Origin of the sequence: Paraburkholderia sp. NMBU_R16 (assembly GCF_013282575.1) — a bacterium.
Classification (GTDB): Bacteria; Pseudomonadota; Gammaproteobacteria; order Burkholderiales; family Burkholderiaceae; genus Trinickia.
Map to the genome: position 1 here is coordinate 1 of NZ_JAAAYE010000004.1, position 115,067 is coordinate 115,067.

At 63.4% G+C, this 115,067-nt stretch carries 98 protein-coding genes, 1 tRNA gene and 3 pseudogenes (1 of these 102 running past the window's edge); 72 read left to right on the top strand and 30 right to left on the bottom strand.

Annotated elements, in window-relative coordinates:
• Positions 1 to 55: 55 nt before the first annotated feature.
• The 3 genes and pseudogenes from GWC77_RS02735 to GWC77_RS30235 all read left to right on the top strand — a co-directional run.
• On the top strand, positions 56 to 367 hold the full coding sequence (locus tag GWC77_RS02735) for a hypothetical protein (protein ID WP_173255335.1): 312 nt from the start codon (positions 56 to 58) through the stop codon (positions 365 to 367).
• A 158-nt stretch (positions 368 to 525) separates the two neighbouring features.
• Positions 526 to 1,290 (top strand): annotated as a pseudogene (locus GWC77_RS02740) (DUF3734 domain-containing protein); the annotation flags it as partial.
• A gap of 29 nt (positions 1,291 to 1,319) precedes the next feature.
• A pseudogene (locus GWC77_RS30235) lies at positions 1,320 to 1,418 on the top strand (copper resistance protein CopD); the annotation flags it as partial.
• 30 nt (positions 1,419 to 1,448) lie between these two features.
• Here the strand turns inward: GWC77_RS30235 and GWC77_RS02745 are convergent.
• On the bottom strand, positions 1,449 to 1,820 hold the full coding sequence (locus GWC77_RS02745; protein WP_173255336.1) for a cytochrome P450: 372 nt from the start codon (positions 1,818 to 1,820) through the stop codon (positions 1,449 to 1,451).
• Here GWC77_RS02745 and GWC77_RS02750 point away from each other — a divergent pair.
• Positions 1,804 to 2,319 (top strand): flavodoxin, encoded by a 516-nt coding sequence (locus GWC77_RS02750; protein WP_173255337.1) that lies wholly within the window; start codon positions 1,804 to 1,806, stop codon positions 2,317 to 2,319. The genes GWC77_RS02745 and GWC77_RS02750 overlap by 17 nt on opposite strands.
• Before the next feature lie 110 nt (positions 2,320 to 2,429).
• A complete protein-coding gene (locus GWC77_RS02755; RefSeq protein ID WP_173255338.1) occupies positions 2,430 to 5,273 on the top strand; it encodes an AMP-binding protein in 2,844 nt (947 codons plus the stop codon).
• 75 nt (positions 5,274 to 5,348) lie between these two features.
• On the opposite strand, the gene GWC77_RS02760 is transcribed toward GWC77_RS02755, so the two are convergent.
• From GWC77_RS02760 to GWC77_RS02780, 5 genes are all read right to left on the bottom strand, one after another.
• Positions 5,349 to 6,257 (bottom strand): MBL fold metallo-hydrolase, encoded by a 909-nt coding sequence (locus GWC77_RS02760; RefSeq protein WP_173255339.1) that lies wholly within the window; start codon positions 6,255 to 6,257, stop codon positions 5,349 to 5,351.
• Between the two features lie 34 nt (positions 6,258 to 6,291).
• A complete protein-coding gene (locus tag GWC77_RS02765; RefSeq protein WP_173255340.1) occupies positions 6,292 to 7,662 on the bottom strand; it encodes an MFS transporter in 1,371 nt (456 codons plus the stop codon).
• 63 nt (positions 7,663 to 7,725) lie between these two features.
• On the bottom strand, positions 7,726 to 8,742 hold the full coding sequence (locus tag GWC77_RS02770; protein ID WP_173255341.1) for a succinylglutamate desuccinylase/aspartoacylase family protein: 1,017 nt from the start codon (positions 8,740 to 8,742) through the stop codon (positions 7,726 to 7,728).
• A 142-nt stretch (positions 8,743 to 8,884) separates the two neighbouring features.
• Entirely contained in the window at positions 8,885 to 9,772 is an 888-nt protein-coding gene (locus GWC77_RS02775) for a LysR family transcriptional regulator (protein WP_173255342.1), read from the bottom strand.
• 592 nt (positions 9,773 to 10,364) lie between these two features.
• The gene (locus GWC77_RS02780; RefSeq protein ID WP_173255343.1) at positions 10,365 to 11,279 is read right to left on the bottom strand and encodes a LysR family transcriptional regulator; all 915 of its coding nucleotides are present in this window, start codon (positions 11,277 to 11,279) and stop codon (positions 10,365 to 10,367) included.
• Between the two features lie 128 nt (positions 11,280 to 11,407).
• Here GWC77_RS02780 and GWC77_RS02785 point away from each other — a divergent pair, with 128 nt between their 5' ends.
• The 3 genes and pseudogenes from GWC77_RS02785 (at position 11,408) to pobA (ending at position 14,118) form a co-directional block, all read left to right on the top strand.
• Positions 11,408 to 12,595: an acyl-CoA dehydrogenase gene (locus GWC77_RS02785; protein WP_173255344.1), complete on the top strand. Its 1,188-nt coding sequence runs from the start codon at positions 11,408 to 11,410 to the stop codon at positions 12,593 to 12,595.
• 66 nt (positions 12,596 to 12,661) lie between these two features.
• Positions 12,662 to 12,781, top strand: a pseudogene (locus GWC77_RS02790) (LysR family transcriptional regulator); the annotation flags it as partial.
• Between the two features lie 152 nt (positions 12,782 to 12,933).
• The gene (gene pobA / locus GWC77_RS02795; RefSeq protein ID WP_173255345.1) at positions 12,934 to 14,118 is read left to right on the top strand and encodes a 4-hydroxybenzoate 3-monooxygenase; all 1,185 of its coding nucleotides are present in this window, start codon (positions 12,934 to 12,936) and stop codon (positions 14,116 to 14,118) included.
• Positions 14,119 to 14,147: 29 nt separating this feature from the next.
• Here the strand turns inward: pobA and GWC77_RS02800 are convergent, their stop codons facing one another.
• On the bottom strand, positions 14,148 to 14,699 hold the full coding sequence (locus tag GWC77_RS02800) for an antibiotic biosynthesis monooxygenase (protein WP_173255346.1): 552 nt from the start codon (positions 14,697 to 14,699) through the stop codon (positions 14,148 to 14,150).
• 109 nt (positions 14,700 to 14,808) lie between these two features.
• On the opposite strand from GWC77_RS02800, the gene GWC77_RS02805 reads away from it, so the two are divergent.
• Positions 14,809 to 14,955 (top strand): hypothetical protein, encoded by a 147-nt coding sequence (locus tag GWC77_RS02805; RefSeq protein ID WP_173255347.1) that lies wholly within the window; start codon positions 14,809 to 14,811, stop codon positions 14,953 to 14,955.
• Between the two features lie 68 nt (positions 14,956 to 15,023).
• Here the strand turns inward: GWC77_RS02805 and GWC77_RS02810 are convergent, their stop codons facing one another.
• Positions 15,024 to 16,004: a hypothetical protein gene (locus GWC77_RS02810; RefSeq protein ID WP_367948987.1), complete on the bottom strand. Its 981-nt coding sequence runs from the start codon at positions 16,002 to 16,004 to the stop codon at positions 15,024 to 15,026.
• A 280-nt stretch (positions 16,005 to 16,284) separates the two neighbouring features.
• Between GWC77_RS02810 and GWC77_RS02815 the strand changes: the two genes are divergently transcribed.
• Positions 16,285 to 16,875, top strand: a complete 591-nt coding sequence (locus tag GWC77_RS02815) for a hypothetical protein (RefSeq protein ID WP_173255349.1) — start codon at positions 16,285 to 16,287, stop codon at positions 16,873 to 16,875.
• A gap of 27 nt (positions 16,876 to 16,902) precedes the next feature.
• Here the strand turns inward: GWC77_RS02815 and GWC77_RS02820 are convergent, their stop codons facing one another.
• Together GWC77_RS02820 and GWC77_RS02825 are read right to left on the bottom strand one after the other, a co-directional pair.
• Positions 16,903 to 17,589, bottom strand: coding sequence for an HAD family phosphatase (locus GWC77_RS02820; RefSeq protein WP_173255350.1), 687 nt, complete (start codon positions 17,587 to 17,589; stop codon positions 16,903 to 16,905).
• Positions 17,590 to 17,726: 137 nt separating this feature from the next.
• Positions 17,727 to 19,370 (bottom strand): alkaline phosphatase family protein, encoded by a 1,644-nt coding sequence (locus tag GWC77_RS02825; RefSeq protein WP_173255351.1) that lies wholly within the window; start codon positions 19,368 to 19,370, stop codon positions 17,727 to 17,729.
• 242 nt (positions 19,371 to 19,612) lie between these two features.
• Between GWC77_RS02825 and GWC77_RS02830 the strand changes: the two genes are divergently transcribed.
• The 5 genes from GWC77_RS02830 (at position 19,613) to GWC77_RS02850 (ending at position 27,229) form a co-directional block, all read left to right on the top strand.
• Entirely contained in the window at positions 19,613 to 20,464 is an 852-nt protein-coding gene (locus GWC77_RS02830; RefSeq protein WP_173255352.1) for a ProQ/FinO family protein, read from the top strand.
• Between the two features lie 178 nt (positions 20,465 to 20,642).
• Positions 20,643 to 21,014, top strand: coding sequence for a YciI family protein (locus GWC77_RS02835; RefSeq protein ID WP_173255353.1), 372 nt, complete (start codon positions 20,643 to 20,645; stop codon positions 21,012 to 21,014).
• Positions 21,004 to 22,284, top strand: a complete 1,281-nt coding sequence (locus GWC77_RS02840; protein WP_173255354.1) for an RNA polymerase sigma factor — start codon at positions 21,004 to 21,006, stop codon at positions 22,282 to 22,284. Before GWC77_RS02835 ends, GWC77_RS02840 begins: the two co-directional genes overlap by 11 nt.
• A 541-nt stretch (positions 22,285 to 22,825) precedes the next feature.
• Positions 22,826 to 25,006, top strand: coding sequence for a M1 family metallopeptidase (locus tag GWC77_RS02845; RefSeq protein WP_173255355.1), 2,181 nt, complete (start codon positions 22,826 to 22,828; stop codon positions 25,004 to 25,006).
• 195 nt (positions 25,007 to 25,201) lie between these two features.
• Positions 25,202 to 27,229 (top strand): hypothetical protein, encoded by a 2,028-nt coding sequence (locus tag GWC77_RS02850; protein ID WP_173255356.1) that lies wholly within the window; start codon positions 25,202 to 25,204, stop codon positions 27,227 to 27,229.
• On the opposite strand, the gene GWC77_RS02855 is transcribed toward GWC77_RS02850, so the two are convergent.
• Complete coding sequence (locus GWC77_RS02855) at positions 27,205 to 27,570, bottom strand: hypothetical protein (RefSeq protein WP_173255357.1); 366 nt, start codon at positions 27,568 to 27,570, stop codon at positions 27,205 to 27,207. The two genes, GWC77_RS02850 and GWC77_RS02855, sit on opposite strands and share 25 nt — an antisense overlap.
• Before the next feature lie 333 nt (positions 27,571 to 27,903).
• Between GWC77_RS02855 and GWC77_RS02860 the strand changes: the two genes are divergently transcribed.
• The 3 genes from GWC77_RS02860 to GWC77_RS02870 are packed head-to-tail and all read left to right on the top strand — an operon-like array spanning position 27,904 to position 30,874.
• Positions 27,904 to 28,863 (top strand): MBL fold metallo-hydrolase, encoded by a 960-nt coding sequence (locus GWC77_RS02860; protein WP_173255358.1) that lies wholly within the window; start codon positions 27,904 to 27,906, stop codon positions 28,861 to 28,863.
• A gap of 16 nt (positions 28,864 to 28,879) precedes the next feature.
• Positions 28,880 to 30,610: an FAD-dependent oxidoreductase gene (locus GWC77_RS02865; RefSeq protein WP_173255359.1), complete on the top strand. Its 1,731-nt coding sequence runs from the start codon at positions 28,880 to 28,882 to the stop codon at positions 30,608 to 30,610.
• A gap of 36 nt (positions 30,611 to 30,646) precedes the next feature.
• Positions 30,647 to 30,874, top strand: coding sequence for a DUF2783 domain-containing protein (locus GWC77_RS02870; protein ID WP_173255360.1), 228 nt, complete (start codon positions 30,647 to 30,649; stop codon positions 30,872 to 30,874).
• On the opposite strand, the gene GWC77_RS02875 is transcribed toward GWC77_RS02870, so the two are convergent.
• The 4 genes from GWC77_RS02875 to GWC77_RS02890 all read right to left on the bottom strand — a co-directional run bounded on the left by GWC77_RS02875 (position 30,864) and on the right by GWC77_RS02890 (position 35,820).
• The gene (locus GWC77_RS02875) at positions 30,864 to 32,039 is read right to left on the bottom strand and encodes a fumarylacetoacetate hydrolase family protein (RefSeq protein ID WP_173255361.1); all 1,176 of its coding nucleotides are present in this window, start codon (positions 32,037 to 32,039) and stop codon (positions 30,864 to 30,866) included. The genes GWC77_RS02870 and GWC77_RS02875 overlap by 11 nt on opposite strands.
• Before the next feature lie 139 nt (positions 32,040 to 32,178).
• Positions 32,179 to 33,135, bottom strand: coding sequence for an ABC transporter substrate-binding protein (locus tag GWC77_RS02880; protein ID WP_173255362.1), 957 nt, complete (start codon positions 33,133 to 33,135; stop codon positions 32,179 to 32,181).
• A gap of 71 nt (positions 33,136 to 33,206) precedes the next feature.
• Entirely contained in the window at positions 33,207 to 34,208 is a 1,002-nt protein-coding gene (locus GWC77_RS02885; protein ID WP_254366779.1) for an ABC transporter permease, read from the bottom strand.
• Positions 34,209 to 34,272: 64 nt separating this feature from the next.
• On the bottom strand, positions 34,273 to 35,820 hold the full coding sequence (locus GWC77_RS02890) for a sugar ABC transporter ATP-binding protein (RefSeq protein WP_173255364.1): 1,548 nt from the start codon (positions 35,818 to 35,820) through the stop codon (positions 34,273 to 34,275).
• Positions 35,821 to 36,101: 281 nt separating this feature from the next.
• Here GWC77_RS02890 and GWC77_RS02895 point away from each other — a divergent pair, with 281 nt between their 5' ends.
• The 3 genes from GWC77_RS02895 to GWC77_RS02905 all read left to right on the top strand — a co-directional run bounded on the left by GWC77_RS02895 (position 36,102) and on the right by GWC77_RS02905 (position 39,180).
• On the top strand, positions 36,102 to 37,187 hold the full coding sequence (locus GWC77_RS02895; RefSeq protein WP_173255365.1) for a LacI family DNA-binding transcriptional regulator: 1,086 nt from the start codon (positions 36,102 to 36,104) through the stop codon (positions 37,185 to 37,187).
• 93 nt (positions 37,188 to 37,280) lie between these two features.
• On the top strand, positions 37,281 to 38,231 hold the full coding sequence (locus GWC77_RS02900) for an aldo/keto reductase (RefSeq protein ID WP_173255490.1): 951 nt from the start codon (positions 37,281 to 37,283) through the stop codon (positions 38,229 to 38,231).
• An 85-nt stretch (positions 38,232 to 38,316) separates the two neighbouring features.
• Positions 38,317 to 39,180, top strand: a complete 864-nt coding sequence (locus GWC77_RS02905; RefSeq protein WP_173255366.1) for an amidohydrolase — start codon at positions 38,317 to 38,319, stop codon at positions 39,178 to 39,180.
• A 15-nt stretch (positions 39,181 to 39,195) separates the two neighbouring features.
• Here the strand turns inward: GWC77_RS02905 and GWC77_RS02910 are convergent, their stop codons facing one another.
• Positions 39,196 to 40,530 carry an APC family permease gene (locus GWC77_RS02910; protein WP_173255367.1) on the bottom strand — a complete coding sequence of 445 codons (1,335 nt, stop codon included), beginning with the start codon at positions 40,528 to 40,530 and terminating at the stop codon, positions 39,196 to 39,198.
• A gap of 282 nt (positions 40,531 to 40,812) precedes the next feature.
• Here GWC77_RS02910 and GWC77_RS02915 point away from each other — a divergent pair, with 282 nt between their 5' ends.
• From GWC77_RS02915 to GWC77_RS02950, 8 genes are all read left to right on the top strand, one after another.
• Entirely contained in the window at positions 40,813 to 41,826 is a 1,014-nt protein-coding gene (locus tag GWC77_RS02915) for an ABC transporter substrate-binding protein (RefSeq protein WP_173255368.1), read from the top strand.
• 88 nt (positions 41,827 to 41,914) lie between these two features.
• Positions 41,915 to 42,712 (top strand): ABC transporter ATP-binding protein, encoded by a 798-nt coding sequence (locus GWC77_RS02920; protein WP_173255369.1) that lies wholly within the window; start codon positions 41,915 to 41,917, stop codon positions 42,710 to 42,712.
• A gap of 59 nt (positions 42,713 to 42,771) precedes the next feature.
• Positions 42,772 to 43,629: an ABC transporter permease gene (locus GWC77_RS02925; protein WP_173255370.1), complete on the top strand. Its 858-nt coding sequence runs from the start codon at positions 42,772 to 42,774 to the stop codon at positions 43,627 to 43,629.
• 116 nt (positions 43,630 to 43,745) lie between these two features.
• Entirely contained in the window at positions 43,746 to 45,131 is a 1,386-nt protein-coding gene (locus GWC77_RS02930) for a sensor histidine kinase (RefSeq protein ID WP_173255371.1), read from the top strand.
• Positions 45,128 to 45,802: a response regulator gene (locus GWC77_RS02935; RefSeq protein ID WP_173255372.1), complete on the top strand. Its 675-nt coding sequence runs from the start codon at positions 45,128 to 45,130 to the stop codon at positions 45,800 to 45,802. Before GWC77_RS02930 ends, GWC77_RS02935 begins: the two co-directional genes overlap by 4 nt.
• A gap of 183 nt (positions 45,803 to 45,985) precedes the next feature.
• A complete protein-coding gene (locus GWC77_RS02940) occupies positions 45,986 to 47,122 on the top strand; it encodes a porin (RefSeq protein WP_173255373.1) in 1,137 nt (378 codons plus the stop codon).
• Positions 47,123 to 47,219: 97 nt separating this feature from the next.
• On the top strand, positions 47,220 to 48,845 hold the full coding sequence (locus GWC77_RS30075) for a methyl-accepting chemotaxis protein (RefSeq protein WP_302181299.1): 1,626 nt from the start codon (positions 47,220 to 47,222) through the stop codon (positions 48,843 to 48,845).
• Positions 48,842 to 49,165 carry a DUF3579 domain-containing protein gene (locus GWC77_RS02950; protein ID WP_173255374.1) on the top strand — a complete coding sequence of 108 codons (324 nt, stop codon included), beginning with the start codon at positions 48,842 to 48,844 and terminating at the stop codon, positions 49,163 to 49,165. The genes GWC77_RS30075 and GWC77_RS02950 overlap by 4 nt, the downstream gene beginning before the upstream one ends.
• 4 nt (positions 49,166 to 49,169) lie before the next feature.
• Here GWC77_RS02950 and GWC77_RS02955 read toward each other — a convergent pair whose 3' ends face one another.
• Positions 49,170 to 49,484, bottom strand: coding sequence for a hypothetical protein (locus GWC77_RS02955; RefSeq protein ID WP_173255375.1), 315 nt, complete (start codon positions 49,482 to 49,484; stop codon positions 49,170 to 49,172).
• Between the two features lie 210 nt (positions 49,485 to 49,694).
• Between GWC77_RS02955 and GWC77_RS02960 the strand changes: the two genes are divergently transcribed.
• Positions 49,695 to 50,327, top strand: a complete 633-nt coding sequence (locus tag GWC77_RS02960; RefSeq protein ID WP_173255376.1) for a glutathione S-transferase — start codon at positions 49,695 to 49,697, stop codon at positions 50,325 to 50,327.
• 161 nt (positions 50,328 to 50,488) lie between these two features.
• A complete protein-coding gene (locus GWC77_RS02965; protein ID WP_173255377.1) occupies positions 50,489 to 50,689 on the top strand; it encodes a hypothetical protein in 201 nt (66 codons plus the stop codon).
• 21 nt (positions 50,690 to 50,710) lie between these two features.
• Here GWC77_RS02965 and GWC77_RS02970 read toward each other — a convergent pair whose 3' ends face one another.
• Both GWC77_RS02970 and argA read right to left on the bottom strand, forming a co-directional pair.
• Positions 50,711 to 50,986 carry an oxidative damage protection protein gene (locus GWC77_RS02970; RefSeq protein ID WP_173255378.1) on the bottom strand — a complete coding sequence of 92 codons (276 nt, stop codon included), beginning with the start codon at positions 50,984 to 50,986 and terminating at the stop codon, positions 50,711 to 50,713.
• 58 nt (positions 50,987 to 51,044) lie between these two features.
• Positions 51,045 to 52,424 (bottom strand): amino-acid N-acetyltransferase, encoded by a 1,380-nt coding sequence (gene argA / locus GWC77_RS02975; RefSeq protein ID WP_173255379.1) that lies wholly within the window; start codon positions 52,422 to 52,424, stop codon positions 51,045 to 51,047.
• Between the two features lie 22 nt (positions 52,425 to 52,446).
• Between argA and hrpA the strand changes: the two genes are divergently transcribed.
• From hrpA to GWC77_RS03000, 5 genes are all read left to right on the top strand, one after another.
• A complete protein-coding gene (gene hrpA / locus GWC77_RS02980) occupies positions 52,447 to 56,565 on the top strand; it encodes an ATP-dependent RNA helicase HrpA (protein WP_173255380.1) in 4,119 nt (1,372 codons plus the stop codon).
• 134 nt (positions 56,566 to 56,699) lie between these two features.
• Positions 56,700 to 57,725 (top strand): beta-propeller fold lactonase family protein, encoded by a 1,026-nt coding sequence (locus tag GWC77_RS02985; RefSeq protein ID WP_173255381.1) that lies wholly within the window; start codon positions 56,700 to 56,702, stop codon positions 57,723 to 57,725.
• Positions 57,726 to 57,747: 22 nt separating this feature from the next.
• Positions 57,748 to 58,746, top strand: a complete 999-nt coding sequence (locus GWC77_RS02990; RefSeq protein ID WP_173255382.1) for a sterol desaturase family protein — start codon at positions 57,748 to 57,750, stop codon at positions 58,744 to 58,746.
• A 12-nt stretch (positions 58,747 to 58,758) separates the two neighbouring features.
• Positions 58,759 to 59,619 carry an EI24 domain-containing protein gene (locus GWC77_RS02995; protein ID WP_173255383.1) on the top strand — a complete coding sequence of 287 codons (861 nt, stop codon included), beginning with the start codon at positions 58,759 to 58,761 and terminating at the stop codon, positions 59,617 to 59,619.
• Positions 59,620 to 59,656: 37 nt separating this feature from the next.
• Complete coding sequence (locus GWC77_RS03000) at positions 59,657 to 60,475, top strand: molybdopterin-binding protein (RefSeq protein ID WP_173255384.1); 819 nt, start codon at positions 59,657 to 59,659, stop codon at positions 60,473 to 60,475.
• A 55-nt stretch (positions 60,476 to 60,530) separates the two neighbouring features.
• Here GWC77_RS03000 and GWC77_RS03005 read toward each other — a convergent pair whose 3' ends face one another.
• Positions 60,531 to 60,995, bottom strand: a complete 465-nt coding sequence (locus GWC77_RS03005) for a rhodanese-like domain-containing protein (protein ID WP_173255385.1) — start codon at positions 60,993 to 60,995, stop codon at positions 60,531 to 60,533.
• Positions 60,996 to 61,414: 419 nt separating this feature from the next.
• Here GWC77_RS03005 and glnA point away from each other — a divergent pair, with 419 nt between their 5' ends.
• From glnA to ntrC, 3 genes are all read left to right on the top strand, one after another.
• A complete protein-coding gene (gene glnA, locus GWC77_RS03010; RefSeq protein ID WP_173255386.1) occupies positions 61,415 to 62,830 on the top strand; it encodes a type I glutamate--ammonia ligase in 1,416 nt (471 codons plus the stop codon).
• A gap of 130 nt (positions 62,831 to 62,960) precedes the next feature.
• Complete coding sequence (gene glnL, locus GWC77_RS03015) at positions 62,961 to 64,103, top strand: nitrogen regulation protein NR(II) (protein WP_173255387.1); 1,143 nt, start codon at positions 62,961 to 62,963, stop codon at positions 64,101 to 64,103.
• Positions 64,104 to 64,116: 13 nt separating this feature from the next.
• Positions 64,117 to 65,649 carry a nitrogen regulation protein NR(I) gene (gene ntrC, locus GWC77_RS03020; RefSeq protein ID WP_173255388.1) on the top strand — a complete coding sequence of 511 codons (1,533 nt, stop codon included), beginning with the start codon at positions 64,117 to 64,119 and terminating at the stop codon, positions 65,647 to 65,649.
• Between the two features lie 90 nt (positions 65,650 to 65,739).
• Here ntrC and GWC77_RS03025 read toward each other — a convergent pair whose 3' ends face one another.
• Positions 65,740 to 66,318 (bottom strand): hypothetical protein, encoded by a 579-nt coding sequence (locus GWC77_RS03025; RefSeq protein ID WP_173255389.1) that lies wholly within the window; start codon positions 66,316 to 66,318, stop codon positions 65,740 to 65,742.
• Positions 66,319 to 66,372: 54 nt separating this feature from the next.
• Positions 66,373 to 67,149 (bottom strand): exodeoxyribonuclease III, encoded by a 777-nt coding sequence (xth, locus tag GWC77_RS03030; RefSeq protein ID WP_173255390.1) that lies wholly within the window; start codon positions 67,147 to 67,149, stop codon positions 66,373 to 66,375.
• 209 nt (positions 67,150 to 67,358) lie between these two features.
• On the opposite strand from xth, the gene xopAU reads away from it, so the two are divergent.
• From xopAU to GWC77_RS03080, 10 genes are all read left to right on the top strand, one after another.
• Positions 67,359 to 69,179 (top strand): XopAU family type III secretion system effector serine/threonine kinase, encoded by a 1,821-nt coding sequence (gene xopAU / locus GWC77_RS03035; RefSeq protein WP_302181314.1) that lies wholly within the window; start codon positions 67,359 to 67,361, stop codon positions 69,177 to 69,179.
• Between the two features lie 203 nt (positions 69,180 to 69,382).
• The gene (locus tag GWC77_RS03040) at positions 69,383 to 69,871 is read left to right on the top strand and encodes an SUF system Fe-S cluster assembly regulator (protein WP_173255392.1); all 489 of its coding nucleotides are present in this window, start codon (positions 69,383 to 69,385) and stop codon (positions 69,869 to 69,871) included.
• Complete coding sequence (gene sufB, locus GWC77_RS03045; protein WP_173255393.1) at positions 69,868 to 71,316, top strand: Fe-S cluster assembly protein SufB; 1,449 nt, start codon at positions 69,868 to 69,870, stop codon at positions 71,314 to 71,316. Before GWC77_RS03040 ends, sufB begins: the two co-directional genes overlap by 4 nt.
• Before the next feature lie 24 nt (positions 71,317 to 71,340).
• The gene (gene sufC / locus GWC77_RS03050) at positions 71,341 to 72,114 is read left to right on the top strand and encodes a Fe-S cluster assembly ATPase SufC (RefSeq protein WP_173255394.1); all 774 of its coding nucleotides are present in this window, start codon (positions 71,341 to 71,343) and stop codon (positions 72,112 to 72,114) included.
• Positions 72,111 to 73,436, top strand: a complete 1,326-nt coding sequence (gene sufD / locus GWC77_RS03055) for a Fe-S cluster assembly protein SufD (protein WP_173255395.1) — start codon at positions 72,111 to 72,113, stop codon at positions 73,434 to 73,436. The genes sufC and sufD overlap by 4 nt, the downstream gene beginning before the upstream one ends.
• Positions 73,433 to 74,686, top strand: coding sequence for a cysteine desulfurase (locus GWC77_RS03060; protein ID WP_173255396.1), 1,254 nt, complete (start codon positions 73,433 to 73,435; stop codon positions 74,684 to 74,686). Before sufD ends, GWC77_RS03060 begins: the two co-directional genes overlap by 4 nt.
• Positions 74,683 to 75,138 (top strand): Fe-S cluster assembly sulfur transfer protein SufU, encoded by a 456-nt coding sequence (gene sufU / locus GWC77_RS03065; RefSeq protein ID WP_173255397.1) that lies wholly within the window; start codon positions 74,683 to 74,685, stop codon positions 75,136 to 75,138. The genes GWC77_RS03060 and sufU overlap by 4 nt, the downstream gene beginning before the upstream one ends.
• A gap of 10 nt (positions 75,139 to 75,148) precedes the next feature.
• Positions 75,149 to 75,508, top strand: a complete 360-nt coding sequence (locus tag GWC77_RS03070) for an SUF system Fe-S cluster assembly protein (RefSeq protein ID WP_173255398.1) — start codon at positions 75,149 to 75,151, stop codon at positions 75,506 to 75,508.
• Entirely contained in the window at positions 75,508 to 75,828 is a 321-nt protein-coding gene (locus GWC77_RS03075; RefSeq protein WP_173255399.1) for a non-heme iron oxygenase ferredoxin subunit, read from the top strand. The genes GWC77_RS03070 and GWC77_RS03075 overlap by 1 nt, the downstream gene beginning before the upstream one ends.
• Positions 75,829 to 75,932: 104 nt before the next feature.
• Positions 75,933 to 76,652 (top strand): ferredoxin--NADP reductase, encoded by a 720-nt coding sequence (locus GWC77_RS03080; protein ID WP_173255400.1) that lies wholly within the window; start codon positions 75,933 to 75,935, stop codon positions 76,650 to 76,652.
• A 28-nt stretch (positions 76,653 to 76,680) separates the two neighbouring features.
• On the opposite strand, the gene GWC77_RS03085 is transcribed toward GWC77_RS03080, so the two are convergent.
• Together GWC77_RS03085 and GWC77_RS03090 are read right to left on the bottom strand one after the other, a co-directional pair.
• On the bottom strand, positions 76,681 to 77,751 hold the full coding sequence (locus GWC77_RS03085) for an aldose epimerase family protein (RefSeq protein WP_173255401.1): 1,071 nt from the start codon (positions 77,749 to 77,751) through the stop codon (positions 76,681 to 76,683).
• Positions 77,752 to 77,812: 61 nt separating this feature from the next.
• Positions 77,813 to 79,027 carry a DNA-binding transcriptional regulator gene (locus tag GWC77_RS03090; RefSeq protein WP_173255402.1) on the bottom strand — a complete coding sequence of 405 codons (1,215 nt, stop codon included), beginning with the start codon at positions 79,025 to 79,027 and terminating at the stop codon, positions 77,813 to 77,815.
• A 315-nt stretch (positions 79,028 to 79,342) separates the two neighbouring features.
• On the opposite strand from GWC77_RS03090, the gene xylF reads away from it, so the two are divergent.
• The 10 genes from xylF (at position 79,343) to GWC77_RS03140 (ending at position 92,250) form a co-directional block, all read left to right on the top strand.
• Positions 79,343 to 80,371, top strand: coding sequence for a D-xylose ABC transporter substrate-binding protein (xylF, locus tag GWC77_RS03095; protein WP_173255403.1), 1,029 nt, complete (start codon positions 79,343 to 79,345; stop codon positions 80,369 to 80,371).
• 79 nt (positions 80,372 to 80,450) lie between these two features.
• The gene (gene xylG, locus GWC77_RS03100) at positions 80,451 to 82,010 is read left to right on the top strand and encodes a D-xylose ABC transporter ATP-binding protein (protein WP_173255404.1); all 1,560 of its coding nucleotides are present in this window, start codon (positions 80,451 to 80,453) and stop codon (positions 82,008 to 82,010) included.
• On the top strand, positions 82,007 to 83,206 hold the full coding sequence (locus GWC77_RS03105; protein ID WP_173255405.1) for a sugar ABC transporter permease: 1,200 nt from the start codon (positions 82,007 to 82,009) through the stop codon (positions 83,204 to 83,206). The genes xylG and GWC77_RS03105 overlap by 4 nt, the downstream gene beginning before the upstream one ends.
• A 54-nt stretch (positions 83,207 to 83,260) precedes the next feature.
• On the top strand, positions 83,261 to 84,028 hold the full coding sequence (locus GWC77_RS03110) for an SDR family NAD(P)-dependent oxidoreductase (protein WP_173255406.1): 768 nt from the start codon (positions 83,261 to 83,263) through the stop codon (positions 84,026 to 84,028).
• A 40-nt stretch (positions 84,029 to 84,068) separates the two neighbouring features.
• A complete protein-coding gene (locus GWC77_RS03115) occupies positions 84,069 to 85,853 on the top strand; it encodes an IlvD/Edd family dehydratase (protein ID WP_173255407.1) in 1,785 nt (594 codons plus the stop codon).
• Positions 85,854 to 85,953: 100 nt separating this feature from the next.
• A complete protein-coding gene (locus tag GWC77_RS03120) occupies positions 85,954 to 87,528 on the top strand; it encodes a PQQ-binding-like beta-propeller repeat protein (protein ID WP_173255408.1) in 1,575 nt (524 codons plus the stop codon).
• 64 nt (positions 87,529 to 87,592) lie between these two features.
• A tRNA-Met gene (locus GWC77_RS03125) sits at positions 87,593 to 87,669 on the top strand.
• Between the two features lie 412 nt (positions 87,670 to 88,081).
• Entirely contained in the window at positions 88,082 to 89,641 is a 1,560-nt protein-coding gene (locus GWC77_RS03130; RefSeq protein ID WP_173255409.1) for a methyl-accepting chemotaxis protein, read from the top strand.
• 105 nt (positions 89,642 to 89,746) lie between these two features.
• Positions 89,747 to 90,907 (top strand): DNA polymerase IV, encoded by a 1,161-nt coding sequence (gene dinB, locus GWC77_RS03135; RefSeq protein ID WP_254366752.1) that lies wholly within the window; start codon positions 89,747 to 89,749, stop codon positions 90,905 to 90,907.
• 56 nt (positions 90,908 to 90,963) lie between these two features.
• Positions 90,964 to 92,250, top strand: coding sequence for an amidohydrolase family protein (locus GWC77_RS03140; protein ID WP_173255410.1), 1,287 nt, complete (start codon positions 90,964 to 90,966; stop codon positions 92,248 to 92,250).
• 79 nt (positions 92,251 to 92,329) lie between these two features.
• On the opposite strand, the gene GWC77_RS03145 is transcribed toward GWC77_RS03140, so the two are convergent.
• The 4 genes from GWC77_RS03145 to fixL all read right to left on the bottom strand — a co-directional run bounded on the left by GWC77_RS03145 (position 92,330) and on the right by fixL (position 98,862).
• A complete protein-coding gene (locus GWC77_RS03145) occupies positions 92,330 to 94,462 on the bottom strand; it encodes a M3 family metallopeptidase (RefSeq protein WP_173255411.1) in 2,133 nt (710 codons plus the stop codon).
• A 77-nt stretch (positions 94,463 to 94,539) separates the two neighbouring features.
• Entirely contained in the window at positions 94,540 to 95,409 is an 870-nt protein-coding gene (folD, locus tag GWC77_RS03150) for a bifunctional methylenetetrahydrofolate dehydrogenase/methenyltetrahydrofolate cyclohydrolase FolD (RefSeq protein WP_173255412.1), read from the bottom strand.
• Positions 95,410 to 95,713: 304 nt separating this feature from the next.
• Entirely contained in the window at positions 95,714 to 96,352 is a 639-nt protein-coding gene (gene fixJ / locus GWC77_RS03155) for an oxygen response regulator transcription factor FixJ (protein WP_173255413.1), read from the bottom strand.
• The gene (gene fixL / locus GWC77_RS03160) at positions 96,349 to 98,862 is read right to left on the bottom strand and encodes an oxygen sensor histidine kinase FixL (RefSeq protein ID WP_217283151.1); all 2,514 of its coding nucleotides are present in this window, start codon (positions 98,860 to 98,862) and stop codon (positions 96,349 to 96,351) included. Before fixL ends, fixJ begins: the two co-directional genes overlap by 4 nt.
• Positions 98,863 to 99,128: 266 nt before the next feature.
• Here fixL and aceE point away from each other — a divergent pair, with 266 nt between their 5' ends.
• The 3 genes from aceE to lpdA all read left to right on the top strand — a co-directional run bounded on the left by aceE (position 99,129) and on the right by lpdA (position 105,377).
• Positions 99,129 to 101,825 carry a pyruvate dehydrogenase (acetyl-transferring), homodimeric type gene (aceE, locus tag GWC77_RS03165; RefSeq protein ID WP_173255414.1) on the top strand — a complete coding sequence of 899 codons (2,697 nt, stop codon included), beginning with the start codon at positions 99,129 to 99,131 and terminating at the stop codon, positions 101,823 to 101,825.
• Positions 101,826 to 101,907: 82 nt separating this feature from the next.
• Entirely contained in the window at positions 101,908 to 103,569 is a 1,662-nt protein-coding gene (gene aceF / locus GWC77_RS03170; protein ID WP_173255415.1) for a dihydrolipoyllysine-residue acetyltransferase, read from the top strand.
• 29 nt (positions 103,570 to 103,598) lie between these two features.
• Entirely contained in the window at positions 103,599 to 105,377 is a 1,779-nt protein-coding gene (gene lpdA / locus GWC77_RS03175; RefSeq protein ID WP_173255416.1) for a dihydrolipoyl dehydrogenase, read from the top strand.
• Between the two features lie 145 nt (positions 105,378 to 105,522).
• Here lpdA and GWC77_RS03180 read toward each other — a convergent pair whose 3' ends face one another.
• Positions 105,523 to 106,104, bottom strand: a complete 582-nt coding sequence (locus GWC77_RS03180; protein ID WP_173255417.1) for a phasin family protein — start codon at positions 106,102 to 106,104, stop codon at positions 105,523 to 105,525.
• Between the two features lie 686 nt (positions 106,105 to 106,790).
• Here GWC77_RS03180 and pbpG point away from each other — a divergent pair.
• On the top strand, positions 106,791 to 107,945 hold the full coding sequence (pbpG, locus tag GWC77_RS03185) for a D-alanyl-D-alanine endopeptidase (RefSeq protein ID WP_173255418.1): 1,155 nt from the start codon (positions 106,791 to 106,793) through the stop codon (positions 107,943 to 107,945).
• An 82-nt stretch (positions 107,946 to 108,027) separates the two neighbouring features.
• On the opposite strand, the gene GWC77_RS03190 is transcribed toward pbpG, so the two are convergent.
• A complete protein-coding gene (locus tag GWC77_RS03190; protein WP_173255419.1) occupies positions 108,028 to 108,834 on the bottom strand; it encodes an IclR family transcriptional regulator in 807 nt (268 codons plus the stop codon).
• Positions 108,835 to 108,992: 158 nt separating this feature from the next.
• Between GWC77_RS03190 and GWC77_RS03195 the strand changes: the two genes are divergently transcribed.
• From GWC77_RS03195 to hscB, 9 genes are all read left to right on the top strand, one after another.
• A complete protein-coding gene (locus GWC77_RS03195; RefSeq protein ID WP_173255420.1) occupies positions 108,993 to 109,715 on the top strand; it encodes a (Fe-S)-binding protein in 723 nt (240 codons plus the stop codon).
• A 31-nt stretch (positions 109,716 to 109,746) separates the two neighbouring features.
• Positions 109,747 to 111,159 carry a LutB/LldF family L-lactate oxidation iron-sulfur protein gene (locus GWC77_RS03200; RefSeq protein ID WP_173255421.1) on the top strand — a complete coding sequence of 471 codons (1,413 nt, stop codon included), beginning with the start codon at positions 109,747 to 109,749 and terminating at the stop codon, positions 111,157 to 111,159.
• A 173-nt stretch (positions 111,160 to 111,332) separates the two neighbouring features.
• Positions 111,333 to 111,572 carry a hypothetical protein gene (locus GWC77_RS03205; protein WP_173255422.1) on the top strand — a complete coding sequence of 80 codons (240 nt, stop codon included), beginning with the start codon at positions 111,333 to 111,335 and terminating at the stop codon, positions 111,570 to 111,572.
• 87 nt (positions 111,573 to 111,659) lie between these two features.
• Entirely contained in the window at positions 111,660 to 112,151 is a 492-nt protein-coding gene (locus GWC77_RS03210; protein WP_173255423.1) for a low molecular weight protein-tyrosine-phosphatase, read from the top strand.
• 105 nt (positions 112,152 to 112,256) lie between these two features.
• The gene (gene iscR, locus GWC77_RS03215; RefSeq protein WP_173255424.1) at positions 112,257 to 112,787 is read left to right on the top strand and encodes a Fe-S cluster assembly transcriptional regulator IscR; all 531 of its coding nucleotides are present in this window, start codon (positions 112,257 to 112,259) and stop codon (positions 112,785 to 112,787) included.
• An 89-nt stretch (positions 112,788 to 112,876) separates the two neighbouring features.
• The gene (locus GWC77_RS03220; RefSeq protein WP_173255425.1) at positions 112,877 to 114,100 is read left to right on the top strand and encodes an IscS subfamily cysteine desulfurase; all 1,224 of its coding nucleotides are present in this window, start codon (positions 112,877 to 112,879) and stop codon (positions 114,098 to 114,100) included.
• Positions 114,101 to 114,183: 83 nt separating this feature from the next.
• Entirely contained in the window at positions 114,184 to 114,609 is a 426-nt protein-coding gene (gene iscU / locus GWC77_RS03225) for a Fe-S cluster assembly scaffold IscU (RefSeq protein WP_173255426.1), read from the top strand.
• Between the two features lie 6 nt (positions 114,610 to 114,615).
• Positions 114,616 to 114,939, top strand: a complete 324-nt coding sequence (gene iscA, locus GWC77_RS03230) for an iron-sulfur cluster assembly protein IscA (protein ID WP_173255427.1) — start codon at positions 114,616 to 114,618, stop codon at positions 114,937 to 114,939.
• Positions 114,940 to 115,065: 126 nt separating this feature from the next.
• A protein-coding gene (gene hscB, locus GWC77_RS03235; protein WP_173255428.1) for a Fe-S protein assembly co-chaperone HscB crosses the window boundary here: on the top strand, positions 115,066 to 115,067 show a 2-nt sliver of it. 526 nt of this gene lie beyond the right edge of the window; only 2 of the gene's 528 nt are visible here; the start codon is cut by the window's right edge — 2 of its three bases fall inside, at positions 115,066 to 115,067; the stop codon falls past the right edge of the window.

The window sequence follows — 115,067 nt, forward strand, 5'->3', positions numbered from 1 at the left end:
CCAGTAGAGCGACACCAAAGAACGTCGGCGTGCCGCCGAAACAGGAGGATCCGCAATGACGAGCAATTCGCAGCCCACGGGCGTAACGCGTGACGACGCATCCGACAGTTCGATGGCGACGCCTAGCGCGCTCACTGGAGCGCAACGGCAACGTGCGTACCGTTTGCGGCGCAAACGGGCCGTGATTGACGCCATTGGTGAGGAAGCCTTGGCGTCACGCGTTACGTTACTGGCCCTTCTCAGTGACGGACTGGCTGCACTGGAAGCCAGCCACACTTCGACGACGCTCATCGAGATCAAGGGCGAGAGCGTAAAGCGCGTGCTCAAAGCCATCGTCGCGCGTTATGGCATCGACCTCACCGACTGACGCGTTGTTCTCATCGTGATTGACGCGCGGCATGCAACATGCGCCGCGCGTCAATCAACAAACGCTTGTCAGCGTCAATCAACATCGGCATCATCAACCTCGCCGCGACATTCTCATCTTGTTTGTCGCGCGTCTCTCATCCAGATTGTCGCGCCACACTCGGGCCGCTTGCCAGGCTCGGTGTCGATCGAGCATCGTATTACCTGATCGAGCCGTTGCGCGAAACGCTTTCTTCGCTGGTCGACTTCGATCTGCTGAACGCCGGACATCCGCGATTGACCGTGGGTGCAGTTCACGCCTGCACGGGTGCGATGCGCTACTTCGATTCGCGCGATCAACGGCTGAACGCCGCGCACATCATGAGCTCGGGCGCGCTGCCGCCCGCGTTCCCAGCAGTGCGGATCGACGGAGAACCGTATTGGGACGGCGGCGTCTATTCCAACACCCCGGTCGAGGTGGTGCTGGATGACAAGCCCCGCAAGAGTTCGGTCATCTTCTCGGTGCAGGTATGGAACCCGATCGGTCCTGAGCCGGAAAGCATATGGCAGATATCGGAACGGCAAAAGGACATCCAGTACGCGAGTCGCACCGATAGTCACATCGCGCGTCAGCAGCAGATACACCGTCTGCGCCATGTGATCCGCGAACTGGTCAAGCGTCTGCCGGAAGCCGAGCGCGGCTCGTCCGAAGTCCAGGAGCTTGCCGCCTGGGGGTGCCATACCACCATGCGAATGATCAAACTTGCTGCGCCTCGCCTGGATGGGGACGACCAGTTAAAGGACATCGATTTCACCCCAGCCGGCATCGCTTCCCGACAGCGCGCGGGCTATGAAGCAGCAATGCGGGCCATTGCCGCGCGCCCATGGGATGCACCGATGGATCCAGTCGAAGGATTGACGGTCTACAGCGCCGATGAAAACTGACGAGCCCGACTACACGGCATTGCTTCGCGCGCTTCGGCGCGATCCTTCACGTCGAATCCGTGGTGCTCGCGGGCGTGTCGAAGGTGGCTGCGGTGTTGGTTTCTAGTCCTTTGCCCGGTACGACGTGAGTTGACGAACGTATGCCGGCGGCGTGTCGTTCAGCTTTTGCGAACGAGCAATTTCGTCAAACCGCGGTAAACGGGATTGCCGTTCCAGTTGGGCCGCTCGTCAACCAGTGCGATCCGCGGCCATCGTGCCAGTATGGCGCGAAATGCAATTTCCGCTTCCATCATTGTCAACGCCGCGCCGATGCAGACATGCGGCCCGTGCCCAAAAGACAGATTGGCGCCCTCGCGACGCTCCACATCCAGCCGATCGGGTTCCAGATAGCGGGCTGAGTCGCGGTTGGCCGCGCCGATCAGCGCGATGACGAGTTGGCCCCGCTCGAGCTTGCAGCCATGGATCGCGTGGTTTTCAGCGACGCGACGCCCTAGCGTAGCCGGGGAGCGCAAAGTGAAAATTCTGATCATTTACTTTACGCGAAGCGGCAATACCGAACAGCTGGCCGGAGTTCTTGCGGCGGCACTTGGCGCAGACTGCGAACGGCTCTGCGAACGGGACGACGGGGCGCGACGCGCCGGTCCGCTCGGATATTTGCGGTCCTTGCGGGACGCGCTGAAGCGTCGGCCGGCAACCTTGTTGCCGACAAAGCACGACGTGGCATCGTATGACTTGGTCGCTATCGGCACGCCCGTGTGGGCCGGCCGCCCGTCGACGCCGATCGGTACATGGTTGCGACAGAGCGGAGACACTCTGAAACATGTTGCATTCTTCTGCAGCATGGGCGGGCGGGGCAGCGAGACCACTTTTGACGAGATGCGAAAGCTATGCGTCAAGACCCCGGTCGCGACCTGCGCAATTACTTCGCGCGACATCTCCCGCGATGATGATCGCGAGCTCATGAAGGCGTTCGCGCGGCGGATCCAAGGCGCGATCGATACCGTTGATATGGCGAAGCCCGTCGCTTAGCGACGAAACCGACAGGTATCGATGGCAGGTCGCCGCTCTGCCTTTTGGCTGCGCTGCCTGCTATGCGATGCGCTCAAGGTAAATGACGTTGCGTAAGACCATGACGTGATATGAACGACGACGCGGAGCCCCGCTCATCGACCGACATTCAGCGGCTGCTCGAGGCGGTCGATGCCTTTGCGGCAGAGATGAGCCCCCGCGGGCACAAGCTGCCTGCCGCCACGCTTGACAGCCACTTCGAACGTGATCTTGGCCTGGACAGCGTTGCGCGCGCGGAATTGCTGACCCGCATCGAGAAGACGCTCGCCGTACGCTTTCCGCTCGAATCGTTCGGACAGGCGGAGACGCCACGCGACTTGCTGCTTACCCTCGAAGGAGAAACATCCGGGCAATCCCGGTCCCCCGTCGGTGCCCTCGAACTCGGCGTGCGGGGCGGTGCGCTGGACCCGCCGACCCGGGTAGGCACGTTGGTCGAGGCGTTGCAGTGGCACGTGGCCCGACGGCCCGACTGCTGTCACATCGTATTTCTCGACGAGGCAGGTCCATCAGGTACGATGACGTACGCGGTGCTGCACGAGTCGGCGCTGCGGGTATCGCGGGGGTTACGCCGGCTCGGCATCAATCCTGGCGATACGGTCGCGCTGATGCTGCCGACCGGCCGCGACTATTTCGCCTGCTTTGTCGGCATACTGCTAGTCGGTGCCATCGTCGTGCCGGTGTATCCGCCGGCGCAATCGGCACGGGTCGACGATCACCTGGCGAGGCACGCGGCAATTCTTTCTGACGCGCGCGCACGCGTCATGATTGTGCCGTCACAGACGCTTCTAGGCGGCCTTCTGGCGAAGGCGCGGATACCGACGCTACGCGAGATCGTCGCCGCGCCTCAACTCATGGGCGAGACGGATACCGAGCGGTATGTCCCGCGCGCGGACGACATCGCCCTGCTCCAGTACACGTCCGGCAGCACGGGCACGCCAAAAGGCGTCGTGCTCACGCACGCGAATCTGCTCGCCAATATTCGAGCGATGGGACAGACCGCGCTGATCGAGGAACATGACACAGTCGCCAGTTGGCTACCTCTGTACCACGATATGGGTTTGATCGGTGCATGGTTCGGCCCGCTCTATTTCGGGGTTCCACTCGTTCTCATGTCCCCGCTGATGTTCCTCGCACGTCCAGTGCGCTGGCTGCGGATGATCAGCGACTACCATGCCACCGTCACGGCAGCGCCCAACTTTGCCTATGAGCGTTGCGCGCGCAGGATCGAGGATGCCGATCTCGAAGGCGTGGATCTGTCCACATTGCGCCTTGCCTTCTGTGGCTCGGAGCCTGTCAGTGCGTCTACCATGCGTGCGTTCGCTGCACGCTTTGCCAGCCGGGGCCTCAGGCCGTCCGCCCTGACACCGGTCTACGGACTCGCGGAAAACACGCTTGGACTGGCGTTTTCGGAGCCGGGTCGAGGGATGCGGACGGACTGTATCAGCCGGACCGGACTGGCTCAGACGCAACATGCGGTGCAGGCGGAGACTCGTGACGACGCGCTCGAACTCGTTTCCTGTGGGCGCGCGCTGCCCGGTAACCAGATCCGTATCGTCGATCCTGCCGGCGATGAGGTCACCGAAAGGGTGGTCGGCAGGATTGAATTCCGCAGTCCGTCCGCGACGCGTGGGTACTTCCGCAACCCTGAGCTGACTGCCAGGCTGATTCGAGACGGTTGGCTCGACACGGGCGATCTGGGGTACATGGCCGGCGAAGAACTGTTTATCACCGGTCGGGTGAAGGACCTGCTGATTCGTGCCGGGCGTCACTATTTCCCATACGAACTCGAGGAGGCCGTCGGCCACCTGCCTGGCATTCGAGCCGGTTGCGTCGCGGTATGCGGAGCGCCCGACATTGAGACAGGTACCGACAGGCTGGTCGTCATCGCAGAGACGCGCGAGAGCGCACCGGCCACACTCGCCGCGATACGCACGGGCATCAACGAAGCCGCTGTGGCGCTACTGGGTGCCCCGCCGGGAGAGGTGGCGCTCGTTGCACCGCACAGCATTCTGAAGACGTCCAGCGGAAAGATCCGCCACGCGGCCACACTGGAGCTGTATCTGCGCAGCCGCGGAAATCTTTTGCCGCGCCCGGCGTGGCGTCAGCGGCTCGACATCGCACTGAACGCCGTATTGCCGATTGGCCGAAGGCTTGCAACGGCCGGCAGGCGCTTCGGTTACGGTGCCTGGTGCTGGTCCGTCGTCAGCTTGATAGCCGTACCTGCGTGGTTGATGATCGCATGGCATCCAGACATGAAACGAAATTGGAAGATTGCGTCGCGCTCGGCACGGCTGGCTTTGCGCCTTGCGGGCATTCGCGTGACCCTGCGCGGTGTCGATCTCGCCAACCTGGGCGGGCCAGCCATCTTCGTTGCCAATCACGCGAGCTATCTGGACGGGCTCGTGTTGCTCGCCGCCCTTCCCATTCCGGTTGGCGTGGTCGCAAAGCGAGAGCTCGCCAATGCACCGTTGATCGGCCGCTTTCTTCGCGCCATTGGCGTGCGTTTCGTCGAACGCGTCGACTATCGGCGCATGACCGAAGACGAGCGCCATCTGATGGAAAGCGCAATGGCAGGGACATCGCTACTCTTTTTTCCTGAAGCAACGTTTGTGAAAGCGGCGGGGCTGCGGCAATTTCGGCTAGGCGCGTTTGTCACTGCCTGCGCTTCGCACCACGCGATCATACCTGTCGCAATCGAGGGAACGCGCTTCGTGCTGCCCGACGGACGATGGTTGCCAACCCGAGCAAATGTGATAGTCACCGTGCTTGCGGCGTTGACGCCACGCGGCGAGGACATGACGGCCGCGGCAGGCTTGCGCGACGCCGCCCGCGACGCGATAGCCGCATATTGCGGGGAACGGGTCCTGAACGACATTTCGCCACTGGAGATTCCCACGAGGCGCGGTGTCGTTTGACTGCCTGGACGACGACGATCGCATCGTCGACCAGGATGCCGATCAAAAAAATCAATGGTCTAGCGCCGATGAAAACTAACCGGTGAAAGACGCGTTTGGCATCGGCCTGGACAAATACCGCCATTCGAAGCCATGCCGCCCCTCGTGCACCGTACCCGCCGATGTCTCCGGAAAATGCGCAGGAAAAACGATCGCCTCTGTTTTCATCGCATGATCGAGCAGCCATTGCCGTGAGGCTCTCGCCAACGGCTGATCCAGGCAGAATGTCGAATTCCACTGAGGACGATAGACTTGGAGCGGGCTATGCATGACGTCACCGGAGAAGAGCGCGGTGCGCCCTTGCGAGCGAATCTCGATCGCCATGTGCCCGATGCTGTGACCCGGTGTCGGAAGAAAGCGAATACCTTCTACGAGATCCTCTTCGACGTCCTCTACCATGCGGGCCTGCCGCGCTTCGATGATGGGCAACACACTGTCCTCGAACACCATGCGGCGCGGTTCGCCGGCTGGTGTCTGGAAGTATTCGTACTCGCGCCGGCTGAACACATAGCTCGCGTGCGGAAACACTGGCGCCCACCGGTTGTTTTGCCAGTGCGTGTTCCATCCGACGTGATCGACATGCAAGTGCGTAAGGAGCACATAGTCCACTTGCTCGCGTCGGAAGCCTGCCGCTTCGAAACGCTCGAGCACCGGGTGGTCGAGTCTGTCGAAAAGCGCGCTGAATGGCCGAGCCTTCCCGTTACCGATCCCCGTATCGACGACGACAGTCGTACCATGCAGTTCGACGACCCACAAATGCGTTTTCAACGATATCCGTCGATTCGCAAGGTCGGCGCTCGCTGCCGAGAAGTGCGTCCCGACTACGCGTTCGCCTTCGGCGTCCCAGTCAGGGAACAGGACTTCGGGAGCCAGCGCGAAGACTGTTTCGTCGACGCGGGTGATGGTTGCCTCACCCACGCGAAAGGCAATGGAAGTATCGTTCATGGCAACTCTCGCTTATCCTCGATTGCGAAGCCGTTCATTCTTCAACGAGTGTAGGGCAAGCCTCGACAGCGCGCACACGCCGCATGGCCACGGCATAAAGTGCTGCGCCGATCAGCGCCGACAAGCCGCCCGTCAAGGCCAGCGCTACGCCGAGGCTGTCGCCAGCGTGCCCAAGATGCTCGTTCAGCGCACCGACCGCCAGCGGCCCCACGCCGCCGCTGATCGCATTCGTCATGAATACCAGTAATGCCAGCGAGCGGCCGCGCATGCGGTTGGGCACGGCGATCTGCAACGGTACCGGCGCCAATCCCATCGCAATGCTCGCAGTAAACGCGCAGACACCATAGAGCACGACCGCTACCGTGCTGTTACTCACGAGCGGCATGGCGATCGCCGCCGGCACGAGCGCGGCAACAGCGGCGGCGGAAAAGCCCAACACCTTGCGCAACGCGCTTTCGTCCGTGACGCGTGACGCCAGCGCGCCGGCGCACGCAACGCCGAGCGTGCCGCCGATCATGTATGCGGGCGCGGCCAGTTGACCAACCGTCTTCGGTGCAAGATGGAAATGCCGCATCAGCAAGGTGGGAAACCACGCGGCGTGCGAATAGAACAATGTAATGAGCGCCACGTATGCCGCGAAATAAGGCAGGCAGAAGCGATTGCGCGCGAATAGTTCGATCAAGACATCGCGCAGGGAGGGCATGGCGTCTCTGGCCTCTTTCGCATACACGAGCCTCTCGAGCCGGGCCGGTTCGCGAACCGTGAATGCCACCAGCGCAGCCAATGCGAGCCCGGGCAATCCGACGACAACGAACACGGCTTGCCACGGTTGCACGCCATGCGCCGCGAGCCATGAGCCGCCTGAACCGTGTGCCGCCGATAGCAGCATGCCGCCGCCGAAGAGTGCGATGCCGCCTCCCACATACGGCCCGAGCATGAATACGCTGCTAGCGCGCGCCACGCGGCGCGGCGCAAAGATGTCGCTGAAGATCGATAGCGCCGCTGGACTCAATCCCGCCTCTGCAATCGCAGTGCCGGCCCGGCCAGCCAGCAGTTCCGGGAAGTTCGAGGCGAAGCCGCACGCCATTGTCGAGATCGCCCAGATTGCAATGCAAGCGGCAATCAGCTTGACGCGATTCGCTCGATCGACCAGCCGTGCAACGAAAACGCCAGCCGTCGCATAGCACATCGTGAACGAAAGGCCTTGCAGCAGGCCAATTTCCGTATCGCTGAGCGCGAGCGACTGTTTGATCGGCTGCACGAGAATGCTGACGACTTGGCGATCCAGATATGAGAACGCGAAGCAGACGAAAAACAGCGCCACGACGTAGGCGGGACGCACGTCGCTGAACGCAGGCCGGGCAGTGTCCGCTGCCGGCTGAGCCAAAGGAGGATGAGCGCTCATACATTGTCTCCGCATGATGAGTCGGGGAATAGGGGCACCGCCATTGTTATGCTTGTTCGGCGCTCAATCGATGGCGGCATCCGCCGCCAGTAAAGCGATGCAATCGCCGGGTTCCACGCGCGCAAATGTGCGCATGCAAACCACCGTCGCGTCGGCACGAAACCGAATCTCCTGCGGCGCTTGCCACGGCCGGTGCGGATCGAACAGCCGGCCCGCGATCTGTCCTTCCCGAACGCGTTCGCCGAGCGCGAAGGCAGGTTCGAACACGCCGGGAAGCGGCGAATACACATAGTGCTGCGCACCATCCACGCGCAGAAAGCGCGTTTGTCCAGCAGGCGACGGATGATCTTCCGGCACGACGCCAAGTCGGTACAGTGCGCGGTGCAGCCCGCTTTCGACGATAGCCAGGTTGGCCGCGTCGCAGCCCGCGTGGCCGCCAAATTCACCGCAAAGAAACAGCTTTCCATGGCGTTCGGCCGCCGCCGCGAACGTCCGATCTTCGCCGAGCAAATCCATGATCATCGTATTCGGCACACCGAACGCGCGGATCAGCTCGAAGTAAAGCTCGCGACGTTCGCCCCCGCCCGGTGGCGACGCAAGAAGCGTAGGAATGTGGTCGAACGACGCCCCTCCGGCGTGGAAGTCCATCACGATATCGGCGCGCGGAAGCAGCTCGGTTTCGACGTAGTGCGCGATCATCTCGGTCGGCTGCCCGTTGCGTGCACCCGGAAAAAGCCGGTTCAGATTGCCGCGGTCGATCGGTGACGTGCGCGTGCCGTTGATGAAAGCCGGAAAATTCAAGGCCGGAATGACGATGAGACGGCCGCGTATGGTCATCGAGGGAAGTCGCTGCAACAGCTTCATCAGCGCGACGGGGCCCTCGTATTCATCGCCGTGGTTGCCGCCCGTCAGCAGGACGGTGGGACCGGTGCCCGCTCCGGCGTTCAGCACGGCAACCGGGATGGGAACGTGGCCGTAGCCCGAACGATCGTGCGACCAGGGAAGCCTGAGCGTGCCGGTCTGAAAACCCGTGCGCTCGAAATCGACGTCAGTGGCGATAAGCGATGCAAGATTGGACATGGTGCGATCCGTAGGCATCGGGGCGGCGCCCCGGATGCCTTTACTATCGCCGACGCAAAGCCGCATGCCCAATGCCGTTTTCTGCAGCGGGCGATGCCTCCAGAGCATCGCCGTCAATGCCTTGCCCAATCGACGCGGCGCGTCAGGACGCCGCTTTCCGCAATTGATCGACGAAACGCTCCAGTGCCGGGTTCGCTCCGTTTGCGACGAAGCAGAATTCGAGGGGCAACGGTACCGAAAGGTCCTGCAGATCGACGAAACGCACACGCGCCGGTGGCCGATCGCGATTCGCGGCGTTCACGATCGCCGCTCCCACGCCCGCCGTCACGAGCGACAGGATCGCCGTTTCAGTACTGGCTTCCTGACGGATGTCGAGCGTGAGACCGCGCTCGGCACAGGCGCCGAGCAATCGGTCGTAGTACGCCGGATACACGCGACGCGGAAACGCGATGAATGGTTTATCGCTAAGCGCCGCCGTTGCCACCGGCCCGTCTTTGCCGAGCGGCCACGCTTCGGGGACGGCCAGCACGACATTCTGTTCGAGCAACGGCACGCTCGCGATTCCCTCGGGCAGCACGCCCACGCGATAGCAGAAGCCACCGTTGAGCCGCCCGGCGGCAATCGATTCGAGTTGCTCCGGTGTGTTCATCGGTAGCAGTTCGAGCCTGACATGCGGCACAGCCTGTTCGAATTCGCGCAACGCACGCGAGACGATGCCGCCCCATGCTGCGTTTTCGACGAAGCCGACGCGCAAGTGCCCCTGCAAGCCGGACGCGATCTCGCGGGCGAGGCGGTTGGCGGCGTCCACACGGGCCAGAATCTCGCGCGCTTCGCCCAAGTAGGCCTCGCCCGCGGCGGTGAGCACGAGCCCGCGTGGCGTGCGTTCGAACAACACCGCCCCGATGGCTTCTTCGAGGTCCTGGATTTGCCGCGATATCGCAGGCTGCGTCACGTGCAATTGCTCAGACGCAGCACGGACGCTGAGCAACTCGGCGACGGCGATGAAATAGCGGAGATGCCGGAGTTTCATGGTGGGAGCGCCATGAACGCGGGAGCCTAATGGTAAATCATCGCGGACGTCGGGCGATCGCTGTGAACAGCCGGCGAAGCCACGTGCCGTTATTTACCTGCGCCGTTTTCTTTCTCGCAGCTAAGGACCAAGACATCGCCGGATCGGGCTCCGGCGCTGAGGCGCGCCGTGTGGAATTCGGTGTCGCCGCACCGCCATTCCGCGTGGAAGTCGCGGTGGCAAGCAGGCTTGGCGGTGCGGGTAGCGGGGGGAAGGACGTAGCTGCAGGTTCGGCGGCCGTCGCATTGGCGCGAAAGCTCGCGTGTGGCGTTGCCGTGTGGCGTGCCGCAGTTTTGCCCGTATGTGCCGGATACGATGGTTATCGGTCGAGCGTCGGTTGATTGAGCGGAAGTGCGAAGCGAGCTCGCGGGAGCGGGAGGCGTCGCGCCGCACGCCGACAGCGTCACGCCGATGCAAGCCAACGCCCCAAGGAAAGAGAGGGTGGTCGAGTTCATGGCGATTGTCCTTTGCGGCCCACGAAGCGCACGCATATTCTCCCTTAATTCCTACGGAATCGCAGATGCGGGCTCGGGGCGAGTCCGCTGCACTCGTCCTAGGCGGGTGCGGCGGCCGAGCCGGCGGCTTCGCGGGCCTGCGCCGCGATCCAATCGCGGAACTGGCTGAGCGCCACGTTTTCCGCTTTTTCCTCGGGAAATATCAGATAGTACGAGCGGCTGCTCGCATGTTCGTGCGATGAGACCTGAACGAGCGCGCCGCGTTTCAACTCGTCCTCCACGAGCAGCCGAGGCATGAGCGCGATGCCCATACCTTGTTTCGCCGCCTCGGCAAGCATCGAAAAGAGCTCGAGCCTCGGCCCCGCCATATCGCCTTCGACTTCCATGCCGCGAGAAGCGAACCACTCTCGCCAGGCGTATGGCCGCGTACTCGATTGGAGTAGCGGGTAGCGCGCCCAGTCCCCACGGCTGACCGACTTGCGAGGCGCAAGGAGCGCCGGGCTGCACACGGCAATGAGGCTTTCCCCCATGAGCCGCAGGCCATCGGTTCCGGGCCAAATGCCGGGCCCCGCGTGGATGGCGGCATCGAACTCGGTCCCTTCGAATAGAAAAGGCCGCGTCTGCGAAGTGAGATTCACCGTAATATCGGGATGCACTTCGTAAAACTTCGGCAAGCGCGGCAGGAGCCATTTCGTGGCGAACGTCGGGACTACCGCCAGCTCGAGTGTCGCGCCTTGCCCGCCTTTCGCCATGAGTTCGAGCGTGTCGCGTTCGAAATCGTCGAGACGCGCGACGACTTTTCGGCTGTACGCCCGTCCCGCTTCCGTCAGCGCCACGCCGCGACGGCTTCTGCGAAACAGCTTGATGCCGAGGAATGCTTCCAAGGTACCGATCTGGCGGCATATCGCGCTTTGCGTTACGGCCAGCTCGTCCGCAGCTTTGGTGAAGCTCTGATGGCGAGCGGCCGACTCGAAGGCGCAGAGCGCCCCCGTGGAGGGAATTTTCCTACGCATGAAGGCTGAACTCCGTTGTGGCCATCAACGAGTGAGATTTTTGCACAGATCGGTGCGAACAAATCGTTTGTAGCGGCGTACGTTCCTGAATAAAGTTGCATGCACCTCTCAAATGTCGCGAGTTTGAAATGCAAGCACAGCACAAGTCAGTCAGCTTCAAATGGGACGATCCATTGCTGCTCGATCGTCAGTTGGCGGACGAAGAGCGGTTGGTGCAAGAGTCGGCACGCGCTTACTGCCAGGAACGGCTGGCGCCGCGCGTGCTCGAGGCCTTTCGCCGTGAGCAGACCGACATCGAGATCTTCCGCGAAATGGGCGAGCTCGGCCTGCTCGGCGTGACCATTCCCGAGGAATACGGTGGCGCCGGTCTGAACTACGTTTGCTACGGGCTCGTGGCGCGCGAGGTAGAACGTGTGGATTCGGGCTATCGGTCGATGATGAGCGTGCAGTCCTCGCTCGTCATGGTCCCCATCCATGAGTTCGGCGGCGATGCGGTCAAGCAGAAGTATCTGCCGAAGCTCGCGCGAGGAGAATGGATCGGATGTTTCGGATTGACCGAGCCCAATCACGGCTCCGATCCGGGCGGTATGACCACGCGGGCGAAGCGCGTCGATGGCGGCTATCGCCTGAGCGGCAGCAAGATGTGGATCACGAACAGCCCAATCGCCGATGTCTTCGTTGTCTGGGCGAAGGACGACGAGGGCGCGATTCGCGGCTTCGTACTCGAGAAAGGCTGGAAAGGGCTATCCGCACCCGCGATCCATGGGAAGGTCGGGTTGCGAGCGTCGATCACGGGCGAGATCGTCATGGACGAGGTTTTTTGCCCGGAAGAGAATGCGTTTGCGGACGTGCGCGGGTTGAAAGGGCCGTTCACTTGCCTGAACAGCGCGCGCTACGGCATTGCGTGGGGTGCGCTCGGCGCTGCCGAGGACTGCTGGCACCGGGCGCGACAGTATGTGCTCGATCGCAATCAGTTCGGCAAGCCCCTTGCGGCGAATCAATTGATTCAGAAGAAGCTTGCGGATATGCAAACGGAGATCGCGCTCGGCCTCCAAGGTTGCCTGCGTCTCGGCCGGATGAAAGACGAGGGCACTGCCGCCGTCGAAATCACGTCGATCATGAAACGCAATTCCTGCGGCAAGGCGCTCGAAATCGCGCGCCACGCGCGCGACATGCTGGGCGGAAACGGCATCAGCGACGAGTTCGGCGTTGCCCGTCACCTCGTGAACCTCGAGGTCGTCAACACCTATGAGGGCACGCACGACATCCATGCGCTCATTCTCGGGCGCGCGATTACCGGCATCGCGGCCTTCTGAGCGGATGTCGACGACCAAAGCGGTGCTTTCGCCGCGCTGATGCCGATGTACACGATCACGAGACCGCCGAACGCCGACATCTTCGCTTTCTATTCCCAGCGCCAGCAGATGTCGAATCGCATTCGTGCGTTCGTCGATTTCATTGCGCTCGATCTCGAGCGCGCGGTGGGCGCGCACGCGAGTTGACCTTGCGGTTCACGCGGCGGCGTCCGCGCTACAGGCGCTAGCCGGCGATCTTCTAAAAATCCTGTTCTATTGCACAAATGTGCCTTCTCTATTGGCGATGAACGTCGAAAAATACAAGCAAACGACGAGACATCTTCAAAGGAGACACCGTGATGAAAACCCGAGTCGCGATCATCGGCGCCGGACCGTCGGGTCTGCTGCTAGGCCAATTGCTGCAACGAGCAGGCATCGACAACGTGGTGCTCGAGCGGCAGACGGGCGGCTACGTGCTCGGGCGAATCCGGGCGGGCGTGCTCGAGCAGGGCACGGCGGATCTCATGCGCGAGGCTGGCGTCGGCGCGCGCATGGATGCGGAAGGACTCGTGCATGAAGGCATCGAGCTCGCCTTCGGCGGCCGGCGCGACCGCATCGATTTGAAGGCGTTGACGGGCGGCGCCACCGTGCTCGTCTACGGCCAGACCGAAGTCACGCGCGATTTGATGGTGGCACGCGAGGTCAGTGGCGGCACGACCATCTATGAAGCCCGCAACGTTCAGTTGCACGGGATCGAGGGCAACACGCCTCGTGTCACGTTCGAGAAGGATGGCGAGACGATGACGCTCGAATGTGAATTCATCGCCGGCTGCGACGGCTTTCACGGGGTATCGCGCAAGGCGATACCTGCGGATCGCCTCACGCAGTACGAGCGCATCTTTCCGTTCGGATGGCTTGGACTGCTATCGGATACGCCGCCCGTGAGCCATGAACTGATCTACGCCCACCATGCGCGCGGCTTTGCACTGTGCAGCCAGCGCTCGATGACGCGCAGCCGCTATTATCTGCAAGTGTCGCTGACCGAGAAAGCCGAGGATTGGACGGACGAGCGTTTCTGGGCCGAGCTCCAGGCGCGCTTGCCGCGCGATCTGGCGGAGACGCTCGTGACAGGCGATTCGCTCGAAAAGAGCGTGGCGCCGCTGCGCAGTTATGTGGTCGAGCCGATGCAATATGGCCGGCTCTTTCTCGTCGGGGATGCCGCGCACATCGTCCCACCGACGGGTGCGAAGGGGCTCAATCTTGCCGCGAGCGATGTCGGCACGCTGTACCGGATTCTTCGTGGGGTTTATGAGAGCGGGCGCACCGATTGGCTCGAGAAATACTCGTCGATCGCACTACGCCGTGTTTGGAAAGCCGTGCGCTTTTCGTGGTTCATGACGAACCTGCTCCACGAGTTTCCGGACCGCGACGGTTTCGACAAGCAGATGCAGCGCGTCGACTACGAGTACTACACGAGTTCGGAGGCAGGGCTGAGGACGATCGCCGAGAACTATGTAGGGCTGCCTCATGAAGCGATCGAATAGGTTGACCTCTTGCCCATGGGCTCCAGCATCTATCGAAACAACCAGTGTGAAACGAGCTTCGTATAGCGCGGCATGACCACATAGACCATCAGCACCACAAGGAGCGCGGTATTCGCCAACCGTGCAACGATCGTTGCGCCCGGAAACGAAAGTAGGTCCAGCGCGGGCCCGAGCAGCGCGGTCACGATCAAGCTCAGTGGAAAAATAGCCGACCAGGTGACGAGAAACTGCTTCCAGGGCGTCGCCTTTTTGCCGTCGGACGGCGCAAACCAGAACTCGAGACCCGTCTTGATCTGATACCGGTCGCCTTTCGTGAGAAACGGCTCCATTTGCCGCATGAAGGCGCGCCGCTCGCCCGACTCCATCCAGCGCGTCAGGTTATCGAAGCCGGCGAAGCGGATGATGACCACATACGTATGCTCTTTGCCGAACGGCCGGATCACGTCGGTCGACAAATAGCCTTCGAACTGCGTGCAAGCCTTCCGGATCTCGACCAGCCATTGTTCGTACTGCGGCATGGCCGCGGGCTTTACTTCATGAGAAATGATGCTCGTGACGATTTCTTCGGACTCGATTGCCATGACGTTGATCTCGTTCGAGAAGGGGGCGACCTGGTCATCAGACCACACCGGCGGAGGTGGCCCAATAGCACCATGGTATGAGCCGCCACGGCCTTGGTGCCAGCGGCACGTGCCCGTCATTCTGATGACGGCATTCACGCAGGAAGGCTACGAGGCGCGCGCGCAGGCGATGGGTATCGCGGGCTTCCTCAACAAGCCGTTCGAAGCCGATGAGATCATCCGCTGCATCGAGCGGGCACTTGGCCGGCAGGGATGATCGTTCAGTGGTGGCCTTTCGGCGCCACTGCCGGAGAAAGAACCATCGCCGCGTAGAACGTGACGCCGCTAGAAGTTCCGCGCGAGCCCGACCATGAACATGTCCTGGTCCTTGTCGTTGCCCGTCGCGACGCGGTTAAAGCGCACGCTCGCCGCCCAATTGCTCGTGACCTGGTAGCTTACTTGCGCGCTGAACAAGGCGTTGAGCCGCATTCGATTCGAAGGCTCGTCGCGGTCGCGCGACAGGTACGGCCCTACGCCGGCCGATAAGGCCCATTTGCTCTGGATCGGCGCGACGTACCAGAGTTGTGCCGCCACGCCGCGCCGGCCGGCCGTGCCGTTATTGCCTTCGTAGACGAAGCTCGCGGAATACGCCCAAGCATTGCCGAGAGGGCGCTTGAGCTCGACCATGTAGCCCTTTTCCATCGGCACTTGAGGATGGTTCGTCTGCGATGTGCCAGCCCAGATGCTGACCTGTGTCTTGCCGTCGGAGAGTGCCGGTGCGGGGTCGCCGCGAAGATCGGAGCCGATGCCGAAGAGCACCATATCGGAGTTGAATCCGTTGACCATCTGGATATGGTTGTATTGCAGCTTCAGAAAAAAGCGGTTCGGCACGACATAGAACCGCACTGCGGCCGAGGCGCGCAGGCCCAAGCGCTTTTCGTTGCGTGGTTCGTTCGCGACATGCGTGGTATCCATGCTGAAATAAGGCCCCGCGGACAACTCGAACGCCACGCGATCGCTGACGGGCCAGCGAAACGAACCCAACGCCGCAAAGCCATCGCGATGATGATTCGTCGGATGCCCCTCGTTCAGATAGGCGAAATAGACGGAGAGGTAGTCGTTGAGGATTTCGCCGAAGCCGATTTCATAGGCGCGCCAATGCATGTCGCCGCCTTCGGTCGCGCGGCCGTTGCCGAACACGGCGTAGCCGTCGATCGTGCGCTGCGGCGATAGCTGCGCGCCCGACGCGTTCGGTGTGCCGTCCTCGGCATGCGCCAGGCTTGCGCACTGCAGAGCGGCCAAGGCCGCGAGCGTGCCTGCGCACACGGCTCGCCAATCGATGCGGTGCGATTTGAAAGGCGTCAAAGCAAGTGGCCGGTTGGGTGGACAAGGCGAACGCACTTCGCCGCTTCGCAACAGCCTACTTATCGTTGACCAATCCCTATGTAGGGCACCGAACGCACGAACGCCGAAAATTCATGCGCTCATCCGGTCGGTCCTTCGCGCGCCCGCGCTTGTATCGGACGCAGCGATGGGAAGATGGCGGCATTTGCCACTTTTCGCGACTCACATCATGACAGTGCCGCCGCTTGGGAGATCCGGCTCCATGGGTCCCGAACCCGATCCGTCGACCGGACAGCCGAAACCCACCGCCGGCTCGGGCCGGGGCCGGCATCGGGCTCCCTCGGTGCTCGATGGCCTGCGCGATCGCGTCCGCGGTGCCCTCGGAAAGTCGGGATCGCCCTCGCCATCGCCCGCACCTGCGTCGTACGAGCCCGGGCAGACACGGCGCGATTCGGCAGCCGCGTTGGAGCCCGCCACCGCCCGATACATCTTGAGACAGCTCGAGGAGATCGAGGAGCTGAGCTCGCGCGTCTACGGCGGCGGCATCCAGATTCTGATCGGAGAGCAAGCGTTACCCGAGCGCGAGCAATTGCTCGCTGCCTTGACGCAAGACTGCGAGATCACGATCTCTCTCGGCCTCGGCGACACGGATGTCGTGGATGCGCTGCTTCAGAAGACCATCGATCTGGTCCGCGTGATGAAGCGCGAGACGAAGGCCGAATTCGTGTTTGACGTTGCAAAGCGCGACCTCCCGCGCCTTAAAGAGCTATGGGCGCAAGCGGGAGGCCTTCCTTATCCCACGCCGCCGTTGCGCGATGGAACCGACGAAAGAGGCAAACCGCCCACCCGGTGACGCTTCGGGGCAATCGCCCCCTGAATGCTAGGCGGCACGCCAGCGAGCGAGCACGGCCGGCAGTTCGGCCATATCGTGAAAGATCGCCGCGACGCCCGTGGATCGCATCGCCTCGGCATGGCTGTGCCCCGCGGCGTCGGGGCAGTAGCCGAACACGGTCGCTCCGGCGGCCAGCCCCGCGGTCGCACCCGTGACCGTATCTTCGACGATCGCGCAGCGCGCAGGATTGACCTCGAGGCCGCCTGCCGCCGCGAGATAGACATCGGGATGCGGCTTGTTCCGGGGCATTTCCTGACCGCTGAAGATGCGTCCTTCGAAATACTCGAAGATACCGACCTTCGCGAGCTGCATTTCGACCTTGTGCCGATCGGCACCGGATGCGACGGCGATGACACCGCCAAGCGCTTCGTGTAGCGCCTTGACCGCCAGGGGTGCGCCCGTCACGCCGAGGAGTTCGGCTTCGAGCGCCGCATTGCGCCGCGCGCGGAACTGCTCGAGCCACTGCGCCGTGAGGCGAAAGCCGGTGTGCGATTCGATGAGGGCGGCTTCGTCCCTCACCGTTTTGCCGACGAAGTGCCGCATCGTCTCCTGAGTGCTGATATTCCAGCCGAGCTCGCCGAGCATTTCGGCAAGCACGCGGTTCGTAATGGGCTCGGAATCGACGAGGACGCCGTCGCAATCGAAGATCACGGCGTCGAAGGGAAGGGCGGACATCGTGCGCGAATCATCCAGATAGTGTTCGAACGCGGCCCTTACGTCGATGCGCTTCGGGCCGCAAACCGGATGGCATTGTATCGCGCGCGGGAACGTCCTCGCCGCTCCCTCCCCGGATGCGGCGCAGACGAGGCGCCTCAGTCCTCGATCGCGAGTCCCGGCAGTGCGTGCGTCCCTTCCTCGGCTACCGAGTGCAGCCACTCGGGCTTCAGGTCGAGTGCGCGCAGGATCGTCGGCGCGACTTGCGTGGTGAGGACGGGCTTGGCGATCGTGCGTGCATGGCGAATGCCCGGGAACGACACGAGCAGCCCTAGGTGGCTGTCGTCAGGCGCATTGCCGCCATGTTCCTCGTCCTTTTTCTTGCTCGACGTATAGATCACGCCAGGATTGGGCTGCACGACGATATCGGGCGTACGGCCTTGCGCCGGATTGCCGAAGCGCGCGACGAGTTGCGGGCCATAGAGCAGATAGGCTCCCGGACCATCGGCGCAGATGCCCGGCGCATTGCAGCCGAGATTGGCCTCGAGCGTCGCGATGACGGCGTCGCGCTGGCTTTGATCCCGCAGCCAGATGAGGCCGACGTCGTCCGTTTGCACCATGCCCGTGCCGGCAAGCCCGGTGCCGTCGTTGAGGTTGCCCGATTGCGTCGCGTTCTGGCCGAAGTGGCCGTTCGGATCAAGGTAGTTGTTGGCTTCGAGCAGTTGTGTGAGCGTGTCGCCGTTTTTCACGAGCTTCGTGTGATCGGTCGGCGATTGGCCATGTTTGGCCGTCACGATGATGACGGTCGTGGAGTACAGGTTGCGCTGCTTCAGTTCCGCGACGATGCGGCCGATCGCATCGTCTGCATAGGCGATCGCATTGGCCACGTTCGGGCCCGGGGTGAAGCTCGCGTCGAGGTAGCCGCCGCCCTTGGCGACCGGCGATTTTTGCGCCACGCTCAAGGTCTGGAAGTTCGCGCCGAACAGCGTCGGTACCGGCGCGTTTTTCGTGCCCGTGGAGTCCTTGCCATCGATCTGATTGAGGATCGCTTGCACGTGGTAGTTGTCGAATTTCTCCGTGTGCGTGTAGACGTCCGTATAGTCGGTCTGCGTCGCCGGATCGATCGAGTTGATTTCGGTGCGGGCGAGATCGTCCACGCCGTGGCCCGACGGTCCGTTGAGCCAGTCGTAGCCCCACGCGTGCTTATCGGCCCAGGCCGTATGCGCATCGCGCATGTGCTCCTTGATGACTTCGAATACCGTATTCGTCTTGATGTAGTTGTGCGGATAGACGGGGCTGCACACCCCGTCGATCAGCGCGTGGGGGATCGCTTGCGGATTGAACGCGCCACCGCCGTCGAGATGAATCAGCGCGCCGCCGTTTTGGGCATCGATGCCGGTCGTTTCGTCGAACACGACGTTCCAGCCGCGCTTGCCCGAGCATGTGGTGTCGGTGGGTGCGAAAAGCGTGCGGTCATAGGAGACGTCGTAAAAGAGGCCAGCGGATTTCGGCGAGCCGCCCGTGACGAGCGCGGCGAGACCGGGGAATGAATCGGACAGGCCCGGCGTGCGCGCCTCGGTATAGGTGACGCCGGAGTGAGACAGCACGGCGAGATTTGGGCAGGTGTTGCCAGCCATGCAGCGAGCGAGGTCTTGCTCGTGCAGCCCGTCGATGCTGAGGAGGAGCACGCGCTTTACATCGTGGATTTCATGGGCGGCAGCGGCTGTTGCCGCGCCTGCGAGTGCCATCAGCCCGATGGCGAGCGCCGTGCCCGCGTGGAGCATTGCCTTGCGTCGATTCATGTCTACCTCGTCGTAAGGCGCGGAAAGTTTCCGCGCTAAAAGCAGCTAATCTGAGGGTCGAATACGACTGGACGATGAAGCGGACCTTTCAGTCCGCTATCGATTGGTGCCGTGCGCGCAGGTCGCGGTCGTTGGCGCCTGGACTCGGTGCCGGGTCGGCGCGGTGCCCGCTTGGCAGCCGATGTCCCAAGAGGCTGTTAATATTGCCGTCTGATTTTCGGGTAGGCGGTTACAGGACGAATATGGGTTTCGAGCAGCTGGCAGAACTGAGAAAGCAACTGGCGAAAGAAGCGCGCGCCGCAAAGGAGCAGGCCCAGGCCGCCGATGCGGGCAAATCGCCTCGACAGGCTCGGCCTGGTCAGCGCGACGCAAAGGGCGACGCCAACGGCCATCGCGATGCGAAGGGGCCGCGCGACGCGAAGCCCCAACACGAGACAAAGGGGGCGCGCGACGCGAAGGGACAACGCGGCGATGCCAGAGCCCAGCGCGGGGAGGCGAGAAGCCATCACGCGCCGAAGGCCGAGCCGGTCGATCCGGTGGTACGGGTCATCGGCAAGCTGCAAAAGCGCTTTCCGGCAGCATTCCCGAAGAACCCCGCGCCGAAGGTGCCGCTGAAGATCGGCATTCTGGCCGATCTCCTCTCGCATGCCGAGGAGCTCGCGCTGAACGAGGCGCAGATCCGCGATGCGGTCAGCACATGGTGCCGCGGCAGCCGTTACTGGGCCTGTCTCGTCGACGGTGCGCCGCGAGTCGATCTAAACGGCGCGCCGGCCGGCAGCGTCACCGCGCGCGACGCGGCCTTCGCGCGCCGACAGGCCAAGGGCGGCGGCGCAGCCCGCCGCAAGGGCGATGGCGCACAGCCGGCTGCCAAGGCTGCGGCGGCACGACCAGCGCAGCCGGGCGCGTCGGAAGGTTCGCCGGCCTCGGAGGCGGCGCAGCCGGGTGAAGCGGTGCAGCCAGCGGAGGCTGTTCAGTCGGCTGAGGCGGCTCAGGAGCCCCAGCCAAGCCCGGCGTCCGACACCGGGCATGCGTCCGGCGCCGCGTCTACGCCCGCCGTCGAGCATTCGCCGGACACGGCTCAGTCGCCTGACTGAGCCAAGGCTCGGGCGCGTCGCTGCGCGCCCGAGCGTTAGACTATCGTTCGCCGCGTTGCGCCGCGAGCTGCTTCCCTCCTATCGCGCTTTTTTTCGACGCATGTCGAAATCATGGCAAGCCGTTCGACATTGTCGAGGTAACACGCTGCGTGTTGCCGCAACTCTTCAGGAGCGACAAATGGAATATCTGCTGATGATTTATGGCAATGAAGCCCGGGCTGCCGAAATGACGCCGAGCCAGGCCGCGGAGATGACGGCTGCGTTCGGCGCCTATACGGAGGCGCTCAAGGAAGCCGGCGTCTGGCGTGCCGGTGCCCGACTGCGGCCGGTCAACACGGCCACCACGGTTCGAGCGAAGAACGGCAAAACGGAGGTCCTCAATGGACCGTTTGCGGAAACGCGCGAGCAACTGGGCGGCTATTACCTGATCGACGTACCCGATCTCGATCAGGCGCTCGCATGGGCTGCCCGTTGTCCCGCGGCGGACTACGCCGGGCTCGAAGTTCGCCCGATCTGGCCGATGCACGAGTACGCTCCGAATGCCCGATAGCGGTGACACGGCCGCCGCGCGTGCCGCGGAGGCGGCGGCGCGGCTCAGCTATGGCAAACTCGTCGCCTTTCTCTCCGGGCGCAGCCGCGACGTGGCCGGCGCCGAAGATGCGCTCGCGGACGCGTTCGCGGCGGCGCTCGCGGATTGGCCGCGCAACGGCGTGCCGCGCACGCCGGATGCGTGGCTGCTCGCGGTGGCCAAGCGCCGTATCGTCGATGCGCTCAGACGTCGTTATCGTGATGCCGATGCAGCCCAGTATCTGGAATGGCTGAGCCAGCTGGCGCCCGAGACGGATGATGCCGCCGCGTCGATTCCGGACGAGCGCCTGCAATTGATGTTCGCCTGCGCGCATCCCGCGCTCGAGCGCAGCGTGCGTGCGCCGCTCGTCTTGCAAGCGGTGCTCGGCTTCGATGCGGCGACGATCGCCTCCGCGTTCCTCGTCGCGCCATCGGCGATGAGCCAGCGGCTCGTGCGGGCCAAGAACAAGATTCGCGAAGCCGGCATTGCACTCGAGATGCCCGAGCCCGGCGAGTTGCCCGCGCGGCTCGAATGTGTGCTCGATTCGATCTACGCGGTCTATGCCGAAGGATGGTCGGATCCCGAGGGCGGGGATCCCCACCGCCGCAATCTCGCCGATGAGGGTATCTGGCTGGGCCGCCTCGTCGTCTCGCTCATGCCGGACGAGCCGGAGGCGCTCGGATTGCTTGCCATGATGCTGCACACGCACGCCCGCCGCGACGCTCGCCGCGCGGCCGACGGGGCCTACATCGCGCTGAGCGAGCAGGATGTGAGGCGATGGGACAGCGGCATGATCGAAGAAGCGGAAGCGTTGCTGGCCCGCGCGAGCCGGGCCGGCCGGATCGGCCGCTATCAGTTGGAAGCCGCGGTGCAATCGGCCCACGCGATGCGCAGGTTCGGTCATCCTCCCGACTGGCAGGCGATCGTGCAGCTTTATGACGCGTTGTGCGCGTTGAGCGGCTCGCCGGTGGCCGCGCTCAACCGGGCGGTTGCGTTGGCCGAGCGCGATGGCGCTGCGGCCGGTCTTGCCGCGCTCGACGAGGTGGCGGACGATGCGCGGCTTTCGGCATATCAGCCATTCTGGGCGGCGCGGGCCGAGCTGTCGGCGCGCGTGGGCGCGTGGCAAGCCTGCCTTGACGCATATCAGCGTGCCATCGGCCTTGAATCGGATCCGGCGGTGCGGCGGTTTTTGCTCCAGCGCGCACAAGCCGCGCGCGCCCGAAGCGGGCAGAGCGCTTCGCCGGCCGAATGATCGCACTGCCGCTCGTTCCGTCATCCAATACCGAATTCTTTTATTCGAATTCATCTGGGGCCTACAACTTTTTGGAGGCCTCGATCCCACGTTTATCCATTTATTACATGAAAACGCACAACGTGCGTTGTGCGTTAGAACAAAAATTACCGATTACTACGAAATTTGCATATGTCGTACCGTTTGCCAAAACGATTAGAAAAGTAATACAGTGAAAGCGAGTTGACATTAAAAGGAAGTGGAACGTACTCTGCGCTGTCGCAGGTTTTTGTGGAAGATGTTCTCGCCGCCCCCGTTCCTCTGGAGTCGACGATGTCAACGATGATTTTTAGTAGTCCATACGTTTAGTACTCCTATTTATTGCAGGTTGGAATCACGGTCTGGGTTTCAGTGAATGCTGGGCCGGGGCGCAGCACGCCCCTTTTCGTCGCGAGCTACGGATTTGCTTGCGTGGCGTCGTATTGCCTGCCGGCGAATGAGAGAGAAGAACAACGAGACGAAACCTGGCATCGGTTAAACACTTTCTCATTCAGGATTTCGTATGCGATTTCATTTTGGATTGAATTGGCATTACGCTTCCATTGCCGCGCTCGCGCTATTGAGCGCATGCGGCGGCGGTGACGGTGGACAGGCGTCGGCTAGCCGTGCGGGCGCGGCCACTTCGAGTCCCAGCGCTCCGGCGCTTGTCGCGCCCGCTTCCGCTGTCGCGGCGACTCCGGGCGTGGACAAGACGGTATCGCCGGTGGAAATGCCCGATACGGTCGTACCGGTCAATTACCGGCTTTGGTTCCGTCCGAACCCCGAGCTGAATGCGTTCGACGGCCGCGCGGACGTCGAGATCAAGGTGATCAAGCCGGTCACCGCGATCACCGTGGCCGCGCACCGGCTGCAGTTCGTCAACGGCACCATCGCCTTGCAGCCCGGCAATGTGCAGCTGGTCGCGACGCCCCAGGACCAGGGCGATTACTATCAATTGCGTCCGGCGAGCGGGCAGATCGCTGCAGGCACCTATTCGCTGCACATGGAATGGCGCGGCATCATCAACTTCAAAAGCTATGACGACCCGGTCACGAAGACGGGCGGCAGTTGCGGCAACGATCCTTATCCGGGATGTTCGGCTGCGGAAGGCGTATTCCGCGTCGATCTGAAGGCGACCGACGGTACGACGAGCGGCGCCATCCTGACGCAAGGCGAATCGGATCTCGCGCGGCAATGGTTCCCCGGGTGGGACGAGCCGGCGTTCCGCCCGACCTACGAGGTCAGCGCTGACGTGCCGCAGAACTGGCGAGTCGTCTCGAACGCGGTGGAGAAACCGCCGGTCAACGTGGACAGCGGTTATAAGCGCGTTTCGTTCGAGAAGACGCCGCCGATGCCGTCGTACCTGCTCTTTTTCGGCGGCGGGCAGTTCGATGTGCTCGAAGACGACTTCACGAGTCCGCTGCCGGACGGCAAGGGTCTGCATTTGCGCATCTTCACGCCGCCGGGCATGCGCGATTGGGCATTGCCCGCCATGCAGCAGACCAAGCAGGCGCTCGATTACTACTATCGTTACACAGGCATTCCGCTGCCCTTGACGAAGTTCGATACCGTCGCGGCGAACGACGCGTTCAAGGCGCAGAAAGACCTGAACTTCGGCGGGATGGAGAACTGGGGGGCCATTCTCGAGTTTGCCGACGACATCTTGCCGCAGCCGGGCACCCCGATGTCGAACTATGGCGTGACCGTGCTGACCCATGAGGCCGCTCACCAGTGGTTTGGCGATCTGGTCACGCTGGACTGGTGGGACGACGTCTGGCTCAACGAATCGTTCGCAACGTTCTTCGAAAACAAGACGAAGATCGCCTTCTTTCCCGATCGCTTCAGCTGGGAAGGCGAGGTCCGCAACAAGTATCGCGTCATCGCCGACGATCTGACGTCCGCATCGTTCCCGGTGCAGCCGAATTTCAATGCATGGGCGTCGAACGACTTCGTCATCAACGCCGGGCGTTTCGTCTATGACAAGGGCGGTCAGGTTCTGAAGATGATCGAGGGCTACCTCGGCGAGGATGTGATGCGCCGTGGGCTGCAGTCGTATCTGGCGGATTATGCGCTCGGCAACGTCACGCCCAAGCGGCTGTGGGACGAACTCTCGCGAGCAAGCGGGGAGCCGATGACACAGATCGGCGACAGCTTCGTGCGGCAAACGGGTGTACCGCTCGTCTCGCTGAACACGATGTGCGATCTGACGACGAACCAATCGGTCGTGACGTTGAAGCAGCAGCCGTTCCCGAACCAGAATCCGTATCCGGGAACGCTGTGGACGATCCCGCTGACGTTGACCTATGGCGACGGTCTGGCAAGCCGTAAAACCATCTCGATGAAGAGCGCGGACATGCAGGTGCGCCTCGAAGGCTGCGGCGCGGTACTGGCCGATCCGACGGGGCAGGACTATTACGTCGTCAATTATGGCGACAACGCGTGGACGCAGTTGCTCGCGCAATCGAGTGCACTGCTGGAGCCGGCCAGACTGACGAATCTGAAGCTCGGCACGCACTTGCTGGTCGACAACGGCCTTGCGCCGCAATCGCGCGCGACGGCGATCGATTCGATCGCCGCGTCGCCGAGCGTAGCGGCCCGGCTGATGCGCCAGGCACTGATGCCGGAGCAGCCGGTCGAGCGCCGCATCCCGCACTATCAGGGCCGTTTGAAAGCGAGGCCGCAGGCGTCGAGCAAGCAACAGTAGTTGAGCGATTGGTCCATTGACGGCGCGCGGTTCGCTTCGAAGCAGCGGATCGCGCGTTTTCGCACCGTCTCGTTTGCCGAATTCGGAACGCACCCTTAAAAAACTTTCGAAGAATCGAATGCGTTTCACTACAGATTCGGGACGGCGAAGTCGTTATCGCAATGAATATTCGCTCGAACGGTTATCTGACTGGTTATGAACAGCAATTTGCTGCAGCTCGTCATCTGCGTGGCTTTCACGTTTTTCTTGAATGCGTGCAGTGGTGGGGCAGCGCCGTCGCAAAGCGGCGGCGTCTATATGGCCAACGTCTCCCAGGCGTCCGTCGCCGTCTATGAAATCGCGGCAGACGGCGCGGTCTCCCCGATGCCTGCGGCAATGGCGCATACGGCCGACGACGGCAGTTTCTCGCTGGCGCGGCCTGCGCATTACCCCGTGCTCGTGCGGGCGACCGGTGGGAACTATCTCGAGGAAGCGACGGGCGAGCGGGCGTCGCTTTCGAGCGAGCTCGATGCCGTCTATGTGTCGGCGCCAACCACCATGGTGGTCTCCCCGTACTCGAATGCGATCGTCATCGATGCCATCGCGGCCGGAGGCTTGAGCGCCGAGAACGTCGCCGCGGCGTCCGCACGCGTCAACGCATTCGTCGGCGGCATCGATGTCCAGCAGACGGTGCCGGTCGATACGCCGGCTGCCGATGGCGCGGCCGTGTCCGATGGCGCGAAGATGGCGTTCGCGCTCGGTGCCGAGTCGCAAAGCCGTAGCGATAACGGTCTCGCGATTGCGGCGAGCTCACACGCGATCGTCGACCAGGCGGCGAACGGCGATACGCTCGCGCGTTGCCACACCGGTGCGGGCGACGTCTTGAGCGACGGCTCCGTCGCGGCGGCCGATGCCGACCATTGCCTCGTGACCTCGGGCGCCGCCGCGTTTGCCCACAATGCACGCAATCGCACCGGCATCACGTCGCTCGCGATGCTCGAGCCTGCGCAGCAAACGGCACCGGAGCTTGCTGCCGCGTCCGCGTGTGGAGATCGGGTCGCGCTGCTGACTGACAATCTTGCGCTGTTCGAAGGCCGCAAGAACTCGGTGCAGGCGCTGCTCGCGGGTAGCATGACCGACCGGAATTGGTCGACGTATCGAACGCCTAGCCGTTGGGGGCCGTTCGCGAGAGGATATGGGGCCATCGAGCCGCCGGCGCACTGCACGGACATGGATACGTTCAAGCGCGAACTGGTCATGGCCGCGGAAAATTTCTGGGTCGACCAGAACATCAACTATTGCCACCATCATGTGCCCGGTTGGCTGCCGCCCGACGATTCGGATCGCGCCAACCCGAAGTACCGCAATTCCACGCCGGAGAGCACGTCGGGGGAATCGGCGGGCGGCAATCCGCAGCAGATGACCTGCACTGGGCAGCGCAATGCGAACGGCGCCCAAAGCGTACAAGTGGCTGCAAGCGATACGCCTGCGTCGTTTCCCGCGGCGGCCATCAACTGGAAAGGCGTGGATTGCTCGGACTATACCGCGTGGATCTATAACTTCGCCGGCATGACCTCCAACGATCTATCGACGGGCATCGGTACTCAAGCCTGCTCGACGGCCGATCGGGGCGGCTCTGACGCGAATCCGTCGCCGGGCGTATTGCTCGACATCAATCAGGGAAATTTCAAAGCGATGCAGAGCTATCTGCGCCCAGGCGATCTGCTCTACATCACACAAGAAAATGCGCTGAGCAGCGGCGAGTTCACGGGCGACTACAAACTCGCACATGTGGTGACGTGGACAGGAAGGCATTGGAGCGATCTGCAAGCGGGGACCGACGCGGCCCGCTATGACATCGACCGGATCGGGCAGCCCGACTCGCGGCTCGGCGGCGATTTCAAGGCGCATCTCGATTTCGACGTCGCTCAACTGGGGAAGACGGCGAAGACCGACCCGTGGATGATCATCGACAGCCATTATGCGGGGCCCGCCTACCGGCCGTTCTTGGGCTGGTATCCCACGCATCTGTCGCATGTGAGGCGGATCATCGGCGCCGACGCCGCACGCACCGACCCGGTGCTCGCGGCCTACGTCATCGCGCCGGTCTCGCAAAACGCGCAGCATACGCAGGTCGTGCTGGGATCGGCCCACGCGGGCAGCGGTGCCGCAAGCGGCTACCGCATGATCTACGACAACGTTCAGGGCACGCAGGCGTGTTACCGTGCGGGCACCGCGCAGTAGCGGTCCGCGGAGGAGGGGTGCGCAGCGGCCGGCAACGGCGCATCGAGTTGCGCCGATTCTTCCCGGGCCGAGCTTTCGACGAAGCGAATGAAGCAGTTCAGCCGAAGCCGCTCTTCGCCGCGCAGGTCGCGGTCGGCAATTGCCTCGGATAAATAGCGTTCGCGGCAGGTTTCCAAAACGTGTCTGTCTTGCGCGATCAACGTCTTCCATCCCCCCGAGGAAGCGAACGCGTCGTTTGCCCAATCGATGAAATCCAACGCGCAGGCGAGATGCCAGCTTCGCGCGCGCCACGGCTGCCGCGCGGCGACGAGATGCTGCTCGAACTTCGAAATCGTCGTCATCGTAAGACTCGCTCCGGTCCGAGACCGCTTCATTCAGGGCTGAGCCGGGGCGCCCGCATTCGACATGCGGCGCCCGGCGTCGATAGAGTTCAGAGCTTAGCGATACCGGGGCGCGCTCGAACCGCAGTGGGCGAAATGACGATACGCCGTGCGAAAGAGGGGCTGCCTTCTGGCATGCGGGGCACTGCCGCGTCGGAGCGCTGCATGCCGCCAAGCCGTCTCACCCGAAGTCAACGGATATTTGGTGGGCAAGGCGGCGTGGACTAAGATGCAATCGACCGGTCGTCGATAAGTCGCATCGCGGCTACCCCCACCACGTTCAGCGAGTCAGACATGGTAAAGGCTTTTGCATCGCAGGCGGATCTGCAGGAAAAGCAGGTCTCGTTCGAGCAGTTGTCCGAAAACGCCTATGCCTACACGACGGAAGGCGATCCGAATTCTGGCGTAGTGATCGGCGACGACAGCGTGCTCATCGTCGATACGACTGCGACGCCCGCCATGGCGCGCGATCTGATCGCCAAGATCCGCAGCGTCACCGACAAACCGATCAAGCACGTCGTGCTGTCGCACTACCATGCCGTGCGCGTGCTCGGCGCATCGGCCTATGCGAGTGAAGGCGCCCAGGAAATCATCGCGAGCCGCGGCACCTACGAGATGATCGTCGAACGGGGCGAAGCGGACATGCACTCCGAAATCGAACGCTTTCCTCGGCTCTTCGCGGGCGTGGAGACGGTACCGGGCCTCACTTGGCCGACGCTCGTCTTCGAGCGGGAGCTCACGCTGTTTCTCGGCAAGCTGGAAGTCAAAATCATGCACCTCGGAGCCGGCCATACGAAAGGCGATACGGTCGTCTGGCTCCCCGGGCAAAAGGTACTGTTCTCAGGCGATCTCGTGGAATACGAGGCGGCCTGCTATTGCGGCGACGCACAACTCGCGCAATGGCCGGCCACCCTCGATGCATTGCGCGCGCTCGGGGCCGAGAAGCTCGTGCCGGGACGCGGCCCCGCGCTGACGAATCGCGCGGCCGTGCACGCCGGCATCGACTACACGCTGGATTTCGTCACGACGCTGCTTGCCCAAGCGCGCACGGCCGTCGAACGCAAGCTCGATCTCAAGGCCGCGATGGCCCTCGCTCGCGAGGCGATGGACCCCAAGTTCGGTAGCGTCTTCATCTACGAGCATTGTCTGCCGTTCGACGTTTCGCGTGCTTACGACGAGGCGAGCGGCCTCGTTCATCCTCGCATCTGGACGGCGCAGCGCGACAAAGAGATGTGGGCCGCCTTGCAGGGTTGAGCGCCCGAGGCAACGTATGGAAACGCCGGCCGACTATCGGAACGCGCACTTCGCCTATCGACGCGCGGCTGAAGCCGGGTCCGATGCGCACGCGGTGGTCCATCCGGTCGTCGTCGTGGGTGCCGGGCCGACGGGACTCGCCACGGCGATCGATCTCGTGCAGCGCGGCATCGAGGTGGTGCTCGTCGATGACGATGACCGCCTCTCTGTCGGATCGCGCGCGATCTGTTTTTCGAAGCGATCGCTCGAGGTTTTCGACCGTCTCGGTTGCGGCGAGGCCATGGCGGCGAAGGGCGTGCGCTGGCACGTCGGGAAAGTGTTTTTCCGCGACGAGCTCGTCTATGCGTTCGACCTGCTCAGAGAAAGCGGTTACCGTCGCCCGGCGTTCGTCAATCTGCAACAGTACTACGTCGAAGGATACCTGCTCGAGCGGGCGATGCAGCTCGACAATCTCGACGTGCGCTGGAAAAACAAGGTGGTCGGAATCGAAGCCCCGGGAATGCGCGACACGGGTACGCACGGCGACGGCTGCGAGCCGATCGCGTTGACGATCGAGACACCCGATGGGCATTACGAGTTGCGCGCGCGTTTCGTCGTGGCCGCCGATGGGGCGCGCAGTCCGCTGCGCAAGCTGCTCGGCTGCGACAGCTCGGGACGCACGTTCAAGGACCGCTTCCTGATCGCGGACGTGAAGATGGAGGCCGATTTTCCGCCTGAACGATGGTTCTGGTTCGATCCGCCGTTTCATCCGAATCAGTCGGTGCTGCTGCATCGACAGCCCGACAATGTATGGCGGATCGATTTCCAGCTTGGCTGGGATGCCGATCCGGAGCTCGAGAAGGCGCCCGAGCGAGTGCTTGCGCGCGTGCGTGCACTGTTGGGCCACGATGCGCAATTTTCGCTCGAATGGGTCAGCGTTTATACGTTTTCATGCGTGCGCATGACGAGCTTTCGGTGCGGCAATGTCCTTTTCGCGGGCGACAGTGCGCATTGCATGTCGCCGTTCGGTGCTCGCGGCGCGAATAGCGGCTTGCAGGATGCGGATAATCTCGCCTGGAAGCTGGCGCTCGTCCTGCGAGGACTGGCACCGGACGCGCTGCTCGATTCCTATGCGCGGGAACGCGAATATGCGGCCGACGAGAACATCCGCCACTCCACGCGCTCGACCGATTTCATCACGCCAAAGACGGCGACGAGCCGGGTCTTTCGCGACGCGGTGCTCACGCTCGCGCGGCATCATGCCTTCGCGCGCCAACTCGTCAACAGTGGCAGGCTATCGGTTCCGTCCGTGCTTGCCGACTCGGCGCTCAATACCGCGGATCGCGACACCTTCTCGGGCAGCGCGGTGCTGGGTTCCGTCAGTGCGGATGCACCGGTCGATCGCGACGGTGATGACGACTGGCTGCTCTCGCATCTCGGCGATACTTTTTCGCTGCTCGTTTTCGGCGGTACGAATGGACTCGACGCGAATGCGCGGGGATTGCTGGCGGCCTCGACGCGTTGCCGGGTTCCAGTGCGAAACGTCGTGGTATTGCCTGCGGGCGCGCAAGTGAGCGGCACCGATGATGCCGTTGCCGCGACACTTTTATTCGATCGGGAAGGGCTGGCTGCCGAACGCTACGACGCGAAAGCCGGCACCGCTTACCTGATTCGGCCGGACCAGCATGTCTGTGCGCGTTGGCGCGCAGGCACTGCCGCCGATCTGGAAGCAGCGCTCGCGCGTGCGCTATGCGCCAACGTGGATTGACGCCGCCAAGCGCGGCCAGGCGATCGAGGTGACGACATGCCGTTGAAGACCGAACCGAATCTGACCCGGCCCGACGATTTTTATGAATCGTTGCTCGAGATGCATCGCGATCTCGACGACGCGCAAAGCCAGTCTGCCAATGCGCAGCTGATTCTGTTGCTCGCCAACCATATCGGCGAGCAGGCCGTGCTTGTCGAAGCCATGCGGCTCGCGCGCGAAGGCGTGACGGAACGTTCGACGCCTCGCGCGAGCGTTACGCCTTGAGCAGCCCGCGGCGCGCGAGGTTGCCGTAAAGCGCGCGCACGCCGAACGTCCACGGTGCAATTTCATGCGACCGTTGCACGGTGTTGACGAGTGCGCCTAGCGAAGGCGTCGAAATCGTCACCACATCGCCGAGGTGGTGGGTGAATCCGGCGCCGGGCGCATCGCGATCCTTGATCGGCGAAAACATCGTGCCGAGAAACAGCATGAAGCCGTCGGGGTACTGATGGTGGGGGCCGAAAGTCTGCGAGACGAGATCGGCCGGATCGCGGCTGATCTCGCTCATGTGGCTGACGCCTTCGAGCACGAAGCCGTCATCGCCCTCGATGCGCAGCGCGAGACTCGCGAGGCGCACCGTATCGAGCGTGAAATGTTCGTCGAAAAGGCGCACGAACGGGCCGATCGCGCACGAGCCGTTGTTGTCCTTCGCCTTGCCGAGCAGCAGCGCCGAGCGGCCTTCGATGTCGCGCAAGTTCACGTCGTTGCCGAGCGTCGCGCCGACGATGCCGCCCGCGCTGTTCACGGCGAGCACGATCTCGGGCTCGGGATTGTTCCATTGCGAGCTCGGGTAAAGACCGACGGCCGCGCCGAGCCCGACCGCTGACATCGGCTGGGACTTGGAGAACACTTCGGCGTCCGGGCCGATGCCGACTTCCATGTATTGCGACCAGGCGTTGCGACGCTCGAGCTCGGCCTTCAGCTTCATGGCCGCTTCCGAACCCGGTTCGATCTTCGCGAGATCCGTGCCGATCAGCTCGACGATGAGCCGCCGCACCTGCTCGGCCTTGCTCGCATCGCCGCCCGCTTGTTCTTCGATCACACGTTCAAGCAGGCTGACGGCGAACGTGACGCCGCAGGCCTTGATGGCTTGCACATCGCACGGCGCCAACAGGCGTGCGCTGTTTGCGCCGGCATCGGCAAAGCTCGCCTCGATCCATCGCGCGACGGGACCGAGCGACTCGCCCGGTGCCTGCCGGGCTACCTCGACCGCATCGGGGCGATCGAAGAGATCGGCTGTCGTGGGGGCCGACGCCGTGATGTCGAAAACCTCGCCGTTGCGCACGGCGACGACGGACGGCCCATCGACGGGCGCTTCGCGCCAGACGCGCCCGACGAGGAGCGCGCGGTCGAGATCGGTCGGCAAAACGGAAAGCGATGCTGGCTGCATGAGCGTATTCGGTACGAAAGTTGACGGTTCGACGATCGTAGCCACTGCGCGTCACAGTGTCCACGGTTTCGATGCGTAGCCGGTCGCGCGCGTGGGCGGGCGACCGGCTACGACCCCACGCTGGGTGGGGAATAGAGAATCAATCGTAGAGCTGCGATGCGATCTTCGGATCGTCGATGTTCGACTTGTCGTACCAGTAAAAGCCCGTGTCGATCACCTTCGGAATCTGCTTCGCCTTGCCGTTGATGGCCTCGACGGCCGCCTTGACCGTTTCGTAGCCGATACCGCCCGGGTTCTGCGTGATTGCGCCGGCCTCGATGCCGGAGCGGATCGCTTCTTTTTGCTCCTTGCCCGAGTCGTAGCCGATGATGACGACCTTGCCGGTCATCTTCATTTCCTTGGTGCCGTGGATGACACCGATCACCGAGCCTTCGTTCGCGCCGAAGATGCCCTTGATCTTGGGATGCGCGGCGAGCAGCGCCTTCGTGATTTCGGTCGATTTCAACTGATCGCCGGCGCCATATTGAATATCGACGATCTTGACCTTCGGATGCTTGGCCTTCATCTCGTCGACGAAGCCATCGCGTCGATCGATGCCGGTGCGGCTCGTCTGGTCGTGCACGACGAGCGCGACTTCGCCTTCGTCGCCGATGAGCTGGGCCATCTTGTCGGCGGCGAGCGCGGCTGCCTTCTTGTTGTCGGTGGCCGCGGTGGCGAGCGGGATGTTGCTGTCGACGCCCGAGTCGAACGCGATGACGGGGATCTTCTCCTGCTGTGCCTTCTTCAGCAGGGGGATCGCTGCCTTGCTGTCGAGCGCGGCGAAACCGATCGCGGCGGGCCGCTTCGCCAGCGCGGCCGAGAGCATGTCGATCTGCTTGTCGACCATCGCTTCCGTTTCCGGCCCTTCGAACGTGACTCTGACGTGATAGTCGTCGCCGGCCTTTTCAGCGCCTTTTTTCACCGCTTGCCAGAACTGATGCTGAAAGCCCTTGGAGATCAGCGCGACATACGGCTCGTCCGCCGCCTGTGCCCCCGTACCGAATCCCAATGCCAGGGCAAGCCCGACAGCCGCGCCGATCAATCTCGGTTTCATCATTTGCACGTCTCCTCTCTGGTTGAACTCATGGCGCGGGCGAAGCGCGCGCCTGCTGTAAAACAAAGCAAACGTTACCGCTGTTTTCTTCGACGCAGCATGTCCATATAGACGGCCGCGATGATGATTCCGCCCGTCACGACGATCTGCCATTCCTGCGCGACCGACATCACGCGCAGCCCGTTCACGAGCACGCTCATGATGAAGGCGCCGATCATCGTGCCCGTGATCGTGCCGATGCCGCCCGATAGCGACGTGCCGCCGATGACGACGGCCGCGATCGCATCGAGCTCATAGCCCTGGCCGAGCGCCGGTTGGGCGGAATTGAGCCGCGAGGCGATCAGCAGACCGGCGATGCCGCAAATGGCGCCGCCGACCGTATAGACCGCGATCTTCCACCGATCGACGGCAACGCCGGACAGGCGCACGGCTTCCTCGTTGCTGCCGAGCGCGAACGTATAGCGGCCGAACAGCGTCTTGTTGAGCGCGACCGCGGCAATGACCGCAAGCAGGAAGAGTATCAGCACCGAGTTCGGAATCGGCAGCGCCGGAATCAACGTGCCGATCACCGAATCCTGCGAGATGCTGGTGAAGCCCGGCGTGTCGTTGAAATAAATGGGCCGCGTGCCCGAGATCACGAGCGAAAGGCCCTTGAGCAGCATCATCATGCCGAGCGTGGCGATGAAGGGCGGAATGCGCAGCTTCGCGATCAGAAAGCCGGAGATCCAGCCGCACAGCGCGCCGAAGAAGAGGGCGGCGAGAATACCCACGAAAAGCGGCATGCCCCAGTTCGTCAGCACCATGCCCGTCATGACGGCGCAAAAGGTCATCAACGTGCCCACGGACAAGTCGATGCCGCCGGTGATGATGACGAACGTGGAAGCGATCGCGAGCACGCCGTTCACCGCCGTGGCCTGCAAGATGCTGACCAGATTGTCGACCTGCAGGAACTGCGGCGACGCAATGCCGAAAAATGCGATGAGCACGATGAGGCTGGCGAACGCGAGCAGCTTCTGGCGCGCGCCGGAGTGAAAAAGCTTGCCGACGAGGGCGGCGACGCTGCGCTCGCGCTCCATCGACAGGGCGGGTTCTGCCGGAGGCAGCGGGTTCGGTGTCTGGCTCATGTTCGATTCCGTCGATTCATTCGGTGACGACTGACTCGCGTTGCGTCGCGAGCTGCATGATGTTTTCCTGCGTGGCGGCACCGGCCGGCAGTTCGCCGGTCAGACACCCCTCGCACATGACGAGCACACGATGGCTCATGCGCAGGATTTCGGGGAGCTCGGACGAGATCATGACGATGGCCTTGCCTTCGGCCGCCAGCGCATCGATGAGCTTGTAGATCTCCGTCTTCGCGCCGATATCGATACCGCGCGTCGGTTCGTCGAAAAAGAGGATGTCGCAATCGCGCAGCAGCCACTTGGCGATGACGATCTTCTGCTGATTGCCGCCGGAGAGCAGGCGCACCTGCTGATCGACAGAAGGCGTCTTGATGCGCAACTGCTTCACGTATTTGTCGGCCGCGCGATGAATTGCGCGCTGGTCGAGAAACATGCCGAACGAGGTAAAGCTTTGCATGCTCGGCAGCGCTACGTTGGCTTTCACGTCCATCCCGGTGGCCAGGCCGAAATGCTTGCGGTCTTCGGACAGATAGCCGATGCCGTGGCGCACCGCATCCTTCGGCGATTTGATCGATACGCGCTTGCCATGCACGTAGATCTCGCCGCGCTCGAGCGGATCGGCGCCGAAAATCGCGCGCGCCACTTCCGTGCGGCCCGCGCCCATGAGGCCGGCGAAACCGAGCACTTCGCCGCGACGCAACCTGAAGCTCACGTCGCGGATCGCGGTGCCGCGCGTCAGGCCTTTGACTTCGAGGGCGATCTCGTTATCGGCGCTGTGGCTCGGATGCCGCGGCGCGCTGTCGAGCTGGCGTCCGACCATCATGCCGATGATGGTCTCGACCGGCGTTGTCGCGGTGGGAACCGTGGCCACGTACTGTCCGTCCCGCATGACCGTCACGCGGCTCGCGATCTGCCGCAGTTCGTCCATTTTGTGGGAGATATAGACGATGCCGACGCCATGCGTCTGCAGTTGCCGAATGATGCGAAAGAGGTCCTCGATCTCGACGTTGTTCAACGCCGCGGTCGGCTCGTCCATGATGAGCACGCGTGAATCGAACGAGAGCGCCTTCGCAATCTCGACCATCTGCTGCTTGGCCACCGTGAGCTCGCCCACCGGCGTGCGCGGATCGAGCTTCAGATGCATGCGCTGGAAGATCGTGGCGGCCCGGCGATTGAGCTCGCGCTCGTCGATGAAAAGCCCGAGGCGCCCCTTCGGCTCGCGCCCGATGAAGATGTTCTGGGCGGCGCTCAGATGGTTCATCAGGTTCAGTTCCTGATGCACGATGCCGATGCCGAGCGCCTGGGCGGCGCGCGGGTCGGGAATGTCGACAGGTCGGCCATCGACGAGAATTTCCCCCTCGTCCTTTTGGTAGACACCCGATAGCACCTTCATCAGCGTCGACTTGCCGGCGCCGTTCTCGCCCATCAGGGCATGGACCTCGCCCGGCAGCAGCTCGAACTGACAATTGTCGAGCGCGCGTACGCCGGGAAACGACTTGCTCAAATTGCGGATGCACACCAGCGGGCGCGGCGCTTGCCCGCCTGGCGGTTGATCTGTCTCACTCATCTGTCTCGTCCTGGACGGGGCGCCCGAGCGGCACCCCGGCGGTTCGTTGCCGAAACGTTTCGCTAAACGTTTCGGCGTGAGACTAGATGGCGCTAAGGCCGATGTCAACAGGTGAGACTGGACTATCGGGTTAACCATGTTGCCGGGTCCATCGAAACGTTTCGCTAAACGTTTTGCCACAGTTTGGGAATGCAGATATGATCGGGGCTCGTCTTGCCGGCGAGACCATGAGGAGCGGCTCGGCAAAGGCATCGATGGGACCATTCAGAGCGGGAAACAACGTGGCAGCAACGATGAAGGATGTGGCGCGGCTGGCCGAGGTCAGCCTGGCCACTGTCTCGGCAGTACTGTCCGGTTCGACGTACGTGAGCCCGGAGCTGACGAGCCGCGTGCAAAAGGCGGTGGCGGCGCTCGGCTATGCGCCGAACACGGTGGCGCGCAGCCTCAAGAAAGGCGCGACGAAGCTGATCGGTCTCGTGGTGCCCGATATCACGAATCCATTTTTTACGGAGCTCGTCCACGAAGTCCAAAAGCGCGCGCGCACGTTGGGCTATGCCGTGCTGCTTTGCGATAGCGAGCGCGACCTCGAGCAGGAACGCTGGTACTTGCGCATGCTGCGCGCGCATCTGGCGGTCGGCGCGATTTTATGCGCGACGGGCCCCGACGAAACCTACAAAGACCTCGCCAACGACGTTGGCATCATGCCGATCGTGGCCGTCGATCACATCATCCGGGCGTCGGATTACGACTCCGTCGTGTTGGACAACGTGGCCGCTTCGCGCATCGTCATGCAACACATTCTCTCGCTCGGGCACACGCGCGTTGCGATCCTTGCGGGTCAGCAACATCTGGTGCCGGGCCGGGATCGCCTGGCCGGATTCGTCGACGGGTTGCGCGCGGCAGGGCTCGAGGTCATACCGGAACTCGTGCGGCAGGGCGCTTTCGGTGAGCCGGAGGCATTCAAGGCCGCGCAGGCGCTGATGAAGCTGCCGGAGCCGCCGTCCGCCATCTTCGCGACGAACAACCAGATGTTGATCGGCGCGATGCGCGCGCTGGCCGAAGCGGGCATCCGGTGTCCCGATGACATCTCGGTGGTCGGCATCGACGACTTCGCCTGGGCGGCCGCATTTTCACCGGCGCTGACCACGGTGCGGCAACCCGTCGACGAGATGGCCGCCGCCGCGCTCGACATGCTCGTCGAGCGCGTGAACGGACTCGATATCGCACCGCGCCATATCGTCTTCGCTCCGGAGCTGGTCGTGCGTCAATCGTGCGTCGCGCCAGCCACCAAGCGCGCCTCGGCCCGTCGGGGCAAGGCGGCGAAATCCGAACGCGCGGCCAAGGCGCCGCAGTTATCCCACGCCTGATACGGGCGCTTCGTTTATGGAGATACGACCGTGACCCACGATCGCTCAGATCGCCACGCCCGTGACGAGCGCGGCGCGATTGCTCCCGGCCCAATGGGCTTCGGGGCGGCGCCGCTCGGCAATCTTTTCGCGCGCGTCAGCGACGAGGTGGCGTTGGAGACGGTGTCGGCCGCCTGGGACGCCGGCATTCGCTACTTCGATACGGCGCCGTTTTATGGCGCGGGCCTCTCGGAAACGCGGCTGGGCCGCGCGCTTGCACGCTATTCGCGCGACGCATTCGTCCTATCGACGAAAGTGGGGCGGCTGCTGATTCCGGACGCTTCCGTACCCGAGGTTCATAACGGCTTTGTGGGCGGCCTGCCGTTTCGCGTGGAATACGATTATTCGGGCGACGGTGCGCGCCGCTCGCTCGAGGCGAGTTTGAAACGGCTCGGCACCGATCGCATCGATATCGTCTATATCCACGATGTCGCGCAGGACACGCACGGCGACGACTGGCTGCGGCAATACCGGATCGCGGTGGACGGCGCGATGAAGGTGCTGTCGCAATGGCGCGACGAGGGCGTGATCGGCGCGTGGGGGCTTGGCGTGAATCGCGTCGAGCCTTGTCTGAAAACGCTCGACGATGCGGACCCCGACATTTTTCTGCTCGCGGGGCGCTATACGCTGCTCGATACCGGCGCGCTCGATGCGCTGATCCCTGCTTGCGAGGCGCGCGGCGTGCAGCTCGTGATCGGCGGTCCTTACAACTCGGGGCTCCTCGCGGGCGGCAATACGTTCGAGTATGCGCAAGCCCCCGTATCGATGCTCGACAAACGGGCGCGGCTTCTTGCTTTATGCGAGCCCTTCGGCGTCGATTTGAAGGCCGCCGCGCTGCAGTTTTGCAAGGCGCCGCGACCGGTGGCCTGCGTCATCGCTGGTGCGCGCACGCCCGACGAGGTCAGGCAGAACTGCGTCGCGATGGCAGCGCCGGTTCCGCGCGAGTTGTGGGCGGCGCTCAAAAGCGAGGGGCTCATTCCCGCGCATGCGAGCGAGCCCGGCTGACCGCTGCCCGGCGCACGATGCCGCCGCGCCCGATGCGGCGGATCGCCAGAAAGACATTTCCTTTGCTTGTTCAGGATTCCTGACGATGGTCATCGACGGACATTTTCATATCTGGTCCTTGGCGCGGGGCGATTACGGGTGGCTCACGCCCGAGTTCCGCGTGCTTTACCGCGATTACGGGCTGGCGCACTGGCGCGACGAGTTCGCGCCCCTCGGCGTGAGCGCCGGCATTCTCGTGCAAGCTGCGCCGACCGAGGACGAAACGACGTTTTTGCTCGAGCACGCGTTGGCGCATCCCGGCGAAGTCGCTGGCGTGGTCGGATGGACGGACTTCGAGCGCGACGATGCACCCGCGCGTATCGCGGCACTGGCGACGCATCCGCATCTCGTCGGCTTGCGGCCGATGCTGCAGGACCTGCCTGATCCGGGGTGGATCGGGCGCCCGTTCGCGCGTCGTGCGCTCGATGCGATGGTCGAATCGCAGCTGACTTTCGACGCGCTCGTTCGCCCCGTGCATCTGCCCTGGATTCTCGAGCTCGTCGAGCGGCATCCGTCGTTGACGGTCGTGGTCGACCATGCGGCGAAGCCCGATATCGCCGCCGGACAGGGGCGCGAGGCGTGGAGCGAGCGGCTCGCCGCACTCGCCGCTCATCCGTCGGTCTACTGCAAACTGTCAGGTCTATGGACCGAGGCGGCGCCGGGCTCGCCGGTCGAGACGGTCGAGCCGTGGGCTCGGCGTGTGCTCGAGCTGTTCGGCACCGAGCGGACGATCTGGGGCAGCGATTTTCCCGTCGTGCGCTGTGCCGGAGAAGGGCGGGCGTGGCTCACTCATGCGCTCGAGCTGGTCGGCTCGTACGGTCCCGACGCGGTGCCGCGCGTTTTCGGTGCCAATGCCCGGCGCGCCTATCGGCTCGGGCCCCCCGCCGTGGCAGGCAGCGGCGCGTCCTGACGCGATGACTGCACGCTAACCGCCGGTTTGCGCGACCTTGCCCCGCGTGGCCCGAAGCCGGGCGTCGCGACGCTTTTGCAACCGTTTTTGCAATGCCAGGTAAAGGAGCGCGCAGGCACTCATCGCGAGCGGCCACAGCAGGAACCATCCGGTCGCCACGCACAAGGCCGCGACCGCGATCAACGCGATGCCGGCGCAGCGATGGGCGGCGCTGCCGCGTGGCAGCAGCTTCAGTGCGGCGGCTGTGCCGAGCGCGTAGACGGTGACGAAGGAGCCCGTCGTCAGCATCACGAGCGGTTTGGGCCCGACCTGCGCCCAGGCGACGGCCGCCGTGGCAAGCGCAGCGAGCGCGGAAACGACGCCCAGGCTGCGACGCGGTACGTCGCCCGCCAGCGAGCCCGCCGCGAGCCAGCGCGGCAAGGCGCCATCACGGCCGAGCGCGGCACCGAGCTTCGCCGCGCCCGCAAAATAGGCGTTCATCGTCCCGAGCGTGAGCAGGACGGCGGCGACGGCGGCGACGATCCGGACCTGTCCGCCGATACCCATGACGAGCAACTGGGCGAGCGGCGCGTCGGCTTCGCCAGCCGCGGGGCCCAGCACGAGCACGCTTGCCGCGGCGACAGCAAGGTAGAGCACGCCCACGACGACGACCGCGATGCCCGAGGCGAGCGGCAGGTCGCGCGCCGGATGCCGGAATTCGCCCGCCAGGTGGGTGATGGCCTCCCACCCCGCAAAGCTCCAGACGAGCAACGCGGCTGCCGGCGCGATGGCCGACCAGCCGTGCGGCGCGAACGGATGCAGATAGGCGATGCGCGCATGAGGCAGCGAGACGGCAACGGCGGCGAGCAGCAACGCCACGAGCAGCGCCGAAAGCAGGACTTGCAAGCGCCCCGAGATCGTGACGCCGAGTGCATTGGCGGCCGTGACGGCCAGCACGAGCGCGGCGCTTGTTAGCAAGACCGTCTGGCTGCCGCCGCCCACGGCCGCGGCGACGTAAGCGCCCGCGAACATCGCGGCCGCCGGCGCGCCGGCAGGCACGGCAAAGTAGAAACACCAGCCGACGATCGCCGAGGCGCGCTCGCCGAACGCATTGCGCACGTAGGTTGCGACGCCGCCGGCGTCGGGGTAGCGCGCGCCGAGCGCGGCGAACGTGGCCGCGAGCGGCGCGGACAAGAGGACCAGTGCGAGCCAGGCCAGCAGCGAAGCCGGCCCGGCAACGTTGGCCGCCAGCGCGGGCAACGCGATGACACCCGTGCCGAGCACGGCGCCGACATAAAGCGCCGCGCCTTGCAACACGGTGAGGCTGCCGTGGGACGGGCCCGGTGGGACGGGTGCGGACGAACCGTGCATCGTTGGGTCTCCTGATTATTTGTCGTCATGCTTCGTTCAACCGCCCACTATAGCGAACGCCCCGTATCGCTGCAGCCAACTGCTCCGATGTGCGCACCGCTCGATGGGCTGCGCACCGCGGCCTTACCATGATGTCGGTGCCGAACCTGTTTATTATGGAAATCCCGTATACCTACCTTGCATCGGCGAAAGGATCGAGAAGGATTGCGTCCAATAGAATTTCGCCATCAACGCGACAACAGACCGCATCCTGCGGCGCGCGATAACAAAGGAGACGTCACGATGTACCCGACCCTGCGCAACTTGAAGGTCCTCGCTCTCGCTTCGGCACTTTCATTCGGTATCGTCTCGCAGCACGCATCAGCCGCTGATGACGGAAAGGTCACGATCATGGTGGGGGGCATCACCAAGATCATCTATTTGCCGGCGAAGCTCACCGAGCAGCTCGGCTACTTCAAGGACGAAGGTCTCGACGTCGAGCTGCTCTCGCAGCCGGCCGGCGTCGATGCGGAAAACGAGCTCCTCGCGGGCGCCGTGCAAGGCGTGGTCGGCTTTTACGATCACACGATCGACTTGCAGACCAAGGGCAAGGAAACCGAGGCGATCGCCGTGTTCTGCCAGGTGCCGGGCGAAGTCGAGATGGTGTCGACGAAGGCGGCCGATACGCTGAAGTCGTTCGCCGACGTGAAGGGCAAGACGCTCGGCGTGACCGGCCTCGGTTCGTCGACGAGCTTTCTCACGCAGTACCTCGCGGCCCAGCATGGCATCCCGTCGAACCAGTACACGATGCTGCCTGTCGGCGCGGACGCGAGCTTCATTGCCGCGATCAAGCAAAGCCGCATCGATGCGGGTATGACGACGGAGCCGACCGTCTCCAAGCTGCTGAAGACGGGCGATGCCAAGGTGCTCGTCGACATGCGTAACGTCGAAGGAACGAAGGCCGCGCTCGGCGGGGTGTATCCGGCGGCGAGCTTTTATGTGCAGCGCGCCTGGGCTGAATCGCATAAGCAGCAGGCCCAAAAGCTCGCGCACGCGTTCGCGAAGACGATGCAGTTCATCAGTACGCACAGCGCCGATGAGATCGCCGCGAAGATGCCGGCCGACTATCAGAAGGACAAGGAGCTCTACCTGATGGCGCTGAAGGCTTCGCTGCCGATGTTCACCAAGGACGCGAAGATGCCGAAGGATGGCCCGGAGACGGTGCTCAAGGTGCTGGCGGGCTTCAACCCGTCAGTGAAGGGCAAGCACGTCGATCTGTCGAAGACCTACACCAACGCGTTCGTGGAGTCGAAATAATCCGGCACCGTGCGTTCCGGCTGTCGCCGGAGCCCGTGCCTTCACCGGCGCCGCGAGGGGCGGCGCCGGCCACTTCCCTGGATTTGCGATGAACCAAGCTGTCTCCAAAGAATCACCTGTCATCGAGTTCAACTCGGTATCGTGCCGCTTCATTTCGCCCGACGGCAAGGCGACGATCGCATTGCGCGATTTCAGCATGTCGGTCGCAAAGGGCGAATTCATTGCGATCGTCGGCCCGACGGGTTGCGGCAAATCGACGACGCTCAGCATGATCACCGGCCTGCTCAAGCCGACGACGGGTGAAGTCCGTGTGATGGGCGCGCCCGTGACGGGCATCGATCCACGCATCGGCTTCGTGTTTCAGGCGGACGCTGTGTTTCCGTGGCGCACCGTGCTCGACAACGTCGCGGCCGGCCCCATGTTTCGCGGACGTTCGAAGGCCGTCGCACATGAAGAGGCGCGCGATTGGCTGCGCCGCGTCGGTCTCGAAAAGTTCGAGAATCACTATCCGCACCAACTCTCGGGCGGTATGCGCAAGCGCGTCGCGCTCGCCCAGACGTTCATCAACAAGCCCGAGATCCTGCTCATGGACGAGCCGTTCTCGGCCCTCGACATGCAAACGCGCACGCTGATGCAAGACGAGCTGCTGCAGTTGTGGTCGGCCAATGCGGGCTCGGTCGTATTCGTCACGCACGATCTCGAGGAAGCGATTGCGCTGGCTGACCGCGTGTTCGTGCTCACGGCACGTCCGGCTACGCTGAAAAAGGTCTACGAGATCGATTTGCCGCGGCCGCGCATCACCTCGGAAATTCGCTACGAACCGCGCTTCATCGAAATTTCGCGCGATATCTGGCACGACCTGCGCGAAGAAGTGCAGATCGCTTGATGTCTACCCTCGCGCAAGAACTGAAAGAACGCGGCAAGAACTGGAAGAAAGGTCGGAAAATGTCAACTGTTGAACATGCTCAACGCGCCTTTGGCGAACAATCGCTCGCCGAGGTCGAAAAAGTCGCGCAACGCCGGATCCGGCAGCGCCGTGCGCTCGTCATCGGCTTGCGTATTCTCGTGCTCGTCGTCGTGCTCGGCGGCTGGGAGCTCGGCGGACGACTGAAATGGTTCGATCCGTTCTTTTTCTCGATGCCGTCGCTGATCTTCGATCAGATCGTCGACTGGTTCGTGAACGGAACCTCGCAAGGCCCGCTGCTCGTGCAGGTCTGGGTGACGCTCGAAGAAACGATGCTCGGCTTTCTGATCGGCGCGGTGGGCGGCATCATCTGCGGCGTCATACTCGGCCGCAACAAACTGCTTTCAGACGTCTTCAGCCTCTACATCAAGATCGCGAACTCGATTCCGCGTGTGGTGCTCGGCTCCATATTCGTCATTGCGCTCGGCCTCGGCATGGCATCGAAGGTGGCGCTGGCGGTCGTCATGGTGTTCTTCGTCGTCTTTGGCAATGCGTTCCAAGGCGTGGTCGAAGCGGACCGCTATATGATCGCGAACGCGCAGATCCTCGGTGCGTCGAAGCGTCAGCTGACCACCGCGGTCGTGATTCCGTCGGCGCTCTCCTGGATCCTTGCCAGCTTGCATACGAGCTTCGGTTTCGCGCTCGTCGGTGCGGTCGTCGGCGAATTCCTCGGCTCGAAGCAGGGTATCGGCCTGTTGATCTCGACGGCGCAGGGCGCGTTCAACGCAAGCGGCGTGTTTGCTGCGATGATCGTGCTAGCCGTGGTCGCGTTGACGATAGACTACCTGCTCACGACATTGGAAAAGCGTTTGCTGAAATGGAGACCGGCCGCCTTCTGATGAAGCAGGCGCCCCGGCGGCAACGGAAAATCGGTACAAGCGGTGCTTCGCGGGCACGCATCGAAAGGTGTGTGCCCGCGCCCCGTTGAGCGTCGGATGAATAGGGGGAGTTCGTGATGCTGCATAGCCTGCGTGCGCGGCTGCTGCTGTGGGTGTTTCTGCCGCTTGGCACGTTCGTTTTCGTCACGGGCTTGATGGCGCACGACGCGTCGCGGCAGACGGCCGATCTCGTGCAGGACAGCGTGCTGCTTGCGTCCGCGCGCACCATAGGCGAAGACATCGAGTGGCGCGACGGGGCGCTGATCGCGAATATCCCGCCCGCGGCGCTCGAAATGTTCGAATCTCCTTACCGCGACCAGGTCTTCTACAAGGTCGTCGCGGGCGAGGACAAGCTGCTCGGCGGGTCGTTTGATCTCGCGCTGCCCGGGCATCTGGCGACCTTTCCCGTGTTTTACGACACGGTGCTCGAAGGACAAAACCTGCGCGCCGTCGCATTCCAGCGGCAGGTCTACGACTCGGGATCCGTCACGCCGGTCACCGTGATCGTGGCCAAGACGCAAGCCTCGCGCGAGGCGATGCTTTCACAGCTCTGGCACCCGCAGGTGCTGCGGCAGGGTTTGATGCTCGCGCTGGCCGCGGTACTAGTCGTGATCGGCCTCACGAGCGAGTTGCGGCCGCTCATGAAGCTCAGCGAAAACGTCGCCGATCGCGATGCCATGGAGCTGGAACCCATCCGCTTCCACCATTTGCCGTCCGAACTGCGTCCCATCGTCGACGCGATCAATCAATGTATCGCGCGCCTGAAACTGCATACGACCACGCAGCGGCAGTTCATCGCCGATGCCGCGCATCAATTGCGCACGCCGCTGACGCTGCTCGACACGCAGGTTCAATACGCCTGCCAGCACGACGCCGGCGATCCCGTGCTCGTCGATGTGCTGCATGGCGTGAGGCGCACCAGCCTCAAGATGATCGAAATCACGAATCAGCTGTTGCTGCTGGCGCAGGCCGAGTCGACGCGAGCCGCGGCCACGCTGGTGCGCGTCGATATGGCACGTGTGATTTTCTCCGTGCTCGAGGAGCTCATCATGGCGGCTGAGCGGCGTAATATCGACCTCGGGGCCGATCTCGCCGATGACATCGCCGTGATGGGTATCGAGCAATTGCTGGCCGCGCTCGTCTCGAACCTCGTCGACAATGCAATTCGTTATACACAGGAAGGGGGGCACGTGACGGTGGTGTGCAGGCGTGAAGGCGAAGAGGTGGTGCTGGAGGTGGTGGACAACGGGCCGGGCATTCCCGCGGAGATACGCGCGCACGTGTTCGAACGTTTTTATCGCGGCGCGACCGATGTCGATGGGACCGGTCTCGGGCTCGCGATCGTGCAGGGCATCGCGCGCTCGCATGGCGGCACGGCGTCCGTCGCACCGGGCCCCGGGCGCGTCGGCCTCACGGCCACCGTTCGTCTGCCGGCTGCAAGCCGTGAAGGAATGACGCAATGAAACTGCTGCTGGTCGAAGACAACGCCGAACTGGCGCACTGGATCGTCAATCTGCTGCGAGCCGAGAATTTCGCCGTCGATTGCGCGAACGACGGCGAATCGGCCGATGCCGTACTCAGTACGCAAAGCTACGATGTCGTGCTGCTCGATATGCGTTTGCCGCGCATGAGCGGCAAGGAAGTGCTCGCACGATTGCGCAGACGCGGCGATAACGCACCCGTCTTGATGCTGACGGCCCATGGTTCGATCGACGATAAGGTCGATTGCTTCAGCATCGGTGCGGACGATTACGTCGTCAAGCCGTTCGACGCGCGCGAACTCGTGGCCCGCATCAAAGCGCTGATCCGCCGTCAAACGAGCGGCAAATCGGGCTCGCTCGTGTGCGGCGATCTGCAGTACAACACGGATACGCGCGAGTTCTCGCACAACGACGCGCCGCTCGCCTTGCGGCGCCGCGAACATGCGATTCTCGAAACGTTGATGCTCAAGCAGGGCAAGACCGTCACAAAGGCCTCGCTGATGGATAGTGTGTTCAGTCTCGAGGATGAGGCGAGTGCCGATGCCATCGACATATATATACATCGCTTACGTAAGCATCTTTCCGCATCCACGGCGCAGATCATGACACTGCGCGGGCTCGGCTACATCCTCAAGGCCAAAGACGCACAATGATGACGCATGCATTATTGCGTAATTAGTGAAAGCACTTAGTACTACTAAGCGATCGCGAAAGGAGCGCGAAGGATTCGGACCACTACGATTGTCTCCATTCCGTTTTGGCGGAAAGCTCGGTGCCTGGATGCTGGGCATCGTTCATACAAGCAGAAGTTCAACGCAGTGAATGAGGAGACGATCTTGAGAAGGACCTACCGGACCTTGGCAATTGCCGCCGGCGCATTGGCCGCGGCTAGCGGCGCCCACGCGCAATCGAGCGTGCAGCTGTACGGGCTCATGGATTTGAGCTTCCCCACCTACATCACGCATGCCGATGCGAAAGGCAATCACCTGATCGGCATGGGCAACGCCGATGGCGAGCCGTGGTTCAGCGGCAGCCGCTGGGGTTTGAGGGGCGCGGAAGATCTTGGCGGCGGCACGAAGCTGATCTTCACCCTCGAGAGCGAATTCGTGGTTGCCAACGGCGCCATGGAGGATCCGGGCCAGATCTTCGATCGCGATGCGTGGGTTGGGATCGAGAACGATACGTACGGCAAGTTCACTGCGGGCTTCCAAAACACGATCGCGCGCGACGCCGCCGCAATCTATGGTGACCCGTACGGCAGCGCCAAGCTCCGGTATGAAGAGGGTGGCTGGACGAACTCGAACAACTTCAAGCAGATGATTTTCTACGCTGCGGGCGCAACGGGTACCCGTTACAACAACGGTCTTGCGTGGAAGAAGTTGTTCAACAACGGTATTTTCGCCAGCGCCGGTTATGCGTTCAGCAATTCCACGTCGTTCGCATCGGGCAGCACCTACCAGGCAGCGCTCGGCTACAACGGCGGCCCGTTCAACGTGTCGGCTTTCTACAACCACGTGAACAACACGGGCTTCGTGAACCAGACGTGGTCGGTGGGCGGCAACTACACGTTCGGCATCGCGCGCATCAACGCGGGCTACTTCCGCTATCTCGGCGATCAAGGCTCGCTCGGCCAACGGCAAGACAACGCGTGGACCGTCTCGTTCAAGCTTGCGCCGAAGGGAGCATTCGACTATGAGCTCGGCTATCAGCAAATGCGCGTTCACAACGCCGCGTACAACGGCGATGGCAACATTCCGAACGCCAATACGGGCCACGTGTTCGATGCGGCGGCGGGCTTGCACAACGGCTTCAAGGAAACGCTCTACGGTTCGGTCTTCTATCACCTTTCGAAGCGCACGGAGCTGTACCTCGCTGGCGACTACATGCGGCTTCACGGCGGCTATACGGTCGGCAGCACGTTCGGCGCGAAGAACCAGCTCGAGCTGACTTCGGGCGTACGCACTCGCTTCTGATTGTCCTGACCTCCTCCAAGACGGTGCCGCCTTTGGGCGGCAGTTCGAAGGCGGCGGCGAGCTTTTTCGCCTGCCGCCTTTTTTTTCGGAAGACAGCATGATGAGGATCGCCAATGTTCGTGCTGCACTCACGGCCACGGTGGCGGGCTACACCGGTGCGCTCGTGATCGTCATTGCAGCGTCGGTCGTCGGACTCGGCTCCGCCAATCGGGCGCTCGAGAAGATGTACAGCGGGGAGACGGCGGCGCTCACCCATCTCGCCGAAAGCACCGCGAGCCTGTTGCAGGCGCGCGTCGATCTGGGCAGCTATGAGACGCTCGTTGCGCAAGGCAAGCCGACGGACTCGACGCTCGCCAGCGTGCACGCCGCGCTCGCCGCGAGCGATCGCGATATCGCCGCGTACAACGCGTTGCCCGTGTCGGGCGATGCGGAGACGGCGCTCGCCAATGCGTTGCGCACGGCACGCGCGAACCTGATCAAGCAGGTCATTGCGCCGGAGGTCGCGGCACTCGACCAGGACGATTTCGCGTCGTTCCGCACGATCGAGCGGCAGGCACCGGACGCGCTTTTCGCGGGCTACAAACAAGCGGCGCAGCGGCTCATGGACTTCCAGGTGCACGCGCAGAAGACGCATTTCGAAGCGTCGAAGGTGCGCTTTCACCGGTTGCTGGCACTGTTCATCGGCGTCGGCTGTGCGTCGGTAATCCTCGCCGTGCTCGCACGGCGCGTGCTCAGCGCGTCGATCGTCAAACCGATCGGCACGGCGATCGATCATTTCGAGCGAATCGCTTCGGGCGACCTGACTTCGACGATCGATGTATCGCGGGGGGGAGAAATGGGCCGTCTGATGGCGGCGCTCGCGCGAATGCAGGCGAGCTTGGCGGCTACGGTCATACGCGTGCGCGACGGCACCGGCGAAATTCGTCATGGCGTGCACGACATCGCGAGCGGCAATGCCGATTTATCCGCTCGTACGGAGCAACAGGCAGCGGCGCTCGAAGAGACTTCAGCGAGTCTGAAGGAACTGACCGCGACCGTTGCACAAAACGCGCAGCACGCGCGCGAAGCGAGTACGCAGGCGCAAACGGCTTCGGCTACCGCCGTTCGCGGCGGTGAAGTGGTAGGAGAAATCGTCCATGCAATCACTGACATGTCGGCCGACTCGGATCATATCGTCAGCATCATCGGCGCTATCGAAGGCATTGCGTTCCAGACGAACATACTCGCGCTCAATGCGGCGGTCGAAGCCGCGCGGGCTGGCGAGGAGGGACGCGGATTCGCTGTCGTGGCAGGCGAGGTTCGCGCGCTTGCTGGACGCTCTGCCGCCGCGGCCAAGGAAATCCGTGCATTGATGAGCGCCTCTCTCGCAAAGGTGCATAGCGGCACCGAACTGGCCGAGCGCGCACGTGCAACGATGGCGTACGTCGTCAAAGCGGCGCATGAAGTGCATGCCATCGTCGCCGAAATCAGTGCGGCGTCGGAGCTGCAATCGAAGGGAATCGGAGAAATCGATCGCGCGGTGTCGCATATGGACCGCTCCACTCAGCAAAACGCGGCACTCGTCGAGCAAGCGGCCTCAGCCGCCGCATCGCTCGAAGAGCAGGCGCGCCTGCTCGAAGAAACCGCGGCCGTATTCCGGCTTCACGCCGGCGCTCGTGCGAGCGCAATGCGTGAGCCCAGCCCGCTTGGACTACCGCCGGCCCTTGCACGCGTTCCCAAATGAGCTACGACGATCATCCTTCGCGCCGCCCTCCCGCCCACCTGATCGTCGGGATCACGCGCGGCGGCAAGACGTTCAGGCCTGGCGACTGGGCCGAGCGTCTCGCCGGTGTCATCGCCCTCTTCGTCAAGGAGAAGCGGCCAGGCAGAGACGCGGCCGCGACGTGGCTAGCGGTGCCGTTCGTCGACGATGGCATCAAGTGCCTGACTGTATCGGGCGAATTAGTCCGGATTTGCCCAGAGGCTTTCGAATTCGTCATGCGATTCGCGGCCGACAACGAACTGCAGGTCGAGGAGGGCCTGCGTGTCTTGCGCGCGGGCTGAGCCCTCACTGTCGTATGGCCCTGCATTTGATGTCGGGCGCGGTGTACGGAGTGGGGTAGTCGGACCACGGGCCGGTCTCGAGAAAAAGACGGTGCATCGCCAGCACTTCGGCCTGACGCTTCTCCGCGGTACTGAGCGGCGCATCGGACGCCGCGGGACCGGCGAGCGGTTCGTTGACCGCGCACTCGACGGTCTTGCCGTCCGCAATCGTCACCGTCGTCGTATAGATGTAGTCCGGTTCCCGTTGCTGAGCACACCCGGCCCCGCACGACAGAGCGGCGCCTATCGAGACTGAGGCTGCTACCGATCGCAGGTTCATGGCGATGACTCCCGGTGGGGCAGGCAAGCGCTCAGGTCGGAGCGCCCGACGGTAACAGTATGGCTCGTCGGCTCTGCGTGAGGATGCAACGGACTCACGTCTCGCTCGATCGCGTTTTCGTCTGACCTTGCGCTTTTTGTTCGGGCCGATGAGCTGGCGCCGGATTGGCTGATAAAGTGGCGTTTTCACCCAGGAACAAGCGAGGCATCGATGCAACTGATAGGCATGCTGGATTCGCCGTTCGTACGCCGTGTAGCCGTTTCGATGGCCGTGCTCGATATTGCATTCGAGCACCGTCCGCTTTCAGTGTTTCGCCACTTCGACGCGTTTGCCGCAGTCAACCCGGTCGTCAAGGCACCGACGCTGATCGAAGACGATGGCACGCTGCTCATCGATTCGAGCCTGATTCTCGATCATCTCGATCACAAAGTACCGCCGCAGCGCCGCCTCATGCCGCAAGACACGGAGCAACGTCGGCGCGCGCTTCATTTGATCGGGTTTGCGCTCGCGGCGTGCGAAAAGACGGTGCAAATCGTCTACGAGCGTAATCTGCGCCCGGCAGACAAACAGCACGAGCCGTGGATCGACCGGGTATCGGGCCAACTGTCGGCGGCCTACGCCATGCTCGAGCGCGAGCTCGCTGCAAGCGGCGGTGTCGCCCGCGGTGACGGCTGGCTGACCGGTGAGAGAATGATGCAAGCTGATCTCACCGTGGCCATCGCCTGGCGTTTCACGCAGTACATCCTGCCGGGAACGATCGACCCGGCGCTGCATCCCGCGCTGGCAGCCTTCTCCGAACGGGCCGAGGCTTTGCCCGTGTTTGCCGGCGCGCCGCTCGCTTAACCTGCGGGCATTCCTCGCGCTCTCATTGTTCGCGAGGGCCGACAAGTGACTTTCTGTTTTGCGGATTTATCCGGCCCCGCGGTCTGCCTAGAATGGCTCCATATCGAAGCCTTCACACCAGACTCGCGGGCACCGAGATACGAAGCAAGGGAGAAGTCGCCATGAAAGCGCTTATCGAACGTCAGCTTTACAACCCGTCGGTTGTGTTGCCGATGGTCTCTTTCATGGAACTGCTCGTATCGCATGATTTCAACTTCGGGCAAGTCGGGGCCGTCATGGCCACGCGTGGGGCGCGCGCGGCACTGAGCCGTTCGCGCGGGCTGTTTTTTCCGCCGCGCGGTCACGCCGGCGCGGCAGCCTGAAGCCCGTCGGTTGATGCGAGTTCAGCCTTCGGTCGGCGGAACGTATCCGCTTGCCTGATCGGCGCCCTCGCCGAAAAAGAACTTCTCCGTCTGTTTCATCAAATATTGACGCGCGCGCGGATCGGCCATATTGAGGCGGTTTTCGTTGATCAGCATCGTCTGATGCTTGAGCCACGCCTGCCACGCCTCCTTCGAGACGTTTTCATAGATGCGCTTGCCGAGCTCGCCCGGCAGCGGTGGGAAATCGAGGCCCTCGGCTTCCTTGCCGAGCTTCGCGCATTGAACCATGCGTGTCATTGTGGGTTTCTCCAGGGAATCGAATGAAGGGGGACGCGCCGCGCGCTTCGCTTCGCGCTCACAGATGCTTCATCAGCACGAGCGACTTGCGCTGCCAGTTGTAGAGGCGCCTGCGGTCTTCGGGTAGGTCGTCGACACTGACTTTCACGAAGCCGCGCTTGAGGAACCAGTGTTCGGTGCGGGTCGTCAGCACGAAGATGCGCGTCAAGCCGCGCGCACGCGCGCGTTGCTCGATGCGCTTCAAGAGGCGCTCGCCGTCACCGGAGCCTTGGGCGTCCGGCGCGACCGTGAGGCACGCCATTTCGCCGATGCGCTCCTGCGGGTACGGATAGAGCGCTGCGCAGCCAAACAGCACGCCATCGTGCTCGATGACCGAGAAGTGATCGATGTCGCGCTCGATCTGGTGCCGGCCGCGTTTGACGAGCGTGCCATCCGATTCGAGCGGCTCGATCAGCGTCAGGATGCCGCCCACGTCGTCGGGCGTGGCTTCGCGCAGACTTTCGAGGTTCTCGTACGAGATCATCGTGCCCACGCCGTCGTGCAGGAACAGTTCGAGCAGCAGGCTGCCGTCGAGCGAGTAAGGGATGATGTGCGCGCGCGGAACGCCGCCGCGGCAGGCGCGCACGGCATGCTTCAGGTAAAAGCCCGCGTCGCCTTTCACTTCGCCGCTTTCGTGCAGGCGGTAGGCGTCGTCGAGCGAAAGCTCGCGCACGAGATCCCCCGCTTCGTTCATGATGCCGGGCGTTTCGGTCAGGAAGATGATCTTGTCGGCGCGCAGGGCGATGGCCGCGGCGGAGGCGACATCTTCCATCGAGAGGTTGAATGCTTCGCCGGTCGGCGAGAAACCGAGCGGCGACAGCAGCACGAGCTTGCGGCTCGCGAGCGAATGACGGATCGATTCGGCATCGATCTTGCGCACGACGCCCGTGTGAGCGAAATCGACGCCATCGAGAATGCCGACGGGCCGGGCCGTCACGAAGTTGCCCGACACCACGCTGATGTGCGCATGCGCCATGGGCGTGTTGGGCAGGCCCTGGCTGATCGCGGCTTCGATATCGAGCCGCACTTCGCCCGCCGCTTCCTTGGCCGATTCGAGCGCGCGCGCATCGGTGATGCGCATGCCGTGCGAGAACTCCGATTGCACGCCGTGCAGGTTCATCTGTTCCTCGACCTGCGGGCGGGACCCATGCACGAGCACGATCTGGATGCCCATCGCCTGCAAGAGCGCGACGTCGGACACGAGCGCGTTCAGGAGTCCTTGATGAACGACCTCGCCGCCGAAGCCCACGACGAACGTCTTGTTGCGAAACGCGTGGATGTACGGCGCGACCGATCGCATCCAGTCGACGAACTGGGCGTGTTGGGAAACGGGGTCGGCCGCGACGGGGCGAGTCGCGACGGGTTCCGGGATGGGGACGAGGTCGGATTGTGCGTTCATGCCGGGATTATAATGCGCCCCCATGTCGAACGTACCCAATAGTCCGGCCGCCGATGAGAGCGGACCGCCGCGCCAGGGTCGCGCCCACGGCTCGCGCCACGCGCGTGTGCCGCCCAACCCGATTCCGCCCATCGAATTCCCCACCGCGCTGCCGGTCACCGGTCGCCGCGAGGAGATCGCGCGCGCGATCCGCGACAATCAGGTCGTGATCGTCTCGGGCGAAACGGGCTCGGGCAAGACCACGCAGTTGCCGAAGATCTGCCTCGCGCTCGGGCGCGGGCGTGGCGCGGGCGGCAGCGGGCTGATCGGTCATACGCAGCCGCGCCGGATCGCTGCATCGGCCACGGGGCGGCGCATCGCCGAGGAACTCGGCACGCCGTTCGGGGAGGTGGTCGGCTACAAGGTGCGTTTCACCGACAATCTGGCGCCGGGCGCATCGGTCAAGCTCATGACCGATGGCATTTTGCTCGCCGAGACGCAGACCGACCCGCTGTTGCGCGCCTACGACACGCTCATCATCGACGAGGCGCACGAACGCAGCCTCAACATCGATTTTCTGCTCGGCTATCTGAAGGAGATTTTGCCGAAGCGGCCCGATCTGAAGCTGATCGTCACGTCGGCCACGATCGATGCCGAGCGCTTCGCGCGTCATTTCGGTACTGAGTCGAAGCCCGCACCCGTCATCGAAGTGAGCGGGCGGCTTTACCCCGTCGAGATCCGTTACCAGCCCGTCGAAGACCCGCGCGAGCGCAGCGCGGCGATCAAGGCGGCGCAGGGTACGGCGGCCACGCCGTCCCCGCGCGAACGTGCGAAGGGTGCGCGCGAAGCCGAGCGCGATCTCATCGACGCGATCGTAGATGCCGTCGACGACCTGTGCCGCGAAGGACCGGGCGACGTGCTCGTCTTTTTGCCGGGCGAGCGCGAGATTCGCGACACCGCCGAGGCGCTGCGCAAACACCACCCGCCGCACACCGAAATACTGCCGCTGTTCGCGCGGCTCTCGGCGGCCGAGCAGGCGCGCGTGTTCAAATCGTCGAATGCCCGGAGGATCGTGCTCGCGACGAACGTTGCCGAAACCTCGCTGACGGTGCCGGGCATTCGCTATGTCGTCGATACGGGGCTCGCGCGCGTGAAGCGTTACTCGTACCGCAACAAGGTGGAGCAGTTGCAGGTCGAGCCGGTGTCGCAGGCCGCGGCCAATCAACGGGCGGGGCGTTGCGGCCGGGTGGCGGACGGCATCTGCATCCGGCTTTACGACGAAGGCGATTTTCAGGCGCGCGCGCGGTTCACCGATCCGGAGATCCTGCGCTCGTCGCTGGCGGCGGTGATTTTGCGCATGAAGGCGCTGCATCTCACGGCCATCGAGACGTTCCCGTTCATCGAACCGCCGCCGGGCCGCGCCATTGCCGACGGCTACCAATTGCTGGCCGAGCTCGGTGCCGTCGACGACGACAATGAACTGACGCCGCTCGGGCGCGAGCTGGCGAAGCTGCCGCTCGATCCCCGCGTGGGGCGCATGATCGTCGCCGCGCGCGATCAGGATGCGCTCGCCGAGGTGCTCGTCATTGCGAGCGCGCTCTCGGTTCAGGACCCGCGCGAGCGGCCCGCCGAGGCGCAGGAGCAGGCCGATCAGGCGCACCGTGCCTTCGCCGACGAGCGCTCGGAATTCCTGCAATGGCTCAAGATCTGGCGGTGGTTCGGCGAAGCCGTGGCGCACAAGAAATCGAACCGGCAACTGGTCGATGCGTGCCGCGAGCGCTTTCTTTCGCATCTGAGGCTGCGCGAATGGCGCGATGTCCATTCGCAGCTGCTCACCGTGGTGCGCGAGCACGGCTGGCGTATCAACGAAAGCGAAGCGACCTTCGAGCAGATTCATTTGGCGCTGATGACCGGCCTCATCGGCAATCTCGGGCTCAAAGCCGACGACGAGCCGCATTATCTCGGCGCTCGCGGGATCAAGTTCTTTCTCTGGCCGGGCTCGACGCTGGCCAAGAAGGCGGGGCGCTGGGTGATGGCGGCCGAGCTGGTCGAGACGAGCCGGCTCTATGCGCGCTGTCTCGCGAAAATCGAGCCGGAATGGATCGAGAAGGTCGCGTCGCACCTGCTCAGGAAATCGCTCTCGGAGCCGCATTGGGAAAAGCGCGCCGCTCAGGTGGCGGCATTCGAGCGCGCCGTGCTCTTCGGGCTGCCCGTCTACCATCGGCGGCGCGTCGCGTTCGGCTCGCAGGATCCGGCGCGCGCGAGAGAGCTTTTCATTCGCGGTGCGCTCGTGGAGGGCGAGTTCGATACGAAGCTCGCGTTTTTCGCCCATAACCGCAAGCTGCTTGCCGACATCGAGCAACTCGAGCACAAGTCGCGCCGGCAGGACGTACTGGTCGACGACGAACTCATCTTCGCGTTTTACGATCAGGCGCTGCCCAAAGGCATCTACACCGGGGCCGCGTTCGAGCGCTGGTACCGCAATGAAGTGAAGCGCAGCGGTCAGCCGGAGGACAAACTCCGCTTGCTCTATCTGTCGCGCGACGATCTCATGCGTCACGAGGCGGCGGGCATTACGACCGATCTGTTTCCTAAGCGTGTAGCGATGGCGGGCGTCGACATGGCGCTCGCCTATCATTTCGAGCCGGGCTCGCCGCGCGACGGCGTGACGCTCGCGGTGCCGCTTTTTGCGCTCAATCAAGTCGACGCGCAGCGTGCGGAATGGCTCGTGCCGGGGATGTTGAGGGAGAAGGTCCAGTTGCTGCTCAAATCGCTGCCGCAGAAGCTGCGCCGGCATTGCGTGCCGCTGCCGGAGTACGCAGCGGGATTCGTCGAGCGTCACGCCGGACGCTTCGGCGTGCCCCGATTGCAGTCCTCGAAGGGGGCTGCCGGCGGGGCGGGCGAGCCGCCTCGCGGCGCAGGCGGTCTCGTCGAGGCGCTGATCGCCGATGTGCGCGAGACGACGCAGGTGTTGCTGAAACCGACCGACTTCAAGCTCGAAACGCTGCCGGCCCACCTCTTCATGAACTTCAAGGTCATCGACGAGCACGGGCGGCAGCTTGCGATGGGCCGCAATCTGGCTCAGTTGCGAGCCGAGCTCGGCGGCGAGGCGCAGCGGCAGTTCCAGAAGCTGGCCGTCGGTGCGTCGTTCGACGGCACCGCCGGCACCGGACAAGCACGCCCGGACGCCGAGGCCGCCGTGCGCGGCCCCGAGCGGCGTCCCGCCGGGGCACGACAGGCGCCGCGCGAAACGGCAACGGGCGAGTCCGCCCGCAATGCGTCGGCCGGCGCGGGCGGCGAGGCGACGGCGCTGTACGAGAACCTGACGACCTGGAACTTCGGCAAATTGCCGGAGCTGCTGGAGATTCGTCGCGGCGGCCAGACGTTGTTCGGCTATCCGGCGCTCGTCGATCGCACGACGCATTGCGACGTCGAAGTCTTCGATTCGCCCGACGAGGCGGCGCGCGCGCACCGGGCCGGTCTGCGGCGGCTTTTCGCGTTGCAGTTACGCGAGCCGATCAAATATCTGGAGAAGAATCTGCCCGGCTTGCGCGAAATGGCGCTGCAGTTCATGCCGCTCGGCACGCAAGAGGAGCTTCGTGACCAGCTGATCGACACGGCGCTCGACCGCGCATGCCTGCAAGATCCGCTACCGGACGACGACGCGACGTTCCACGCGCGCCGGGACGAGGGCAAGAGCCGGCTTTCGTTGCTCGCGCAGGAAATCGCGCGACTCGTCGGACAAATTCTCGCCGAATACGCGGCCGTGACGAAAAAGCTCGTGCAGGCCAAGCCGCACGCGGCCGCCTACGCGGATCTGCAGCAGCAATTGCAGATGCTGATCGGCAAGCGATTCATCGCAGACACGCCGTACGCCCAGCTCGCGCATTTTCCCCGCTACTTGAAGGGCATTGCGCTGCGCATCGACAAGCTGAAGGCCGATCCGGCCCGCGACGCACGGCAATTCGCGGAACTGCAGCCGCTTGCGCAGCAATACCAGCGCGCGCGGCAGGCCCGCGGCGGCGTACCGGACGCACGGCTCGCCGAGTTCCGCTGGCTCCTCGAGGAGCTGCGCATTTCGCTCTTCGCGCAGGAGTTGCGCACGCCGATGCCTGTTTCGACGAAGCGGCTTCACAAGGTGTGGGAATCGCTGCAAAGATGATCGAGAAAACGCCGACGGTGCCGATAACCCGATTAGTGCGCGTACACGGAAAAGGCCGGTATTTATTCCGAGGCCGTCAACCTCGGCGCGCGCCAAGCCGTTTAAAAGGGCGTTGGCCATTCGAACGAGTTCTCATGCACAAGATTATTTCCTTCCGCGCGCGGGGCCTGATCGGCACCGCCGCGCTCGCGCTGCTGGCGGCAAGCGCCGCCGCCGTCTCGTTGCCTGCCTACGCCAACAACGTCATCGTTCTCAATTCGGCCGAAGCGACGCTTTCGCTGATCGACGAGGCGACGCATCAGGTCGTCGGTACGGTGCCGACGGGCAAGGAACCTCATCACCTGATGGCGACGCCCGACAATAAAACGTTGATCGTCGCGAATTCGGTCTCGAACGACCTGATCTTCGTCGATCCGAAGACGGGCAAGCCCCAAGGGCGCGTGCCCGGCATCGAGGACCCGTATCAGCTCGGTTTTTCGCCCGATCGCAAGTGGTTCGTCACGACGGGGCTGCGTCTCGACCGGCTCGACATCTATAGCTACGACGCGCCCACGAACGGGCTGAAGCTCGTGCGCCGCCTGCCGCTTGCCACGATGCCGAGCCATATGGCGTTTTCCAACGACAGCCGGACCGTGTTCGTGACGCTGCAGGTGTCGGGCGAACTCGCGGCGGTCGATCTGCCGACGCAGACAGTGCTCTGGAAAATGCCCGTGGGTAAGACACCGGCGGGGCTCTGGATGACGCCGGGCGACAAGTATCTGCTCGTCGGCATGACAGGCGAGGACGACGTGGCCGTTGTCGACTGGCGCACGCGGTCCGTAATCAAGCGGATCAGGACGGGTAACGGCGCGCACAACTTCCGCTCGCTCGACGACGGCCGCCATGTGCTCGTCAGCAACCGCGTTGCGAATACGATCAGCATTCTCGACGAACAGACGCTGACGAACGTCGGCGATATCACGGGTCTGCTGCCCGGCCCCGACGACATGGAGCTCACCGCCGACAAACGCTACCTCTGGGTGACGTTCCGCTTTGCGAAACACGTCGGCATCATCGACATGACCACGAAAAAGCTCGTGCAGACGATTGCCGTCGGCCGCTCGCCGCATGGGATCTATTTCTACGATCGCGCCCCGGTAACGGCCGCGAACGGCGCGTAAGCCAGGGGCTGCGCGCGCCGCCATGCTGCACTCGGTCATCGCTTCGCTCGACGGCGTCGTCTCGGCGCTGCAGACCTGGGCCTATATCCATGTAGTCCAGCCGCTCCTGTTCCGGTTCGGCTGGATGGACTACGACGAAGATTCGTACGACGCGCTCTATCCGGTGATCGTGGGCTTGCTGACGATCGGTGCGACCTATCTGCTGCTGCGCCCCCTCGAGGCGCTGCGTCCCGTCGAGCGATGGGAAAACCGTCGGGCCGTGCGCGTCGACGTCCTCTATACGGCCATCGCCAAGCTTGGCCTCTTCAATCTGCTGTTCTTCCTCGGTTTTCAGCCGTTCTTTGCCGACTTGCAGGTGTGGCTGCGTTATCGCGGCATCGCCAACATGGACCTCGATCACCTGTGGCCCGGTGTCACGTCGCAGCCGATCGTGGCATTCCTCGTCTACCTCGTCGTACTCGATTTCGCCGGCTATTGGTATCACCGCTGGCAGCATCGCTTCGGCATCTGGTGGGAGCTGCATGCGGTTCATCATAGTCAGCGCCAGTTGTCGCTCTGGTCGGACGATCGCAACCATCTGCTCGACGGCGTCGCCCAGGCTTCGTTTTTCGCTGCCATCGCGCTGGCGATCGGGGTGGCGCCGACGCAGTTCGTGGTGCTCACGGCCGTGACGAACTTTATGCAAAGCGTGCAGCACACGAACGCGCGGCTTGGCTTCGGACGTCTGTTCGAACGGGTACTCGTCAGCCCGGCGTTCCATCGTCGCCATCACGCGGTCGGCTACGGACACGAGGGCACCGCCTACGGCTGCAACTTCGGCGTGCTCTTCCCCTGGTGGGATATGCTCTTTCGCACAGCCTCGTGGGTTCGGTCCGTCGAGCCGACGGGGATCCGTCAGGAAATCGAGGGCGAATCGTATGGCAATGGCTTTTTCTCGCAGCACTGGCTCGCGTTCGCGCGTATCGCGCGGCGGCTCCGGTTCGGCCGCGGCGCCGGCCGAGGCAGGGCGCCGGCCGCCTGAAGGCGCATGCCGATGAACGAGCTCATGCGTGCCTTCGGCCGGGCGCTCGCGGGCGTGCTGCATCCGCGCGTGCTGTGGCTCACGTTCTTGCCGTTCGTGATCGCCTCGGCGGGATGGGGGCTTTTTTTCTGGTTCACCTGGCAGGACCTCGTCGGCACTGCGCGCGGCTGGCTCGCCGGCTCGACGTTGGGGATGGCGCTTTACCGCGCGTTCGACTGGGTGGGCTTGGCCAACCTGCATGCGGTGATTGCGCCGCTCATCGTCGTCGCGCTCTCGATTCCGGTCATCGTTTCCACGGTATTGCTGCTGATCGCCACGCTGTCGATGCCGATGGTGGTGCGGCACCTGTCGGCCCGCCGGTTCGCGACACTGGAGGCGCGGCACGGTGGAACCTGGTACGGCAGCCTCGCGTACGGCATTGCGACGACACTCGTTTGCCTGCTGCTCATTCTCCTCATGCTGCCGCTCTTCGTTCTGCTTGCGCCGCTGCTGCTGATTCCGCCGCTTTTCGCCCTGATTTCGCCGCTCTTCGCGCTGATTCCGACGTTGTTATGGGGCTGGCTCACCTATCGCGTGATGACATACGACGCGCTGGCGCTGCACGCGAGCCGCGTCGAGCGGATCGCGTTGATGCGGCGTCACCGTGTCCCGCTGCTCGCGATCGGTATTGCGAGCGGCCTCATGGGGACGCTGCCGGCGTTGCTCTGGGCCTGGTCGCTGTGGCTCGTCGTGCTCTTTCCCGTCATTGCAGCCGTCACGATCTGGATGTACGCATTCATCCTCGTGTTCTCCGCGCTCTGGTTCGGTCACTATTGCCTGGAGGCATTGCAGGCGATGCGCGAAGAAGAGGGCTTGCAGCCGTCACGATCATGAACGACGATGAGCGATCTCTCATCTTCGTGAGGCGGTCATGGCATTTGGCGTCATCATCATCGGCGATGAAATCCTGTCGGGTCGGCGTACCGACAAGCATCTGCCGAAGGTCATCGAGCTATTGAGCGCGCGGGGCCTGGCGCTCGCCTGGGCCGAGTACGTGGGCGACGATCCCGCACGGATCACGGCCACGTTCGAGCGCAGTTTCGCCTCGGGCGACATCGTCTTTTCGACGGGAGGCATTGGCGCGACGCCGGACGACCATACCCGGCTTTGCGCGGCCAACGCGCTCGGTGTTCCGCTCGAGTTGCACCCGGAGGCGGCGGAACTGATTCGCCAGCGAATCCGCGACATGCACCCGGCCGGCGCGTCCCCACTCGATCTGGAGTCCCCCGAAAACCGTCATCGCCTCAATATGGGCGTCTTTCCGCGCGGCGCCTCGATCATTCCGAACGGCTACAACAAGATTCCGGGGTTCTCGATCGGCGATCACCATTTCGTTCCCGGTTTCCCCGTGATGGCCTGGCCGATGATCGAATGGGTACTCGATACGAAGTACGCGCAGATGCACCATCAAGTCGCGCACGCCGAGCGATCGCTGCTCGTGTTCGAGCTCATGGAGTCGACGCTGACGCCGTTGATGGAGAAAATCGAAGCCGATTTTCCGGGCGTTCGCGTATTCAGCCTGCCGAGCGTGGGCGACGCGGAGCGTGGCGGCGTCTATGTCCGCCGGCACATCGATCTCGGTGTGAAGGGCGAACCGGAAGCCGTCGCCGCGGCCTTCGTCAAGCTGCGCGAAGGCGTGCACCTGCTGGGCGGCGATATCGTCGAACCCGAAGCCGGGCAGCCACGATAACACTCACCGCGAGCGGGCCACGACGTAGGACCCCCGCGTTCGCGCGGGCTCGAGCTCAGGCGCCGAGCCAGGGCAACCCGCTGTGGCACCAGCCGTCGACGGTCTTTCGATGACCGTTGCCGTCCTTCGCACCTTCGAACCCTTCCAGCAGATCGAACGCTTTGCCGAAGCCCGCCTTTTCGGCTGCGACGGCGGCCAGCTTGGAGCGCGCGGCGCTGCGGCACAAAAAGATGAGGTGCGTATCGGCCGAGGCTACGCTGCGCAACTGTTCGATGAACTCCGTGTTCGGCACGCCGCCGGGGTAGCGGGTCCATTCGATGTGGATATACTGGCCGTCGCCGACGACCGGGCGGCCTACCCAGTCGAGCTCCGCGCGCGTGCGGACATCGACGAGGCGGGCCTCGGGCTTGAGCTGGAGAAACTCGAAAGCCTCGGCCGGCGTGAAAGCGCCGGCATAGGGCAGTTGATGTTCGGCGCGGCGTTTTTCCGCTTGCGCCAGGATCTGTTCGAGCGTACTCATGAAGCCGGTCTCCTCGTGGCAAAAAAGCATTCTAGCGCGGTGAGTGGGGTGCGAGAACGAACAGGCTGGGGCGTCGGGAGAAGCGAGCGCTCCAACGAGGTGCATAATCCTTCGGTGTGCACCGATATAGAGCGCGTACCCGGACTGCGGTAGAGTCACGCACCGATGTGGTGCTTGTTTGCCGACCCGCACGGCGACAAGGCACGTCACGGTGCAGCGCAGCGTTCCAACGCGGGGCGCGGCACTTGGCGTCGGCACGAGGGACAGATTGCGTCGTGCGGGAAAACGAGCATGCCTGGCATGAAAGATGCTCTAACCGGCGGCGACCGCTTGCGCGGTGGCATCCGGCGTACGCAAGTCGTTCGCCGGGGCTCTCGCGCAGTGAAGAACCGCCGAACCTATCAAATGGAGAAGAGGATATGAGTAAAACCGTGGCCGACGTCATGCAGCTCGTCAAGGACGAGGACGTCAAGTTCGTCGACTTTCGCTTCACCGACACGCGCGGCAAGGAGCAGCACGTCTCCGTTCCGCTGTCGGCGTTCGACGGCGACAAGTTCGAAAGCGGCCATGCGTTCGATGGTTCCTCGATCGCGGGCTGGAAGGGCATCGAAGCATCGGACATGTTGCTCGTGCCGGATCCGAACACGGCTTTCATCGACCCGTTCTACGAAGAGCCGACGCTCGTGTTGACATGCGATGTCGTCGAGCCCGCGGACGGCAAGGGTTACGAGCGCGACCCGCGCTCGCTCGCCAAGCGCGCCGAAGCCTACCTGAAGAGCACCGGCCTGGGCGACACCGCCTACTTCGGACCGGAACCCGAGTTCTTCATTTTCGATTCGGTGCAGTGGAACACGGATATGTCGGGCTGCTTCGTGAAGATCGGCTCGGAAGAAGCGCCGTGGTCGTCGGGCAAGGAATTCGAAGGCGGCAACACCGGTCACCGTCCGGGCACGAAGGGCGGCTATTTCCCGGTCGCACCGGTGGATTCGTTCCAGGACATGCGCTCGGAAATGTGTCTGCTGCTCGAGCAGATCGGCATTCCCGTCGAAGTGCACCACCATGAAGTGGCCGGTCAGGGCCAAAACGAGATCGGCACCAAGTTCGCGACGCTCGTGCAGCGCGCCGACTGGACGCAGCAGCTCAAGTACATCGTCCACAACGTTGCGCATACGTACGGCAAGACGGCGACGTTCATGCCGAAGCCGGTCGTCGGCGACAACGGTTCGGGCATGCACGTTCACCAGTCGATCTGGAAGGACGGTCAGAACCTGTTCGCCGGTAACGGTTATGCGGGCCTCTCGGAGTTCGCGCTGTTCTATATCGGCGGCATCATCAAGCATGCTCGCGCGCTGAACGCGATCACGAACCCGACGACGAACTCGTACAAGCGCCTCGTGCCGCACTTCGAAGCACCGGTGAAACTCGCCTACTCGGCGCGCAACCGCTCGGCCTCGATCCGTATTCCGCACGTGTCGAATCCGAAGGGCCGCCGTATCGAGACGCGCTTCCCGGACCCGATGGCCAATCCGTACTTCGCGTTCTCGGCGCTGATGATGGCGGGCCTCGACGGCGTGCAAAACAAGATCCATCCGGGCGAAGCCGCGGACAAGAATCTCTACGATCTCCCGCCGGAAGAAGACGCGAAGATCCCGACCGTCTGTGCCGGTCTCGATCAGGCGCTCGAGGCGCTCGACAAGGATCGCGAGTTCCTCACGCGTGGTGGTGTGTTCACGGACGGTATGCTCGACGCGTATCTGGAGCTCAAGGAAGGCGAACTGCAACGCTACCGCATGACGACGCATCCGATCGAGTTCGAAATGTACTACTCGCTCTAAGCATTGCGATGCGCAGCGCCCACCTCCGTGGCCGTTGCGCAGAGCATGCTTGCGATCGGTCTCGAGGGACGGCGCCGCCGTCCCTTTTTTGTATGTCGGCCGGGTCGGCCCAGGTGACCGTGCTTTCACGATGGCGCTAAAAAATCTGATCAAGACCAGCAAAGGGCAGAGCGAGCCTTTGACGGACGATGCCGCGCTTGGCGCATCCGGTCTCTTGCCTGGGCTCGAAGCATTGCCGACGGTCGTGCTCGTGCTCGAAAAGCGCACGCTGCGCGTCGCATTCGCGAACCCGTCCGCCGAGTCGCTGCTCGATTTGTCGCGGCGTCAGTTGATGCAGATGTCGTGGCCCGACATCTTTGCGAACGGCGATGTGCTCGTCGAGACGATCGCGGCGATCGCGGAACAACGGTTCCACGCGACGCATCTCGACGCGGAATTCGAGCGTCCGGGCCGCGAAACGCTGCAAGTGCACATGGTGGTGGGCTTTCTCGAAAGCGCGCCGGAGTACGTGTTGCTCGAGCTGTTCGAAAACGAGCGGCACTTGCGTACCGATCGCGAGGAACGCATTCACGATCTGGCCACCGCCAACAAGCAGTTGATCCGTAACCTCGCGCACGAAATCAAGAACCCGCTTGGCGGTATTCGCGGCGCGGCGCAGTTGCTCGAATTGGAGCTCGACGCGCGGGAGCGCCACGAGCTGCGCGAGTACACGCAGGTGATCGTCAAGGAATCCGATCGCTTGCAAACGCTCGTCGACCGCCTGCTCGAGCCGCATCGGCATCCGCATATCGTCGGCGACGTGAATATCCATGAGGTCTGCGAACGCGTGCGCGCGGTCATCCTGGCGGAGTTTCCGCGCGGCCTCACCATCGAGCGCGATTACGACGTGAGCGTGCCCGAGCTGCGTGGCGACAAGGAGCAACTGATTCAGGCGCTGCTCAACATCGTGCGCAATGCGGCGCAGGCGCTGCGCGAACGTATCAGCGAAGGCGATGCGCGTATCGCGCTGCGCACTCGCGTGGCCCGCAATGTGACGATCGCCAAGCGCCTTCACAAACTGGCATTGGACTTGCGTGTCATCGACAATGGCCCGGGCATCCCGCACGACATCCGCGAGCGCATTTTCTATCCGCTCGTCTCCGGCCGCGAGGGCGGCAGCGGGCTCGGCCTCACGCTCGCGCAGACTTTCGTGCAACAGCACGACGGGATGATCGAAGTGGAAAGCCGGCCGGGCCACACCGAGTTTCAGATTCTATTGCCGCTAGATAATTGACCAACGACCTTCCATGAAGCCGATCTGGATAGTAGACGACGACCAATCGATTCGCTGGGTGCTCGAAAAGGCGCTCGCGCGCGAGAACCTGGCCACGCGCAGCTTCCCCAACGTGCGCGAAGCGCTGGCCGCGCTCGAGCACGAGACACCGCAAGTGCTCGTCTCGGACATCCGGATGCCCGGTTCGTCGGGCCTCGATCTCTTGCAGTCGATCCGCCAACGGCTGCCCGAGCTGCCCGTCATCATCATGACGGCGTACTCTGACCTCGACAGCGCCGTGGCCGCGTTTCAGGGCGGCGCGTTCGAATACCTCGCGAAGCCATTCGATATCGATCGCGCCGTCGAGCTCATTCACCGCGCCGTCGACGAAAGCTTGCGCGGTGCCCATGCGGCCGATCCGTCGCTCGCCGACGCGCCCGAGATGCTCGGTCAGGCACCGGCGATGCAGGACATGTTCCGTGCGATCGGGCGCCTTTCGCATTCGTCCGCGACGGTGCTCATCACGGGCGAATCGGGCACGGGCAAGGAACTCGTCGCGCGCGCGTTGCACCGGCATAGCCCGCGTGCGGGCGGGCCGTTCATCGCGCTGAACACCGCGGCGATCCCGAAAGATCTTCTGGAGTCCGAACTGTTCGGCCACGAGCGGGGTGCGTTCACGGGTGCGCAGGCGATGCGGCAAGGTCGTTTCGAGCAGGCCGAGAATGGCACGCTCTTTCTCGATGAAATCGGCGATATGCCGTTCGATCTCCAAACGCGGCTGTTGCGCGTGCTGTCGGATGGGCAGTTCTATCGCGTCGGCGGCCACAGCCCGCTGCGCGCGAACGTGCGCGTGATCGCGGCGACGCACCAGAACCTCGATGCGCGCGTGCGCCAAGGCCTCTTTCGCGAAGATCTCTATCACCGGCTCAACGTGATTCGCTTGCGTTTGCCGCCGCTGCGCGAACGCAAGGAGGATATCCCGCTGCTCACGCGGCACTTCCTGCAAAAGAGCGCGCGCGATCTCGGCGTCGAGCCGAAGCGCGTATCCGAGGCCACCGTTGCCTATCTGGCCTCGTTGCCGTTCCCGGGCAACGTTCGTCAGCTCGAGAACCTCGCGAACTGGCTTACGGTCATGGCGCCCGCGCAGACCATCGAGATCAAGGATTTGCCGCCCGACCTCGTGCCACTGCAACAGCCTGCGCACGCGGCCAGCGAGATCGTCGCTGGCACGGCGATAGCCGGCGCCTCGGCCGGTGGGGGCAACATCCCGCTCGAGGGGGAGGCCAACGGCGCGTCGATGACGGCGCCGACATCTGCCGTGCTGGGCACCGTGCCGAGCGGCTTGCCGGTGAGCGTATGGGAAAGCGGTTTGCGTGCCGAAGTCGCGCGCATGCTGCGGGAAAACGCGCCCGACGTGATGGACGAACTGGCTCGCCGCTTCGAAGCCGCGGTGATACGCGAAGCGCTCGACTTCACGCGGGGACGCAAGGTGGAGGCGGCCGAACGGCTCGGCATCGGGCGCAACACGATTACACGCAAGATCCAGGAGCTGCGTCTCGAATCGTGAGCTGCGAAGGGGCGACGCGGGACTGCGCGAGGCACAGGAAAGTGCCTCGCGATGCGGGCCCCATGCTACGTTGCCTGAGCGCGGGCGCGCTTAGCGATTGCCATACCGCGGATTGGCTTCGAGAAACACGCCAACGTTGGAAGCATACTCATCGTATTTGAATTGCACGTCGGCCAGTCCGGCCAATGATTTCAAATAATGCGGTTTGGTGCCGTAATACGCGTCCACACATGCTTGCTCGAGTACACGGTGATTCTTGTCGTAGCAAGCGGTAAGCGTTCGGGCGACAGGTACCTTCGCGCCGTATCCCGAACGATTGGCGTCATATTCGGGGGCCTTCGTGCCGAGCTCTCCCTCGGCGAATTTGACTGCCTCGAATTCCGCGGTGTACTGATCGCCGCTATCGGCGTGCACGGTCGTACATTGGACCTTGTATTGACCGCTCGGACCGGCAAGCAGGCTTTGCAAAGTGACGACCGAAGCGCCGTTTTGCTCCTGTCCTTGCGCGGTGATGCTTTGTCCGCCGCTATGCGTGGCGAGGCATTGAACGGATCGATAGGTCCTTGCGGCGCCCTCCTGGTTGACGAAATCGATCGAGGGCACCGCGCAAGCGACCGTGGCGAGGCAAAGAGGCAGCAATCCAAAGACGGCGGTTGTTCCAAAATTCATATAGCGGCTTTTCCTATGGGTTGTAGTGAGAAGCGCGCTCAGAATAACGTCGGTTCAGCCGATATTTGCGATCACCGGCGCATGATCGGACGGTTGATCCCATTTGCGCGGCGTTTTATCGACTTCGCAGTGGGTGCAGCGTTCGGCGAGCGGTGGCGATAACAGGATGTGATCGATCCGCAGGCCGGCATTCCGCCTGAACGCGAGCATGCGGTAATCCCACCAGGTGAACGTTTTCTCCGGCTGTTCGAATCGGCGGAAAACATCGACCAGTCCGAGACCGGTCAATTTGACGAACGCCGCACGTTCTTCCGGGGAAACCAGATTTTGCCCCTCCCAGGCTTTCGGGTCATGCACGTCGCAGTCTTCGGGCGCGATGTTGTAGTCGCCCAGCAGCGCGAGCGACGGGTAGCGAGTCATTTCGCCGCGGAGCCATTCGCCAAGCGCTTCGAGCCAGCGCAGCTTATAGGCGAATTTTTCGGTGGCCGGGGCCTGGCCGTTCGGAAAGTATGCCGAGACGATGCGCACGCCATTTACCGTGGCGGCGATCAGGCGCTGCTGTTCGTCGGCAAAGCCCGGTATGTTGCGCACGATGTCCGTTTCGTCGACTTCCATGCCGTCCCGCACGAGGATACCCACGCCGTTATAGGTCTTTTGCCCCGCGCACCAGCTCCGATAGCCCTTTGCGGCAAGCTCGGCATGCGGGAACTTTTCGTCGGGCATTTTCAGTTCCTGCAAGCACAGCACATCGGCGCGACTGAGTTCGAGCCAATCGATGACATGCTGCTGGCGCACCTTGAGGGAGTTCACGTTCCACGTGGCGAGTTTCATGTTTTTCCACATCCTTGCTAAGACGTTTTTGTCCGGCCGGTAGGGGCTCGTCGTTTCGTTCGCCGCCCGCTATTTTCGGCGAAAGGAACGCTCGAGTCCGGTTCGATTCGCTAGCCTGCGACAGCGTGCGTTTTCCGGATCGTATCGCGCTTCGGCACACCCTGTCTTGATCGGCGGCTCCCATGAAAATCAATCTCAAACAACTCGATATGGCTGCGATCGAGCCGGTGGATCCGGAAGCGCTCGCGTCGGAAGTGTCGCCGCGGCCGCGGCGATCCCCGTCGTCGAACGCGGCTTTGGCGCAGCTCAAGACGCGCTCGGCCGGCGAGGGCGCATCGTCGCCGCGATCGAATCCGAGCGATCTCAAGCGGGCGCTCGAGAAAGCCGATGACGTGCCGGGGCCGGCGGCGGTGAAACGGCAGCGGCGGCCCGACTTGCCCAGTCCAAGATCGCCAAGCGGGCTGTTTCCAGCAGCTGCTTCGACGGCGCGTCCCGCGCCGTCGCCGTACAGAAAATGGGCGTCGTTCATGGACGCGGCCCGGCGTCCTGCCAAGCCACGTATGCCGGGAGACCCGTCGCGAGCCGCCACGCCCGATCAACTTCTCAGGGCGGCGCGCAAGTATGCGCGCCAGGGCAGCAGCGATCAAATGCTGTTCGATACGCTGAGTCCGAGTCTGGTGGCACGGCTCAATGAACTGCCGATCAAATCGACGTTGGCCTCGGCCATTGCCGCGATGAAGCCGGGCGTCGCGCAAACCAGCTCGGGATTCCGCGAGGTGAGGCTGGCTGAGTCCCCGCGAACGCGGGCTGCGCATCCCCTCAAAGAGCCGCTCGGAAGTGGCAGGTTTGGCACCGCCTATGCGGTGACGCTTGCGGAGAATCTGATAAGGAACGGCAAAAATCTTGGCCGAGAGTTCGTTTTCAAGGCGCTGCTTCGCCCCGATCCCGAGAACCCCGTGCCGGCCGATCTGTATGCGGAGTTACGTGGCGACGAGATCAACGACCCGGCGGCAAGAGAAACGGCGATTCAGAGTAAAAAGCAGCAGATAGTCGATGAATTTCAGATCACGGCGGCGCTGACGAAGACTGCTCACGTCATGCAGGTCTACGATCTGGTTCGCATCGACGATGAATTCGGAATCCTGTGCGAAAAGATAAACGGCGAAAATATCGGAGGCGTCGTCGAAAAATCGCGTGCGGGGCTCGAAGCGCTCGTGATCAACGAACGAGATTATCTGGACCTGGTGAAACAGGCTATCGCCGATATCCTCATCGCGATTGCCCGGTGCGACGACGAGGGTGTGACCCATTCGGACATTTCTCCCAACAACGTCATGTATGACGCGGATGAAAAGATGTTCAAGCTGATCGATATGGGCAATGGTCGTGAGGTGGGGCAAAGACGTCCGCCGGGAACCCCTGGGTACACCGATATCTCGACGTCGGTCGCCGATCACAAAAGCGACATCTACGGTGTCGGGCAGTTGCTCGCCTATTTCGTCAAAAGCGCCACCACGCCCATCGGGATAAGAGGCTTCTCCGCCGAGAGCATGACCGTCGACGATTTCCCGTTTCTCGATGATCTGCAGTATCTGCCATCGACGGACAGGGACGAAATCCTCGACGTCACTCGCCGTATGATTCAACAGCCGCCCGAAAGCAGGCCCTCGTCGATCGAACTGCTGCGGCATCGATTTTTTGCGGGGCTGGCTCCTCGGGACCAGACGCACCTGTCTTACGAAAAGTTGGAGCGATGGCATCGCAGCGAGTCGATATCGTCGAGGTTTACGGCGTGTTATCCCCACATCGAAGACATGCAAGCCAGGGACGCTATCTACGACCTCTTATTGGGGTTGAACGAAATGTGGCAGGACGATCAACAGCGGAACCGTCAGGCAGACATCGAGGAGCGCTTGAAAAAACTGAACGAGCCGTCGGTTCGGCAACTGTTGGATCGCGCCGAGGAACTGCAATCGGGTGGCGCGGGGCTTCAGTCGACTGAGGTCGAGCGGGCCGACGCCGACGCATGATGCGCTTCGCCCGCGCAGTGACGGACGACCTTGACTGCGACAGGGTTTTGGCGGCGGGTCTACAATGAATCCAGTCGATTTCAGCGCGCGTCCGATACGTGCGACAGTGCATACGGGCACCCGCTGATACCGTCATCGTCCTGGGCTGGGATCGCCGGGGCCTGAATCAGTACTGTTGCGGTCCTGATTAGGAGAACGATGCAATGCTGCGTATGAGCAAGCTGGCCGATTACGGCACGGTCATCCTCGTCGCGATGGCCCGGGAGCCGGAGGCCGTGCAAAGCGCCGGCAACCTCGCCAGCGTCACCGGCATTCCCGTGCCGACGGTCTCCAAGGTCATGAAGATGCTCGTGCGCGGTGGGCTGACGGCCTCGCTGCGCGGCGTCAGCGGCGGCTACCTGTTGAAACGCTCCGCCGCACTCGTCTCGCTCGCGGACATCATCGCCGCCGTCGACGGGCCGTTCGGCATGACCGAATGCAGCCTGGCGCCCGGCGTATGCCAGCAGGAACCGATTTGCGGCGCGAGGGCGAACTGGCAAAAGGTCAATCGTGTCGTCTTCGAAGCGCTGAGGCAGGTCTCGCTGGCCGATTTGGCCGGGCCCGTGCTCAGCGATGTCGACATCAGCGCGATTCGCGCACGCGAAGCCGCACCGCTCGTACGCGCCGTCGCGCGCCGGGAGAAACGCATATGAGTTCCACGCCATCCAGCCTCGATCGTCTGATCAATCGCGAATACCGCCACGGATTCGTGAGCGACGTGCTGGCCGATACGCTGCCGCGCGGCCTGTCCGAGGACGTGATCCGGCTCATCTCGGCAAAGAAGGACGAACCGGCATTCATGCTCGAGTGGCGGCTTGCCGCCTATCGCCATTGGCTGACGATGACGGAACCGGCCTGGGCCACCGTTCGTCACCCGCCGATCGATTATCAGGACATCGCCTACTATTCGGCGCCGCTCGCACAAAAGGATGGTCCGAAGAGCCTCGACGAAGTCGATCCCGAGTTGCTGCGCACCTACGAAAAGCTCGGTGTTCCACTCAAGGAGCGTGAATTGCTGGCCGGTGTCGCGGTGGACGCCGTGTTCGACAGCGTCTCCGTGGCAACGACGTTTCGCGAGCAACTCGGCAAGCTCGGCATCGTATTTTGTTCGTTCTCAGAAGCGGTTCGGGAGCACCCCGATCTGGTGCGCCAGTACTTGGGCTCAGTCGTGCCGCATACCGACAACTTCTATGCCGCGCTGAACTCCGCGGTGTTCAGCGACGGATCGTTCTGCTATATCCCGCCGGGCGTACGCTGCCCGATGGAGCTCTCAACCTACTTTCGCATCAATGCGCGCAACACCGGGCAATTCGAGCGCACGCTCATCATCGCGGACAAAGGGGCATACGTGAGCTACCTCGAAGGTTGCACGGCGCCGATGCGCGACGAGAACCAGCTGCACGCGGCGGTAGTCGAGCTCGTGGCGCTGGAGGGCGCGCAAATCCGCTATTCGACGGTGCAAAACTGGTATCCGGGCGATGCTCAAGGGCGCGGGGGCATCTACAACTTCGTGACGAAGCGCGGGGATTGCCGCGAAGCCGGCGCGAAAATCTCGTGGACGCAGGTGGAGACGGGCTCGGCCATCACCTGGAAATACCCGAGCGTGATTTTGCGTGGCGACGATTCCGTCGGCGAATTCTACTCGGTCGCACTGACCAATCATCGTCAGCAAGCCGATACGGGCACGAAGATGATCCACCTGGGCCGCAACACGCGCAGCACGATCGTGTCGAAGGGCATCTCGGCCGGGCATGGCAAGAACGCCTACCGCGGTCTCGTGAAAGTCGGCCGCGACGCGCACGGGGCGCGCAATTACACGCAATGCGATTCATTGCTGCTCGGAGATCGTTGCAGCGCACACACGTTTCCGTATATCGAGGTGAAGAATCCGAGCGCGCACGTCGAGCATGAAGCCTCGACTTCCCGTATCGGCGAGGACCAGCTCTTCTATTGCCGGCAGCGCGGCCTGTCCGAAGAAGACGCGGTTTCGATGATCGTCAACGGATTTTGCAAGGAAGTATTCAAGGAGCTGCCGATGGAGTTCGCGGTCGAAGCGCAGAAGCTGCTCGGCGTGAGCCTGGAAGGCAGCGTCGGTTAAAGCGGCGCAAGAGGAACTAGGATCATGCTCCATATCGATGACCTCCATGTCGAAGTGAACGGCAAGCCCATTTTGCGCGGTATCGATCTGCATATCGAAGCGGGTGAAGTGCACGCCATCATGGGTCCGAACGGCTCGGGCAAGAGCACGCTCGCACATGTGCTCGCCGGCCGGGATGGCTATACGGTGACGGGCGGGTCCGTCCGCTACCGCGAGCGCGATCTGCTGGCGCTGGCACCCGAAGAGCGCGCACGCGAAGGAATATTTCTGGCGTTTCAGTATCCGGTGGAAATTCCCGGCGTCAGCAACGTCTATCTGATGAAAGCGGCATTGAACGCGCAGCGCAGGCACCGCGGCGAGCCCGAACTCGATGCGATCGATTTCCTGCAACTCGTCAAAGCAAAAATGGCGCTGATGCGGATGGACGAGGGCCTGCTTTACCGCGCCGTCAACGAGGGATTCTCGGGCGGCGAGAAAAAGCGCAATGAGATCCTGCAGATGGAGGTGCTAGAGCCGCGTCTCGCGATTCTCGACGAAACCGATTCCGGTCTCGATATCGATGCGCTGCAGATCGTGGCGGACGGCGTGAACGCGCTGCGAAGCCCGGAGCGGGCATTTGTGCTCGTCACGCACTATCAACGGCTGCTCGATTATGTCGCGCCGGACTACGTGCATGTCCTGGCTCATGGGCGCATCGTCAAGTCGGGCGGCCGGGAATTGGCGCTCGAGCTCGAGCGCAAGGGGTACGGTTGGCTTGCCGACGAAGCAGGCGCTCGAGGCGAGGAGGGCCGGCTATGAGCGATTCCACGGTCGATCGTTATCATCACGCGTTTCGTACGCTCGCGAGGACGCTGCCGGGGGCCGAGCTGCCCTGGCTGCGCGGTGCGCGACGCAGCGCGTTCGAACGGTTCGACAAGCTGCGGTTTCCGACCACGCGGCAGGAAGACTGGAAATATACGAACGTTGCGCCGATCGGTGCCCGCGAATGGCATTTTGCGTCGCCGCGCGGCGACGTGGACGTATCCGCAATCGTCGACGATCTCATACTGGACAAGTCGGTGCATCGGCTCGTGTTCGTCAACGGTCGGCATGCGCCAAGGCTCTCGCGAACGAGCGGTCTGCCAGAGGGCGTATTCATCGGCAGCCTGACGCGCGCGCTGCGGGAGATTCCCGAGCACCTCGAGGCGCTCCTTGCCCATCACACACCGCACGACGGTTTCGAGGCGTTGAACACCGCTTTCCTCAGCGATGGTTACGTACTCGTGTTGCCGCCCGATTGCCGGCTCGACGCGCCGATCCAGATGCTGTTCGTCGCGGAGGAGTCCGGCCTCGCCATCCACCCGTTCAATGTCGTGATAGCGGGTTGCGGCGCGCGCTGCACCGTCATCGAGCAGTTCGTCGGCGTGGCCGACGACAGCTATCTGACGAACACGGTGACGCGCATCGTCGTCAAGGAGGGGGCCGATGTCGAGCATTGCCGGATCCAGCACGAGGCGCGGCGCGCCTACCATATCGGCCGCCTCGAGCTCACCCAGGAGCGTGCAAGCCATGTTGCATCGCATTCGTTCGCACTCGGTGCGGCGCTGTCGAGGGTTGCGATCGATACACGTCTGATGGGCACTGACGCCGATTGCACGCTCAACGGGCTCTACTTTGCGCTCGCTCGGCAACACGTCGATCATCACACCTGCATCGATCACGAGGCCGCGCGTTGCACGAGCCGCGAGTTCTACCGCGGCGTGCTCGACGGCGCGGCGCACGGCGTGTTCAATGGCCGCGTCGTCGTGCATCAGGATGCGCAAAAGACGGACGCGCACCAGTCCAATCGCAATCTGCTGCTGTCACGCGACGCCGAGATCGACACCAAGCCGCAGCTCGAAATCTATGCGGACGACGTCAAGTGTACGCACGGTGCCACCGTCGGCAAGCTCGACGACGCGCAACTCTTTTATCTGCGTGCACGCGGCATCGACGAGCCGCAAGCGCGCGCAACGCTGATCTGGGCGTTCGCGCGCGATATCGTCGATCGAGTCAGTGACGAAAACGTGCGGTCCCGGCTCGCGAAGATGCTGTTGGCACGCATGCCCGACGGCGAACGGATACAACGGGAGCTCGCATGAAGCCCATCGAACCGCTCGCTTTTTTCGACGATTCGGCGCATGCGCGGTGGCGCAGCGATTTCCCGATTCTCGAGGAACGCGTGCATGGCAAGCCGCTGGTCTATCTCGATAACGGGGCGACGACGCAAAAACCCGCTTCGGTCATCGAGGCTGAGCGGGCCTACTACCTGCACTCGAACGCGAACGTTCATCGTGGAGTGCATGAACTCTCGCAGCGCGCGACCGATGCGTACGAGGGCGCACGTGCGCGGATCGCGCGCTTCGTCAATGCGGCGCGCACCGAGGAGATCGTCTTCGTGCGCGGCACGACCGAGGCGATCAACCTCGTTGCGCAAAGCGCCGTGCGTCCTCGCCTGCAGCCCGGCGACGAGATCCTCGTGAGCGCGATGGAGCATCACTCGAACATCGTGCCGTGGCAACTCGTTTGCGCGCAAACGGGCGCCCAGCTCAAAGTGGTGCCGATCGACGACAGCGGCACGCTCGATATGGCCGTCTGCGAACGCATGCTTGGCGAGCGTACGCGGCTCGCAGCGTTCGCGCATGTTTCGAACGCGCTCGGCACGATCAATCCGGTGAAGCAACTCATCGAGCTTGCGCACCGGCGCGGGGTGCCGGTGCTGATCGACGGCGCGCAGGCCATCGCACATCTACGCGTCGATATGCAGGCGCTCGATTGCGATTTCTACGCGTTCTCCGGGCACAAGGTATACGGTCCGACCGGCATTGGCGTGCTCTATGCGAAGGCGCGTCATCTCGAGGCGATGCCGCCGTGGCAGGGTGGTGGCGACATGATTCGCTCGGTCACGTTCGAGCAAACCGAATACAACGCGATTCCATGGAAGTTCGAAGCGGGCACGCCGAATATCGCCGGGGCGATCGGGCTCGCGGCAGCGCTCGATTATGTCGATGCGATCGGTATCGATGCCATCGGGGCGCACGAAGCGGCGCTGCTCGCTCATGCGACGCAGGCCATTGGGGCGCTTCCACATATACGGCTGATCGGGACCGCGCGCGAGAAGGCCGGCGTCCTTTCGTTTGTACACGAGGAGGTCCATGCGCACGATGTCGGCACGATTCTCGATCACGAGGGTGTTGCAGTGCGAGCGGGACACCATTGCGCGATGCCCGTCATGCAGCGCTTCGGGGTGCCGGCGACGGTGAGGGCATCGTTCGGGCTGTACAACACGCGTGCCGACGTCGACGCGTTGCTGCGCGGGCTGTCGAAGGTACAGGAGGTATTCGGCCGATGAGCGATCTGCGCGAACTCTACCAGGAGGTGATTTTCGATCACTACCGGCACCCGCGCAACAGCGGGGCGCTGGAGGGTGCCAATCACCAGGCCGAGGGCTACAACCCGCTGTGCGGCGATCGGATTTCGCTCTATCTGCTCGTGGAGGACGGCACCGTGAAGTCCGCGCGCTTCGAAGGCTCGGGGTGTGCGATTGCGACCGCATCGGCATCGATGATGACGGAGGCGCTCATCGGCAAAAGCGAGACGCAAGTGCAGGCGCTGTTCGAACGGTTTCACGCGATGGTGACCGAGCAACGCGAGCCATCGGCCGACGAGCGCGAAGTGTTGGGCAAGCTGGCGACGCTGGCTGGCGTGCGTGAATTCCCTGCGCGCATCAAATGCGCGACGCTGGCGTGGCACACATTGCGTGCTGCATTGAACGATGCGGGCGAGACGGTATCGACGGAATGAGGACGATGCGATGACTGCGATGGATTGGCTCAAACGAAGCGACCGGATCGACCAGTCGAGCGAGGGTGAACTGAAAGAGCGCGTCATCGAGGCGTTGCGGACTGTCTACGACCCCGAGATTCCCGTCAACATCTACGATCTCGGTCTCATCTATGCGCTCGATGTCGACGAGGCCGCGGGGCGGATCGCGATCCGCATGACGTTGACCGCGCCCGGCTGCCCGGTGGCACAGACGTTTCCCTCGATCGTAGAGGATGCGGTGCTTTCGGTGGCCGGCGTCAACGATGCGACGGTCGAGCTCGTCTGGGATCCGCCCTGGGACCGGAATCGGATGTCGGAGGCGGCACGGCTGCAATTGGGGATGCTCTGATGTCCGGCTGGATCGATGTTGCACCCGTCGAAGATTTGCCGCCCGGTTCGTCGAAAACGATCGATGTGGATGGCGTGCCGATCGCGGTCTTCAATGTCGACGGCACCTGCTACGCGATCGAGGACAGGTGCACCCATGACTCCGGCGTGCTGACCGGAGGCGAAGTGCAGGGCGATGTCGTCGTATGCCCTCGTCATGGAGCGCGCTTTTGCGTCCGGACGGGCAAAGCGATGAGTCCGCCGGCTTATGAAGACGTGCCGACGTTCGACGTGCGCATCGATTCGGGCATCGTGCAGGTGCGCGATTCACGCTGGGACTAGGAAACGATGCGTTTCGGCCCGCTCGAGCCGCCGCGACCGGCTACTGGACGGATCGTTCGCATTGCAGGATGATGCGGGAAAGCTACGGAGCCGGAGGCGCGCCCATGAGCACTTACGATACGACGCTGAAAGTACGCGATATCGTGGCGATGGACACGATGCTGTTTGGGTTCGAACGCCCCGACGGGTTCCAGTTCAAGGCCGGCCAGGCGATGGACCTCGTGCTCGTCGAGAGCGAAATCGAGGCGGCGCGCGGTGCGCGCCACACGTTTTCGATCGTGACCGCGCCATCCGAGGACGGGCTCGCGATCGCCACACGCATGCGCGACAGCCCGTTCAAGCAGGCATTGAAGCGGTTACCGCTGGGCGCCAAGGTCCGGCTCGACGGGCCGTTCGGTTCGCTCGTGCAAAAGGATGCAAAGCGCTCGGCCATTCTCATCGCGGGCGGCATCGGCATCACACCGTTCATGAGCATGCTCCGCCAGGCGGCTCACGATCAGTCGCCGCAGTTCCTCATGCTCGTCTATTGCAACCGCCGCCCCGAGGATGCCCCCTTCATTTCCGAGCTGACGCAGCTCGAGCGCGCCAATTCGAACTTCCGGCTCGTGGCAACGATGACCCAGCCCGGAAAATCGAATATCCATTGGAACGGCCATATCGGCCGGATCGACGAGGCGTTGCTGCGGCAGGTGATGGGCCATGTCAACGAGCCCCTTTATTACCTGGCCGGGCCGCCGGCCATGGTAAGCGATGTCTACCAGACATTGAGCGACATCGGCATTGCCGACGACGCGATCCACAGCGAGGAGTTCTACGGATATTGATGGATCGCGTGGAGCGCGTAGGCCGGCCTCAAGCGTTCGCCGCCACGCCGAGCCGATACTTCGTCACCTGACGATACGGCTTGTCGGGCCGCACGATCAAGTGATCGCGTTCGAGCCGGTTGATCTCGTTCGGAAATGCGCCGGCCTCGAGGCAAAACCCGGCGTGCCGCGCGTAGCGGCTGCCGTTGCGCCCCGGCTCGTCATCGAGGAAATTGCCCGTGTAGAACTGCAAGCCGCGCTGATCGGTCGAGACCGTCAGCTCGCGGCCGCTCGTGGGGTCGTACGCGCGCGCGACCTCACGCACAGGTCGCCCTTCGAGTGCCGTGCCGGGCAGCACGTAGCAGTGATCGAAGCCGCCCGCGATCGTGAGCTGCGCGTGGGGCCAGTCGAGCCGCGCACCGATCGGCGCGCTTTGTCGAAAATCGAATGCGTTGCCGGCAACGAGCGACTCGCTGCATGGAATCAGCGCCGCATCGACCTCGAAAAAGCGGTCCGATTCGATCGATACGACATGGCCGCGAATATCGGTGCCCGGTTCGCCCGTCAGATTGAAGTACGCATGATTCGTCAGGTTGATCGGCGTCGGTGCGTCGCTGCGAGCACCATATTCGATGCTCAGCTCGCCTTCGTCGTCGAGCGAGTAGCGCACCGTGACATCCACGTTCCCCGGAAAGCCCGCCTCGCCTTCCTCCGAGTGGAGTCGCATGACGAGCCCGCCGTCGTCTTCCTCGGCGTCCCACAGCGCGCGATGAAAGCCGGCATTGCCGCCGTGTAGCAGATTCGGTCCCTCGTTGCGATCGAGCGTGTACTCGACCCCGTCCAGCACGAACCGCGCGCCCGCGATGCGGTTCGCCCATCGCCCGACGATCGCACCCATGTAAGCCGTGGAGGCAAGGTATTCGGCGGGGGTGTCATGGCCAAGCACCACGTCGCCCAGGCGTCCCGCGCGATCGGGGGCGAGCCACGACACGAGCGTCGCGCCGAGGTCGCTGATGGCGACTTTCATGCCTTGGGCGTTGCGCAGCGTGAACAGACGCACAGGCTGTGAGCCGGGCAGCATGCCCCACGGTTCGGAACACGGTATTGCGGTGTTGATCATGACGTATCGTGAAGTGAAGAGACGGTGAAGAGACGAAAAGAGGAAAGGGGCCGGCGCCCATTCACCCCGACGCCGGCGCGCTCGCGCGCTCCTGGAACTCGCGCGGCGTGCAGCCGAGTTCGCGGCGAAAGACTGCGTGCATATACTGTAGCGAGGTAAACCCGCAGCGAATGGCGACCTCCGCCGTCGCCATGTCGCGCCGCGTCAGCAGCGATTTCGCGGCGTCGAGTTTCTGCCGCAGGATTTCCTGGTGGATCGTGCAGCTCAGCTCGCGACGAAAATGCTCTTCGAGCGATGAGCGCGAGACGCCCACGTAATCCGCGACCTGCTCGGTGCGGATGCCCTGGCAGGCGTATTGCCGGATGAAATGACGGGCACGTGCGACATACGGGCTGGCGATGGGGCGGTGCTTCGTCGATTCGAGCACGTTGATGCCGACGGGCGGCACGAGGATGCGGCGTGCTCCGAAGCGCGCCCCATGCAGCATTTGATGCAGCAGATGGGCGGCCGTACGCCCCATTTCTTCGGTGCCTTGAATGACCGACGACAGCGGGATGCGCGTGAGCGTGCGCGCGAGCGGATCGTTGTCGATGCCGATGATGGCGACGTCCTCGGGTACGGGAATACCCGACATCAGGCACGCCTGGAGCAGGTGCCGCGCCCGTGCGTCGGTCACGGCGATGATGCCGACCGGCTTCGGCAGCGCATGCAGCCAGCCTGTGAGCTGCTCGATCGCCTGATCCCACGTGGGCGCGCTCGTGCTGAGACCGCGATAGATTTCGCCTTCGATATCCTCGGGCGTTCGGCCATCGGCGCGGCGCAGGCGCGCGAAGGCGAGCTCACGCTGATGAGCCCAGCGGTGATTCGGCGTGGGCGGCAGGCTGTACAGCGCGAAATGCTGCAAGCCCGCGCCGATCAGATGCGTATAGGCGAGCGAAACCAGCTTGACGTTGTCCGTCGCAATATATGGGACATCGGACGGATACTCCGACGGGTCCTCGTAGGACGAACCCACCGCGACGACGGGCAGCGGCGACCCCTCGAGCGCTTCGCTGACGGCCGGATCGTCGAAATCCGCAATGATGCCGTCGCCGTCGAAGCGCTCGATGCCCGTCAGCCTGCAGCGGAAATCCTCTTCGAGAAAGACGTCCCACCCGATGCGCGTGGACAGCAAATAGTTGCCGACGCCGGTGATGATCTCGCGATCGTAGATCTTGTTGGCGTTGAACAGCAGGGCGATGCGGTGCGCCTTGGGCGGCACGGACGGCTTCGTCATCGCGGCCTTCGCCCGCGGGGGCGCGGTGTCTCGTGCATGCTCGTCTCCGTATCGTGTCTTGTCTCGCTGCTCCGCGATTTTAGGCGCGAAAGCCGTTATGCGTAAGACGTGTGCCTCGCACCGGCAAGAAACGTTATGGCGGATGTGCAATTTCGTAATTGTCGCGGCTCGGGCCGCGCGGCAGTATGGCGTCACTTCGAGGGCGGCATGCTGTGCACGCCGGCGCGTCGAAGCCCGTCCGACGGACGACGTTGCCGCCACCCGAGCGCTTTTCGTCTGCCGCGGCGTCAAGCCCAATATAAAAAGGAGTGAGACATGCAATCCGCAAAGCGTCGTTCGTTCTTGAGTTCGCTGATATGCACGGCGATCGTCGCCGGTCTGTCGGCGGCCGCCCCGCTCGCGCATGCGAGCAAGGATCACCCGGAAATCGGTTTTTGCATCGACGATCTGCGCGTCGAGCGCTGGTCGCGCGATCGCGACTATTTCGTCGAAGCCGCGAAGAAGCTCGGCGCCACCGTCTCTGTACAGTCGGCCGATGCGAGCGAGGCCCGCCAGAATGCCCAGATCGAAAACCTCATTTCGCGCGGCGTCGATGTGATCGTCATCGTGCCGTTCAATTCGAAGACGCTCGGCAACGTCGTCGCCGAAGCGAAGAAGGCCGGCATCAAAGTGATCTCGTACGACCGGCTGATTCTCGATGCCGATGTCGATGCCTATATCTCGTTCGATAACGAAAAGGTCGGCGAACTGCAAGCGCAGGGTGTCTACGACGCTCAACCGAAGGGCAACTACTTCCTGCTCGGCGGCGCGCCGACGGACAACAACGCAAAGATGCTGCGTGAAGGGCAATTGAAAGTGCTGAAGCCGGTGATCGATCGAGGCGATATCAAGGTCGTCGGTCAACAGTGGGTGCCCGAATGGAGCGCATCGAATGCGCTGCGCATCGTCGAAGACGCGTTGACGGCCAACAGCAACAAGATCGACGCGATCGTCGCCTCGAATGACGGTACGGCGGGCGGTGCGATTCAGGCGCTGGCGGCGCAACACCTGGCGGGCAAGGTCCCGGTCTCGGGCCAGGATGCCGATCTGGCAGCGGTCAAGCGCGTGATGGCCGGCACGCAGACGATGACGGTCTACAAGCCTATCCGACAAATCGCGAGCGAGGCGGCGAAGCTCGCCGTGCAATTGGCCAAGGGTCAGAAACCCGCCTACAACGCTCAGTACGACAACGGCAAGAAGAAGGTCGACACGATCCTGTTGCAGCCGATTCTGCTGACGAAGAAAAACGTCGACGTCGTCGTCAAGGACGGCTTCTATACGCAAACGCAGCTTTCGAGCAATTGACGCCAAGGCATTCGCGCGCGGCATTGCTGCCTGGCTCCGGCCGGGTGGCGGTGCGCGCGCATCGACGTGGACGAATCGCATGACGCAAGCTTTGCTGACGATGAAAGGCATCGTCAAGACGTTCTCGGGCGTAAAGGCGTTGGACGGCATCGACCTGCGCGTTTCGCCCGGCGAGTGTCTCGGTCTATGCGGCGAGAATGGCGCCGGCAAATCGACGTTGATGAAAGTGTTGTCGGGCGTCTATCCCCATGGCACTTGGGAGGGGTCGATCGTCTGGGACGGTGCCGAACTCGAGGCGTCGAGCGTGCGCGACACCGAGCGCGCCGGCATCGTCATCATTCATCAGGAACTGATGCTCGTGCCCGAACTGTCGGTGGCCGAGAACATCTTCCTCGGCAACGAGCTCACGCTGCCGGGCGCTCGCATGAACTACGCGGCGATGTACCGGCGCGCTGACGAACTGCTGCGCGGGCTCGGCATTGCCGGCATCAACGTCGCCCAGCCTGTCATGAACTATGGCGGCGGGCATCAGCAACTGATCGAGATCGCCAAGGCGCTGAACAAAGAGGCGCGACTCCTGATTCTCGACGAGCCGTCCTCATCGCTCACCGCGACGGAAACGCGGATCCTGCTCGATATCGTGCGCGATCTAAAGCGGCGCGGCGTGGCTTGCGTCTACATTTCGCACAAGCTCGACGAGGTCGAGGCGGTTTGCGACACGGTCACCGTGATCCGCGACGGACGCCATATCGCGACGCAGCCCATGCGCGGCCTGACGACGGAGCAAATCATCGCGATGATGGTCGGCCGTGAGATCACGAATCTTTTTCCGCGCGAGCCGCATGAGATCGGCGAGACGGTTTTCGAAGCGCGTAACGTCACCTGTCTCGATGTCACGAACCCGCGGCGCAAGCGCGTCGACGACGTGTCGTTCAACGTGCGGCGCGGCGAGATTCTAGGCGTCGCGGGCCTCGTCGGCTCGGGCCGCACGGAACTGATGCAGGCGATTTTCGGCGCCTATGCCGGAACGAGCACCGCGCACGTGCTGCTGAACGGGCAGCCGTTGTCGATTCGAAGCCCCGCTGACGCGATTCGCGCGGGCATTGCGATGGTGCCCGAGGATCGTAAGCGGCACGGCATCGTGCCGCTCCTGGGCGTCGGCCACAACATCACGCTGTCGGTATTGCAGCGCTTCGCGAGACACGGTGCGCTCGACGCCGCGGCCGAACTCGATACGATCCGCACCGAGATGAAGCGTCTTTCGGTGCGCGCCGCGCATCCGATGCTGCCGATCGCGAACCTCTCGGGGGGCAATCAGCAAAAGGCGGTCCTGACGCGCATGCTGCTGACGCATCCCAAGGTGCTGATTCTCGACGAGCCGACGCGTGGCGTCGACGTCGGCGCGAAGTACGAAATCTACAAACTCATCTTCGAGCTCGCGAAAACAGGTATGGCGATCATCGTCGTTTCGTCGGAGCTGCCCGAAGTACTCGGTTTGAGCGACCGCGTGCTCGTGATCGGCGAAGGCGAAGTACGCGGCGATTTTGTCAACGACGGGCTCACGCAAGAGCAGATCCTGACGGCCGCGATTCAGCCTGCCGGCCGCCGGGCGCAACCGAACGAGGCCAATGCGGCATGACTCCCGAAACGATTTCCCCTCGCCCCGCCGGAACGACAGACGAACGCTCGCTGCCGGGCGCCGAGCGCGTCAGGCAACTGTTCGCGCGCTACAAGATTCTTGCGCTGCTGCTTGCGGTGGCCGTGATTTGGATCTTCTTCGCCGTGCTGACGCACGGCGCGTTCGCCACGCCGCGCAACCTTTCCAATCTGCTGCGGCAGATGGCCGTGAGCGGCATGCTGGCGTGCGGCATGGTGTTCATCATCATCGCCGGCGAAATCGACCTGTCGGTGGGGTCGCTGCTCGGTTTGCTGGGCGGTGTCGCGGCGATCCTCGATGCCAACCGGCACTGGCCCATCGGGCTGACCGTGCCGGCGGTAATGGTGCTGGGCATGGTGGCCGGGCTCTTCAACGGATGGCTTTCGACGTACCGGCGCATCCCATCGTTCATCGTCGGATTGGGCGGCATGCTGGCCTATCGCGGCGTGTTGCTCGGTATCACGGGCGGTTCGACGATCGCGCCGGTCTCCGACCCGTTCGTCTTCATCGGCCAAGGTTACTTGCCACGCGCGGCGGGGATTGCGCTGGCGCTGATTCTGTTCGCGCTCCTCACGCTGTTGACGGTGCGCCAGCGTGGCAACCGCCGCCGCTACGATCTGGCTCTCCTGCCGCTTTGGCAGGACGTGGCCAAGGTCGTCGTTGCCGGCGCCATTATCGCGGTGTTCGTTGCCGTGCTGGACAGCTACGGCGGCATCCCGTTGCCCGTGCTGCTCGTGCTGGTGCTGCTGGGCGTATTCACCTGGATCGCCACGCAGACCGTCTTCGGGCGCCGGATTTACTCGGTCGGCTCGAACCTGGAAGCGACGCGCCTATCCGGCGTCGACACGAATCGGGTGAAGCTTGCGGTGTTCGCGCTGATGGGGCTCATGTGCGCATTCGCCGGCATCGTGAATACCGCCCGACTCGCGGCCGGCTCGCCGTCCGCCGGTACGATGGGGGAACTCGACGCCATCGCGGCCTGTTTCATCGGCGGCACGTCGATGCGCGGCGGCTCGGGCACCGTTTACGGGGCGCTGATCGGCGCGCTTGTCATGGCGAGTCTCGATAACGGCATGTCGATGCTCGATGTCGATGCCTATTGGCAGATGATCGTGAAAGGCGGCATTCTTGTTCTTGCCGTCTGGATCGACGTGGTGTCCGGATCGAACCGGCGTTGAAGCCGGGGCAGGAACGGCCGGGCGCGACCCAGATTCGCAACTCTTGGAATTCGCATGTCGTACGCAATTTATCCGAGTCTTACCGGCAAGTCCGTCGTCGTGACGGGGGGCGGCAGCGGCATCGGTGCCGCCATCGTGGAAGCGTTCGCCCGGCAGGGCGCGCGCGTATCGTTCATCGACGTGGCCGAGGACGATTCGCGCGCACTCGTGACGCGTCTGGCCGACTGCGCGCATCTACCGCGTTTTTATCGCTGCGATCTGCGCAATCTCGACTCGCTGGCGGCAGTGTTCGCCGATATCGAAGCAGCGTCGCAGACGATCGACGTGCTGATCAACAACGCAGCGAACGACGACCGCCACGCGCTCGACGAAGTCACGCCTTCCTACTGGGACGAGCGCATCGCCGTCAATCTGCGCCACCAGTTTTTCTGCGCTCAGCATGCGGCGGCCGCAATGAAACGCGCGGGGCGCGGTGTTATTCTCAATTTCGGCTCGATCTCGTGGCACGTGGCTTTGCCCGATCTGTCGATCTACATGACCGCGAAGGCGGGCGTGGAAGGCATGACACGCGGCCTCGCCCGCGATCTGGGCCGCTTCGGCATTCGCGTGAACGCGATCGTGCCGGGCGCCGTCCGAACGCCGCGTCAGATGAAACTGTGGCAATCGGCCGATAGCGAAGCGAAGCTCGTCGCAGGCCAGTGTTTGCCGCAACGCATCGAGCCCGAGCATGTCGCGCGCATGGCGCTGTTCCTCGCCTCGGACGACGGCGAACGATGCTCGGGGCGCGAGTATTTCGTCGATGCCGGATGGTACGGCACTTGAACGCGAACTTTTTCTTCTCATGACGAAGACGACAATCGACATGTCCTCCTCCCCGATGCGCAAGCTGCGCAGCCAGAAGTGGTTCGACGATCCCGCCCATGCCGACATGACGGCGCTCTACGTCGAACGTTTCATGAACTACGGTCTGACGCGCGAGGAGTTGCAGTCGGGCCGGCCGATCATCGGCATCGCGCAAACGGGCAGCGATCTGGCACCGTGCAACCGGCACCACATCGAGCTCGCGCAACGGACGAAGGCGGGTATTCGCGACGCGGGCGGCATTCCGATGGAATTTCCCGTTCATCCGCTCGCGGAGCAGTCGCGTCGGCCGACCGCCGCGCTCGACCGCAATTTGGCCTATCTCGGGCTCGTGGAGATACTGCACGGTTTTCCGCTCGACGGCGTCGTGCTGACGACGGGGTGCGACAAGACCACCCCGGCCTGCCTCATGGCCGCGGCCACCGTCGACATGCCAGCCATCGTCCTCTCCGGCGGTCCGATGCTCGACGGCTGGTTCGATGGCCGACGCGTCGGATCCGGAACCGTCATCTGGCACGCGCGCAATCTGCTGGCCGCGGGCAAGATCGACTACGAGGGGTTCATGGAGCTCACCGTCGCCGCTTCGCCGTCGATCGGACATTGCAATACGATGGGCACCGCGCTCTCGATGAACGCGCTTGCCGAAGCGCTCGGCATGTCGCTGCCGGGGTGCGCGTCGATCCCGGCCGCCTATCGCGAGCGCGCTCAGATGGCATATGTGACCGGCAAGCGCATCGTCGATCTCGTGCGCGAAGATGTGCGGCCCTCTGCAATCATGACGCGCGAGGCGTTCGAAAACGCGATCGTCGTCGCCTCGGCGTTGGGCGCGTCGACCAATTGTCCGCCGCATCTGATCGCGATCGCGCGGCACATGGGCGTCGAATTGAGTTTGACCGACTGGCAGCGGCTCGGCGAGGACGTACCGCTCATCGTCAACTGCATGCCGGCCGGCGAGTATCTTGGCGAGGGCTTTCATCGCGCGGGCGGGGTGCCCGCCGTGCTCCGGCAACTGCAGGCGGCGGGGCGGCTCAACGGAGCGTGTGCCACCGTATCGGGCCGCACGATTGCCGAGATCGCGCAAGCCGCGCGCGATGCGGACGGCGACGTCATTCGGCGCTGCGAGGCACCGCTCAAGCATCGCGCGGGTTTCATCGTGCTCGGTGGCAACTTCTTCGACAGCGCGATCATGAAGATGTCTGTCGTCGGCGAGGCGTTTCGCCAGACCTACCTCAGCGAACCGGGCGCAGAGAACTGCTTCGAGGCGCGAGCGATCGTCTTCGACGGCCCCGAGGACTATCACGCACGTATCGACGATCCCTCGCTCGACATCGACGAGCACTGCATTCTCGTCATCCGCGGCTGCGGTACGGTGGGCTATCCCGGCAGTGCCGAAGTCGTGAATATGGCGCCGCCTGCTGCGCTGATCAAGCAAGGCATCGATTCGTTGCCCTGCCTGGGCGATGGCCGGCAAAGCGGCACGTCGGCGAGTCCGTCGATCCTCAACATGTCGCCGGAGTCGGCGGTCGGCGGGGGGCTTGCGCTCTTGCGCACCGGCGACAGGATTCGCGTCGATCTGAACGCGCGCAGGGTCGATGTGCTCGTCGACGAAACGGAGCTCACGCGACGCCGTGGCGAGACCGCCGCGAGCGTGCCGCCATCGCAGACGCCTTGGCAGGAAATCTATCGGCAATTCGTCGGACAGCTCTCGACCGGCGGTTGCCTCGAGCCGGCCACCCTCTACCTGAAGGTGATCGAAACGCGGGGCGATCCGCGACACTCGCACTGACGCGCTTTGGCGTACGGACGCGCTTTTGGCGTGCGCAATTGGCGCACGCCGGCGCGCGTTTTGTAGCATGATTCTCGCGAGCGACGTCAGGAGCCCTATCGTGGAAAAACCGCCTTCGACGCAGCCCGGCGATTCCACAGTCGCGGGTCGCACCTCGGCGTTCATCGCGCGCATCGCGGTGCCGCTCGTCGTGCTGGTTTCCTTCGCAGTCCTGATTTTCATGCGCGCCGCTTCGGCGTGGTCGCTCGGCGGCGGCTCGGTGCTCGGGTATCACCGTTCGGCCGATCGCGCCGGTCAGTACGTGATGCGCGATCTGACGTGGGAGAACGCGGGGCAGCTTCGCCGCGACAGCGGCTTCGATGGCACGATCGAAGGCCATGTCTACGCACAACCGCTGTACTGGCATCCGCCCGGAGCGAGCGTCGGGTTGTTGATCGTCGCGACGGAATCGAACATCGTTTATGCGCTCGACGCGACGACAGGCCGCGTCGTCTGGAAGCGTGCGCTTGGCCAGCCGGCCCGCCGCGGCGATCTTCCGTGCGGCGCCATCGATCCGCTCGGCGTGACGGGCACGCCTGTCATCGATCCCACGAAAGGAGCCCTCTACCTGGATGCGATGGTGAAGGACGGAAAGGGGCTCAAGCATCTCGTCTTCGGTCTTGCGCTGCGCGATGGATCGGTGCTGAAGGGCTGGCCCGTCGACGTCGCGGCCGGTGTAAAGGCGCTCGGTACCGCATTCGATGCAACGGTGCAAAACCAGCGCGGTGCGCTCGTGCTCGCGAGCGGGCGGCTCTTCGTTCCGTACGGCGGACATACGGGGGATTGCGGCGCATACCGCGGGCGCGTGGTTGCCTTTGCGCTCGACGCGCCGGCGGTATCCGGCGAGTGGCATACGCGCGGCACGCGGGGCGGGATCTGGGCGCCGGCTGGCATCGTCGCGGCTGAAGATCACCTGTTCGTGACCACGGGCAATACGTCGGGCGCGAAGTCATGGGCCGACGGCGAGGCAGTCATTCGGCTCAGCCCCGAACTCGCGCGCTCGTCGGATCGAAGCGATTTCTTTGCCCCTTCCGACTGGCAGCAGCTCGATAGCGACGACAGCGACCTTGGTGCTACGAGTGCGGTGCCGATCGCCGTGCATGGGCGCCGATTGATGCTGGCGCTTGGCAAGGATGGCAAGGCATATTTGCTCGATCGCGACAAACTCGGCGGAATCGGTGGTGCGCTCGAGGTCAGCACGGTATCGGGCGCGCCTATTCTCACCGCACCGGCAACCTGGGCCGATGGGGACGCCGCCTTCGTCGCCTTCAGAAGTGCGTCCCAACCCGAATCGTGTCCGAGCGACGGACGAGGGGGTGGGGTGACCGTGCTGCGCATCGACGGCGTGGGCAAGGGCGGCATCAAGCCCGCATGGTGCCGCCCAATGGAGGGCGGCGGCAATCCGATCACGACGACGAGCGACGGCCATTCGAACCGCATCGTCTGGATCGCGGGCGCGGAACGCGACGACCGCCTCCATGGCTTTCGTGCCGACAATGGCGAGCCCGTTTTCTCCGGTGGCGGGGACGAAGATCGCATGCCGGGGCTGCGCCGTTTTTCGACGATCGTTGCCGCGAACGGCCGGCTTTATCTGGCCGGCGATGGCAAGGTGTATGCGTTTGCGTTGCCGCGCTGAGCGCGGAGATTGAGCGCCATGTTTGACGCGTCGTAAGAAAGGGGATATACTTCTTTTTCTCTGACGCGGGGTGGAGCAGTCTGGCAGCTCGTCGGGCTCATAACCCGAAGGTCGTAGGTTCAAATCCTACCCCCGCAACCAATTTGAAAACCCGCCTTGTGCGGGTTTTTTCGTCTTCGGCGTTTCCGGGGTGTTTCCCGTGTTCGCCGTTATATCGATTTCGGCCCCCATTAAATAGTTAAAGCAAACGATTGCATGGCCCGTTAACGCAGAGACCATTGCAGTCGCCGCTGCGCCATCAAAGCGCATTCTCCGATTTCGCCTACGTCTACTCATCTGCGGGCGCTTGCCCCATTCGATGCTGCGTATCGCCCGGCCTGGCTGCAATGCTTCGCACAACTAACGAATGCGATGCAGGCTTCGCTCGCGCAAAAGCGCTACGTTTCGCGCAGCGGCGGAGAGTTTCAATCAGAAGGGACGAATGTCGTCGCTCGGCGCTATGGGCATCGCTGCCTGCCCCGCAGCCGGGAGCGCATTCACGAGAGGATGCACCATGAAGTGGTTTTACAGCCTGAAAATTGCCCGTCGGCTGATGCTGTTGAATTTGACGGCAGCGCTCGCGCTGTTCCTGATTACAGGCTTCGGCATTTACCAGACCCGCCGCGTCTATGAAGCGGCCAGCTATTCCACCGAGAACACCGTACCCAGTCTCGAGGTGCTCGCCCAAGCCGCCGATGCGCTGGACGAAGTCCGCATTCTGACCAGCAGATACGTTTTGGCAAGCGATGCGCAGGCAGCGAAAGGTCTCGAGGATGCCATCGCGCAGAAAGCCGGAGAGATCCGTTCCGCATTGACGGCATACGAGCGGCTCGCGTCCGACGACAAAGACCGCGCACTGCTTGCCGCGGACCGCGCGGCCGCGGCGGACACCGAGCGGTTGCGCGAGCAGACGATCGCGCTCGCACGCGACGGCAAAAAAGACGAAGCGTTGGCCTTGTTCGCCAACCAGCTTGCCGATGCCGCGCGGCACACGAGCAAGGAGCTTACGGCGCATCGCGCCTACAACGCACAGCTTGGCAAGCAGGGCGCCGACGAGGCTGCGCGGATCATCGGCAACGCCGAATGGTTGGAAGCGGCGAGCGCCGTCGTGGTACTGATTGGTGTGCTCACGCTCGCCACCGTGGTGGCCCGTTCAATCACGCGGCCGCTCGGCGAGGCGGTCCAATTCGCACATAGGGTGGCGCGCGGAGATTTGACCGGGCGCGTGAATGCGGTGACGTCCGATGAGACCGGCAACCTGCTAGCGGCGCTCTCGCAAATGTGCGAGAGCCTCAAGGAGGTGGTCGGCAAAGTGCGCGTGGGCAGCGAGACGATTGCCACCGCGACGTCGCAGATCGCATCGGGCAACCTCGACCTGTCTTCGCGTACGGAGCAACAAGCGTCGTCGCTGCAGCAAACGGCATCGAGCATGGAAGAGCTGACGTCGACGGTGCAACTGAACGCACAGAACGCGCAGCAGGCCAGCTCGCTCGCGACCAATGCGTCCGATGTGGCGCACAAGGGCAGCGATGTCGTGGGCCGCGTGGTCGAAACCATGTCGCAAATCAGCGAACGTTCGACGAAAATCGCCGACATCACCGGCATCATCGAAGGCATCGCGTTCCAGACGAACATCCTCGCGCTCAACGCGGCCGTCGAAGCGGCCCGCGCCGGCGAACAGGGACGCGGGTTCGCCGTCGTCGCGAGCGAAGTGCGTTCGCTCGCGCAGCGCTCGTCGAGCGCGGCGAAGGAAATCAAGGACTTGATCACGGCCTCGGTTCAGACGATACAGGACGGTTCGGCCCTTGCCGGCGACGCCGGCCGCACCATGGCCGACGTGACACAGGCAATCGCACGTGTGACCGACATCATGGGCGAGATCGCGGCCGCGTCGAACGAGCAAAGCCGCGGCATCGAGCAGATCGGCGTCGCGATCACGCAGATGGACGAGGTGACCCAGCAAAACGCGGCACTCGTCGAAGAGGCTGCTGCCGCCTCGCAATCGCTCGACGAGCAGGGGCGGCAACTGAGCCAGGCCGTCGCGTTTTTCCAGTTGGCGGGCAAGGCGGCCTGAACTCGCTCAGAAGACAGGCTCGCAAGCTTGTAATTAGCGCAAATAGGCCTTGGGACGCGCGCGGTGCTTGAATTGCCTACTGTGCTTTTGTACAGTGGTGCCACTTTGAGCCCGCGCGATCCTTCCAATTTCGATTCCAAGAGCGCACCGTCCGGTGTGCCGGCGCCGTTCGCGCGCAAAATCATCCATTGCGATTGCGACTGTTTCTATGCCTCCGTCGAGATGCGCGACGACCCGAGCCTGCGCGGGCGGCCGCTCGCCGTGGGCGGCCGGCCCGAGCACCGTGGGGTCGTCGCCACGTGCAATTACGAAGCCAGGCGTTTCGGCATCCATTCGGCCATGTCCTCCGCGCTCGCCGTTCGGAAATGCCCCGACTTGCTGATCCTGCCGCCCGCGATGGAGAAATACCGCATCGCCTCGCGCCAGATCATGGCGATTTACCGCGAATACACCGCCGAGGTCGAGCCGTTGTCGCTCGACGAGGCCTATCTCGACGTGACCGATTCCCCCCATTGCAAGGGCAGCGCCACGTTGATGGCCGAGCAGATCCGCGAGCGCGTGCGTGCCACGGTTGGCGTAACCGTATCGGCGGGCGTCGGGCCGAACAAGTTCGTTGCCAAGATCGCATCGGATTGGAACAAGCCCGACGGTCTTTTCGTCGTGCGTCCGCATGAAGTCGATGCTTTCGTCGCGGCGTTGCCGGTCCGCAAGATTTTCGGCGTGGGGAAGGTAACGGCCGCCAAGCTCGAGAAGCTCGGCATCGCGACCTGCAACGATTTGCGCGCATGGTCGCTAGTCGATCTTCACAGCCGTTTCGGCGCGTTCGGCAAGCGCCTTTACGAGCTCTCGCGCGGTATCGATCACCGGACAGTTCAAGCGGATCAGGAGCGCAAATCGGTCAGCGTCGAGACGACCTACGTCACGGATCTGCGCACGCTGGACGAATGTGCCCGCGAATTGCGTCGTCTCGCCGAGCAGCTCGATGCGCGCATCGAGCGCGTAGGCGCCGCTTCCGCCATTCGCAAGATGTTCGTCAAGATCCGGTTCGCCGACTTTCAACGGACCACCGTCGAGTGCGTGGCCGATGCGACGCACCTGCCCACGCTGCTCGCGCTGCTCGAAAAAGGCTTGGCGCGGCGCGACCGCCCGGTGCGGCTGCTCGGCGTGGGCGTGCGTCTCGAGGAGGATGAAAGCCGCATGAACGGCCAGTTTCCGCTTTTCGACGACGGGCCGACGCAAAACGGTGCGCCCACCGGCGAGCGTTAGAATCGACGGCGCGCCCAGTCTCTTCTCTGTCCACCCCATTTGCCGAGGACTCTTCGATGGACCTCATCATTCGCCGCGCCGCGTTGCCCTCGCATGTCGCGGGGCGCGATCGTCCTGTCGACATCGGTATTGTCGGCGGCCGTATCGAAACGGTCGAACCCGATCTCGGCGCGTCGGGCCGGGAGGAGATCGATGCGGGCGGCGCCCTCGTGACGCCGCCGTTCGTCGATGCGCATTTCCACCTCGATGCCGCGCTCTCGTACGGGCTGCCGCGTGTGAACGAGTCGGGCACCTTGCTGGAAGGCATTGCGCTATGGGGCGAACTCAAACCGCAACTGACGCAAGAGGCGCTCGTCGAGCGCGCGCTGCGGTATTGCGACTGGGCTGTCGCGCGCGGCTTGTTGGCCATGCGCTCTCATGTCGATGTATGCGATTCGCGCCTGCTCGCGGTCGAGGCGCTGCTGGAAGTAAAGCGCCGCGTCGCGCCGTATCTGGATCTGCAACTGGTCGCTTTTCCACAGGATGGTCTGCTGCGCAGCGAAGGGGCGTTCGATAACCTCAAGCGCGCCATCGCGATGGGCGTCGACGTGGTGGGCGGCATTCCTCATTTCGAGCGGACGATGGCGGACGGGGCGGAATCGATCCGACTGCTTTGCGAATTCGCGGCGGACAAGGGGCTGCCGGTCGACATGCATTGCGACGAATCGGACGACCCGCTCTCGCGCCATATCGAAACGCTCTGCGCGCATACGCATCGGCTCGGGCTGGGTGGACGCGTGGCGGGTTCGCATCTGACGTCGATGCATTCGATGGACAACTACTACGTCAGCAAGCTGCTGCCGCTGATGCACGAATCGGGTGTGGCGGCGATCGCCAATCCGCTCATCAACATCACGCTGCAGGGCCGTTCGGATACCTATCCAAAGCGGCGCGGCATGACGCGCGTACCGGAGATGCTGGCGGCCGGCATTGAGGTGGCCTTCGGCCACGATTGCGTGATGGACCCGTGGTACAGCCTGGGTTCGGGCGATATGCTCGAGGTCGCGCATATGGGGCTGCACGTGGCGCAAATGACGGGGCAGGCCGCGATGCACGCCGCGTTCGATGCCGTCACCAGCGGTGCGGCCCGTGTCGTCGGCCTGGAGGACTACGGCATTGCGCCGGGGTGCCATGCCGATTGCGTGGTGCTCGATGCGCGCGATCCGATCGAAGCGATTCGTCTGCGCGCCGCACGGCTCGCGGTGATTCGGCGAGGGAAGGTGATCGCGCGTTCTCCCGCGGCCCGCGCGTCGCTGACCCTCGACGGGCGTCCGCGCGAAGTCGATTTCAAGCTCGATCGCTAAGGCAAGTGAGCACTGCCGGCAACGGCGGGGGGCAGGCGCGGAGCCTGCCCCTTACCCGCTTGTCAGGCTGTCTTGGCACTCACTGCGCGGGCGCGCTCGCCATGCCGTTATGGCGCAGCAGTGCATCGATCGTCGGTGCGCGCCCGCGGAATGCCTTGAACGATTCCATCGCCGGCCGGCTGCCGCCCACTTCGAGGATTTCCTGGCGATACCGCTCGCCGGTACGCGGGTCGAGCACGCTGCCGTCGGCCAGCTTAGCGGCATCCTCGAACGCGGCGTACGCGTCGGCCGAGAGCACTTCGGCCCACTTGTAGCTGTAGTACCCCGCCGCATAGCCGCCCGCGAAGACGTGACTGAATGTATTGGGCCAGCGCGAAAACGCCGCCTGCGGAATCACGTGGTAACGCTCGTTGATCTCGCGCGCGAGATCGTTGGCGTTCAGTTTGCCGTCGACGTCGAAATCGATATGCAGTCGCATATCGAACATCGAGAAGACGATTTGCCGCATCGTCGCCAGCCCGCTTTGGAAGTTCTTCGCGGCGAGCATCTTGTCGAAGAGGGCGCGCGGCAGCTTGGCGCCCGTATCGACGTGCGACGACATGTCGGCCAGGACGTCCCACTCCCAGCAGAAGTTCTCCATGAACTGCGACGGCAACTCGACCGCATCCCATTCGACGCCGTTGATGCCCGACACCGCGAGTTCATCGACACGCGTGAGCATGTGATGCAGACCGTGACCGAACTCATGAAAGAGCGTAATCACTTCGTCGTGCGTGAAACAGGCAGGCTTGCCGCCGACCGGGGCCGAGAAATTGCAGGTGAGATACGCGACAGGCGTTTGCAGTTCGCCCTCGGTCTTGCGATGACGCGAGCGCGCATCGTCCATCCAGGCACCACCGCGCTTGCCTTCGCGCGCGTATAGGTCGAGATAGAACTGGGCGAGCAGCGAACCGTCGCGGTTTTCGACGCGGAAGAAACGGACGTCGGGATGCCAGCGCGCAGCTTCGTCGGGACGAATATTCACGCCGAAGAGCGTTTCTGCGACCTTGAACAACCCGCTCAGCACCGCGGGTTCCGGGAAGTACTGCTTGACCTCGTTTTCCGAGAACGCGTAGCGCTTTTCACGCAGCCGTTCGCCCGCGAACGCGATGTCCCACGGCTCGAGCTGCGTCAAACCCAGCTCGGAGGCGGCGAACTCGCGCAGTTCCTGCCAGTCCTTTTCGGCGTAGGGCCGGGCGCGGTTGGCGAGATCGTCGAGGAAAGCCACGACCTGCTCGGGCGAATCGGCCATCTTCGGGACGAGCGAGACTTCGGCGAAGTTGCGGTAGCCGAGCATGCGCGCTTCCTCGCGCCGCAGCTTCAGGAGCTCGGCGACGATGGCGGTGTTGTCCCACTCGGCTTTGCCTGCTCCGTAAGTGCCGCCGAGCTCGGACGCGCGCGTCACATAGGCGCGGTACATCGCCTCGCGCATCGGGCGATGCGTAGCGTACTGCATGACCGGAAAATACGAAGGGAAGTGCAGCGTGAATTTCCAGCCCTCGATACCGGCGCTCTCGGCCGCCTGCCGGGCCGCCTGGATGACGTCGTCGGGCAGCCCGGCCAGCTCGGCATCCGTCTTCGCGACATACGCGTAGGCATTGGTCGCATCGAGCACATGATCGGAAAACGCCTTGGCGAGCGCGGCCTGACGTTCTTGCAGTTCCATGAAGCGCGGCTTTTGGTCTTCGGGCAGTTCGGCACCCGACAAACGGAAGTCGCGCAGGGCGTTTTCGAGGATCTTCTTGCGCTCGCGGCTGAGTGCCGCAAAACCCTCGCTCGCGGCGATGGCCTTGTACTTTTCGAACAGCGCGAGGTTCTGGCCGACGCTCGACCAGAACTCGGTCACGCGCGGCAAATTTTCGCCGTAGGCCGCGCGCAGCTCCGGCGTATCGGCCACGGCGTTCAAGTGGCCGACGATACCCCAGGCGCGCGAAAGCGGCTCGGTCGCACGCTCGGTCGCCTCGACCACGTCGGCCCATGTGGCCGGCGTTCGCGGGTCGAGCGCGCGGTCGATCGCCGCCTGCGCATCGGCGAGCAGCACATCGAGCGCCGGCGTGACATGTTCGGGCCGGATCTCGCCGAAACGGGGCAGGCCGGAGAAGTCGAGCAGCGGATTGTCCTCACGCGAGCGCGAGCCCGAGGAGGCGGACGTATCGTGCGTGTTGTTGGCCATGGCGCTTCCTGTTCTGTCGTTGATCGAATCCGGACATTGTCCTGCGGACCGGATAACCGTATTGGAGAACTCGTGTCCTAACGGGACTGCTCGCGATGCGAGGCGCAGCGTTCCGCCGCTTCGATCGTATTCACGAGCAGCATCGTGATCGTCATCGGCCCGACGCCGCCGGGCACCGGTGTGATGAATCCGGCCACCGCGCTGACTCCGGCGAAATCGACGTCGCCGCAGAGCTTGCCGGCATCGTCGCGGTTCATGCCGACATCGATGACAGCGGCGCCGGGCTTGACCATATCGGCCGTGACGATGTTTCGCCGTCCCGTCGCGGCGACGATCACGTCCGCGCCGCGCGTATGCGCCGCCAAGTCGCGGGTCTTGCTATGGCATATGGTGACCGTTGCACCGGCTTCAAGCAGAAGCAACGCCATGGGTTTGCCGACGATGTTCGAGCGGCCGATGACGACGGCGTTCGCGCCACGCAGATCGATGCCCGAGGCTTCGAGCATCTTCATGATGCCGTAGGGTGTGCAAGGGCGGAAAAGCGGCTTGCCGGTCATCAGCGCACCGGCATTGGCGATATGAAAACCGTCGACGTCTTTCTCCGGCGCGATCGCTTCGATGACTTTGTGGCTGTCGATGTGCTGCGGCAGCGGCAGTTGAACCAGGATGCCGTGAATCGACGGGTCGCGGTTGAGCGCGTCGATGCGTTCGAGCAGCGCCGCTTCGGTCAGCGTCGCCGGATAGCGGTCGTACGAGGAGTGGATGCCGTTGTCCCGGCACGCCTTCACTTTGTTGCGGACGTAGACCTCGCTCGCCGGATTGTCGCCGACGAGCACGACCGCAAGACCCGGGTGGCAACCTCGTGCCGTCAACGCGGCGGCGCGTGCGGCGACATCGCTGCGCAGGGTCTTCGAAAGGGCGATGCCGTCGATCAGTGTGGCTGTCATGGTGGTCGGTCGAGATTGAAAAAATGACGATGCAATGCGCGAGACGGCGGCCGCGGCGCGGACTTCGAAGCGAAGGGAAGAGGCGGCGCCGTGGGGCCGCGTTTTGTCGCGCTGGGCCGGCGCTTATGCAACGGCGCGCAAAATGGGGATTATACCGCCGGGCCGAAAAGCGACGCGCACTAGATCAATAGCGACATTGATGCCCGGTGCGCCCGAGAGAACGCACCGCTGCGAGATGCTACCGCCACCCGACTGACTGATCTGTCCGGCTGGGCGCCCCGGTGGCGCCGCCGCCGGGAAGCGATTATTGCTGGGGCTTGTTCGACAATGCGAGCCGCAGCAGATCGGCGACCGTATTGACGTTGAGCTTTTCCATGATGTTGGCGCGGTGCGCCTCGACAGTCTTGATGCTGATGCCGAGATCGTCGGCGATCTGCTTGTTCAGACGCCCGGCGATGATACGCTCGAGCACCTGATGTTCCCGGGCCGTCAGCTTCGAGAGCCGCTCGGCAGCCGCACGCTGTTGCTGCACGCTGGAGCTCTCGCTGCGAGCCTTGTCGAGCATGCGCTCGACGAGCTTGCGCAGTTCCGCCTCGTCGAACGGCTTTTCGATGAAATCCATCGCGCCTTTTTTCATCGTCGAGACGGCCATCGGCACGTCGCCGTGACCTGTCACGAAAATGATCGGCAGCGAAGCGTTTTCCGCGATAAGCCGCTCTTGCAACTCGAGGCCGCTCATGCCCGACATACGCACATCCAGGATCAGGCAGGCGATCTGGCCGGCCTGATGTGCGGGCTGATAAGCCTCGAGGAATTGTTCAGCGCTCGAGAAGCACTGCACCCGATAGCCGTTCGCCTCGAGCAGCCAACGCAACGAATCGCGCACGGCCTCGTCGTCGTCGACGACAAAGACGGTTTCCTGACTGGTGACTGGGCTACTCATAGCTCTCCCGTAACGGTTTGTGGTCGAGGTGCCTCGGACCCGCCTTGGTTCGGATCGGCAGGTTCGCCGATCGGCAGACTACAGTGAAACGTCGCGCCTGTGATCTTTCCGTTGGCATCGACGTTGTTCACAACCCACAGGCGGCCGCGATGCGATTCGATAATCGAACGGCATATATTGAGCCCCATGCCCATGCCGTCCGATTTGGTGCTGTAAAACGGTTCGAACAGCCGTTCGATGGCGGCTTCGTCCACACCCGGCCCCTGATCGACGACGCTGATGCATGCGAAACCGGCATCGAGCTTGACGATGACGCGGATCACGGCGTCGGTGGCGTTGGGATGGGCCTCGTGCATGGCCTCGGCGGCGTTCTTGAGCAAGTTGACGAGCACCTGCTCGATGAGCACCGGGTCGACGTAGATGACAGGTAGACGCGAGCGAATCTCCGTCAGGATCCGGATGCGGCGCTTGCGCGCTTCGATCTCGGCCAGGCCCACCGCATCGGCGACGATGTCGGACACGCGCGCCGCCTGCCGCTTCGGCTCGCTGCGCTTCACGAACTCGCGAATACGCTTGATGATCATGCCTGCGCGCACCGCCTGCTGAGCCGTTTTTTCGAGCACGGGCAACAACGTATCGGACTGCGTACGGCCCGCTTTGACGAGCGCGACTGTGCCCGAGCAGTAGTTGTTGATTGCCGCGAGCGGCTGATTGAGTTCGTGCGCGAGCGACGATGCCATTTCGCCCATCGTCATGAGCCGGCTCGTGAAGTGAAGCTTTTCTTCCTGCTGGCGCGCGAGTTCCTGCGCCTGCTTGCGCGTCGTGATGTCGGTCGCGATTTGCATCTGCGCGAGATGGCCGTCGACCCACTGAATGTACTGGCGCCGGACCTCGAACCACTTCTGAATGCTCTGCACGTAGACTTCCTGTGCGTCGGCCGTGCCCTCGGTGAGCGCGGCGGCCGGCAATCCCGCGTAAGTATCGATCATGTCGATCGAATCGGAAGAGGCCTGCGTGCTGTCGAAGCCGCCGCCCGCGAGCTCGAGATGGCCGTCGGGCCGGATGCCGAACAGGTGCCGGTAATAGCGGTTCGCGAAAAGCAGCTCGGCTTCGTCGGCCGCGAGCACCGACACGGCCGCGTCGAGGCTCTCGAGCACCGTGGTGAACCGCTCGTGCGCTGCCGCGAGCTCCTCTCTTGCGCGCTTGGGCTCGGTGATGTCGGTCATCGAAGACATCCAGCCCGTTTGCCGGCCCGAACTGTCGATGAGCGGCGAGACATAAAGGCGCGCGTGAAAGATCGAGCCGTCCTTGCGGCGTACCCGCAATTCGAAACCCGAGGACGGAGCCTTGCCGCGCAGCGTCATGTCGAGCTGGCGCTGCATTTCGGGGTAGGCGTCGCGCGGCCAATAAGGGAAGGGCGCCGTTTTTCCGACGAGGTCGCTTTCGTCCCAGCCCGTCATCCGGCAAAACGCCGGATTCACGTGGGTAATGCGTCCGTGCATGTCCAGCACGCGCATGCCGATCAGCACCGAGTTTTCCATCGCGCGGCGAAAGAACGCCTCGGCATAAAGTGCCTGCTGCGCCTCGAAACGCTGGCGCGTGTGCTTCCAAAGACTCCACAAACTCCAGAGCACGAAGCAAGACAAGCCGGCCACGAGCCATACGAGCGTGTTGTTGGTGAAGTTCGTCAGTTGGGGGAACGCATAGACGCGCACCGTCAGCCCCTGGCCCGGCGGATCGAGCGGCAGGTCGTAGAACAGATCGCGGGGCAGGCGCGGACGCGTCGATGTGGTCGCGAGCTCGCGGTTATTCGCATCGAGCAGCGAGATCTTGTACTTTGCCGAGAGTTCGGGCGGGATATCGTGCTTGAGCACGCCTTCGATCGAAAAGACGACGGCAATGGCGCCCAGGAATTCACGGTCGCGGTAGATCGGCGTTTGCAGCGTCAGATAGCCGTTGCCAAGGTCATCGTAGATGAGCGGCGAATAGATCTGGCGCCGCGTGGCGCGTGCTTCTCCGAATCCGGCTGTGACGGCGACATCCATCTGCGCGTCGGTGAGTCGCGCGAAACGCTGGCCCGCGAGCGGCAACGGCGTATCGGGCCAGCGGGGCTGCTTCTGGCTCGTATACCAATTGACGTAGAGGATCTCGGGGTGGGCCTGCACGATGTCGGTCATCGACATCTGGAACGAGTGCTGGTCCGCGTGTCCGGCCGCAAGATCGCGCGCGAGCGCCTGCAGCTGTTCCTGGGCTCCCGTCATCGACAGCCGGATCTGCTGCTGCGCCCAGGCGACATTGCGGTACAACGTATCCTCTTGCTGCTGTTGCTCCCTGCGGTTCAAGCTCCACAGGATGAGGCTCATGACGACGAGGAACACCAGGATCGACAGCAGCGGCGTCAGCAAATAGGAATTCGACCACCACGGTCCGTGGTGCCAGCGGGACGGCGTCGAATCCGCCCGGGGACCGGACGGCCGCGCCGAGCGTGCGAAAAGCCGATCGGTCAACATGGCTCGAATTGTAGCGCAGCGCCGCCCCGCCAATTGGCGTAAAACAGGGAGAAACCCCAGGCGATCCGGACCATTGGCTCCTTCGCGTCCCGTTTCGGGCAGATTCCCTGTGCGTCGCAGCAATATTCCGTATTATGAGAAATGATCTCGTAATTTGAAAAATTGATTGCGCATGAGGGGCCAGCCTCTTTACAATCGCCGACAATTGCCGCGGCCCTACCTGGCCTGCGCCTGTCCAAAGAGCATTCCCTATCCAGGAGACGAGAATGTCCGCTGTGCCCGACGAAGTCATGAAGTATGTCGCCGCCGATAAAGACGACGATCCCCAGGAAACAGGCGAATGGCTCGAAGCGCTCGAAGGCGTGATCTCCGCCGTCGGTCCTGACCGCGCGCACTACCTCATCGAAAAGCAGATCGAATTCGCGCGCGTGCATGGCGAACATCTGCCGTTCTCCGCGAACACCCCCTACATCAACACGATTCCCGTTGCCCGCCAGGCGAAGATCCCGGGCGACCAGGATATCGAGCATCGCATCCGTTCGTACACGCGCTGGAACGCCATTGCCATGGTGCTGCGCGCCGGCAAGGACACCAACGTCGGGGGCCATATCGCCTCGTTCGCCTCGGCCGCGACGCTCTACGATGTCGGCTTCAATCATTTCTGGCACGCGCCGTCCGAGAAGCACGGCGGCGACCTCGTCTTCGTACAGGGCCACTCGTCGCCCGGTATCTACTCGCGCGCATTCCTGTTGGGCCGTCTCACGCAGAAACAGCTCGACAACTTCCGTCAGGAAGTGGGCGGCGAGGGCATTTCCTCGTATCCGCACCCGTGGCTGATGCCCGACTTCTGGCAGTTCCCGACGGTGTCGATGGGCCTCGGTCCGATCATGGCGATTTATCAGGCGCGCTTCATGAAGTATCTGCACGCGCGCGGTGTTGCCAATACGGATGGCCGCAAGGTCTGGGCGTTCCTGGGCGACGGCGAGACGGACGAGCCGGAATCGCTGGGCGCCATCGGCATGGCCGGCCGGGAGCGGCTCGACAATCTGGTCTTCGTCATCAACTGCAACCTGCAGCGTCTCGACGGTCCCGTACGCGGCAACGGCAAGATCATTCAAGAGCTCGAATCCGAGTTCCGCGGCGCCGGCTGGAATGTCATCAAGGTCGTCTGGGGCAGCCGCTGGGATGCGCTGTTCGCACGCGACAAGACGGGCGCGCTGATGCGCCGCATGATGGAAGTGGTCGACGGCGAATATCAGACGTACAAGTCCGAATCGGGCGCGTTCGTGCGCGAGCACTTCTTCAATACGCCCGAGCTGAAGGCGCTCGTCGCGGATTGGTCGGACGAGGACATCTGGAATCTCAATCGCGGCGGACACGACCCGCACAAGATTTATGCGGCGTTCGATGCGGCCACGAACACGAAGGGCCAGCCGACCGTCATCCTCGCGAAGACGATCAAGGGCTATGGCATGGGCGAAGCCGGCCAGGCCATGAACATCACCCACCAGCAAAAGAAGATGCAGGTGGATCAGCTCAAGGCGTTCCGCGACCAGTTCCGCCTGCCGATCTCGGACGAAGAGATCGGCAATGTCCCGTATCTCACGTTCGAGGAAGGCTCGAAGGAACTCGAATACATGCGTGCGCGACGGCAGGAACTCGGCGGTTACCTGCCGACGCGCCGCGAGAAAGCGCAACCGCTGCCGGTGCCGGCGCTGTCGGCATTCGAGCCGCTGCTCAAGGGCACGGGCGAAGGGCGCGAGATTTCGACGACGATGGCGTTCGTGCGGATTCTCAACATCCTGTTGAAGGACAAGGCGCTCGGCAAGCGCATCGTGCCGATCGTGCCGGACGAGTCGCGCACCTTCGGCATGGAGGGCCTGTTCCGCCAGATCGGCATCTGGAATCAGGACGGCCAGAAGTACGTGCCCGAAGACTCCGACCAGCTCATGTTCTACAAGGAATCGGAGACGGGCCAGATCCTGCAGGAAGGCATCAACGAAGCCGGCGGGATGTGCGACTGGATCGCGGCCGCGACGTCGTACTCGACGCACGGCGAGATCATGGTGCCGTTCTACATCTTCTATTCGATGTTCGGCCTGCAGCGCATCGGCGACCTCGTCTGGGCCGCGGGCGACATGCGCTCGCGCGGCTTCCTGCTCGGCGGCACCGCCGGCCGCACGACGCTGAACGGCGAAGGCCTCCAGCACGAAGACGGCCATTCGCTGTTGTGGGCGTCGTCGGTGCCCAATTGCGTGACCTACGATCCGACGTTCGGCTACGAACTCGCCGTGATCATGCAAGACGGTCTGCGCCGCATGATGCAGGAACAGGAAGACGTCTTCTACTACATTACGGTGATGAACGAGAACTACGAGCATCCAGCCCTGCCGCAGGGCGAGCACGTAGCCGAGCACATCATCAAGGGCCTGTACTCGTTGAAAAAGAGCGACGCTGCGGCCAAGGCACCGCGCGTGCAGTTGATGGGCGCGGGCACGATTCTCAATGAAGTCATCGCCGCTGCCGATCTGCTCAAGAACGACTGGGGCGTCGCCGCCGATCTCTGGAGTGCGCCGAGCTTCACCGAGCTGGCCCGCGAGGGACAGGCCGTGGCGCGCTGGAACCTGCTGCATCCGAACGAGCCGCGCAAGCTTTCGCACGTCGAGACGCTGCTCAAGGACGCACCGGGCCCCGTGGTCGCGTCGACCGATTACGTGCGGGCGCTGGCCGAACAGATCCGCGCCTATGTGCCGCAGCGCTATGTCGTGCTCGGCACGGACGGCTTCGGCCGCTCGGATACGCGCGAAAAGCTCCGTCACTTCTTCGAAGTCGATCGCTACTGGGTCACCGTCGCGGCGCTCAACGCGCTTGCGGACGAAGGTACGATCGAGCGCAAGGTCGTAGCCGACGCGCTCGCCAAGTACCAGCTCGACCCGAACAAACCCAACCCGATGACCGTTTAAGGCATCGCCAACGCGCGCGCCCCAAGCCCGCCTGCCGCGCCAATGCGGCGGGCAGGCTCGCGAGCCCTGGAGACACCAACAAATGAGTGAAGCGATCGAAGTCAAGGTGCCGGACATCGGCGATTTCAAGGACATCCCCGTCATCGATATCCTGGTGAAGCCGGGCGATGCCGTCGAGAAGGAGCAGTCTCTCATCACGCTCGAATCGGACAAGGCGACGATGGACGTGCCGAGCCCCGCGGCGGGCACGGTCAAGGAGATCAAGGTGAAGCAAGGCGACCCCGTGTCCGAAGGCACGTTGATCGTCGTGCTAGAAGGCGGGGGCGCTCCGGCCGCCGCGAAACCTGCCCAGGGCAACGGTGCGGCGGCGCCTGCCGCGGCACCGGCCGCGCCGGCTCGAGCTGCCGCGCCCGCGGCGGCAGGCGGCCAGCAGGAAGTCAAGGTTCCCGATATCGGCGATTACGAAGACGTGCCGGTCATCGAGATCGCCGTCAAGGTAGGGGACCGCGTCGAGAAGGAGCAGTCTCTCATCACGCTCGAGTCGGACAAGGCGACGATGGATGTGCCGAGCCCGGCCGCCGGCGTGGTGAAGGCGATCAACGTCAAAGTCGGCGATACGGTGTCCGAGGGCGTCGTGATCCTCACGCTCGAATCGGAGGGCGGCGCCGCTGCGGCGGCACCGGCTGCGCAGCCGGCCGCGCCTGAGCCGAAGAACGTCGAGCCGCTCGATTCGCCGCGTCCCGCGGGGCCGCAAAGCGTGCCGGCGCACCCGTCGGCACTTGCGCAGGCGCCGTCGATCCCGGCCGGCGAAGGCGGTTCGCGTCAACCGAGTCACGCATCGCCGTCGGTGCGCAAGTTCGCGCGCGAACTCGGCGTGGATGTGGCGCAGGTGCGCGGCAGCGGACCGAAGGGGCGCATTACGCAGGACGACGTCACGGCTTTCGTGAAGGGCGTCATGACGGGGCAGCGCGCCCCCACGGGCGCCGCGGCGCCTGCCGCGGGCGGCAGCGAACTCGGCTTGTTGCCGTGGCCGAAGATCGACTTCACGAAGTTCGGCCCGATCGAGCCGAAGCCGCTTTCGCGCATCAAGAAGATCTCGGGCGCGAACCTGCATCGCAACTGGGTGATGATCCCGCACGTCACGAACAACGACGAAGCCGATATCACCGAGCTCGAGGCGCTGCGCGTCACGCTGAACAAGGAAAACGAAAAGGCCGGCGTCAAGATCACGATGCTCGCTTTCGTCATCAAAGCCGTAGTTTCGGCGCTGAGGAAGTTCCCGACGTTCAATGCGAGTCTCGACGGCGACACGCTGGTCTTCAAACAGTACTACCACGTCGGGTTTGCCGCGGACACGCCGAACGGCCTCGTCGTTCCCGTCATTCGCGACGCCGACAAGAAGGGCTTGATCGAGATCGCCAAGGAAATGGCGGAGCTTTCCAAACTTGCGCGCGAAGGCAAGCTCAAGCCGGATCAGATGCAAGGCGGGTGCTTCTCGATTTCGTCGCTGGGCGGTATCGGCGGCACGCACTTCACGCCGATCATCAACGCCCCCGAGGTAGCCATTCTCGGCCTGTCGCGCGGTGCGATGAAGCCCGTTTGGGACGGCAAGCAATTCGTGCCGCGCCTGACGCTGCCGCTCTCGCTGTCGTATGACCATCGCGTCATCGACGGCGCCGAAGCAGCGCGCTTCAACGCCTATCTTTGCGCGCTGCTCGCCGATTTCCGGCGCGTGATCCTGTGACTGTCGACGCTAACAAGAAGGGGACGTGAATGAGTCTCGTCGAAGTAAAAGTGCCGGATATCGGCGACTTCAAGGACGTCGATGTCATCGAGGTCAATATCAAGCCGGGCGATGTCATCGAAAAGGAGCAATCGCTATTGACGCTGGAGTCGGACAAGGCGTCGATGGAAGTGCCGAGCGACACGGCCGGCACCGTGAAGGAAGTGCGGATCAAGGCGGGCGATAAGGTTTCGCAAGGCACGGTCATCGCGCTCGTCGAAGCGCAAGAGGGCGCGGCCGCGAAGCCGGCCGCGGCGGCCAGTGCGCCGGCGGCTGCATCGGCACCCGCAGCCTCACCCGCACCCGCGAAAGCGGCCCCCGCGGCTGCGCCGCAGGCCGCGAGCTATGGCGGCGGTGCCGACATCGAGTGCGACATGCTCGTGCTCGGCGCGGGCCCCGGCGGCTATTCCGCCGCGTTCCGCAGCGCCGATCTCGGCATGAAGACGGTGCTCGTCGAGCGCTATTCGACGCTCGGCGGCGTCTGTCTGAACGTCGGTTGCATTCCGTCGAAGGCGCTGCTGCATACGGCGCTCATTACCGACGAGGTGGCCGCGCTCGCGGCGCACGGGATCACGTTCGGTGCGCCGCAGATCGATCTCGACAAGCTGCGCGGATTCAAATCGGGCGTCGTCAAGAAATTGACCACGGGCCTGGCCGGCATGGCGAAGGCGCGCAAGGTCGAGGTCGTCACCGGCGTCGGCACGTTTGCCGATCCGCATCATATGGAAGTGCAGACCGAAGGCGGCAAGAAGGTCGTCAAGTTCAAGCAAGCCATCGTCGCGGCGGGCTCGCAGGCGGTGAAGCTGCCGTTCATGCCCGAGGATCCGCGTGTCGTGGACTCGACCGGGGCACTCGAGCTGCGCCAGATTCCCCAGCGCATGCTTGTCATCGGCGGCGGCATCATCGGTCTGGAAATGGCGACGGTCTACGCCACGCTCGGCGCGAAGATCGATGTCGTCGAAATGCTCGATGGCCTCATGATGGGCGCCGATCGCGATCTCGTGAAAGTCTGGGAGAAGTACAGCGGCAAGCACTTCGCCAACATCATGCTGAAGACGAAGACGACGGCTGCCGAGGCCAAGCCCGACGGCATCTATGTGAAGTTCGAAGGGGAGAAGGCGCCGGCCGAGCCGCAGCGTTACGATCTCGTGCTCGTGGCGGTCGGCCGCAGTCCCAACGGCAAGAAGATCGGTGCCGAGAAAGCCGGCATTGCCGTCACCGACCGCGGCTTCATCGACGTCGACAAGCAGATGCGCACGAACGTACCGCACATCTTTGCGATCGGCGACATCGTCGGGCAGCCGATGCTTGCGCACAAGGCCGTGCATGAGGGCCACGTTGCGGCCGAGGCCGCGCACGGCGAGAAGGCGTACTTCGATGCGATACAGATTCCGTCGGTGGCTTATACCGATCCGGAAGTGGCTTGGGCGGGCAAGACCGAAGACCAGTGCAAGGCCGAGGGCATCAAATACGGCAAGGCGGTCTTCCCGTGGGCCGCTTCGGGGCGCGCCATCGCGAACGGCCGCGACGAGGGCTTCACGAAGCTGATCTTCGACGAGGCGACGCATCGCGTGATCGGCGGGGGTATCGTCGGCCTCAACGCGGGCGACCTCATCAGTGAGGTGTGCCTTGCGATCGAGATGGGGGCCGATGCGACCGATATCGGGCGGACGATTCACCCGCACCCGACGCTTGGCGAATCGATCGGGATGGCCGCCGAGCTCTACGAGGGTGTCTGCACCGACTTGCCCCCGCAAAAGAAGAAGTAATGGACGAAAGCGTTCGGTACCCGAGGGGGCCGAACGCTCGACGATGTCCGCTGGCATGTGAGCAGCCGGGCCGCGCTGAAAATAAAAACGGCGCGCTCCTTTCGGGAGCGCGCCGTTTCGTTGTTGCTGCTACGGGTGAGAAAGCTTAGGCAGCCGTCTTCTTCGTAGCGGCCGCACGCGAAGCTTGCGAGGCGGCTTGCTGAGCGGCCTTCGTCGCGGCCGTAGCGGCGGCGTTGAAGTTGCTTTCGGCGATTTCGACGGCTTGCTTCGTTGCCTTGTGGACCGTTTCGTACGTCGTATTGGCAGCCGTGATGGCCGACTTCATGACAGCAACAGCCGTTTCGGAACCAGCCGGCGCGTTCTTGGCGACGTTGTCGACGAGCGCTTGCACCTTGCGGTTCTGCTCTTCGTACTGGGCTTCCGCCACGCGGGCGAACTCGGCTTGCGTGGCCGAGGCGATTTCATACAGATGGCGGCCATACGACAGCACCTTCTCGGCCACCGGCTGCGCCAGCGAGGCTTGCAGCGCGAGCAGTTCTTGCGCGTCCTTCACCGACAGCGCGCGTTGCGCGTTTTCCTGGCTTTCCGCGAGCGTCGACTTCACGACTTGCAGGTTCAGTTCGACCAGTTTCTCCACACCTTCGAACGCCTTGTTCGTCAAGCCGAAAAGGGCTTCGAAATTGGCTTTCTGTGCTGCGGCGAATTGCTCGGGGGTCAACAGAGTCATGTTTTATGCTCCTGAAAAACGACCCGTCTCTCGCGGATCGCGTAGGTTAATGGCACGGCTTCGGAATGTATCGCGTCGTATGCTCGACGCGTATTGTGCGTCGCAACATCAGAGCCTATTTTAGGCTCGCCCGCCCAAATGTCAAGTGCAATTTGGTGCAATGCACAATGTAAAGGTTTCCGCAGCGAAACAACGGCTTACGGCGGACGACGGACGGCTCCGTGTGGCGTCCAGGTACGACGATTGCTGCGGCGCGCGCGCATGACGCATTGCCGTGACAGCGGCGTTGCAAATTCATAAAAAGGGTGTCAACGCAGCGTCCCTCGCGCGCGTTATCTGATCTGCTCCACGGTTAGCTGCGGTCTGCGGCGCGGAAGCGGTGTGTGCAAAGGGTGCGAACCTTTTCGGCCCCGCTTCGGTCCCATACACGTTTCGTCGCTCGAATGCCGGTATTTTCCCGACGTTTCGCTTAAGTTTGCGCGAGGCGCGCCGATATGTGGGTATGGCCCTACTGCTCGGCGCCGACTTGTCGCAATATACAAGCATCGATGCCGTTCGCCTCGTGCAGCTAGCTACAAATTGCTTCAAAGACCGACGATAAGTGCTTCTGATTGCTAATTTTTAGTAGCTTTACTACACTTGCCGTCAACGCTTCGTCTCTCGCCACCTCCGCATCAAGAACACCAATGAAAACCGCACTGTTTTCGTCGCTCAAAGTGAGGCACGGCGTGGCGCTTACGAGAGTCGTCTCGGTCACCGCAACCCTGCTTGCCGCCGCGATTTTCGCGGCTCCCATCGACGCGCTCGCAGCGTCGGGTTCGACCGATGCGGCTTCGTCCAAGCCCGCAGCCACCAAAGCACATTCCTCCAGAAAAGCCGTCAAGCAAGCCGTCCGAACGGAGAAGGCGGCCGCAGCGCCCGACGAGCGCTCGCGTAAAAAGCGCGTCTCGTACACGCTGCGCACGCGCGGCCGTCACGGCGCAATGCATAAGATTGCGTTCGAGCCGCGCTCGCCGGTGGCGGGTCAGCCGTTCGGGCTGCAGGAAGGCCCCGAGGGCCTCGCGTTGCGTTCGAACGTCGCTTATGTCATCGATCAGAACACGTCCGAAGCGCTTTTCGACAAGAATTCGCATTCCGTCGTGCCGATCGCTTCGATCACGAAGCTGATGACGGCCATGGTGGTGCTCGATGCCAACCTGCCGCTGACGGATTTGCTCGAAGTGACCGACGAAGATCGCGATCTGGAAAAACACACGGGCTCGCGTCTTTCCGTCGGCTCGGTGCTTTCGCGTGAAGACATGCTGCACATTGCGCTGATGGCATCGGAAAACCGTGCAGCCGCGGCGCTCTCGCGCTATTTCCCGGGCGGGCGTCCGGCGTTCATCGCCGCGATGAATGCGAAGGCCAAGGCGCTCGGCATGGCCGATACCCACTTCGAGAATCCGACGGGTCTGACGAGCCGCAACGTCTCGACGGCGCGCGACCTCGTGAAGATGGTCGATGCCGCGTATCAGTATCCGCTCATTCGGAAGTTCTCGACCGACCGCAGCTACACCGTCGATACGGGCAGGCGCGAGATTGCTTATAACAGTACGAACGCGCTCGTGCGTAGCGCGAAGTCGAACTGGGAGATCGGTCTGCAGAAAACCGGCTTCATCAACGAGGCGGGCGAATGCCTCGTCATGCAGGCGACGATCCAGGGTCGGCCCATCATCATGGTGCTGCTCGATTCGGCCGGCAAGTACTCGCGGTTTGCCGATGCGGCGCGCTTGCGCACGTGGCTCGATAACGGCGGCGATCAGCGTATCACGAGCGCCGACACGGGCGGGCACGGCACCTGAGCGCCGGTTTCTGGTGTAGTGATAAAGCACAAAGCCCCGCGTTCGCGGGGCTTTTGCTTGGGTGCGCCGTTCGCCTCTTTCCTCAGGCGGTTTTCGCCTTTGCGCCTTCGGTCGCTGCTTCGGGGCGGTAACCGAGGGCTTCCGAGATGACGAGCGCCGTGCGGCTCAGATGGCTGAGCCAGGCATCCTGGAGCCGGTCCGCCGGTGCCGACAGCGACAGGCCCGCGACGAGCTTGCCCGTATCGTCGTAGATTCCGGCGGCGATGCAGCGTACGCCGAGTTCCAGCTCCTCGTTATCGCGCGCGCACGCTTGCTGGCGAACCTGCATCAGTTCCCGCTCGAGCCGAGCCAGATCGGTGATGCTGTTCTGGGTATGGCCCGACAGGCCGGTGCGCGTGGCATAGGCGCGCACGCGCGCAGCCTCGTCGACGGCGAGGAAAAGCTTGCCGACCGACGTCAGGTGCAGCGGTGCGCGCCCGCCGATCGCCCGGACCACTTGCATGCCCGAGCGCTCCGAATACGCACGTTCGATATAGACGATCTCGTCTCCCTGCCGGACGGACAGATTGACGGTCTGTCCCGTGAGGCGGTGCAGTTCCCGCATCGGCATCAGCGCCGCATCGCGCACCGACAGCCTCGCCTTGACCAGATTGCCGAGTTCGAGCAGCCGCATGCCCAGCCGGTAGGTGCCCGGGTCCGAGCGATCGACGAGCCGGCACGTGACCATATCGTTGAGGATGCGGTGTGCCGTGGACGGGTGGAGCTCCGTCCGAATCGCCAGCTCCTTGAGGCTGACCGGGTCGCTATGCGCGGCCAACGCGTCGAGCAGTCGCATCATTCGCTCGATCACCTGGATCGATGTCTTGGAGTCCTGATTCGTATCGCTCATCGTGGATCGATTGACGCAAAGCAAAAAAACATTGTATCTCGTATTGTGAAAAAAGCGAACGGCGTTTGAATATCGCTTCGACCCTGTGTTCCGGCTCGATTTGCTTGCCGGCGCCAGCAAACGACGCATAATGACAGGCGTTTTCCAACGGAGCCGCCATGCGAGTCGGATTGTTCGTCACTTGTCTCGTCGATCTCATGCGCCCGGAGATCGGGTTTGCCGCAATCAAGCTCATCGAGCGTGCGGGATTCGAAGTCGTCGTTCCGCCCGCGCAGACTTGCTGCGGGCAGCCCGCCTACAACTCGGGCGAGCGGGGCATCGCGCGTGACCTTGCCGAAAAGGCGCTGCGCGAGTTCGAGCCGTTCGATTACGTCGTCGTTCCGTCCGGTTCGTGCGGCGGCATGATCGGCGTGCATTACGCCGATCTCTTTCGCGACGATCCGGAGCTCATGGGCCGCTACGAGCGGATGCGGGCAAAGGTCTTCGAGCTGACCGATTTCCTCGTGAATGTGGCGAAGATCGAGTTGCCGCGGGCCGAATCCGCCGGAGCGGTCACTTATCACGACTCCTGTGCCGGGCTGCGCGAGCTTGGCGTGAAGCAGCAGCCGCGCACGTTGCTCGCCATGCGGGGCGTGGCGGTGACGGAAATGCAAGGATGCGAGCACTGCTGCGGTTTCGGCGGCACTTTCGCGGTCAAATACGGCAACATCTCGACGGCGATCGTCGACGAAAAGTGCGAGAACGTGCGCGCGAGCGGCGCCGCGACCGTCGTACTCGGAGACCTCGGCTGCATGCTGAACATCGAGGGCAGGCTTCGCCGGACGGGCGATGCGACGACGCGAGTGCTGCATATTGCCCAGGTGCTCGCCGCGGATCTCTGACAGGGCTTTTTTTCGTTACCTCGGGCCGACCATGCAAGTCCAATCGATGCATTTCAAGGCGCGCGCCAAGGAAAATCTGGCGAATCCGCGATTGCAGCACAATCTGACCAAGCTTTCGACGAAGTTCGTGAGCGCGCGTGCCCAGGCCATGGAGGCGATCGACTTCCCTGCGACGCGCGCGGCGCTGAAGGCGCGCCGCAATCGTGCGCTGGAGAATCTCGACGTCTGGCTCGAAACGTTCGAGCGCGAAGCGACCCGGCGCGGTGTCACTGTGCTGTTCGCCGAAACGACACGGGATGCGGCGCAACTCGTCGGGGAGATCGCGCGCAAGCATGATGTCAAGAAAGTCATCAAGACGAAGTCGATGGTGTCCGAGGAGATGCGTCTGAATGCCGTACTGGCGGAGATGGGCGTGCAGTCCGTGGAGACCGATCTCGGCGAGTACATCCTGCAGATCAACGACAACGAGCCGCCCAGCCACATCATCGCGCCCGTCGTTCACAAGGACAAAGAAGAAATAGCCGATCTGTTCGCCAAGACCCATGGACGGGCGCGCCTGACCGAAATTCCGGCCATGACGCGCGAAGCGCGCGAGGTGCTGCGTCCCCAGTTTCTTTCCGCCGACATGGGCGTGACGGGCGGCAACTTCGTGATTGCCGAGACGGGCTCCGTGGCCATCGTGACGAACGAGGGCAACGAAGGGATGTGCACGGTCATGCCGCGCGTGCACGTTGCGGTGACCGGCATCGAAAAAGTATTGCCGACGCTGGAGGATCTGGCTGTTGCGATGCGCCTCTTGCCGCGCTCGGCGACGGGGCAGACGGTCTCGAACTATTTTTCGCTGCTGACCGGGCCGCGCGGCGAGGGCGATGGCGACGGGCCGGAGCACATGTACGTCGTGCTCGTCGATGGCGGACGCACGGGCCTCATCGGCGGAGCCTTCCAGGAGATGCTGCGCTGCATCCGCTGCGGAGCCTGCATGAATCATTGCCCCGTGTATCAGAAAGTCGGCGGACATGCGTATGGATGGGTCTACCCGGGACCGATGGGCTCGGTACTCACGCCAAGCTACGTCGGGCTCGACAAGGCGCTCGATCTGCCGCAGGCGGCGACGCTGTGCGGGGAGTGCAACAGTGTCTGTCCGGTCGGGATTCCGATCTCGGACCTGCTGCGCAAGTTGCGCGAGAAGCAGACCGAGCGTCATCTCCGGCCGGTGACCGAGCGCGCGGCGCTGGCCCTCTGGGGGTTCGTTGCGTCGCGTCCCGCGCTGTATGCGCTCGTCGCGAAACTGGCGGTGCGGGTGCTCGAGCGCATGGGCGGCGAGCGCCGTGCGATCACCCGGCTGCCGTTCGGCCAGGGATGGACTGCCACGCGCGACATGCCGGCGCCGGTCGGGCGCACGTTTCGCGAGCTCTATGCCGCGCAGCGCAGTCATCGCGACTAGTCGCCGCGAGGCGCAACGCGAATATCGATGCTGCCGATGCAGCGCATTGTTTGCGCTGGCGTAACGCTGAATTCGCTATTCGCATCTTTGTCTCGATAGGCGGCGTCTATAAAATTCGTCTCACAGAATGCGGACATGCGAGGGCGCACGTCCGTTGCGAAACGAGGCGCACTATGAAAACGAAAATATCCGTCTATTGGCCCCTGGCCGTCGTTCTGACGCTTGCCGCGATGGCAGCGATGCAGGGCTATGGCGAGCGCCGGCAGCACAGTTCGCATGCGCCGCTGGCGGCGGCGCAAGTCAGCGCCGAGCTGGCGCGCGCAGTCTCGTACGGGCTCGTCGGTACCCAGCCGGTGCGCGCGTCCTCGAGCGTTTCGGCGATCAGAGCCGCCGAGCCGTCGCAAGCGCTGTAACGCTGCCGGTCCTATAATGCCGGGTCGGCAGCGGTGGCCGGCAGCCGACTCGGATCCACGTATCAGCCCGGACATGCCGGGTGCTTTATGAAACCCGTTGCCATTTGCTTCGTTTGCCTGGGAAACATTTGTCGATCGCCGACGGCTGAAGCCGTCATGCGCGCGCAAGTCGACGCCGCGGGCCTCACGGAATGGGTCACCGTCGATTCGGCGGGTACGGGAGACTGGCATGTGGGCGAGGCGCCCGATCATCGGGCCCAGACGGCAGCAAGCCGGCGCGGGTATGACTTGTCAGGGCTACGAGCCCGGCAGATCGCCGCGCCCGACTTCGAGCGATTCGATCTCGTGCTTGCCATGGACGCCGCGAATCTCGCCCATTTGCAGCAGCTGTGTCCGCCGGCGCTGCGCTCGCGCGTCCGTCTTCTGATGGAGTTCGGCAGCCTGCCGGCGGTGAACGAGGTCGCGGATCCGTACTTCGGCGGGGGCGAGGGGTTCGAACTCGTGCTCGATCAATGCGAGGATGCCTGCCGCGGGTTGCTCGCGCGCGTGCGGGCCGCGCTGGCCGGCGAGACGGCTTGATTTGTTCGTGCACCGATAACCGACCCGGAAGCAGGGATACTTGACTAAAATCCTCATGTATTTATACTTGACCAAAATCGTCGAGAATCCGGTCCCCCCGCAATCATGAGACTTACCACCAAAGGCCGTTTCGCCGTCACGGCGATGATCGACCTGGCCTTACGCCAGGATCAAGGTCCCGTGACGCTTGCCGGCATCAGCCAGCGCCAGCGCATTTCGCTGTCCTATCTGGAACAACTGTTCGGCAAGCTGCGCCGCCACGAGATCGTGGAGTCGGTCCGCGGGCCGGGCGGTGGATACAACCTCGCGCGCCGTGCGCAGGAAGTCACCGTCGCCGACATCATCATCGCCGTCGACGAACCGCTCGATGCCACGCAATGCGGCGGCAAGGGCTCGTGCGAGGGGACGAAGCAAAACGACGGCCACTGCATGACCCATGAGCTCTGGTCCACGCTGAACCAGAAGATGGTGGAGTATCTCGATTCAGTCTCGCTGCAAGACCTGGTCGATCAGCAGCGCTCGCGCGAAGGCGCTTCCACGGTGCTCCACGATCGGCGCAGCGAGCCGGCCGCGCCCGAAGCACCGCGCCTGGCGCCCAAAGGACCGAACTCGGTATTCAACATCGCGAGTTCGTGAACGAATGCTGCGCGCGCCGGCGTATGAAAGCGGATGCCATGGCCGAGCGGGCGCCTGACCCAAAACAACGATTTCCCCCGGAGCGATTGATGAGTAACCCGAGCCCCCACCTGCCCATCTATATGGACTACAGCGCGACGACGCCCGTCGACCCGCGCGTGGTGGACAAGATGATTCCCTACTTGCGGGAGCAATTCGGCAATCCGGCTTCGCGCAGCCATGCTTATGGCTGGGAAGCGGAGCGTGCCGTGGAAGAGGCGCGCGAGCAGGTCGCGGCGCTCGTGAAGGCGGATCCGCGCGAAATCATCTGGACATCGGGTGCGACCGAATCGGACAACCTGGCCATCAAGGGCGCTGCGCACTTCTACAAGAGTCGCGGCAAGCACATCGTGACGGTCAAGACGGAGCACAAGGCGGTACTCGATACCTGCCGCGAACTCGAGCGCGAAGGGTTCGATGTCACCTATCTCGATGTCAAGAGCGACGGCCTCATCGATCTCGACGTTTTCAAGGCGGCGCTGCGGCCGGACACGATCGTCGTGTCGGTCATGTACGTGAACAACGAGATCGGTGTTATTCAGGACATCGAAGCGATCGGCGAAATCTGCCGCGAAAAGAACATCATTTTCCATGTCGATGCCGCGCAGGCCACGGGCAAGGTGGAGATCGATCTGGGCCGGCTCAAGGTCGACCTGATGTCGTTCTCGGCTCACAAGACCTATGGCCCGAAGGGTATCGGTGCGCTCTACGTGCGCCGCAAGCCGCGCGTGCGGATCGAGGCGCAAATGCATGGCGGCGGCCACGAGCGCGGTATGCGCTCGGGTACGCTGCCGACGCATCAGATCGTCGGCATGGGCGAGGCTTTTCGCCTCGCGCGCGAGGAAATGGCCACGGAAAACGAGCGCGTGCGGATGTTGCGCGACCGCTTGCTGCGCGGGTTGTCGGAGATCGAGGAGGTCTACGTCAACGGCGACATGGAGCGCCGGATTCCGCACAACCTGAATTTGAGCTTCAACTTCGTCGAGGGCGAATCGTTGATCATGGCCATCAAGGATGTGGCCGTGTCGTCCGGCTCGGCCTGTACGTCGGCGTCGCTCGAGCCTTCCTACGTGCTTCGCGCGCTGGGTCGCAACGACGAACTCGCGCACAGCTCTATCCGGTTTACGGTCGGCCGGTTCACGACCGAGCAGGACGTCGATTACGTGATCGACTTGCTCAAGAGCAAGATCGCCAAGCTGCGCGATCTTTCCCCGCTGTGGGAAATGCATCAGGACGGCATCGATCTTTCCACGATCAAGTGGGCCGCGCACTAATCCATAGGATGGGGCCAGAGTAAAGCGCTAAAGCGCTAACTCCGGCCGCCGACACGAATCAGGCGAATCAAGGAGTTTTGACCATGTCTTACAGCAACAAAGTATTGGACCACTACGAGAACCCCCGCAACGTCGGCTCGTTCGCCAAGGACGACGACGCAGTGGGCACCGGTATGGTCGGCGCGCCGGCCTGCGGCGACGTCATGAAGCTGCAGATTCGCGTCGGCGCCGACGGTGTGATCGAGGACGCCAAGTTCAAGACCTACGGTTGCGGTTCCGCCATCGCGTCGAGCTCGCTCGTGACCGAGTGGGTGAAAGGCAAGACGCTCGACGAGGCGCTCTCCATCAAGAATACGCAGATCGCCGAAGAGCTCGCGCTGCCGCCGGTCAAGATCCACTGCTCGATTCTGGCGGAGGACGCGATCAAGGCCGCGGTCGCCGACTACAAGCAACGCCACAACGGTGCTGCTGGCGAGGCCGCGCAGGAAGTGAAACAGCAAGTCGCTTAACGTGCCATGGCAATCACATTGACGGACAAGGCAGCGCAGCAGGTGCAGAAGTACCTGACACGGCGCGGCAAAGGCATCGGATTGCGGCTCGGCGTGCGGACGACGGGCTGCTCGGGTCTCGCCTACAAGCTCGAGTACGTCGATGAGCTCGAGCCCGAGGATCAAGTGTTCGAATCGAACGGCGTCAAGGTCATCGTCGATCCGAAGAGTCTCGCGTATATCGACGGCACGCAGCTCGACTTTGCGCGTGAGGGGTTGAACGAGGGCTTCAAGTTCAACAATCCGAACGTCAAGGACGAGTGCGGCTGCGGCGAATCGTTCCGCGTCTGACGCTGCAATCGGCGGACAAGGGGCGGCGCGGGCCGCCTTTTTGTCGATCGGAGTTTGCGCTTCGGCGTCACGCATGGGCGCGGTATCGCTGCGATGCCGGGTGCTTTTAACCGACAACCGATTTTCAT

Excerpts from the sequence above, each read along its gene's own strand:
- GWC77_RS02825 (WP_173255351.1), bottom strand. The coding sequence starts at position 19,370 with ATGAATCGACGCAAGGCAATGCTCCACGCGGGCACGGCGCTCGCCATC.
- pobA (WP_173255345.1), top strand. The coding sequence starts at position 12,934 with ATGAAAACCCGAGTCGCGATCATCGGCGCCGGACCGTCGGGTCTGCTG.
- GWC77_RS02855 (WP_173255357.1), bottom strand. The coding sequence starts at position 27,570 with ATGACGACGATTTCGAAGTTCGAGCAGCATCTCGTCGCCGCGCGGCAG.
- GWC77_RS02835 (WP_173255353.1), top strand. The coding sequence starts at position 20,643 with ATGGAATATCTGCTGATGATTTATGGCAATGAAGCCCGGGCTGCCGAA.
- GWC77_RS03220 (WP_173255425.1), top strand. The coding sequence starts at position 112,877 with ATGAGTAACCCGAGCCCCCACCTGCCCATCTATATGGACTACAGCGCG.
- GWC77_RS03140 (WP_173255410.1), top strand. The coding sequence starts at position 90,964 with ATGGACCTCATCATTCGCCGCGCCGCGTTGCCCTCGCATGTCGCGGGG.
- folD (WP_173255412.1), bottom strand. The coding sequence starts at position 95,409 with ATGACAGCCACACTGATCGACGGCATCGCCCTTTCGAAGACCCTGCGC.
- pbpG (WP_173255418.1), top strand. The coding sequence starts at position 106,791 with ATGAAAACCGCACTGTTTTCGTCGCTCAAAGTGAGGCACGGCGTGGCG.
- GWC77_RS02745 (WP_173255336.1), bottom strand. The coding sequence starts at position 1,820 with ATGATCAGAATTTTCACTTTGCGCTCCCCGGCTACGCTAGGGCGTCGC.
- GWC77_RS02920 (WP_173255369.1), top strand. The coding sequence starts at position 41,915 with ATGAACCAAGCTGTCTCCAAAGAATCACCTGTCATCGAGTTCAACTCG.
- sufB (WP_173255393.1), top strand. The coding sequence starts at position 69,868 with ATGAGTTCCACGCCATCCAGCCTCGATCGTCTGATCAATCGCGAATAC.
- GWC77_RS03040 (WP_173255392.1), top strand. The coding sequence starts at position 69,383 with ATGCTGCGTATGAGCAAGCTGGCCGATTACGGCACGGTCATCCTCGTC.
- hrpA (WP_173255380.1), top strand. The coding sequence starts at position 52,447 with ATGTCGAACGTACCCAATAGTCCGGCCGCCGATGAGAGCGGACCGCCG.
- GWC77_RS03180 (WP_173255417.1), bottom strand. The coding sequence starts at position 106,104 with ATGACTCTGTTGACCCCCGAGCAATTCGCCGCAGCACAGAAAGCCAAT.
- GWC77_RS02755 (WP_173255338.1), top strand. The coding sequence starts at position 2,430 with ATGAACGACGACGCGGAGCCCCGCTCATCGACCGACATTCAGCGGCTG.
- GWC77_RS02995 (WP_173255383.1), top strand. The coding sequence starts at position 58,759 with ATGAACGAGCTCATGCGTGCCTTCGGCCGGGCGCTCGCGGGCGTGCTG.
- GWC77_RS02800 (WP_173255346.1), bottom strand. The coding sequence starts at position 14,699 with ATGGCAATCGAGTCCGAAGAAATCGTCACGAGCATCATTTCTCATGAA.
- xylF (WP_173255403.1), top strand. The coding sequence starts at position 79,343 with ATGCAATCCGCAAAGCGTCGTTCGTTCTTGAGTTCGCTGATATGCACG.
- GWC77_RS02830 (WP_173255352.1), top strand. The coding sequence starts at position 19,613 with ATGGGTTTCGAGCAGCTGGCAGAACTGAGAAAGCAACTGGCGAAAGAA.
- GWC77_RS02735 (WP_173255335.1), top strand. The coding sequence starts at position 56 with ATGACGAGCAATTCGCAGCCCACGGGCGTAACGCGTGACGACGCATCC.
- fixL (WP_217283151.1), bottom strand. The coding sequence starts at position 98,862 with ATGTTGACCGATCGGCTTTTCGCACGCTCGGCGCGGCCGTCCGGTCCC.
- sufU (WP_173255397.1), top strand. The coding sequence starts at position 74,683 with ATGAGCGATCTGCGCGAACTCTACCAGGAGGTGATTTTCGATCACTAC.
- GWC77_RS02950 (WP_173255374.1), top strand. The coding sequence starts at position 48,842 with ATGAGCTACGACGATCATCCTTCGCGCCGCCCTCCCGCCCACCTGATC.
- GWC77_RS02900 (WP_173255490.1), top strand. The coding sequence starts at position 37,281 with ATGGGCTTCGGGGCGGCGCCGCTCGGCAATCTTTTCGCGCGCGTCAGC.
- GWC77_RS02930 (WP_173255371.1), top strand. The coding sequence starts at position 43,746 with ATGCTGCATAGCCTGCGTGCGCGGCTGCTGCTGTGGGTGTTTCTGCCG.
- GWC77_RS02970 (WP_173255378.1), bottom strand. The coding sequence starts at position 50,986 with ATGACACGCATGGTTCAATGCGCGAAGCTCGGCAAGGAAGCCGAGGGC.
- xopAU (WP_302181314.1), top strand. The coding sequence starts at position 67,359 with ATGGCTGCGATCGAGCCGGTGGATCCGGAAGCGCTCGCGTCGGAAGTG.
- GWC77_RS02775 (WP_173255342.1), bottom strand. The coding sequence starts at position 9,772 with ATGAAACTCCGGCATCTCCGCTATTTCATCGCCGTCGCCGAGTTGCTC.
- GWC77_RS03060 (WP_173255396.1), top strand. The coding sequence starts at position 73,433 with ATGAAGCCCATCGAACCGCTCGCTTTTTTCGACGATTCGGCGCATGCG.
- GWC77_RS02990 (WP_173255382.1), top strand. The coding sequence starts at position 57,748 with ATGCTGCACTCGGTCATCGCTTCGCTCGACGGCGTCGTCTCGGCGCTG.
- GWC77_RS03070 (WP_173255398.1), top strand. The coding sequence starts at position 75,149 with ATGACTGCGATGGATTGGCTCAAACGAAGCGACCGGATCGACCAGTCG.
- GWC77_RS02870 (WP_173255360.1), top strand. The coding sequence starts at position 30,647 with ATGCCGTTGAAGACCGAACCGAATCTGACCCGGCCCGACGATTTTTAT.
- GWC77_RS02875 (WP_173255361.1), bottom strand. The coding sequence starts at position 32,039 with ATGCAGCCAGCATCGCTTTCCGTTTTGCCGACCGATCTCGACCGCGCG.
- lpdA (WP_173255416.1), top strand. The coding sequence starts at position 103,599 with ATGAGTCTCGTCGAAGTAAAAGTGCCGGATATCGGCGACTTCAAGGAC.
- GWC77_RS02985 (WP_173255381.1), top strand. The coding sequence starts at position 56,700 with ATGCACAAGATTATTTCCTTCCGCGCGCGGGGCCTGATCGGCACCGCC.
- ntrC (WP_173255388.1), top strand. The coding sequence starts at position 64,117 with ATGAAGCCGATCTGGATAGTAGACGACGACCAATCGATTCGCTGGGTG.
- GWC77_RS02880 (WP_173255362.1), bottom strand. The coding sequence starts at position 33,135 with ATGATGAAACCGAGATTGATCGGCGCGGCTGTCGGGCTTGCCCTGGCA.
- GWC77_RS02915 (WP_173255368.1), top strand. The coding sequence starts at position 40,813 with ATGTACCCGACCCTGCGCAACTTGAAGGTCCTCGCTCTCGCTTCGGCA.
- GWC77_RS02845 (WP_173255355.1), top strand. The coding sequence starts at position 22,826 with ATGCGATTTCATTTTGGATTGAATTGGCATTACGCTTCCATTGCCGCG.
- GWC77_RS02865 (WP_173255359.1), top strand. The coding sequence starts at position 28,880 with ATGGAAACGCCGGCCGACTATCGGAACGCGCACTTCGCCTATCGACGC.
- iscA (WP_173255427.1), top strand. The coding sequence starts at position 114,616 with ATGGCAATCACATTGACGGACAAGGCAGCGCAGCAGGTGCAGAAGTAC.
- argA (WP_173255379.1), bottom strand. The coding sequence starts at position 52,424 with ATGAACGCACAATCCGACCTCGTCCCCATCCCGGAACCCGTCGCGACT.
- GWC77_RS02850 (WP_173255356.1), top strand. The coding sequence starts at position 25,202 with ATGAACAGCAATTTGCTGCAGCTCGTCATCTGCGTGGCTTTCACGTTT.
- GWC77_RS02910 (WP_173255367.1), bottom strand. The coding sequence starts at position 40,530 with ATGCACGGTTCGTCCGCACCCGTCCCACCGGGCCCGTCCCACGGCAGC.
- GWC77_RS02780 (WP_173255343.1), bottom strand. The coding sequence starts at position 11,279 with ATGCGTAGGAAAATTCCCTCCACGGGGGCGCTCTGCGCCTTCGAGTCG.
- GWC77_RS30075 (WP_302181299.1), top strand. The coding sequence starts at position 47,220 with ATGATGAGGATCGCCAATGTTCGTGCTGCACTCACGGCCACGGTGGCG.
- GWC77_RS03080 (WP_173255400.1), top strand. The coding sequence starts at position 75,933 with ATGAGCACTTACGATACGACGCTGAAAGTACGCGATATCGTGGCGATG.
- GWC77_RS02860 (WP_173255358.1), top strand. The coding sequence starts at position 27,904 with ATGGTAAAGGCTTTTGCATCGCAGGCGGATCTGCAGGAAAAGCAGGTC.
- GWC77_RS03195 (WP_173255420.1), top strand. The coding sequence starts at position 108,993 with ATGCGAGTCGGATTGTTCGTCACTTGTCTCGTCGATCTCATGCGCCCG.
- GWC77_RS03085 (WP_173255401.1), bottom strand. The coding sequence starts at position 77,751 with ATGATCAACACCGCAATACCGTGTTCCGAACCGTGGGGCATGCTGCCC.
- GWC77_RS03075 (WP_173255399.1), top strand. The coding sequence starts at position 75,508 with ATGTCCGGCTGGATCGATGTTGCACCCGTCGAAGATTTGCCGCCCGGT.
- GWC77_RS02925 (WP_173255370.1), top strand. The coding sequence starts at position 42,772 with ATGTCAACTGTTGAACATGCTCAACGCGCCTTTGGCGAACAATCGCTC.
- aceF (WP_173255415.1), top strand. The coding sequence starts at position 101,908 with ATGAGTGAAGCGATCGAAGTCAAGGTGCCGGACATCGGCGATTTCAAG.
- xth (WP_173255390.1), bottom strand. The coding sequence starts at position 67,149 with ATGAAACTCGCCACGTGGAACGTGAACTCCCTCAAGGTGCGCCAGCAG.
- GWC77_RS02960 (WP_173255376.1), top strand. The coding sequence starts at position 49,695 with ATGCAACTGATAGGCATGCTGGATTCGCCGTTCGTACGCCGTGTAGCC.
- GWC77_RS02815 (WP_173255349.1), top strand. The coding sequence starts at position 16,285 with ATGGGTCCCGAACCCGATCCGTCGACCGGACAGCCGAAACCCACCGCC.
- GWC77_RS02770 (WP_173255341.1), bottom strand. The coding sequence starts at position 8,742 with ATGTCCAATCTTGCATCGCTTATCGCCACTGACGTCGATTTCGAGCGC.
- GWC77_RS02965 (WP_173255377.1), top strand. The coding sequence starts at position 50,489 with ATGAAAGCGCTTATCGAACGTCAGCTTTACAACCCGTCGGTTGTGTTG.
- GWC77_RS03090 (WP_173255402.1), bottom strand. The coding sequence starts at position 79,027 with ATGACGAAGCCGTCCGTGCCGCCCAAGGCGCACCGCATCGCCCTGCTG.
- GWC77_RS02785 (WP_173255344.1), top strand. The coding sequence starts at position 11,408 with ATGCAAGCACAGCACAAGTCAGTCAGCTTCAAATGGGACGATCCATTG.
- GWC77_RS02935 (WP_173255372.1), top strand. The coding sequence starts at position 45,128 with ATGAAACTGCTGCTGGTCGAAGACAACGCCGAACTGGCGCACTGGATC.
- fixJ (WP_173255413.1), bottom strand. The coding sequence starts at position 96,352 with ATGAGTAGCCCAGTCACCAGTCAGGAAACCGTCTTTGTCGTCGACGAC.
- GWC77_RS02840 (WP_173255354.1), top strand. The coding sequence starts at position 21,004 with ATGCCCGATAGCGGTGACACGGCCGCCGCGCGTGCCGCGGAGGCGGCG.
- GWC77_RS02955 (WP_173255375.1), bottom strand. The coding sequence starts at position 49,484 with ATGAACCTGCGATCGGTAGCAGCCTCAGTCTCGATAGGCGCCGCTCTG.
- GWC77_RS03130 (WP_173255409.1), top strand. The coding sequence starts at position 88,082 with ATGAAGTGGTTTTACAGCCTGAAAATTGCCCGTCGGCTGATGCTGTTG.
- GWC77_RS03145 (WP_173255411.1), bottom strand. The coding sequence starts at position 94,462 with ATGGCCAACAACACGCACGATACGTCCGCCTCCTCGGGCTCGCGCTCG.
- GWC77_RS03005 (WP_173255385.1), bottom strand. The coding sequence starts at position 60,995 with ATGAGTACGCTCGAACAGATCCTGGCGCAAGCGGAAAAACGCCGCGCC.
- GWC77_RS02820 (WP_173255350.1), bottom strand. The coding sequence starts at position 17,589 with ATGTCCGCCCTTCCCTTCGACGCCGTGATCTTCGATTGCGACGGCGTC.
- GWC77_RS02890 (WP_173255364.1), bottom strand. The coding sequence starts at position 35,820 with ATGAGTGAGACAGATCAACCGCCAGGCGGGCAAGCGCCGCGCCCGCTG.
- GWC77_RS02760 (WP_173255339.1), bottom strand. The coding sequence starts at position 6,257 with ATGAACGATACTTCCATTGCCTTTCGCGTGGGTGAGGCAACCATCACC.
- GWC77_RS02765 (WP_173255340.1), bottom strand. The coding sequence starts at position 7,662 with ATGAGCGCTCATCCTCCTTTGGCTCAGCCGGCAGCGGACACTGCCCGG.
- GWC77_RS03110 (WP_173255406.1), top strand. The coding sequence starts at position 83,261 with ATGTCGTACGCAATTTATCCGAGTCTTACCGGCAAGTCCGTCGTCGTG.
- GWC77_RS03000 (WP_173255384.1), top strand. The coding sequence starts at position 59,657 with ATGGCATTTGGCGTCATCATCATCGGCGATGAAATCCTGTCGGGTCGG.
- GWC77_RS03025 (WP_173255389.1), bottom strand. The coding sequence starts at position 66,318 with ATGAATTTTGGAACAACCGCCGTCTTTGGATTGCTGCCTCTTTGCCTC.
- GWC77_RS03210 (WP_173255423.1), top strand. The coding sequence starts at position 111,660 with ATGAAACCCGTTGCCATTTGCTTCGTTTGCCTGGGAAACATTTGTCGA.
- glnA (WP_173255386.1), top strand. The coding sequence starts at position 61,415 with ATGAGTAAAACCGTGGCCGACGTCATGCAGCTCGTCAAGGACGAGGAC.
- GWC77_RS02885 (WP_254366779.1), bottom strand. The coding sequence starts at position 34,208 with ATGGAGCGCGAGCGCAGCGTCGCCGCCCTCGTCGGCAAGCTTTTTCAC.
- xylG (WP_173255404.1), top strand. The coding sequence starts at position 80,451 with ATGACGCAAGCTTTGCTGACGATGAAAGGCATCGTCAAGACGTTCTCG.
- iscR (WP_173255424.1), top strand. The coding sequence starts at position 112,257 with ATGAGACTTACCACCAAAGGCCGTTTCGCCGTCACGGCGATGATCGAC.
- GWC77_RS02905 (WP_173255366.1), top strand. The coding sequence starts at position 38,317 with ATGGTCATCGACGGACATTTTCATATCTGGTCCTTGGCGCGGGGCGAT.
- GWC77_RS03115 (WP_173255407.1), top strand. The coding sequence starts at position 84,069 with ATGTCCTCCTCCCCGATGCGCAAGCTGCGCAGCCAGAAGTGGTTCGAC.
- sufC (WP_173255394.1), top strand. The coding sequence starts at position 71,341 with ATGCTCCATATCGATGACCTCCATGTCGAAGTGAACGGCAAGCCCATT.
- sufD (WP_173255395.1), top strand. The coding sequence starts at position 72,111 with ATGAGCGATTCCACGGTCGATCGTTATCATCACGCGTTTCGTACGCTC.
- GWC77_RS03200 (WP_173255421.1), top strand. The coding sequence starts at position 109,747 with ATGCAAGTCCAATCGATGCATTTCAAGGCGCGCGCCAAGGAAAATCTG.
- iscU (WP_173255426.1), top strand. The coding sequence starts at position 114,184 with ATGTCTTACAGCAACAAAGTATTGGACCACTACGAGAACCCCCGCAAC.
- GWC77_RS03205 (WP_173255422.1), top strand. The coding sequence starts at position 111,333 with ATGAAAACGAAAATATCCGTCTATTGGCCCCTGGCCGTCGTTCTGACG.
- GWC77_RS03190 (WP_173255419.1), bottom strand. The coding sequence starts at position 108,834 with ATGAGCGATACGAATCAGGACTCCAAGACATCGATCCAGGTGATCGAG.
- glnL (WP_173255387.1), top strand. The coding sequence starts at position 62,961 with ATGGCGCTAAAAAATCTGATCAAGACCAGCAAAGGGCAGAGCGAGCCT.
- aceE (WP_173255414.1), top strand. The coding sequence starts at position 99,129 with ATGTCCGCTGTGCCCGACGAAGTCATGAAGTATGTCGCCGCCGATAAA.
- GWC77_RS03105 (WP_173255405.1), top strand. The coding sequence starts at position 82,007 with ATGACTCCCGAAACGATTTCCCCTCGCCCCGCCGGAACGACAGACGAA.